Below are 115,343 nucleotides of genomic sequence, written 5' to 3' on the forward strand. Positions count from 1 at the left end.
ATATTTGGCCTGCAAATCCCGGTAAGATACTCCACCTTTTAAATACTCTGAAACGATGGCTGACTTGTTTATATTATGATTCATCTTTCCACTGTTTATTTGTCAACCTATTTTAGGGAAAGTCAGCGTGCAAAAGTGGAACGCTTTGCCGTCTTTTTCTCTCCGTCTTAAAATCCTTCCTTTCCCAACGCAATCGTCACCTTTTTAACCAAATCCCCAATCATTTCCTGCGATTTCAGGATCCGTTCATGCCCTGTGCCTTCGTAATGTTTGGCATTAATGGATGGGTGGGCGTTTAAAAACTCATGTAGGTAAGGGTACAGAGCAACAAGATCGGCATGATCATAGGCCAGCCAATGGTTTGGCTCGGCGTCAAATAAATATTGCCCGTTTAAATTAAAATATGAGGCAGGGTAACCAAACAACTGCTCAAAACTTTCTAAAAATTCATCCTGCGCCGGCTGCTGAACACCGGCGGCATTCATGCTTGCTTCAAAATTTTCTTTCAGGCGCACCAGCGGGGCAAGGCTTACCAGTAACGATGGCGTAATCTCCATTTCCTTAATCGCCATCACATTAGCCATTGCACCCAGCGAATGACCGATCAAAACATCCGGTTTTCCATATGTTTTTATGATAGCCTCCGCCGCCAGTATAAACAATAAAAGGTTTGATAAGTCAGCTTCCGAGCTTCCGTTGCCCGGCGCATCAAATGCAAATACTTCTACATCCTCTATTTCCCTTAGCGCTGTAATTATATCGCCAAAGTCTGCCGCTTTTGAACCCCAGCCATGGGTGATGAGGATTTTACGCTTACCGGTTCCCCATTTAAAACCATTAAAGGTCAGTTCTTTTTTAGCGAAGTAATCATCATTTACTTTTAAGCTGAAATGCTCAGCTTCATTCAGCAACTGTTCCTGTTGCAAACGCACCTGCATTTTGGGTGAGTAACAGATCAGCTGCCAAACCAGGTCATTAAACCCGGTTTGGTTAGCAGCAGCAATTTCTTTTGTTTGGGCGATGATTTGTTTTAGTTTTTTCATGGGTGGTGGAATACTCAAAAGTAATAAATAAGCCTCTTTGTTTTGAGCTGTGAACTTTGCTTTTTTTGTCCCCGCAGGTTCTCCTGAAAGGGAACCTGCGCCACGTGCCAGGTATGTAAGCGGCTTAATTCACGTCGATAGCTTGCTGCAAGCCATCGCAGGATCCTCTGCGAGAGATCCTGCGGAAAACGTAAAACGAATTACTTCAATATCTCCCTCACCGCCCCCTCCGCATCCCCATACGCAAACTCAAACCCGCTCTCCAGCAACCGCTTTGGCAGCACCCACCTGCTCTTTAATATCAGCTCCGTTTCGGTACCTATTACTACAGAACCCATTTCCAGCAGCCATTTGGGAGCGGGTAAGCCAAAAGGCATCCCAAAGGCTTTACGGATGATATGCATTAGCTCCGCATTTTTTACCGGTTTGGGTGCGGTGCAATTGAACACGCCTTGCAATTCGGGATGATCCAGCAACCATTCCGTTGTGCGGGCTGCGTCATGCTCATGCACCCATGAAACGTATTGCTCCCCGTTACCCTGCATGCCGCCCATGCCCAGCTTTACCAGGTTAAGCAGCCGGGGAAATACACTGTCGCTTCTGCCAAGCACAATCCCCATTCGCAAGGCTATTTTTCGGGTTTTTGGTGTTTCATATTTGTTAAAAGCTGCCTCCCATTGCGTGCATACATCAACAGAAAATCCGGTTCCAATTTCGCCCGTCTCCTCATCCTGAGGACGATCCTCCGCATGGCGGTAAATAGTTGCAGAAGTGATGTTGATCCAAAGCTTTGGCGGCTCAAACAAATCCCGGATCACCTCGCCCAGTAGCTCAGTTGGCAGCAGCCTTGAAGCGTAGATCTCCGCTTTGTTTTTATCGGTATACCGGCAGTTTACATTTTTGCCGCAAAGGTTTATCAGCACATCGGCGTTCACCAGCTCGGCTGTCCATTTGCCACGGGTTTTGCCGTCCCAGGTGACGGTCCGGATATTTTGTTCGGCCTGTTTTTCATGGCGGCTTAATATCACCACCTCTTCCGTTTTATCTTTATAATAATTGGCCAAAACCCTACCCAGGTAACCATTACCACCGGCGAGGACTATCTTTTTGTATTTCATTTTGTTTTGGTTGATTGGGTTGGATTGAGTTGATTAAGTTAGATTGGGTTTTAATTAGATAAAAAAATAACACCCAACAACATCACTCTATACATAGCCCATGTTATCGTCATTGTCCAGTCCAGCTGCATTAATTTGGTCCGGCGGATGTGTTCTAAAAACATCAGCCCGGCAACTGCCATGAAATATAAGATAAAAAACAGGGACTGGATGTAAAACCATTTGCTAATTGCCAGCAGCATCAAAAGCAGCAGGCTTCCGGCGAAAGAGATGGTCATCATGTTACCGAGGTAGTTCCAGCGTTTATCTTTTGCAAAAGTGCTGATGATACCGCCCTGGAAAATGATCTGTCCGCCGCAGATCAAATACTCCCTGTATGCATTGCCCAAAGGCACCACAGGGCTTAGCAAATGCGCATATGCCGTAAGAATATACCCGGTACAAAAGCAGGTGAACAGCAAATAGGCGATGCGGTAATGCTTTTTAAATGTGGGCTGATGCGCAAACCCATCGCCCTGTAGCCCGGCAGGGATAATAACTCTGCGGTTATATGATATAAAGGCATAAAACTTGCTCATCAGCCAAACAAATGGCTTAAAGGCAAACAGCTGCTTAAATACCGGGCAGGCATTACCAAGAATTTTAAAGATGCTTGCTACGCCATAGGTTACTTCGCCGTTATTTAAATTCACCAAAGCAATTTCATTAACAGCTCTTTGTTTGTCAATCAGCGGACAAACATTATCCATCCCGTTTTGATAGGCCTCCCTGCCACCGGCATCCAGCATTCCGATTTTTACAAAGGCCTGGGTATACATTTTACACATGGGGCATTCGCCATCGAACAGGATCATGTGATTTTCTAATGTTTTCATATTTTCAGTAGTTAATGAAATATATGTTTAAAAATATATCAGCGTTTCAGGCTGATACATGCATTTATGATTGCACACTACAAATATAAACATTATTTTTAAACTTTCAGTAATTATTGAAAATAAAAGTTTAAATATCTAGTAAATGCAATTTCTCATAATTTGAAATAAAATTGTTTTCTAATATAATTTTCTATATTCGGCAAACCTTTACACATTATAACCAATGCCTTCACCACTAAAAGCTGTTCCAATAGCCGGCTATTCGGCTCAAAAAAAAGGGCAAACTACCCGCGAGAAAGTTGAAAATACGTTAACGTCTGAACTTGTCATTAGCATATGTGCCCCAATTGGATCAATGTGAGAATTAGTAATAAAATCTATTATTGACACATTAGAAACAGTTTATAAATATGAAGTTGTTGTTATTAAGCTCAGCAATTTTATTGATCGTTATAATCCCATAGATTTTGCACAACAGGGTGGTCAAACCGATGCCTTTACTGTTTTAAAAAATAAAATTGATGGAGGTGACGAGTTAAGAAAAAAAAGTAATAGTAGTTCATGTTTAGTTGAATTGGCAATTATGCAAATTCTAAAAGACAGGATAGGTCAAAAGGCAAACGATGATTTGCCTGACCTTAGCACTCTAATTCACAACCTTGAAAGCCGAAGGAAATGTTATATAATTGATTCTTTAAAAAACAAAGAAGAAGTTGAGCTATTAAGGTCTGTTTATGGTAGCATTTTTTATTGCTTTAGCGTCTTTACACCCGATGAAGAAAGAAGAAAAATATTAAGTGATAAAGGTTTATCTAAACAGGAAATAGAGACAATTATTTCAACAGATGAATATGAGAATAATCTTCACGGTCAAAATGTGAGAAATACATTTATCGAAGGTGATTTTTTTATTCGAGTGTCAGATGTCAATAAACTAACCCTTTCAGCTAAAATTGAAAGATTTTTCAACATAATTTTTGAGAGTGAGGTGGTCACCCCTACAGCAAATGAAATTGCTATGTATGAGGCAAAATCGGCGGCTGGAAATTCAGCCTGCCTATCCAGACAAGTAGGCGCAGCAATCACCAACGACAAAGGAGAAATTATTTCTAGAGGCTGGAATGACGTTCCTAAATTTGGAGGCAATCTATATAAGGATGGAGATGACGAAGATCATAGATGTTTAACTACAGGGCTTTGTAGCAACGATTTAAAAAAGGATGATTTAACTGAAGATATAGTTTTAAGTATAATTTCAGATCCGTCATTAAAAAGAGAACTTTTTAATGATAATGTTGTTGCTGCAGGTAGTGTATTGTTTAAACAATTGCAACGCGTAATAAGAAAAAACTCTAAGGTAAAAGATTTAATAGAATTTTCACGATCTGTTCATGCAGAAATGCATGCTATCATAATTGGGAGTCAATTAGGTGGAAGACGAATGATTGATGGTAAATTATTCTGTACAACATACCCTTGTCATAATTGTGCAAGACATATAATTGTTGCTGGAATTAAGGAAATTTATTATATTGAGCCATATAAAAAAAGTTTAGGTACAATTTTACATGAAGATGCTCTAACAGAAAATGAGAGATGCACAACAAAAACAAAAATTTTAATGTTTGATGGTGTAGCACCACGAAGGTATTTAGAGTTTTTCAGCCTTAAAAGTCCAAGAAAAGATGAAAATGGGAAATTAATAAAAATTAATAAATTTGATATTTTTCCAAAATCAAGATTAACTTTGCAATCATTACCAACATTAGAAATGCAATCAATTCATTCGTTAACTGAGTCAGGTCTTTTAAAAATTCATTCATCATGAAAAAATTACCCGAAAACCCTAAGAACGATCAATTAAAGATGGATTTTCCATTAAAAACCAGTAATAATGCCAATTACAATTCTGGAAAAGTTATAAATATAAACGACCGTTCAATAAAAGCATTCGCTTCATTTATAGTTAAAAATTCAAAATCATTTTAGTGATCCCTAAAATGATTTTGTTACGTTATAAAATTCTTTTTATCATACGCATTCTTAACTGACAAGGCAAAAAAGTCTTGTCAGTTAAAGGCAATCTACTGCTTGACCGCTTCTCCCAACTTATACTTATCCATCAAATTTAACAAAACCCCGTTTGTCCAGCCAAAGCCATCCTGCAGCGGGTATTCGCCGCCGCCTGCTTTAGCAGCGGTATCAACCACGTTATATTTTTCCATCAGTTTACCGGTGCTGTTAAATATATTAAGGTTGGTATTGATCCATGACGATGCAAAAGTAGCTGCCAGGCTGGTTTTATGGTAATTATTTAAACCGTCAATTGCCATATATTGCAGCGGCGCCCAGGCATTCGGGCTGTCCCATTGCTGGCCCGACCTGTTAAAAGTAGTAACCAACCCACCGGGATGAAAGAATTTGGTTTTTAAGCCTGCGGCGATTTTTGCCGCCTGCCGGTTATCAGCAATCTTAAACTCCAGCGGGAATGTTCCGGCCAGTGTTTGCTGCGTTGATTGGCGTTTCAGTTTCCAGTTATAATCCATAAACCAGCCCTTACCTGCGCTCCAGCAATATTTTAATATCGCTTTTTTGCGGATCAACGCTTTGTTTAAATACTGAGTGTACATCTTTTCATTCCCTTGCGTTTGATAAGTACGGGCAATGGAAAGCTCCAGGTGATATAGCAAACAATTCAAATCAACGGGAATAATATTGGTAGTTTGAATGCTTGCCAGCTTGCCGGTTTCATCAAACCAGCGGGTACTAAAATCCCACCCGGATTCTGCAGCAGCCCTTATATTGCGATAAAAATCTTCCGGCTTTTGTTTGGATAGCTTAGCGGCTGTTACATCCTGTTTATATGACTCCTCACGGGGTTTGTCCGAATCATCCCAATAGCGGTTCAGCACCTCTCCTCCGGGCATCCGCACCACCATGCGATGTGCCTCCCCGGGTTTTAATTGTTTGGCGCCTTCCATCCAAAATGCGTATTCTTTTAACAGTTCCGGCTGGTACTTTACCCTTAACTGTTCGCCTTTATCCTTAGCAAGCAAGTCAACCATCATTGAAAAAAATGGCGGCTGCGACCGGGTTAAATAATAGGTGCGGTTCCCGTTTGGTATAAAGCCGAATTTATTAATGAGATAGGCAAAATTATCAACCATGTTTTGCATGATAACCGTTTGATGGCTTTGCTGCAGGCCCAGCATGGTGAAGTACGAATCCCAGTAATAGATCTCGCGGAAACGCCCGCCGGGAACAATAAAATCATTTGGCAAAGGGATCAATGACGAATAGCTGCTAACCTTACCATGATGCCGGTAAAGCACCTGCCATAAAGTATCGATATGCTTACGGATACCGGCCGACACATCCGTTTTAAAACCACGGTTAGGAACAATAGGCGAAGTGAAATTTTCATTAACAAACTGTTTCAAATCAAATCCCGGCTTATCCTTCCGGTCGTTATAATCCTTCATAATAAGCGCAGGGTCGCGTACAGGAGTAGCGTCAACAAAAGTTTTATTATCCGGGTACACATCCGACAGCTGCACAGCTTCAAACAACCCGGGAAACCACTGCCTTGGCGTTTTGATTTGAGCGCCGGCCGATACAATAATAAACAGCAGCAGTAAGGTTAACCGTAATTTTTTCATAGCTGAAGGTAATAATCCGATAGCAAAAACGCTGTCAGGCAGGTTTTATTGGTTACCAAATATATTCAAATCATCTTAAAATCAACGGTTAAAAATCAGCGGCCAAAAAAAAAGGCCCCGCAACAAAATTGCTGCGAGGCCAGGTCAGTTAATAGTTAATCTTTCTATGCTGATAATATACAGCGCTCTTATTTTTATAAATCCAATTAATCCTTTACACATCTGAAACCCAGGTGTTCCATTCCGCTGTCTTCTGTACTTTTCATTCTCCGCGATACCTTGTAACCTGTACAGTAACTCCCATTGCACAAAAAAGAACCTCCCCTTATTACGCGTTTTTTAGCATAAGGTTCGTCCGGATCAAAACTATTTGCAGGCCCCTTTGGATTAACCGCTCCTTTGGTAAGAGTACTATAATACTTATTGTTATAATAATCGGCACACCACTCCCATATATTCCCGGCCATATCATACAAACCATACCCGTTTGCTGCGAACGAAGCAACCGGGGCCAGTCCGTAAAATTTATCCTTTAAGGTGTTCCGGTCGGGGAAACGCCCCTGCCACGTATTTGCCTTAACCTTACCATCGTCAACCGGTTCATTTCCCCAGGGATAAATTTTATCCTGTAAGCCTCCCCGTGCCGCCCATTCCCACTCTGCCTCCGTAGGCAGGCGCTTGCCCGCCCATTTGCAGTAGGCAACCGCATCGTACCATGAAATATGCACAACCGGGTAATTGGCTTTTCCTTTAATATTGCTTCCCGGACCGTGCGGATGCTTCCAGTCGGCCCCTTTTTTCCAGGCCCACCATTGACTGTAATCATTTAACCCCACAGCATGATCCGGAGGCGTAAACACAAGTGATGCGGCTACCAATACACTGTCATCTGGTTTAGGCGTTCCCGGCGGCAACTGTTTCTTCATCTCGTTCCAGTCGGGTTTACGTTCAGCAGTTGTAACATATCCTGTGGCTTTTACAAAGCTGCTGAATTGTGCATTGGTAACCTCCGTCGTATCCATCCAAAAGCTTTTTACCGTTACCTTATGCCGCGGATATTCATCTTCTTCGGCCTGGCTATTATTACCACCCATTACAAAAGTGCCCGGCCTTATCAAAACCATACCCGGATGCAATTCATTAATACCACCTGCCTCAATAGCTGCGGGCACATTGAGTTTAACCGAAGCAAAACGGGCAGGGATATTTGATTCACAGCAAAGTTTCTTTTTTCCATTAACCGTTTCGGGCAACCGGGTATAATTTCCGGTAACAGTAACCGGTTTTTGCTTACAGGCGAAACAAAAACCGGTTAATAAAATTATTAGTTTTAATGATCTCATATTGATCGCAGTTATTTACGGTGTAACCGGCGACTTGTCCGTTTTATGGATCCTTCCTTTAGTCACATCTTCCCAGTCAATAAAAGGATAAATATTATTCTTTTTAGCCTGGTCATCATATAGCGCCTGTAATTCCTTTAACTTATCCGGATATTTTGATGCCAGGTTGATCCGTTCATTAAAGTCGGTTTTCAGGTCATACAATTCCCAAACATCCGCATCAAAATTTGTTGTACCGGCTGCTTTATCGGTATGTGGTTTAGTAAGGTTGGTAAAGTCAGGGTGATGATAAACCTCGGCCTTCCAGCCATCCTTATAAATTGAGCGGGATCCAAAAATATAATAATACTGTAACAGATGCCTTGATGGGGCGGCAGCATTTTCAAACGAATACACGAGCGAAGTCCCCTGCAGCGTATCCTGCTTAATGCCCCTGATATATTCAGGCGCTTTAATGCCCAGGTACTCCAGCGTGGTGGGTAAAATATCGTTCACGTGCCCGTATTGCGTACGGATGCTGCCTCCATCTTTTATCCCTTTCGGATAATAAACAATAAGCGGGTTACGTGTACCGCCTTCGGCATTGGCGTCCTGTTTCCAGTATTTAAACGGCGTATTGGTTGCCTGTGCCCATCCTAACGGATAGTTGGTTTGTGTTCCTTCGGGAGTTCCTATTTCACCTATTTTATCCAGGTTGTGCTGTAAGTTTTCCTGTTCGTTAACCTGCGAACGTATAGCACGGTCAATATCGCCGTTTAATGTACCTTCCTTACTTGCGCCGTTATCACCTATTATTACAAATATTAAGGTATTATCCAGCTGCTTGCTTGTTTTCAGGTAAGTGATCAGCTTACCAACCTCGTTATCCGCATAGGTTAAATACCCGGCATACACCTCCATAAAACGCGCATACAACTTCTTTTCATCCGCAGAAAGCGATTTCCAGGCTTTAATGTTTGGGTTACGCCCCGGTAATACTGCATTTGAAGGTATGATCCCCAGTTTTTTCTGATTGGCAAATACCTTTTCGCGGAACGCGTCCCATCCTTCATCAAACTTTCCTTTATAAAGGTCGCTCCATTCTTTAGCTACCTGGTGCGGGGCATGGGTTGCACCGGGCGAGTAGTAAAGAAAGAACGGCTTATCAGGCGCCACTTTTTGCTGCCTGCTGAGGTAGCTGATCGCTTTGTCTGTGATCTGTTCATTCAGGTTTCTGCCATCTGTTGGTACATGAGCATTATCCTCAACCAGGTCTGGCTTATACTGGTCGGTTTGTGAGCCCAAAAACCCAAAGAAATGATCAAACCCTTTACCCGATGGCCAGCGGTCAAACGGACCCGCATCTGTGGCATCTTCATCAGGTGTTAACCCATACTTACCCACAGCAAAGGTATTGTACCCATTCTCACGCAGGATCTCGGCAATGGTGCCTTTGTCTGATGGGATGCGGCCATCATAACCCGGAAAACCTGCTGATAGTGCGGTATGCGCAAATCCGCCCATATGCACATAATGATGGTTACGGCCAGTTAACAGGGACGAACGTGTTGGCGCGCAAATACCCGCTGTATGAAAGTTAGTGTACCTGAGTCCCTTGCCGGCAAGCGAATCAAAATTAGGCGTACGGATAACACCGCCAAAGGTTGAACTTGCACCGTAACCCACATCATCCAGCAAGATCCACACTACGTTAGGCGCCCCTTTTGGTGCTTTAATATTAGGTGTCCATGATTCTTTTGAATCTGCAAGGGTTTTACCAACTGTGCCGGTAAACGGCTGTTGCTGTTGGGTAAAGTTTTGTGCCGATGCATAATTAGCTATCAATAAACCCGCTAATAAATAGCTGAGCTTATTGATAGTTTTTACTGATATTTTCATTTTTTAATAATTCATAAGAGTTTATATTTTGATAAACAGCCAGTGTTAAGTCAAGAGTCTTGAGTCGAAAGTCTTAAGTCAAATTTTGTCCTTTCCTGACTTAGAACACAAGACTTTCGACTCAAGACTAAATGTCAATTCGTACCTGACACGATGCTATGCCAGCTCGGGCGCTAAGCTTGGCTGGCTCGTTTTATTATCGTAATCTTTCGGCTCCGGCTCCGCTGATTTATTAAAATCATCTGTACGCACTACCGGGCCATTGGCTGCCAGCTCGCTGCCGGGCACCTTTGATTTAAATATCGGCCATAATAATTGCGCATACCATTGGTCGCCTTCATAATGCGAGATGCCGTAGGCTTTAGGATATTGGCGAGAGATCAATGCCGTACCGAATATAATATCCCACAAAAAAAACATATTACCAAAGTTTCCTTTGTAATGGCCCACCCCATCATCTGTTGTAGCGGCATGGTGTGCATGGTGTGTTGCCGGAGTTGATATGGTACGCTCCAGCACCCAGGCCAGGGGATGCAGCACTTTATATTTATAAAAAGGCTTATCCCACGGGATGCTTGAATGTGCAAGGGTAGTAATGGTTCCTTTTATGCCCCGCACAATAATGGCCGGAATCCCTAAGCCCATATAAACCAAAGCTGCGGTCAAATAGGTTTGCGAAAAGAAAAGTGTATAAATGGCATTTTGCCTGCTCGCCATAGCCATCCCCATATAGGAGGCTGAATGATGCGTACGGTGAAAACGCCATAACCATGGAATTTCATGGTGCAGCCTGTGATACCAGTATTGGGTCAGGTCATCTGCCACGGCAATAATTATCAGGCCCCAAAAGAGAGGAACCCAACCAAATTCATTTTTAAATGCCGGAAGCGCCAGGGGTAAGAATTTAAGTGAGTAATAAGCTACTGCGGGCCTTATGATCAGCCGCGGAAGCGTAAAGCACGCGATATCAACAAACTTTTCATTTTTGGGCCATTTTCTTTTATACAATCCAAAAGAAAATTCTAACACGCCAATAAAAAATACTAAGAATGGGAACCCGTAACTATCCAGGTTTGCCACTATCTTTTTTACAAATTCAATCGCTGTTTCCATTGTTGGTTGAGTTTTTGGTGTTTACTGATTTGGTTGCTTCGTGTTTGTGCTGTTTCTTGTTCCATGGCCTTTGCCCCGTGATGGAAAAGGTGATAAACATAAGTGCTATAGGCAGCACATAAATGAATAAGCTCAGGAACGCATTCCTGATTATCCGTTGTTTGGTGGCTGGTTCTATCTTCATAGTTTATTGGTTTTAATTTGTTTCTCAATGGGTTGTTTAGTGGTTTCATTGTAGGATAATAGTTTCCTGGTAAGCCACAATCCGCCAAAAATGATAATGAAAGGTACCAGTGTGACGATAATGCCAACCAGTATTTTCTTTCCTAAAATTGTTACATCTGATACTGTCATACGCTTAGTTTTTAATGATTATTTATTGAATTAGTTATAGCCCGGATTTTGTTTTAACTGGGGATTCAGCTGAATTTCAACCTGCGGGATCGGGAACAGGGTATTCTTTGAACTTGCGGCAGATTTTGCCGGAATTTTATGCAGCGCATCAACCAGCACGGTGCCACCCTGCCTAACCAGGTCAAACCAGCGATGTCCCTCCTGTATAAATTCTTTTCTCCGCTCCAGGAAAATCGAATCCCTAAATGCTGATTGGCCTAAACCTGCAGTAAGCCCGGCAACGCCGGCCCGGCTCCTCACCTGGTTTATGGCATTGTATGCGTCGCCATTGGGTGCGCCATTTATTTCATTCAGCACCTCGGCATACAACAATAACACATCGGCATACCGGATCACCGGGTAGTTAACCCCGCTTTGTGCCTGGGTTGATAAGGGCGACAAACTGTAATCAACAAACTTGTTAAAGTAAGGGGTATATGCGTTTTTATACACCACGTACTTGCCGGTCGCTGCGTTATAAACCGAATCATAAAAAGTTACCGCCCTCCGGGTATCAGTTTTACTGAATAGCTTAAACACGCTGCTATCTGCCGGCACATCAATGGGGAATGTGCCCGTGTTAAATGAGGTAAAGCTTAGGCTCAAATCCTGTACACTGTTTGCTTCGCCCAAATTAGTTTCAAACTGCACCGAAAAAATGTGCTCAACACCATTTTTTGTTGCCTTTTGAAAAACATCCCTGTAGTTTGGGAAAAGCGCATAGCCATAACCGCCATTAATTACCGTTGTAAGCTCAGTAAGTGCATCAGCCCAGTCCTTGCGGGTTACGTAAACTTTTGCAAGTAGAGCATGTGCCGCTCCCCCGGTAGCCCGGCCCACATCAGTGCCTGAATAGGTTTTTGGCAGGTTGGTAGCATCTTTCAGATCGCTAACTATCTGCGCATAAACAGCATCTGCCGCAGCTCTTGATACCAAAAGTTTATCAAGGTCAATGCTGTTAGGGTTATGCAATACCAAAGGCACATCGCCATATAACCGAACCAGGTCAAAATACAGCAGTGCCCTTATAAATTTTGATTCCCTAATGAGCCTCGATTTTAATACCGTATCTATCTGGATGGCCGGGATGTTATCAATAGCAATATTGACCCTGTTAATGCCATAATAAAGCTGCTGCCATACTTTTTGCACGCGGCTGTTTGAAGCGATATAAGTTGCAGTACCCAATGCCCTTACATCCGGGTTGGTATTGCTGGGGCTGTAAACCTGGTTGTCGCTCCCGTTTTCAACCAGTAAGTTAAGCTGCCTTCCATAGAGCGGGAAATCTCCCGCCGGGTCACTGTTCAATGTGCCATAAACCGCATTCACAGCCGAAACAGCATCAGACGAGGTCTTAAAAAATTGCGAGCTTACTATAACCGAGCTTGGGTTTTCATTCAGCTTATTGCAGGATGATAGCGCAGCTGCCGATATAAGTAATGCTATAATTGTATAGGTATGTAATTTTTTCATTTCAGTATTATTTAGAAGGTGATGCTTAGGCCAGCCAGGAATGTTCTTACTGACGGATAAGTGCCATAATCAATCCCCTGTTTGGTGTTATCATTGTCGTAAAAATTCACTTCGGGGTCCTGACCTTTGTATTTGGTAATAGTGAACAGGTTTTGTGCCGATACATAAACCCTTAGCTGTTTGGTATGGATCTTTGAAAGCGGATCATTTGAGAAAGTGTAGCCAAGTGAAGCATTCTTTAGTTTCAGGTACGACCCATTTTCAATATACCTGTCTGTTACCTGCGGAACCGGTGAATTGGTAGCGCGGGCAACCAACCCGCTTGGATTTGACGGGCTCCATCTGTTTAGCAAAGTGGCCGATGCATTGAGCGTAAGGGTAGGCCGCTCTAAACTTTGCTGCAGCAGGTTAAAGATCCTGTTACCGTATGATCCCGCAAAAAATACCGAAAGATCAAAGTGCCCGTAAGTGAAGGTATTGGTAATGCTCCCGGTAAATTTAGGCTGGGCGCTGCCAAGGTTATGTTTATCGGCGGTGGTAATTTTCCCATCGCCATTCTGATCCACATATTTGGTATCACCAACCTGCTGGGGTACTCCTGCTAAAAGCGGCACACCTTTGGCAATATCACTTGCAGTTAAAAGCCCGTGAGTTGTGTATCCCCAAAATGTACCCACAGGCAACCCAACCTGTACTATCACCGGCGAAACCTGCCCGGTAGGCGCCAACGGATAAAAGCTTGTTATTCCATGCCCAAGATTTAAAATTTTGTTCCGGTTTACCGCAAACACAATGTTTGTGTTCCATTTAAAGCCATCATTCTTAATATTCTCCGTATTTAAGGATAGCTCAATACCCCTGTTTGATACGCTCCCTACGTTTTCGAGTGCGCTGGCATAACCTGTATAAAGCGGCAGCGGAACATTCAGCAGCAGGTCGGTGGTTTTTTTATAATAGGCATCAAATACCAGGTTAACGCGGCTGTTAAATAAGCCGATATCAACCCCTGCATCATATTGCGTTGTGGTTTCCCATTTCAGGTCAGGGTTTGTCAGTTGCACAGGCGCAATGCCGGTTACCAGCTTGCTGCCAAAATAGTAGTTGGTGGGAGCCAGCGCTGCCAGCGAGCTGTATGGCGGCACTTCTGAGTTTCCTGTTTGCCCTGCACTTAGTCGTAATTTCAGGTTGCTGATGGTTTCAGCCAGTGGTTTAAAAAAGTCTTCCCTGTTTGCATTCCATGAAAATCCCGCTGATGGGAAATAGCCCCACTTATTATTTGCTCCCAATTTTGACGAACCGTCTGCACGTTCAGAAATGGTGAGGTTATATTTATGCTGATAAGAATAATTCACCCGCGCCAGGTAGGAGTTCATGGTTGAATTGTGTGCTGATGAAAGCGGCAGGTTCGCAATTCCGGCATACGACAGATTATTGTAAGAGGTCAGGTCATTCGGAAATTTTTGTGCCGAGGCTACCGATGATTCATCCCTTTGATATTGCGTGGTATAGCCAACCAGTACATTTAAAAAGTGAGTACGGTTAAAGGCATGGTCATAAGTCAGCGTATTTTCATTCAGCCAGTTCAATGAATTTCCCGTGCCTACCGAAGCATACCCGCTAGCCGCATACCCGTTTGAACCGCCCGCAGGCGAGTTGGTGAATGAGGGTGCATAATAATCCTGGCTGGTATTTAATATATCAACTCCCGCAGTTACTTTCAGGGTAAGATCAGTAGTAAATTTATATTCACCGCCCACATTTCCCAATACCCGGGTTAGTGTAGTGGTATTGGTTGTAGCGGTTATATCCTGCAGCGGGTTAGTTGGCGATGCATTAAAAGGGTTGGTCGTATTATAGCTCCCATCCGCATTTTTTATCTGCGCTACAGGCGAGGTAAGTATTAAGTTTGAATAGGCACTGCTAAAGTTGATGCTGTTATAAGGACTACCGTAAAGTTTGTTTTCGATCGACCGGCTGCCGAATAAATTAGTTGAGATCTTAAATTTATCAGAAACATCTTTTTCATAATTTACCCTGGCCGAGTACCTTTTAAAACCAGTATGTAAAATGGTTCCCTCCTGGTCAAAATAGTTTCCCGAGATCAGATATCTTGATTTTTCATCGCCACCTGATATTGATAATTCATTGTTTGATACAGGCGCGCTCCTTAATGCGGCGCCCTGCCAGTTTGATCCGGTTCCGAAAGCTGCTATCTGTGCATCGGTATAAGTTTTGGCAACACCATCGCTTACATTTACATCATTCACTAATGTTGCCCATTGCGAAGCGTTAAGCAGGTCGAGCGTTTTGGCAACCCGCTGCGTACCAAAATAGCTGTTGAAATTAACGTTATTGGTTCCTTTTTTTCCTCTTTTTGTGGTGATAATAACCACGCCGTTTGCACCGTGCGAACCATAAATGGCAGTTGCTGATGCGTCTTTTAAAACTTCTATCGATTCAATATCATTTGGATTAATGGTTGATAAGGCGTTCACACTTGCACCGTTCGCACCAATGTTGGCGTTGTCGTTATTGTTATAAATAATAAAGCCGTCAATTACATATAGGGGAGCATTGCCAAAAGAAATGGAGTTACCGCCCCTGATCCTTATAGTAGCCGTGCTACCCGGCTGACCCGAGTTTTGTGTTACTGCAACACCCGAAACGGCGCCCTGCAGCAGGTTATCAAATGATGCAGCCGGCTGATTAAGAATATTTTTTGATACGGAGCCGATGGATCCGGTTACGTCGCTTTTTTTCTGAGTGCCATAACCCACCACCACCACTTCATTTAGCAGGCTCAAATTTTCGGTAAGCACTATGGCTATGGGGCTTCCGTCTGCAATAACTTCTTTTGTTTTATAGCCAATAAAGCTGATGATGAGTGTATAAGGGAACTTTTGGCCGGTTACAAAGGAGAAGCTTCCGTCAGCAGCTGTAGTTACCGCATGGGTGATGCCTTTAATATGGATCACGGCCCCTGCTACGGGCTGTTTGGTTAATGAATCTTTAACGGTGCCTACCAGTCTTGAATTAATAAGCGGCACTATTTGTGCAAAAGCGCCTGATGAAACAAGCAGGAAAAAGAGCAGGTATAAAAACTTGAAGGGTATTCGTTTTGCATGGATATATAATTCCATATATTTAGCTGTTTTATGTTAATAAGCAATTGTTAGTAAAACTATTTATGAGGATCGGTTAGTGATTGGCGTTACGGGCCGGTCTCTCGTTGAAATTACCGGCAAGGCTTCCTTGCCGGTATTGTTTTTATGGATATTTAAAATTTCATTACAGTATTCTTAGTTTAATTAGACGTTATACAGCATGCCGTAAATCAACAGGCATAAAAGCCCGTCATGTTTTAATTTGCCGGCAAGAATTAATAGGGTTAATGTTGCTGATCAGCAACAACAGCAGGTACAACACATTCGCATTTCGCGGGGTTGCATGTGGTATTTTGTTTGAGAATGAGGATGTAAAAAAGTCTTCATTACTTTCGTTTATCTGCGCAAATATATAAATATATTTTAAATACTACTAAAACTATAGAAATTATAGATTAAATTCCAATCCTCATTTATTAATGCGTTATAAGTGTTCGAAGAAGTAAAGCAGGACAATTCCTTTCCTGAGAGGCGGGCCTCTATTATTTAACTCACGCCCTGTCTGATAGCTGGCTGTGAGGACACAGCCAGCGGGGATGTTTTCTTTGGTTTGGATGCATGGCTTCAATTTCATCCTCCCGCATGCACAAATCAGCGAAATCCTTAAATCATCTAAAAATCAGCGGCAGACGGAGATGCGCTTTTATACCATCGAAAGCGTTTATAAATAAACACCATCTTCAAGTAATACTTATGTTATTTGTTTTACATAAAATATAATTGCGGTATTTTAGCAGCTCAAATATTGTTTTCAGCAAACATGGCTTACAGATCAACGTATAAAGCGGCTAGTGCGGCGGCACCTGCTATCGAAAGTCATTTTATAAAGCTTTTAGCAACCGCTATACAGCAAGGCGGCCAGGACCTTGCGCCCGAGCCTTCCGTGGATGTGATAGAAGCAATAATTGATGTTGCCTTTTGGGCAAGCCTTCGCCGCGAAGAGGGACGTTCGCCAAAAGTATCACTGGCCTATGTGCCACCCCAGCTGGCCGGACAACCGCTAATATTTGAGGAACGCATATTGATAACCCCTTATGTGCTTACCAAGCTGGCACCGGCGGTTGAGCGCTCGGGCATTCATTTGGGGGTTTGGGACGATGATGGCGAGCTGTATGTTTGGGGCACCACCCGCTCCATACCTGATTGCTGCTTTGTACTGGAAGTAATTGAGCCGGGCCTGTTGGTTATAAAACACAGGCGCATAAAAGGGTTCGGCAAATTCATTAATGTAGCAGTGCTTAAGGGCGATGAAATAAAAATTATTGACGAGCACAGCAAAAGCCTTCCTGATTGCCCGGCCATGCTTACTTCATTATTAGATTACAATTCACCTACCGGCTGGAATGATTCGGTAAACGTGCTGGTACAGTTGGCTGCCTCTATGCGGCTGCATGGCCATGGCGGCATTTTATTGGTTGTACCTTATGATAGTGATGCCTGGCGCGATTCTATCATTCACCCCATAACTTATCCTGTTACCCCTGCATTTGATGAGCTGAAAAAACTGGTAAGCCAGGTAGTAAATGAACGCAGCATGAACCTCTGGCAGGAGGAAGTAAACCGCTCCGTGGACAGCGTTGCGGGCCTTACAGCCGTTGATGGCGCAACTATAATAAACGACCAGCTGGAGCTGCTTGCCTTTGGCGCTAAAATAGGCCTGTCATCAAACGGAACGCCTGTTGAAGAAATACTGGTTACGGAGCCTGTTGTTGGCAGCGTTGCAATAACCATTCACCCGGCACAAAATGGTGGTACACGGCACCTGTCTGCAGCACAGTTTGTGTTTGATCAGCGTGATGCTATTGCACTGGTATCATCGCAGGATGGCAGGTTCACTATATTTTCATGGTCGCCGTGCGAAAATATTGTACATGCACATTTTGTTGATTCGCTGCTGCTGTAAAGAATTTCAGTTTTTTATATCGACGAAAACATGGCTTGCGCCCTATCACCCAAAAGCGGGATCTCCTTTTTTTCGCCCTGAACTGCGCCTATAAAGCCGATTACCCAAAGCACAAAGAAACCCAAATCAACTATTTTCAGCAGGTAATACAATGAAAATATCCCGCCTGTACCTGTCAGCCAGACGATCCCTAAAACAAACCCCAACCCTAAGCGGATCACCATATAAGCAATGTGGAAAAGCAGTGTTTGCCGTAACTGGTAGCTGCCTAAACTTGTTTTGTTATTTTGATGAAAGCCAAAATAGGCAATAAGCCAGCCTACAATAAAAAAGTAACTAATTATGCCTGCCGTTTTACCGTTATCTGTTCCGGGATTGTTAACTGGTTCCATAAAATTTGAGGTTGATTGATAATTGAAATTAAATGTAATTCAAATTATTATAACCTGCTCATTTATTGATAAATAAATTTGAATTTGATCCATGCAATTATAATTACATAAAAAGCCCGTCGTAATAAATGGCAGGCTTTGTAAAAAATTGCCAATGGCTTATTTCATGTCGCTTTTAATTTTGTTTGCGGTTTTTCGGCCGGGCAGATAGATCTGGAGCCCGAATGACAAGTCGAGGTTGCTCCGGAAAGATTGGCTGCCAAAGCCGGCAAGTCCGTTAAATTTCAGTAAAGTTTCCAAACCAACATTTGGTGTAACAAAATAAGCAAACCCCGGACCAATGCCGATTTCCAGGCCATTGGTGCTGCCGCCGCCATCACTAATATTCTGACCTCCGAAACCTACTGTTGCTTCACCAAAAAATCGGCCATGTTTTAATATAGATACATCAGACCCTGTATAATATCTTCCTAAAGCACCTAAACCATAACCGGTTACGGTGCGTGAATCATTTGCAGTTTGAATACTCAGGTTAACATATCCGCCCAGGGCTATATTATCCTCAACAAACCAGGCTGCTTTGGGCGTAACATTAAAGGTGAAAACATGTGGATAGTTCAATCCCAGGTTTATATCGGCAAAATTACTGCCCACTAAAATGTTGCCTTCCCCGATCTGTGCCTTGGCTGAAAACCCTGCTGCAAAAATTGCAAACAGGAATAGTAAAGTAAATTTTTTCATGGTATTGATTTTAAGTAAATGTTAAGTATGATGATAATTAACAATACTTATGCCAACCAACAATCTAAGTTTTAACCATTGGCTTTATAAATCTATCTTAACCGCTTTCTGTCAATTAGGATACCACACTATATACCAGTCAATTACAAGCCTTTAGCTACTTTAGCAACCTAATAGCCTGCTGATAAATAAAGGTGGAAAACAAAGCATTTGTTAACCTGTTGAACTATTTAAACGCTTGCCGCCGTTGATCCCGGTATTGAATATGGTACATTTAAAAATTAACTTCAGCCGGTAAAGTTCCGGGCGACTCGAGCAAAGGCAGTATATTCTGGTTCACCTGCTCACTTATTTAAATTAAAAATCTTTAATTATTCCTTATCATAATTAAACAACTTAAGGCTGTTAACTGTTAGTAACTATCTGAACACTAATACAGTAAATATGGAACTGATAAAAGAAATATTCGGCGAGGGAAAAGATTTGAATGCCCTGCAAATGAGTTGCAGGGGAATTATTGTATTCATCATTGCATTTCTGCTCATCAGGATCTCGGGCAGGCGCTCATTTGGCGTACGCACCGCACTTGACAATATTATTTCCATCTCACTTGGCGCCATTTTAAGCAGGGCAGTTGTAGGTGCATCAGATTTTGTTCCGGTAGTTGTTGCATGTTTTGTGATCGTATTTTTGCACCGCCTTTTTGGGTGGTTTATAGCCAACAGTAAACGCGTTAGTCGCGTTATGGAAGGCGATAAGATCCTGCTTTATAGTAATGGAAAATTTATACCGGCAAATCTAAAAAAGGCACTGGTTTGCGAGGAAGACATTATGCAGGGTGTAAGGAAATCAGCACTTACAGAAAATCTGGATAAAATTGATAAAGTTTACATCGAACGCAACGGGGAGATAAGCGCGATTAAGAAATGATTGTTCATTTTACCAGCTTACCTCAACCGATGCATTCCCTGTTATTGCAAATTCCGTATGGCCATCCTTCATTCTGTTACCTTTAATTTGCTCCTTATGTTCTTTTAACCTAACGGTAAAAATCGGCAGCTTCTTTTTATCCGCAGCCACCATTATTAACCGGCAGGTTAAACGGCTATCGCCCTTTGTGTTAAATGTTATTTTATTGTTCCGGCATTTGAAGCCGGCGACAGGATAATCAATACACACCATAAAGCTTTCACCAGGCACTTTAAAATAATGCCGGGGCAAAATACCAAAGGCATTGCCTGCTCCATATACTTCCTGTCCCACTCCACCGTTTTTTTCCCAGCCATCATGCATATCCTCCAATGCTATCCAAAGTTTCGGATCAACTTCTCCAACTTTAACTTCATCGGAAAGCATTTCCTTTGGCAGCATTGGCGGATAATAATATACAGCCCGTGATACCATATAGCGAATAAATTCAGATAAAAGCAGAGAGATCGAAGGCAGGATCTCCACTCCTTCTGCATGCTTCAAATAATCATGAAAAGCACAAAAAACTTCCTGCTCTTCGTATACTGCTGTATAAGGCGCGTTACTTAACGGGAAAAGGCAAAAAAAGGATGGAAAATATTTTCCATAACCATAATTACAATCCCAAAGCCGTACGTTTTTAAACACATTTGCAAGAGCAAGGTAGCTCAACTCAAGGTAAAGTTTATTCTTGGTGATCTTAAATAGCCGGAGCATTGCACCTGCGCCAAAAGCAGTATTATTGGCCTGGTAAAACATTTCAAAACCCAGACCCTGTAAGGTTTGTGCAGCTTTTTCTGCCTCACTTAAATACTTTTTATCGTTGGTAAGCTCATAGGCTTGTAACATTACATGCGCGTAAATTCCGGCAACATCCTTTTCGCCCCCCTTGCCCGGTTCAGTTTCTGCTTTAACAGTTTCAAGGGTTTCCATGTGATAAAATACAGGCCATTGATATTTAAAATGGCGTGCTACTTTTATAGCATAACCTATAGAATCTAAAAACAATTGTTTGGCTAAGCTATCACCTTTTAAGGCCATCCTTGAAAGGTTGAGCAAAGGGTGTTGCAAATACCAGGAGTCCATCACTTTTGGTTTCTTTTGCTCTTCCTCTCCATCCAGCTTATTTTCAGCTGCGGGCAGCCAGCGCATAATGGTTTTTAATTTTTTATCATAAAATGCAGGCAGACCTTCTTTAATTACTTTCATTACATCCAAACTTGCCCCGCTCCATTCTACATAGTCAAGTAATGGGAGCAGCACAGCCAGTTGTACCATTATCTCCGGGGGTGTAACATAATCGCTTACATAAGCATTAAAGTATGCATGCCCGTTCACATACGACCAGCACCCCGGACTTTCAATCAAATCCTTTAACCCTTTGTCAAGGATAACCGGCCAGTTGTGGTATTGGGTTTCTGGTTTGGGTAATTCAACATAGGCATCAGCCATAAGGTCGAGGTATTGCTTTATTACGCCGCGTTCATCATCTGGCACCTCCCGGCTTAGCACAACAAGAGCATCTGAAAGTGTTACTTTCTTACCTGCGGCTAATGGTTTTTCTTTGGTCGGCGGCAAAGCAAAACCAAGCTCGGGCCACCGGCCACCCACAGTTTCAGCACATGAGGTTTCTGTTTGCTGGCAATAATCCGCAAGTGCTGTAAGGTTCTGCATATATAGAACCGAGCCTGCCCTGGGCCGTGTAATACTGAAATAGATCAAACCTGAACGTGTGCCAACCTGGCTTACATGAATATTTCCTGCGGTATTTTCAGGTTTGCCATTGCTCCCCGGAACAACAATATCCCTGGGCCAAAAAGGAATAAGAAGATCGGTGTGCGGTTTTAAAGTTGTGGTATATTTTAGTGCCGATCCTTCATTTTCAGGGAAAACCACTTTTATGTAATAATCTCCTATTACTGTATCCAAGTGAAAAATAGCTTCCTGGTTTTTACCATCCGTATGCTTTACATTTAAAATCCCGTTAGGACTATAGGCCATCCGGAAAGCAATCTTGCCGCCACCGGCCCATTCAGCCAAAACCCAAAGAGAGTCATGGGTGGCGTTTACAATAAAATTAATATCATTGAAGCTTTTTGAGTAAATGATCTCCATTTTATCACCAGCAAATGTATGACTGGCAGCCGCTGTCCATGGTGAAATTCCGTTCATATTGTTAATGATAAATTTAGTTTAGTCAAGGCCAGGCGCCAGGTTATCGGGATTAACCGCACCATCATTTGCCTCAGTTATTTTACTTAAATTATAATGCATTATACCTGCTCTATCTGTTCCTTTAAGCAAGCCCTTATCATATAGACTGGTTAAAATATGCTTTGCTAAAGCAACCAACTGATCGTCTTTTATAGCCGGTTCAAGTTCTTCCAGCTTGCTGATAACTTCGGTAACAGTACCTTCACCTAATTCGCTCAGCGCAAAAATGATCTTATTCTCCTGCGTATCTCCGGGAAAGTAAGCAGATGGTATTTGTATAGGTTTATATTCTTCTCTAAATTCTTCGTCTGATAGTTCCATAGTATAATTATAACAGGTAGCTTGTTAACAATTAAAACAATTGCTATTCCAATTGGAGATTATACCCTAAAGCAGCAAAAATATCTACCAGCAAAAACTTTGCCCCACATACAAACTCATCTGCAGCACCATAATATATGGTAATAGTATGCGTGTCATTATCAACCACATGACCATTTGTAAATACAACATGTCCAAAAAAGCCGCTTAACTCATATGGCTCTGTGGGCACCATAATTGGTTCAACAGTACGGGCTATTACTTTTGAAGGATCATTAAGATCAAGTAAAAAAGCGCCTAAACAATACTGGTGCCCAGCATTAGCACCATGATAAATTTCCAACCAGCCCTTCTCAGTTTTTATAGGCGATGCACCTGCGCCAACCCTGGCGCTATCCCAGCTGTTACTCCGTGTTTTAACAATGCATTTATGATTGCCCCAATGCACACCATCAGGCGATTCTGCCAGCCAGATATAATTACCACCGATATCAACACTGCTTGGGCGGTGCAGCGCATAAAAAAGTCCGTTGATCTTTTCTTCAAATATGGTACAATCTTTATTATGCGGCGGCAGGATCATCCCATGCGATTCGTAGGTTTTCCAATCGGTAGTTGTGCGCATACATACGCCAACACCATTATCAGAAACTGCTGTAAAGGTTAAATAATACTTATCCTCCAAAAAAGTAACCCGGCAATCTTCAACACCAAAAGTTTGAAGAGCCCCGGTACCAAACAGTTTTTTATAGCCTTCAGGCTCATAAAACTTTATGCCATCATCACTGCAAAGCAAACGTAAATGTGATAAGGTTGTTAAATAATCCACACCTTTATAGCGCACTACACGGGTATCTGTTGCTATAAGCTCTTTGTCATCAAGGGCTATCTCCATTATTTCCGTTTCGCCAGCAGCTGTTAAAACCGGGAAAGAGATGTGTACCTCGCTTTGCTCAGGCCGCTCTGCTACCCTAACCAGCAACCATGTTTTATTATTATACCTGAATACCCCGGGATTTAACAAACAGGCCACGTGCAGCCCTTCAATGCTTGGCTCCAAATCAGCAGGCGATAGTAAAGGATTTTCGGGGAAACGTTTGGCAATGTCTTTCATATCCTGATTAACAATAATGATAGTTCAAGGTTTCATCATACCCTTTCATCAAAATCATTCAGGTTAAAATAAGCCGATTTATTATCAACCGATTCTAATTCAATGGATTTAATAAACTATTATTTAATTTTCTTAAAACTATAATTAATTTCAAAACGTTTCTTTTTACATCAAACAAAAAAAATACCAGTATGAAGGTAACAGTATTTCATAAACCGGTTGACATCCCTGCAGATCCCGGTAAAATTGTGCCGGATGATACAATCACCCATACTTTACCATTGAGTGAAATTAGCCATACCTGTGAAGTTTTTGATAAAAAGGAATACAATTGTGTAAAGTTGTATTAAAAACCGTGAAGTAAATCGTGAAGTGATTTAAAAGCGAAACACAATTGAGATACGTTAGATTAGTAAATAATACAAAGTGAGCGTATGGAACTGGAAACAATAAAAGAAAAACCGCAAAAACAGGATAAACAACCCGGTATTGAGGCTGAAATGGATCCCAGGCCCGAATTTATTAAAGATTCCTACAAAGCATCCGGAAAGCTAATGGGAAAAACCGCGTTAATTACCGGTGGCGATAGCGGTATAGGACGGGCAGTAAGTATACACTTTGCAAAAGAAGGGGCAGATATAGGTATTGTTTATTTGAATGAAGATGTGGATGCCAGCGAAACGAAAAAATTAGTAGAGGCGGAAGGTAGAAAATGCCTGCTTTTTAAGGGCGATGTTAAAGACAGTAACTTTTGTAAAGATTCGGTTGAAAAATTTGTAGGTGAGCTTGGCACAATAAACATATTGGTAAATAATGCAGGAATGCAGATCCCTGAAAAAGAAGCTAAAGCGATAACTGAAGGTCAGCTGGAGGAAACTTTCCGCACTAATATTTTTGCCTATTTCTATTTTGCACAGGCGGCGCTTGGGTATATGAAGGAGGGTGACAATATCATTAACACCACTTCGGTTACTGCCTACCGGTCGTCGCCAAATCTTATTGATTATTCATCAACCAAGGGCGCTATTACAAGCTTTACCCGGAGCATGGCTTCAAACCTGGCTAAAAAGAAGATAAGGGTAAATGGTGTGGCTCCGGGCCCGGTATGGACACCACTGATCGTATCGACATTTGATGAAGAAAAGATTAAAAAATTTGGCAGCGAAACGGCTATGGAACGTCCCGGTCAACCATCTGAGCTTGGGCCTGCCTATGTTTTCCTGGCTAGTGATGATGCCTCGTTTATAACGGGTCAGGTTATCCATGTTAATGGAGGAGAAGTAGTGAACGGCTAATTAATTTAAACATCAGCTAATAAAAATATTATGGAAACCTATCAAAAGTATGCCCTTATTACCGGAGCAACCAGTGGTATAGGCTTTGAGCTGGCAAAGTTATTTGCACATCATAATTACAACCTGGTTATTGTTGCACGCAGCCAGGAAGAACTGGATATGACTGCTATAAAACTTGAGCTATTTGGTATGGATGTTATTAAAATTGCAAAAGACCTGTTTAAAAGGGATGAGGTGTTTTCGCTTTGTGATGAAATAAAAAAAGAAGGCATTGAGATAGATGTATTGGTTAATGACGCCGGCCAGGGTGTATGTGGCGAATTTAAAGATACCGATATTGAACGCGAGCTTAACATTGTTAACCTTAATATTTGTGCTACCGTAATTTTAACCAAGTACTTTGTAAAAGATATGATATCCCGTGGCAGAGGCAGGATCCTTAACCTGGGCTCGGTGGCTGACAAGATTCCCGGTCCATGGCAGTCTGTTTATCATGCAACCAAAGCATTTGTGCAATCATTTACAACAGCTATCCGCGAGGAATTAAAGGGTACAGGCGTTACGCTTACCTCCCTTATGCCGGCAGTAACGGATACCGACTTCTTTAATAAAGCCGGTATGAACGAAAGCACCACTATGCCGGATAAAGAAGCAATGGCTAAGCCGGCCGATGTGGCAATGGACGGTTTCAATGCATTAATGGCTGGTGAAGACAGGGTAATCTCGGGCCTTAAAAATAAAACACAGGTTAACATGAGTAGCGCAATTCCTAACGGTGTCGCTGCCCATAAGGTACATAAGCAGCAAAAACAGGTAGAAAACCATTAATAGTTTTTTTGATCATGATTTATAGGATCGGGGGAATCAAGACAATCCTCAAAATCCTATAAACCATGGCTCAAAATCATCCGCACATTAATTTCCCTTCACTGCAATCAATACACTTGCCCTGTTTTCGCGTACATCAGGGTTAAGGCCTATCGTCATTAAAAACTTTCCGGTATAGGTTGCTTCGGTTATGGTTGATCTTGTGCCGGGGAATACATTCACCTCACTTATGGTATACATTTTATCCGGGTTTAACCCTTTCAGGCGGATAGGCATATTGCTGCCTGCACCATACCTGTTGTTTACCAAATAGTTAAACATAATGGCTGTTGTTTTTGCAGGATCGACATACATTATGGAGGCTACATCATTCTCACGCGGATCCTGTAAGCGGTACTGGTCGCCATGCCAGATCTCTTCACTAAACTGTTTATAAGTATTAACCGCTGCCTGGCAAAATGCAAGTTCGGCAGGTTTTAATTTGCCTATAACAACATCAAAGCCCAACTTACCCATCATGGCAACATCAACCCTAAACTTTATGGGCTGCTTGCCCCAGTCGGTAACATGGTTTGAGCTGGTTATTGCAGGATAGAAGTAGGAATACTCCCATTGCATAAAGACCCTTTCAATTGGCTCTGTGTTATCGCTTGGCCAGTATTCAGTAAAGTATTTGAGGGCGCCATAATCAACCCTGCCACCACCACCAGAACATAACATCAGGGGTACCTTTGGGTACTTAGCCCTTAACCTGTCAAGCACTTTATACAATCCCAGCACATAATCGGTATAAAAGTTCGATTGATTTTTTTCATAAGCCGAATAAGCATTAAAAATAACCGAATTGCAATCCCATTTAATATAAGCCAGATCAGGATTTTTAACAAACAGGTTATCTACTATACCGAATACAAAATCCTGCACTTTAGGGTTGGAGAGGTCAAGCACCAGCTGGTTGCGCATGTAAATTTCAGGGCGCTGCGGTTGCTTTATCACCCAGTCGGGGTGTTTTTCATACAGCTCGCTTTTAGGGTTCACCATTTCAGGCTCAACCCAGATCCCGAATTTTACATCATTGGCTTTAGCTTCCTTTGTTAAAAAGGCAATATCATGCGGAAGCTTTGCTTTGTTCGCTTCCCAATCTCCAAGGCCTGCATGATCGCCATTGCGCGGGTATTTATTGCCAAACCAGCCATCATCCAGCAAAAACAAATCAACACCCAGTTTTTTTGTATCCTTTAAAAGCCCGGCAAGCTTCTCCTCATTAAAATCAAAATAGGTTGATTCCCAATTGTTAAGCAGGGTTAAGCGCGAGCCATTGCCATCAACAATTTTATATTTACGCGCCCAGGTTTGCAGGTTGCGGCTGGCTTCGCCTTTGCCTTTATTGGTAAGGGTATAAACAAACTTCGGCGTTGCAAATTCCACACCGGCTTTAAGATTGTAATCAGCAGCAAAGTTATTTATTCCGGCTATCAACCGCAGGTTATTGGCAGGGTCAACCTCAAAGTCTATCCGGAAATTGCCGCTCCACTCCAGGTTCCCGTACATCACCTCGCCCTCATCTTCGGTAGCAGATTTATTTAACGACACCATAAATACAGGCGGCTGAAAAAGATCGGTCCTTGAACCAAGCTTTGAGTCGAGGGTTTTTATGCCGTGGTTAAGCTGCTCCTCTTCAGGGGTCATTTCCTTTACCCAATCGCCATGGTAATGTTTAAGCCAATAGCTGCCGGCGCGGATACAAAGATTTGCCGATGCATATTTATTGAGCACTACATCCTTTTTTTCGTGATGCTTTATTACGCTCCACTGCTCGGTTACATCCTCGTTATAATAGGTTTGATAATTAAGCGTAACCTCAAAATCATAAACAGAATCTTTAAGGCTGATGCTGAGCAAACTTACATCGTCATTAATTTTTGTAACGGTATGATTAATATATTTTAGTTCCAATGATTTATTGCCATCAGCATGGGTTACTGCAATGGCAGGCTCCATAAGGTTGCGGGTGCCGGCGGTAGTATATGCGTTATTATAAGTACCTATACTACCTCCAAATTTGTATATTTTAGCAATATTGGCGTATTCGTTTTTTTCAGATAGCTTGCTGCCAAAATACACCATGTTCAGCAGCTTTTCATCAGTAACCTGTAATACCAGCGCATTATCTTTTGTTTCGATAGGGATAATTACATCCTGCGCCTTCGTAAACGAAACATTGCATAATACATTCAGCGCAATAATTGCCCCTGTTAACAAACCTTTGGAGTTTATTTTATTCATGATGTTATAATTGGTTGGTTTAAGATTGAGTCAAGAATCAAGAAGTCAAGAATCAGGATAAAAAATAAAAGAAATTAATACATCGCTTTAAGGTGGTCACCTGATTTGTTTTTCTTTTTCCAGGCAAATTAATAACGGCATTACTTTCTTGATTCCTGACTCCTGACCTCTTGGTTCTCTTTATAAATTACTCCGTTTTTCATCACCAGCTTTACCTGCTTTACTAATTTAATGTCATCAGCAGGGTTGCCTTCAACGGCTATAATATCCGCAATATAACCAGTTTTTATATTACCAAGGTCTTTTAATTGAAAAACTGTCGCATTTACAGTTGTAGCCGACCGCAGTACATCAACCGGCTTCATGCCATAGTCTGCCATCAGGAGCATTTCGCGTGCATTATCACCATGCGGAAACACGCCAACATCGCCACCCATACAAATAGTTACGCCAGCCTGTAATGCCTGGGTAAACGAAGTATGTTTCTGCTTTACACTTTCAGGCTCAGGGTTTGTGCCTTTTTTCCAGCCAACATAACTTGCTATGGCTTCGGTGGCGGCTAAAGTTGGGCAAAGGGCTATCCCTTTTTCCTTCATCAGCTTAAATAATTCGGGGGTGCCGTTATCGCCGTGCTCAATGGTAGTTACGCCGGCAGCTATTGCCCTGCGCATCCCTTCTACGGTGCCTGAGTGTACGGCAACAATGCGGCCGCTGCTTTTGGCAACTTCTACGGCTGTTTTTAACTCTGCTTCGGTAAAAGTAGGTGCAGCCGTGCCATCAATCCCCCAGCGATAATCAACATAGATTTTAACTACATCGGCACCATAGCCAATTTGCGAGCGTACAACATGGGTAATACCGTCAATACCGTCAGCCTCTTCGGCGCCTTTAATTATGCTGGCTTCGGCAACATTGCTTTTAGGCCCATAACTTCCCGTTGCAACAATAGCACGCGTGGCAACCAGCATCCGCGGGCCGGGAATAACACCTTTATCAATCGCCATTTTTAATCCCACATCATCATATCCAGCACCTTCGGTACCCAGGTCGCGTATGGTGGTAAAGCCTGCCATCAGCGTTTCTTTGGCATTTACCACGGCACGGGCAGTCCGCTCGGCACGGCTTTCGGTCAATACCTGCCTGTTCCAGCTGGTTTCGTTGTAAGGATGAAGAAATAAATGCGAATGCCCCTCTATCATGCCCGGCATTAAGGTTTCTCCTTTCAGGTCAATGATCTTTGCCAACGAAGGGGCAGATATGCTGCCTGGCTCACCCGCGGCTTCAATACGGTTCCCCTTCACCAGCACCCACCAGCCAGCATGCATTTGCTGCCCGTCAAAAACACGGTCGGGTTTTAAGAGGGTGTAGGAATCGTTGGGGGTTTGCTGCGCGATGGAGCAGGTAAATGTTAATAAAATAAAAACTAAGGTCAGGTAAAATATTTTCATGTGTTTATAAGTAGATAGAACAGCAATTTAGGCAAAATTATTTTTAATCCCATGCAACCATTTCGCTCTCCTTTTCATCTTACCTTTAAATGATGTTTTTGGAGCATAAATATACTATCGACGAACTGATTAAAAGATGCAAGGCCAACGAGCGTAAGGCCCAGGAGTTGTTGTATAAACAATTTGCTTCAAAAATGATGGGGGTATGCTTAAGGTATGCTACTGACCGGATGGAAGCCGAAGACATGCTGCAGAATGGCTTTATAAAGGTTTTCCAGAAGATTGATGACTACCGGGGCGATGGCTCGTTTGAAGGATGGATCCGCCGGATAATGGTGCACAGCTCGATTGAATACTACCGCAAATACCATAAAATGGTGCAGATGGTTGACCTTGAGGACGCTTCGGGACATACATCAGTTGATGCACTGGCTATGTCAAGGCTGGCAGCTAATGATTTAATGGCATTGATACAGCAGCTGGCACCGGGCTACCGCATAGTATTTAACTTGTTTGCTATTGAAGGCTACTCACACAAAGAAATTGCCGAAATAACAGGAATAAGCGAGGGTGCATCAAAATCACAGCTTTCAAGGGCGCGGTCGGTATTAAAAGAGCAGGTAATAAAAATGGAAGGTAAAAGATATGGATATGCAGGATAAAGAATTTGATCAGTTATTTAGCACAAAGCTTGATAATTTTGAAGCAGAGCCTACTGGCCAGGTTTGGGATGGCATTGTTGAAGGGCTTGACGGCAAACGCCGTTACAAAATGCTTGTGCCATATTTAAGCATCGCCGCCAACATTATTGTTTTAGCCGCAGCGGGCATCCTGCTCATCCCGCAAAAAACTACTGTTAATCCCAGGCATCCTGATAAAAATAACATTGCTAAAACTAGCCAGCCGGTTAGCGCAGCACCTGTTATTAAGCCGGATACTTTGAAAGCGCAGCCTCAAAACGCTGTACAGCAACCTGCAGTTGTAAACAGCATGGCCGGTATTAAACATGTTAAACCGGTTGATATTGCAGTTAATAAAAATGCTGCTCCGGTGGTAGCTGAACCTCAAAGCCCTGTTAAACAGCAAGAGCAGCCCGTATTAGCTGCAGTACAACAAAAACAGGACGTAATTAACCCTGTTCTGCCTGATAATGGTATCTCATTGGCTACCAAACCGGCATTAACTGCAAACGCATTAACTGCCAATAACAAGCCGGATGACGCAGCAGCCGTTAAACCCAAACGTAAAGCCCATGGCATCGGCGGTTTACTGAACGCAGTGATAGCCACGGTTGATAAAAGAAAAGATAAATTAATTGAGTTTACCGACTCGGACGATGATGAAACCAATGTGATGTCGATTAATCTCGGAGCATTTAAATCTAAAAGGGAGAGAGACAAATAATAGTTGAATGAGTTGATTAGGTGAGTGGTTGATTAGGTTAAACCTGTGTATAGGCTGCCCTATTCAACTCAATCAACTTAATCTAACACAATCAACCAGTGTTGATTAGGTGAGTGGTTGATTAGGTTAAACCTGTGTATAGGCTGCCCTATTCAACTCAACCAACTTAATCTAACACAATCAACCAGTAACTACTATATTTAAAATACACAATTATATGAAACGATTAATTTTTACCGCAATACTAAGCATAACATTATACGGTGCTTTTGCACAAAAAACATCTTCAGACAGCACTAAAGCCAAGCCTGATTCAGCAAAAAATAAAGGCTTTAAACTTTCAGTAGGTTATGGCGACGAAGCCGAACACCACTCGCCAAAAGATACTTCCTATAATGCAAAGGCTTATCCAAAATTTTTATTCGGCCTTACATTTTCACGGTTCGACCTTGGTTTGGCAACCCTTATTGATAATGGCAGCTTTACTTTATCGCCCCAAAATAACTTTTTACGCTACCGGTCATGGAAAACCAGCAACGTAGGTTTCGACCTGGTGCAGATGGGTGTAAGGTTTAACCCTAACTTTAAGATCTATATTTCAGGCGGGTTCGACTGGACCCTGATCCGGCTGCGCGATGATATTACCATCCTGCCAAATCAGCCGGTGTTAACTTACCGCCAGGACAACATCGACTATAGCAAAAACCGTTTTTCATCAAGCTACCTGCGCATCCCGCTTTCGTTTGATTTCCGCACCAATGAGAACGCTGATGGCAAAAGGGCGCACTTTGTGATCGGTCCTGATGCCGGGTTGCTGCTGAACGGGAGGGTTAAGCAGATCAGTAAAGAAAATGGCAAACAAAAATTTGATGACGATTATCATTTTGCAAAAGTCCGTTACGGCGGCTTTGTACGGTTTGGTTACGGCGACATGGGCATCTTCGCCAAGTACTACTTTAATGATATGTTTGAGAATAGCCCCGAACAAAAAGGCCTTAAAAACTTCTCATTCGGGTTTACGGTTGGGTTTTAAGAATAGTTGACTGTACTCCCCATCCGCGCGTCATTGCGAGGAACGAAGCAACCTTTACGCAGGACAATCAATGAACCGTTATGCTGATGGTGACCTTGCAGCTGCCTGATTAGTAACCACAAAATTTTTTACTCCGGTGCATGGATGGCGTAAAGATTGCTTCGAAGCCGGTTGCAGGCAACCAGCCTCGCAATGACGATACGGATGAGGCTTGGTTGAACTGCTGTATTTCCTGTAACACCTGTAATGCCCTGCAACAACGTTTACAAGAAATACAGTCATCGGGCATAAAATACTCTCCATCGCGCCATTGCAATGAAGATGGATGAGGCTTGGTTGAACTGCTGTATTTCCTGTAACACCTGTAATGCCCTGCAACAACGTTTACAAGAAATACAGTCATCTACCTAAACACTACCCCTGCTGACAAAACAGTGTCAGCACTTATTTAATAACCGTTGCGGATATTTGGTGTCATACAATCCCACACACCATCATGAACCAACAACATCCCTCCCATGCGGAGCCATGTCCGGCTGCCGAAACTTCTATCTATAACCTTAGCATAGATGACCTCAAACAATCCATCCGCCAGTTAATTACTGAGCCCGACGACAGCGGAACTCCCTTTATTACCCACACCGGCGATGAATGGCTGGAAATACATGACACCCAACCCGAAAGCCGCGAGCTGTTTGGCAAGCTTTGGTTTGAGCACGAGCTGTGTATCCTGTTTTCAGACACCAACGTAGGCAAATCAATCCTCGCCGTACAGGTTGGCGGCAGTATTGCCAAAGGCGAGGGTATTGCCCCGTTTACGCCAATGGCCGGCAAACAACGCGTACTTTATTTTGATTTTGAGCTGTCGGCACGGCAGTTTGGCAACCGCTATGTTGACGAGCAAAAGAACCGCCATTATTTCGGGCCCGACTTTGTACGCTCGCAGTTAAACACCTCTATCGAAGTACCTGCCGGTTTCGGCAATTTTGAGGAATACATTTGCTTTATGATAGCCCACGAGGTAATTGCCAAACAAGCTAAAGTGGTTATTATAGACAACATTACCTACCTGCGCACCGAAACCGAACGCGCCAAGGATGCACTGCCCTTAATGAAGCAGCTGAAAGCTTTGAAAGAGAAGTTCGGCCTTAGCATTTTGGCATTGGCACATACGCCGAAGCGTGATCGCAGTCAGCCCATTACCCGCAACGACCTGTCGGGCAGTAAAATGCTCATCAACTTTTGCGACAGTGCTTTTTCTATCGGCGAAAGCTATAAAGACAACAACCTGCGCTACCTGAAGCAGATAAAGCAGCGCAATACCGAAGAGGTTTATGGCGAACGCAATGTGCTGGTGTACCAGATAACCAAGCCCGGTAACTTTTTGCACTACGCCCACATAGGCACCAGCAGCGAATGGGAGCACCTTAAACAACGCACCGACGACGATGCCAGCGAGCTTAATCAACAGATAATGGAACTGCACACCCGGGGTTTAACCCTCAGGCAGATAGGCACCGAACTGCACCTGTCGCACACCAAAGTAAAACGTATAATTGACGAGCAAAAAGATAACCTGTAACACCTGTAACATGTGTTACTCCCCGTTACAGGCGTAACAGCCGTAACAAGATCACCTCCTCTTCCAAAACTCACCACACGTCATTGCGAGGAACGATCCGCCAGCTGGCGGACTACTAAGGACAATCAACGAACCGTTATGCTGATGGGACCTTACAGCTGCTTGATTGGTAGCCACGTGCTTTTTACTCTCGTGCATGCATAGCATAGAGATTGCTTCGAAGCAGGTTGCGAGCAACCAGCCTCGCAATGACGTGATTTTTAATTAATTATTCAATTTCCCAAATGAAATACACCCTGCAACCCTACAGCGGCATGTGGAGCCGCTACACCTGTCCGCAATGCCACCGGCACAAAGTATTTACCCGTTATATTGATACGGAAACCCTCCAACCCATTGCCGACCATGTAGGCCGGTGCAGTCGCGAGAACAATTGCGGCTATCATGTTAAACCGTCGGACCATTTTGGGTCGATGAAAAATAACGGCTATGATTTTAGCAAGGATGCTGATCTGTGGCTGGGGAGGAAGGAGAAGAAGTCCATAGTCGATAGTCCATGGTCCATGGATGGGAAAGTGCAATCAACCAACGATAATGGACTTAATAATAATCCTTATCTGATAGGTAATATCATTAAAAATAATAACCTGCTAAACCGCAACCCTAACCATGGACCATCGACCATGGACTATGGTCCTTCCCACATCCACCCCGACACCGTAAACACAACCCTTGAGACTATAGACTATAATGATAATAACTTTGTACAATATTTAATAACCTTATTTGGGCTTGATGTGGCACATGATCTTGTAGCCAGTTACCGCATAGGCAACAGCAGCCATTGGCCGGGAGCTACCATTTTTTGGCAGATAGATATAACCGGCAAAGTCCGCACCGGCAAAATCATGCTGTACAACCGCCAAACCGGCAAGCGGGTGAAGGAGCCTTTTAATCATATTACCTGGGTGCATTCTTTGCTGCGCAAGTCCGATAGCTTAGTCCATGGACCATCGACCATGGACCATGGACCAAACGACTTCCACCTCCAACAATGCCTCTTTGGCGAACACCTGCTGGCTGAAAACCCGGAGGCCATAGTAGCAATAGTGGAGAGCGAAAAAACCGCCATAATGGCCAGCGCCATGCTACCTGGCTTTGTGTGGCTTGCAGCCGGCAGTCTGAATAATTTGAATGAGCGCATCTGCAAAGTACTGCAATACCGCCAGGTGCTGCTCTTCCCCGATCTGCTGGCTTACGACAAATGGAAAGCAAAGGCCCAACAACTGCAACTGCAATTACCCGGCACCACCTTTAAGGTTTTTGCAGCGTTGGAACAGTTTGCTAATGATGATGAAAAAAAGAAAGGGTTGGATTTAGGTGATTTGGTGGGGAGGGGGTGAAAATACAGCGATAGTCAAAATTTTCTTGCTATATATAATATCGCAAAGTTAAATTGATGAAGCTTTATATCTTTCTACCACGTCATTCAATTCAGTATTAGTAATTTTTTGGAAGTCACTATCAAACATTTGATAATTCTTGTCATTTAAAAGGAAAAAAGCTCTTAATGCACCGAGCTTGTTTACTCTTCTATGCTTTTTAATAAATCCAAAAAAAACACCTAAATCTTCAAATGAATTTTCAAACATCTCGTTAATAATTTGTATATCATTGATTTCATTTAAATACAGTTCTTTAATGAAATGATCTTTTACGAAAGCTTGTTCAAATGGAATGAGCCATTTGCTATTTAATAAATAGTTTTCTAGAGTATTTGAAGATAGAAGTCTAGTAGCTTTAATAGTCGCATTTGTGATTAGTGACTCTATGGATGTCTTTAAAAGTTGCTCAAATAATCTTTCCGCATTTAAAATGTAAATCAGCTGACCGGTATTTAAGTAGAAATTCTCCACATAATGAATGATGGCCGAACCATCCTTTTTTAGCCAATCGCCTTTGGTCGTATCATAAGTTAAAAAAATAGCGTCTACCTTATTGAGTTTTGAATATTCCATAATTTCGTGAAAAATTATATAATCACCATACGGATCATCTTCCTTTTCTTTATTTTCACAAGCACCAGGAAATACTTTATGTGAATCTTTTTCTAACTCTCCCTTATCAAAATTATCGAACGATTGTTTATATTCCTCTTTAATAGTTTTGATTTGATCATCCGTTAATTTATCTAATAGTTTAACGCTACTAAAAAGATTCAAAAAATCATCATCGAATGTCGTCTTCCTCTTTAACTCTTTCGTTTTTTCAATTTCCTTATTAATTTCTACCAATATCTCGTCCGCTGACTCTTTTAACTTTGACAGGCTTTTTTCAATTTTTGGGTAGTCCCCCAGTACTATTTTATGCGAATCAATAAACCTATTCGTGCTATTAATTATTTCAGAAGTAAACGCATCAGGAATTTTGTTAGTGACATCCCTAAAGAATTTATTTATTAGATTTTCTCTATTCTTCACATATTCCCATTGAACTTGACTTGTTAAAATTATTTCAGAGGCATGTTTTTCGAATAAGGCTTTCATTTCAGCTCGCGCCTTAAAAGAGATGCTATATAAACGAAGCAGGATATTTGCATCAAAAAAAATAGGGAATTTTTTATTTAATTTACTGGCTAAAGGAAATCCTTCCTTATACTTATCTATAACTTCCTTATGGGTAGCAATAGTCTGTTTAAATCGCTGTTTGAAGAAACTTACTGCTTGGTCTTTATCGGCAGGCTCTTTTGGCATATGAAAAGGTTTGATGCAATATACAATTAATTCTGTATCATTTAAATTCCCTCACTTTTCACTACTGACCTGGTGAACTGCAATGCCGATTGGGGAAAGATTGGTTACTTAACTGTATTTCCTGTAACACTTGTAATCCCCCAATACAACATTTACAAAAAATACAAGCCTTTATAAATTGGAGCAGCATTTTTAATAAATTTGATATTGATCTGCATTGAAGAGATCAGCAACCATTACTCTTAATGTTATAGCCCCAGAAGGGCTTTATTTAACCTTTTATGAATAATAACGAAGTATTAGATCATAATGGTAACGAAATTGAAATAGAGGCATTTCATCCGGGCGAGTTTTTGCAGGAAGAAATTGAAGCAAGGGACATTCTAAAAAAGGATATAGCAAAGTCGCTTGACATACTGCCTCATCATTTGAGCGAGATCTTTGCAGGTAAAAGAAATATATCAGCCCGTTTGGCTGTTAAACTCGAAAAGATCTTAGGAATCAGTTCCCATTACTGGTTAGGCTTGCAGATGGAATATGATCTGTTTATAGCCAAACAATTAGAAGCCCAGGTTTAAATCCGGGCTTTTCTTTTTTGTGCTTTTATGTACAGGGTGCCTGCTGTATTTCCTGTAACACTTGTAATACCCCAATACAACATTTACAAAAAATACAGACATCTTCATAAAATGCTCTCCATCACGTCATTGCGAGGAACGAAGCAACCTCTTCACAGGACGATCAATGAACCTTTATACTGATGGTGACCTTGCAGCCGCTTTATTGGTAACCACAAAGCTTTTAACTCCCGTGCATAAATGGCGTAGAGATTGCTTCGAAGCAGGTTGCAAGCAACCAGCCTCGCAATGACGATGTGGGTGAGGATTGGTTGAACTGCTGTATTTCCTGTAACACCTGTAATCCCCCATTACAACATTTACAAAAAAAACAGACATCCATCCAAACAACAAAACTCTTACAACAACTACAACCACTACAACTTTTTACATCCGTTTAACCAACCCAACCTTACAACATTTCAACTTTACAACCTTTCAACTTACAACAACCCAACCTTACAACATTTCAACTTTACAACCTTCCAACAAAAATTAAACAACGTATCTTTACCCGATGGCAGAGGCACCGTTTTTACAGGCAATTTCAGTAAGCAAGATTTATCCCGGTGAGCAGGGTTCGGGGGTAAAAAAAATCAACTTAAAAATTACACCGGGGCAGATAACCGCTATAATTGGCGAAAGCGGCAGCGGGAAAAGCACTTTATTGCGCCTGCTTTATGGTTTGTTATCGCCTGATAATGGCGAGGTGCTTTTTAAGGGCGACAGGATCTGGGGGCCCGAAGAAAAGCTGATCCCGGGGCATGATGCCATGAAAATGGTTACCCAGCAAACTGACGACCTAAACATATTTGCCAAAGCATGGGATAACGTAGCCATTATGCTGCCCAGCACCGATCTGAAAGCAAAGCAGCAGAAAACCGAACAAATGCTTACCCAGCTAAAAATGGCCCATCTTGCCGATAAAAAGGTGGCTGAGCTAAGCGGCGGCGAAAAACAGCGGATTGCCATTGCCAGGGCCCTGATAACCGATCCGCAGGTACTTTTGCTGGATGAACCCTTTAACCAGGTGGATACTTCGTTTCGCGAGGGCTTACAGCGGGATATCAGGCGGATTGTTAAGGAGACTGGATTAACAGTGATCATCGTATCTCATGACCCTGCCGAAGTACTGTCAATGGCCGATGAGCTGATCGTTTTGAAGGACGGCGGAATATTAGAATCAGGCAATCCAAAAGCGCTTTATCAAAATCCAAAATATTTATACACCGCACAGCTGCTTACCAATTGCACCGTGTTAACCAGCGCCGAGGCCCGCATTTGCGGACTGAAAACAAAATCAGACCATGTGGTTATTTATCCCGAGTGGGTGCATACCGTTAAAACCTGGACCAGCAACAATTGGGAAGTAAAGCAGGTGCTGTTCAAAGGCTGCTATGAGGACCTGATAATGGAAAACAAAGGTGTGACCATCCGTGTGCTTAATGAGCAATTCGGTAAATACACCGAAGGCAACAGGCTTAATTTGAAGCTGAACAAGTGGCTGGAGTATTAGTGGATGTGCGGATTTCGGATGTGCAAATGTGCGGATGAAAAATTTAGGGGAACGGTTAAAAAATATGGACACATTTCCCATCATTCGCACATTTGCACATCATTCTCGCTCATCTGCATATCCGCACATCCGAAATCTGCACATCTGCACATCATTTTCGCTCAACTAGCTGATCGGCTACGTTCTTTGCCATGATATAACTATTTAATAGCCAAACCAATTAAGCACGATAAGAGTTTTAAAAATTGTAAATTGCTTAAAATATTATTTTATGGGACGTATAGTAATAGTAGCCTACAAACCCAAACCAGGCAAGGCCGAAGCATTAAAGGAGCTTACCAAAACCCATGTACCACGCCTTAAAAAAGAAGGATTGGTAACAGACCGCAAAGCTGTAATTATGGAAACGGCTGATGGAACTATTATCGAAGTTTTTGAATGGCTCTCGGCAGATGCTATTCAGCAGGCGCATTCAAACCCGGCAGTCCACCAAATGTGGGCAGAGTATGCTGAAGTTTGCGATTATGTCCCGCTGAATAGTTTGAGTGAAACTGGTAACATGTTTGCTGATTTTACGCCGGTTGACTGAAATGATATGAATCATCCTAACGCAAAAGAGGCAGACCCCGTTAAAAGTCTGCCCCTTTTTATTTGTCAATATAGCGAAGCCGGGAAACGGCTGTTGGTTTTGTATTAATTATAAGCTGAACGCGTAAGCAACCCTTAAACCAATAAAGTTACTGGTGTTACCATTGGTATAAAAATCGCCGTTGCTTTCATACCTTACACCTGCATCAATGTAATTTTTACCGCCTACATTAAACAGTACGCCTGCCTGCGGCGCATAAACAAATACGGCTGATTTGGATACCCCAAGGTCTGATTTATTGGCGATGAATGCGGCACCTGCCTCGCCTTGCACGTAGATGTTTTTAACAAGAAAATACTTTAAACCAGCCTTAACAGGGATTAGCTGAATATCAGGCGCTGATGTGCTGTTATCAGCATAAATGTTATTGAAACCGGCGTTTAAAGTAGCATATAACTGATCTTTAAGGATCGGGAAGTCTGCCTGTAATGAGCCGCCTAAGCTCCAGTTGTAATTGTTGTTTAATTTACCAACAGGTAAGCCGGTTTCAACACCTGCACTTAGCCTGATGCCAGAACCATAAGTAGTAGTTGCCGGTGTTACCGGTGTGGTATCCTGTGCTTTAACAGTTAACGAAAGAATAGATAATAATGAAAGTGCTATAACACTTAATTTTACGGAAGTTTTCATGATTTGTATTTGTTATAATATAAAATTGAATTTAAGGCGATCCTAAAAGATCATCTGTAAATGATTGTTAAGATTTGATAAGTTCCCCAGTAAATTTGAAGTAACCTGCTTTTTATGATGTCTAAGTCCGGCTTTTTCATGCTCGTTATTTTTAATTGACGGGCCAAAAGTACCGGGTATAGCAGGGCGCATCAATCTCAATAAATCGGTTTTAACAACCAATTTTTCCTAAAGGCGGTTTTTACCGTCAGGCAATAGTCATAACAAGAATTTTTAAAAGATAAATGGGTGGGATTTTATTGCAGCAGCTTAAAATCTGAAGGGTTATTACCTGCAAAACGTTTAAAGAAACGGCTGAAATGCGAGCTATTGTCAAAGTTAAGCCGCTCGGCAACCTCTTTAATGCTAAGACCTGATGATGATAACAGGTACTGCGCCTCAAGGTACATGCGATTATGGATTATATGCAAGGCGTTTTGCCCGGTTTCACCCTTCACTATTTCAGTTAAATACTTAGCAGATATAAATAGCTCGTCGGCATATTCCTGTACCGTTTTAAGGGTTAGAAATTGCTGTTCTACTAATTTTTTAAATTTGTAAACTAACTGGTATTGCTTGCTGAGGTGCCGGGTGGAATTCAGCAAACAGCTTTCGCAGGCACGGTTCATTTCATAAAGCAGGTCCGTTACCAGCAAGCGCAGGATCTGTAAATGAAAAGCGCCTTTTTCCCGGCTTTCGAAGCTTATTTTTTCATAGAGCGCTTTTAAGGAAGTAAATCCTTTTACTGAAAGGCCATAAATGGGCGGATAATCAGGGTTTACCTCTAACAGGTTATCCAGCACGTTTTCTTTTAAAAAATTGCCGGTCAAAAATTCCTTTTTAAACAGCACCTGGTATAAAACCAAATCATCAGAGGCATCTTCAAATGAAGTAATAAAATCCGGAGTAACCAGGTGAACAGAGTTTGGATAAACCTCAAATACAAAATGACCGATTGTTTTTTTACAGCTCCCGCTAAGGCATAAAATTACCGAGTAATAATCTGTTTTTACAGGCAAGCCATGTTTTAAACCTTTTACATTGCCTAATACAGCAAAATCATCCTGGCTCCATTCATCGCTAACAATTCCAAAATTAGTGTTGACCATACCGGCAGCCGCCAGGTGCCATTTAACAGTTGATGGGATAGTTGAAACAGTAGTTTTGTTGCTCATATAAGGCTATAAATCCGGGATTATTCCTGCTCAACCCAATTGCCGTCTTCTTTAATAATTCCTATCAATTCATCAAGTGCATTAGCCGAACTGATGTTTTTCTTTACAGCTTCCTTGCCACGATATAGTGTAACTTTATCAGTGCCCGAACCCACATAACCATAATCAGCATCGGCCATTTCACCGGGACCGTTTACAATACAGCCCATAATGCCGATCTTCAGGCCTTTAAGGTGACTTGTACGGCTACGGATCATTTGCGTGGTGATCATCAGGTCGAACAAAGTACGTCCACAGCTTGGGCACGAGATGTATTCTGTTTTGGAGATGCGTGAGCGGGTAGCCTGCAAAATACCAAACGCAGTTGAGGTAATAGTTTTTGTGCCGATCTCCGGCGCATCAATCCATACGCCATCGCCAAAACCATCAACCAATAAAGCGCCCAGGTCAGTAGCGGCGTAGAGTTGAAGCAGGGTAGTTAATTCCTCTTGTCCATGGACCATAGACCATGGACCATGGTCTTTTTGACTCTCCTCCGGATAACTTCTTTTAACTATTACCGGAACATCAACGCCCAATTCTTCCAATTTGAAGAAAAATGACCGTTGGTCTGTCATCCCCAATAAAGAGTCGGTTTCCAGCACAAATACTAATGACTGATCAAAAGGCAAAGCACCAAACAAATCCGAATCAATATCGGCAGGTTTTACTTTTACCAGGTTTAAGGTTGATGAACGGTCATCGGCTTCGATATATTCCTTTAAGGTAAATAAAGGATGGCACATGGTTTTATCAGCCAGCTTTTGCCATGTTTTATAATTGTACAGCTGTTTTAAGTTGCCCGGCAGCGTAAATGATGGCAGCTCATCAGCAAAATAAACAAAATCAACCGACTGCTCGGCCATATTATATTTATCCAGCAATGCCGAATACAGGTAACCTGCATCACCCAATATAGCAGGATCTTTCAGATTTTTTTTAGACAGATCAACCACCACCCTCGGTACCATATGCCCGCCAATAAAGGCATTAGCCTCATAGGTATGGCGGCGTTTGTATTCGTAGGGGTTGTGATGGAAGTCTTGAGTCCTGAGTCTTAAGTCTTGAGTCTTATTTGAATTTTCAGACGTCAGACTTTCGACTAAAGACTTACGACTTGAATAGCGTTCTACAAGCGCAATAGCGACAGGTGCTTCTGCTTCCGGTTCTTCGGTTAAGGATACGCGTACTGTATCGCCCAGGCCGTCTTCCAGCAAGGTGCCGATGCCAACGGCAGATTTTATCCGGCCATCCTCACCATCTCCGGCTTCGGTTACGCCAAGGTGCAGCGGATAGTTCATACCTTCAGCAACCATGGTTTCAACCAGCAGGCGGTAAGCTTGCACCATCACCTGCGGATTGCTTGATTTCATGGAGATCACCAAATTATAATAATTCAGCGTTTCGCAGATCCGCATAAACTCCATTGCACTTTCAACCATGCCTTGTGGGGTATCACCATAACGGCTCATTATCCTGTCGCTCAGCGAGCCATGGTTGGTGCCTATTCGCATTGCAGTGCCATACTCTTTACAGATATTTACCAGCGGTGCAAACTTTTGGTAGATGCGCTCCAGCTCGCCCTGGTACCCGGCATCGGTATAATCTATCTGGTCGAATTTCTTTTTATCGGCATAGTTGCCGGGGTTAACCCTTACTTTTTCAACTATCCTGGCAGCAACTTCAGCGGCGTTAGGTGTAAAGTGGATATCGGCCACCAAAGGCACATTGTAGCCCCGCATCCGCAGCTGTTTTTTTATTTCGGCCAGGTTTTTTGCTTCTTTAATACTAGGTGCAGTAATGCGCACATATTCGCAGCCGGCATCAACCATTCTAATTGATTGCTCAACGGTACCAATGGTATCCATGGTATCGGTGGTGGTCATGCTTTGAATCCGGATTGGGTTATTGCCGCCCATAGGCACATCGCCAATAAACACTTCGCGGGTTACAAACCGCGAATATTCGGTTAGCGAATTACAATAACGGCCTTGCAGCAATTTAACAGCATCAGTATCCATACTGCAAAAATACGAATTTGTTGGTTTGTTGTAATGTTGGAAAGTTGAAAGGTTGTAAAGTTTGGCGGGTGAAACAGATTTGCGAAAATTTTACGATAAAACTTAATATTACAATTGTTAAATTTGAATATGAGCACTCAATTTATTACCAACAGCAAGGGAGAAAAAACAGCGGTAATAATCCCGATAAATGAATATGAAGATTTGGTACACCAGCACCATTTAAAACTTGAGTTAAGTGATGAATATAAAAAGATGATTGATAATATGCTTCAACAGGAAACTAATGGGTTAGCCCAATATGTGAGTTTAAACGATATTAAAAGCGGTTTCCTTATTTGAAAAACTTTTGCTTTGCTTCTTTAAAATCAAACACTTTACCTTCTTCAACATCTTTAAGGCCCTTTTCAATTTTATCGATAAAAATATTCTTTATATCCAATTCTGAAACAACCCTGGTTTCTCCCCTTTTAACTTGTTCCCGGCTTTCCTTTATTTTAGCAACAAATTCAGGATCATAAGCGGACTCAACTACTTCAAATGGGATTTTAAAAGCTTTCATTAAGCCTTTTAAAGCGGCTAATTGTTTTTTATCCGCGGGATGAATGATTAATGTGTTCATGTCTCCTTTAAAATAAAAAAATGAATTAACCATTGTATTCTAATAATTTATAAATTAGTGTCGATTTTACAGTTATTGCCTAAAATACCCGTTATGATGAATTATAAAACCTTTATTTCAAAGGCTACAAGCCTGTTTGCTTTACTTTTTTTTCTGCTGACATCTTTAAACGGCTTCGCCCAGCAGGCCCGCTCCGTTGCCGATTTTGATAAAGGCTGGCATTTTCATTTAGGGGATGTTAATGATGGCGAAAAAGCAAGCGTAAAAGATGCCAACTGGCGCCTGCTTAACCTGCCGCACGACTGGAGCATTGAAGGAAAATTCAGTAAGGATAACCCTGCCTCGCCCGAAGGCGGTGCATTACCCGGCGGCATAGGCTGGTACCGCAAAACATTCACCGTTCCCGCGGCTTCAAAAAACAAGCTGGTTTATATTGATTTTGATGGCGTATATCAAAAAAGCGATGTTTGGATCAACGGGCACCACCTTGGTTTCAGGCCCAATGGCTATATCTCATTCAGGTACGAGCTTACACCATACCTAAACTTCGGCGGCAAAAACACCATAGCAGTTAAGGTTGATAATTCTGTTCAGCCAAATTCGCGCTGGTATTCGGGTTCAGGCATTTACCGTAACGTTTGGCTGGTTACAACTAATAGGGTAGCGATAGATCATTGGGGAACTTATGTTACTACTACAGATGTAAGTACAAAGTCAGCCGTGGTTAATTTAAAAGTCAGGGTTAAAAACGATGCTGAGTCATCGGCAATTACTATAAAAACTGTTATTTATGATGCTGCAGGCAAACAGGTTTCTGAATATGGTGACATTATCTCCAAAGCCACTTTAAAGGATACGATCGTCAGCTCAAACCAAAACCTCACTGTAAAAAATCCTTCATTGTGGTCTGTTGAGCGTCTTTATTTATATAAAGTAGTTACTACGGTAATGGCAAATAATAAAATTGCAGATGTGTATATCACTACTCTCGGTATCCGCTATTTCAATTTCGATGCAGATAAAGGCTTCTCACTAAATGGCAAGCCGATGAAAATATTAGGTGTATGTGATCACCATGACCTGGGCTCATTAGGCGCCGCGATTAATACCCGCGCATTAGAACGCCAGCTGCAAATGTTAAAGGCTATGGGCTGCAATGGCATTCGCACCTCACATAACCCGCCTGCTCCTGAACTGCTTGACCTTTGCGATAAAATGGGCTTTATTGTAATGGACGAGGCCTTTGATTGCTGGGAATGGAAAAAAGCAAAGTTTGATTATCATTTATATTTTAAAGAATGGCACAAACGCGATCTTGAAGACCAAATCCTGCGCGACCGTAACCATCCAAGCGTTATGATCTGGAGCATAGGTAATGAGATCCCGCAGCAAGGAGATACCAGCGCATTGCGCATTGCACCTGAACTGGCCGGCATTGTACATAGCCTGGATAAGACACGCCCTATTACTACCGCTAATGATCGTCCGGATACCACTAACAAGATCATTAAATCAGGCGCGATTGACCTGATAGGCTATAATTATCATGAATTTGATTATGCTAAATTTCATGACAGGTACCCAGGCAAAAAATTCATCGCTACTGAAACCACATCAGGTTTAGAAACCCGCGGGCATTATGATATGCCTTCTGACAGTATCCGGATCTGGCCTGCAAGATGGGATAAACCGTTTACCGAAGGCAACCCTGACAATAGCGTTTCGGCCTATGACAATGTACGCCCTGCATGGGGCTCAACTCATGAGGCTACCTGGAAGGTGATGAAAAAGTATGATTTCCTTTCGGGGATGTTCATCTGGACAGGCTTCGACTATCTTGGCGAACCTACGCCTTACTCATGGCCTTCACGGAGCTCATACTTTGGCATTATTGACCTGGCCGGGTTCCCTAAGGATATTTATTACATGTACCAAAGCGAATGGACAGATAAAACCGTGCTGCACATTTTGCCGCACTGGAACTGGGAAGCGGGTAAAACCGTCGACGTTTGGGCGTTCTATAACCACGCCGATGAGGTGGAGCTATATCTAAATGGAAAATCGGTAGGTATTAAAAAGAAAACCGGTGATGACCTGCATGTAATGTGGCGATTAAAGTATGAACCAGGCACACTTAAGGCTGTTTCGCGTAAAGATGGAAAGGTAGTTTTAACCCGCGAAATTCATACCGCCGGTAAGCCTGCTAAAATTGAACTTATAGCCGACAGGAAAAATATAAAAGCTGACGGCAAAGATCTGTCATTTATTACCGTTAAAATACTGGATAAAGATGGCAACTTAGTGCCTGATGCCGCCAACCTGGTAAACTTTAAAATTAATGGTGCGGCATTTATTACAAGTGTTGATAATGGCGATCCGGTTAGTCACGATTCTTTTAAGGCGGGCTACCGAAAAGCATTTAATGGACTGGCGCTGGCAATTGTGCAGGCAAAGGAAAAAGCCGGTAACATAACTTTTACAGCAACGTCCAAAGGTTTACAATCTGCTAGCATAATCATACAAACAAAACCTTAAATTAGTAGGTGATTTTATTACGGATTAGATTTAAATTAGAAATATTTTTTTCAGCAATTAAACCATTTCGTAATCGTTTGTCTAAGTGAATATAAGGGTGTTAATATCATGAAAAGAACAATTTATTTAGCGTTGACTGCCTTGATGATTTCCGGGCTATCAGCATGTACAAGCTACGATTATTATACTGCCGCCATTAACAAAACCAATTTAAGCAGTTACCACACGTTTGCATGGATGCCTCCTTCAAATAGCGGTAATAAAAAAATGGCCAATAGTGAGGCTGATGCTAAAATTAAGGATGCTGCTACCAGCGCCCTGGTTTCTAAAGGGCTGCGTTTAAGCCAGCGTAGCCCCGACCTTATAGTTAGCTATACCACCACAGTTGGCCGCGGCGCCAGAACCACCTATTATACACCTTATTATGGCGGATGGGGCGGTTATTATGGCGGCTGGGGCGGTTATGGTGGCTGGGGCGGTTTTGGGCTTGGCTTTGGCTGGGGATGGGGTGGCTGGTACCGGCCATATTATTACGCGTATGGGGCACCATTTGCCTATGGCGGCCCAACTTATGCAGAAAAGGATCATTTTAAAGAAGGTACTTTAATTATTGATTTGATTGACCCGCGTACCCGTCGTATTGTATGGCGCGGATTTGGCGTTGGCGAAGTTCATAAAAACCAGCAAAAAAACATAGATGATTTGCCTAAAGTTGTAAACGGCTTACTTGACCAGTTACAGCTAACACCATCATATGCTGCAAGGTAATATGGTTACTATAGCGGTTTTAAACAGATCAAATTAAAATAAAGCAATAGAATATATTTATTTGAAACCCGGATAGGATGATGCTTAAAAACAAAATCAGATCCGGGTCTTTTATTTTTACCAGCTCCGGGGATTAGGAGATGACTGTTTCTGTTTACGATAAATATGTCTTGCTGCAAAAACAATAGCAACAAATGCCAGAAAAATAACCCAGGTATCCAAAGGACAAGTCGTGAGATCTGGATCCTGCCCTGCACAAGGCGCTCCGGGATCCTGTGCAAATAATAACCCGGCATTAAACAACAATAACAATGTGCTAAAAAATATCCTTACACGCATACAACATTAATTTTTAGAACTACACTTACAAAAATACATTTTCTAACCACACTTTTACTATATATCCTGCATGTAAAATATTTAATACAACTTACTATTAGTGCTTTATGATAATATTGTTTATAATTTAACAAATTTCCCCTTTCCAACCATTGTATTATCATTGTTATTAATGACATCTACAACATAGGTGCCCGGCAGCAAGCCACTTACATTATCCTGCCAGGTATCCTGGGTTGTTTTAATGATTTTTAAGACCTTGCCGGTACTGCTGGTGATCTTTATGCTATATGATGGAGCTGAAGATTTTATAACAGCAAAACTACTTTTAACAATAGCTACGTTAATAGTACCCACTGCCGGGTTGGGGTATATATTTACCGCGTTGTTATCCATATTATCGCTTAAGGTTGAATACCTGAGCGAAATTAGGTCCGAATAAGTTATTACACCATTCAAATCTTCAAGTTTTAAACGGTACAGGTCTGTCGCAACGGGCGGATTTTTGTCAAGCAAGCTGTAGCTGCCCTCGCTGCTTGAAATAAAGCCCCCAACCACATCAAAGGTTTTACCATTATCTGTGCTCCGTTCAATGGTAAAGTTGGTTAAGTTTTCTTCATTTTCGGTTTTCCATGTCAATTCAGCCCCTTTGCTTGTTTTAGTTGCTGCAAAATTTAATAAATGCAGTCCCAATGCCTTGTTTTGGCGGATCACCAGGCTAAACCTGTTTGCACCCCAGCTATTTGTATCGCTCCTTAAAATATTGAACTGGTAAGTGGCATTGTGCTTTAAATCCAGCGAATCATTTTTATAAGCATCATTCAGCCAAATTTCATATCGCTTAGGGATATTTTTTAGTTCGGTCCTGTTTATCGCATATAAACCATCAGTCGTTGCACTTACGTATAGCCTGATTTTTGTCTGGCTCTTTTTTGGCAGAGGGATATCATTTATAGAAGCAGTTCTGTTGTCTGAAGTATAGCTTGAAAAATTTACGCCCCCGGTTCCTGTCATATGCTGGGAGTCTTCATCAACCACAAATTCATCTTTTGCTGTGTTTTCAAACCGCACAACTGCTTCTTCCACGTTATCCGAATCTTTTGACATTGCCAAACGTACATATTGCAACACCGGGCCACTTTTAACCGGGCTTTTACTCAATAATAAGTTTGCCCCCGTTACCTGTGCACTTGTTTTGGCCGACTCATGAAAAATTAACTGCGCGGTTGCATCTATTGCCTGTACATAAAAGCCCTGTCCGCTTGGAATTATATGGGAAGCGCCATTTACGGCAATTGTGCCATCATAGGTGCCATATATTTTTGTGGCTTCGTTATAAATATATATTGTCTTTTTTACCTTAGGCCCGTAAATACCCGCTGTTGAAGTGGTTGCACTGAATGTATCCCAGTCAATGGAGCTGGCATAGGGGTTGCCAACCATATTGTATCCTGCATAAGCTGCAGGATTTTTCGCTACCGGTGTATATTGTAAGTTTGGGGCATTGGTATACCAGTGTACAAAGGTTACGGTTTGTTGGTTTAAAGTCCCCCTTGATACAAAAACGTTTGATTCAGGAATTGCATTTACGAGGTACTTTGAATTGATATTAGTGGTGTTGCCCCTGTAAAAAAACCAAAAGCCGGTCCCTACATAAAGATTAAAGTTTCCGTCGTAGTCAACCCCCACCGTATAAAGCGGCACGTTATTGATCTTATTAACCCCCCTGAAATTCCCGCCGTTGTATGATCCATTGGTAAATTCAGTATTCCCCCGGTATAAATAAATGGTGGGGTTGCCTGCCTTGCTCATTCCGCCGCCTATGCCAAGCGAACCGGTTATTGGCGCATACGTGGAAAGGTATTTTAAATCAAAATAATAATTGGAACCTGCCGTTGCAGTATATACCGGCGATGATAAAAAGCGGTAGCCGCGGTATTTGAAAGCGCCGCCGCTTATGTAGCGTTCAGCATTTACAAGCCCCGTTATGTTATACGATGCCGGTATGGCTGCCACGCTTGCTGTTAATATTGAGGAGCTTTTTAATGTCAGATCGCCATTTCCGGTATTGTCAATCACCAAATTGCCTTTTGTTAAGGTTAAGGTATTATAAATATCAACCGGGCCGCCGGTAATGGTTACAACGCCCGGCGACGAGTTAGTGTTGCTAACTGTCATATTGCTTAATTCGGCAGTGTTAGGCACATTGTTAGTTGACTTGTAAATCTGAGACATTACAATACCATTCCAATTAATAGTGCCCGTCGAATTAGCACTATTTCCCGAGGTGATAGCTAATAAAATACTGGCATCCAAAATACCTTTCCCCCCGGTTGTTACTTTATTAATAATATTACAACCTACGTTAAGGGTGTAGCCATTTAAATCTAACGATGCCCCATCAGCAATGGTAAGTCCGTATATACTGGCTGAAGCGGCTAATTTGGGGTAGATACCTGTACCGACAGCAGGGATTACCAATGAGGTTTTACCGGTTGACAGATCAGGAGCACCGAGATCCCAGTTTGCAGCTGTTGTAAGGTCAGTGCCAGAGGCGCCTTTCCAGGTGCAAATTAATGCTCCTGCCTTTAAGGTTTGAGCATTGCTTACATTGGTAGCTACCGTATTGCAAACTGTAAAAAGCTTTGGATTTTTTTGATTATAATACTCCGCCAATACCCAATCTGCCGATTTGGCTATGTTTGATATGCGTACCTCATCCATTACACCATTAAAAAACCAATTATCATCAAAACCTCCATTTGCCGCCCCTGTTCCATGATCCAAGCCCATGGTAAGATAATTACCTGCTTCCGGAGGTGCATTTGTGCCAGTAGTACCAGCTTTAAATGCGCCGGTACCGGCAAACATTCCATTTTTATAGTTAATAAATTTAGTGCTATTAAATTCTCCCTGTATATACGTCCAGGTAGATGGGTTCACAAGCGAGTCTGCATCATATACGTTACCAGGGCTTGGATTTAAGGTTGTTCTTGTTTCTGTTTCAATCAGGCTGTTTCGTACACTCAATTTATACCCATGGCCATAATTAAGCTGATCTGACACCAGCTTATTATCAGCCGTTGCAGTTCCGTTATAGGTTACCCAGGCAGATATGGTAAAAGTGTTTGTAATATCAGGGTATGTTCCGGTGTTTTGAATAATGCTACTTTTATTAGTTGAGTTAAATGCATAAGCACCTCCGGTTGTCGGTATGCCAGCAGCTACGTGTATTTCGTCGTTTGTTACAGTGGTGTTTGCCTGTACAGCGTTCCTGCCATGAAGCGTAGCATCCAATACCGTGGCGGTGGTCGCCCCTTCGCTAAAATGATAAACGGCCAAATAATCACTTGGCCAGGTAGATGCTGAAAAGGCTGAGGAATGAGATGGGCTTTGCGAGCCAAAATAAAATGTGAGCGTTTTGTCGGTATTTGTTAATGCAGGCACCTGTACCCATGCCAGCAAAATACCATTAGCTGAGTCGTAAGTGTCTACCTGGTAATAAAGTTCGGTATTGCTGCCGGTTTCAGTAAATGCAAAATCGTAATTTGTTCCCGCCGCGGCTCCGCCGCCGTTACCTGTCGGGAACTGAACTTTATCGCCACATACCTTCCCGATCTTAAGCGAGTCACTTTGTATATAAACCAAAGCCGGAAAACTTGTTAACGATGCAGCAGCACCGATACCGGTATTTGACATTTTTAAAGTAATAGGTATATTAAAGCCATAACTACCTGTAGTAACATCAGGCTGGGTGGGCTTTACTAAAAAGGTTAAATTATCGGTCACTGTTTTGGGGATGTTGTTGGAGATTTTTTTAAATGTGGCCGATACCACCAGCGTATGTGAGCCGTATGACAGCCCGGTTGTAGGAATGGTTGCGGTGCCGGTAGTACCAGATACTGTTACTGGAACGGCAGCGCCGCCGTCTACCGAATAAGACATTGTTTGAAAGGTATAACTACTGGTAGGGTTTTCTGTAATTGTTGCAGTAAATGACGTGCCTATTGTAAAAATAATATCTGCAGAGGGAGAAGTTATATTTACAGTTTGGGCGGTGCTGTAATTGGTTAGAAATATTATTAAAGCTAATGCACAAAAAAATTTCAGGAAGATAACATTGGATGTATAAGGTTTTTTCATCACAAACAATAGATTAAATTACCAGTAGATTTAACTATTAATCCTCCGGATATTTACTAATAGTTAATTATACCCTTTATACGAAAACAAAAAAAATTAGTTCTACTTTTTTGAAAAAAAAAACAGCCCCGGCCAGGCTGAAAACGAAGAGATAAATAATATAAAATATAGGGAGTTGGCAGCGGCAAATAATTATAAAGCACCACCGAAAGTGGATAAGCTAACTTACCGGGTTTAACAAAACAAAAATCACGGGAGAATAACTTAAGCTGTTGATTATAAGACTATAATTTCACGAATTTAGTTTTTCCAACAACACTTTTATCCTTGTTATTAACAATCTGCACAACGTATGATCCGGGGAGCAGGCTGGCTACATTATCCTGCCATTCAAGTTGTGATGATATGGCTTTTTTAACAATTGTACCATTACTGCCGGTGATAACAATATTAAATGAGTAATCGCTGGTGTTCGCAAACGATAAAGTGCTTGGGTTAATTGAAACATTAATATTACCCCTGGTAGGATTAGGATAAATATTTACATTACTGCTTGCAATAGTATTGCTTAATTTTGAATACATAAGTGCAACTACCTTTGAGTAGGTTATAGTACTATTCAAATCTTCTAGTTTTAAGCGGTAACAATCTGTGGTTACAAGCGGATTTTTATCAGTGAGGTTATAAATAGCCTGCCCGTTTGATGCAAACCCACCTAAAACATCAAAGGTCTTACCATTATCTGTACTTCTTTCAACCGTAAAATTAGTATAGTTTGCTTCATTTTCCGTTTTCCATACTATTTGGGCCCCGCTGGTTTCCTTGCTGCCTGTGAAATTTAATAAATGCAGTGCTAAAGCCGGGTTCTGACGCATAACTAACGAGAACCGGTTTGAGCCATAGCTGTTCGTATCGTTCTTTAATACATCAAATTTATAAGTTGAATTATGCTTTATATCTAATGAGTCTTTTTTATAGGCGTCCATTAACCATATCTCATACAATTCGGGCACGCTTTTTAACTCGGTTTTATTTATAGTATATAAACCATCGGCAGTTGCATTTATATTTAATTTTATTACTGTTTGCTTATTTTTTGGTAATGGGAGTCTGTTTATTGCGAGGCTAACATTATCTGACGAAATACTTGAAAAACTTACAGCACCACTTCCTGACATATATCTTGAGTCCTCATCAAGCACATATTCATTTTTAGCAGTACCATCAAAACGGACAATTGTTTCTTCTACATTATCAGTATCTTTTGCAAAGTCTAAACGCATGTATCGAAGCGTATTATTTGCAACAGGCTTAGTACTTAACAACAACGTTGACCCGGTAGCCTGTGTTGGGCCTGCTACCTGGGCGCTGGTTTTGGCTGCCTCATTAAAAACTAACGTAGCAGTTGCATCTATCGCCTTTACATAAAACCCCTGGCCGCTAGGAATTACGCGGGAAGCCCCATTAATTCCAAGAGTGCCATCATAAGTACCATAGATCTTTGTAGATTCGTTATAAATATAAATAGTTTTGTTTACTTGTGGTCCGTAAATTCCTGCAGATGGGTCGGTTGTGCTAAAAGTGTTCCAGTCAATTGAGCTTGCATAAGGATTGCCGACCAAATTATAACCGTAGCCGGTGTTGCCCGGTATCGGTGTGCATTGAAGGGTTGATAAACCTGTGTACCAGTTTATAACTGCTACGGCTTGCTGGTTTAATGTCCCCTTTGATACGAAAACATTTGCCTCTGGAATGGTATTTAATAGATATTTTGTAGCAATATTAGTTGTGTTTCCCCTGTAAAAAAACCAAAATCCTGTACCTACATGTAGGTCATGATTTCCATCACCGTCCACCCCAATACTGTAAAGCGTTGAATTATTGATCTTATTAACCCCCCTGAAGTTCCCGCCGTTGTATGATCCATTAGTAAAGGAAATATTATCGCGGTATAAATATATAGTAGGGTTACCTGATTTGCTCATTCCCCCACCTGTACCAAGGCTACCTGTAATTGGTGCGTAGGCTGAAAGGTAGCTTAAATCGAAATAATAATTACTTCCTGCTTTTGTTGTATATACCGGCGAGGATAAAAAACGATAGCCACGGTACTTTAATGCGCCACCGCTTATATAGCGCTCAACATTTACAAGGCCTGTTATGAGCGATCCCGATGGAATCACATCTACAGCCGCCGAACTGGAAGCGTCGGATTTTAGTGTTAATATCCCGCCCGCATCCAATGTGGCTGTTGAACCTACCATTTTCAGGATTCCGGTACTGGCAACAGAAAAATTACCGCTTGCCATACTTTTTGTGCCGGATCCGCTGAAATTTACATTATAATATGTTGTACCGTTTGCTGATCCACCTGCCAGGTTTTGTGTTGTTCCATTGAAAATTACTGTGGCAGTTTTCAAATCAGCGTAATTACTTACATCATTTGCAAGCGTATTGGTAAAATCGCCTGCAATATTTAAATTTCCTGACAATAATGTTTTAATACCCCCGCCCGAAAATTTAAGGTTCTGATAGCTAACACCTAACGATAAACCGGTAATACTTGCATCTGTATAAACCATTTGGGCGTTCGCTCCTGAATATTCAACGGTTGAACCGGTGTTATTAAATGATATTGAATTTGTACCTAGTGATGATAACCCCGATAAGGCGGCAGCGTTGGCCAATTGTAATGTACCGTTAGTAACAGATATAGTAGAAGTACTGCCTGCAGTATTGGTGGTTTGTACAATACCGGCAACTGTTGTTGTACCCCCTGTTACATTAAATGTTGAATTAAAGGTATAGGGGGTTCCGCCTATAGTTGCAAAATTTGATGTTAGTGCAAGATTCCCGTTAAGCTTAAGACTGTTTATAGATGAGTTTATAAGAAAAATATAAGGAAAAGGCGATGCAACATAAGTTGATGAAACATTTAAATTAAATGCTGTTATGTTGCCGCTGCCCGTAAATGAAGAAAATACATTCCGGTATGATTGTGCGTCAGCCTTATAAGTAATATCTCCGGCAACGGCTAAGGTAATTCCGCTGCTTACCGAAATAGCCGGAGCGCTGCCATTAAGCGTACCCATTATAATTGCACCAACATTTGTATTTGCTGAAACAACCGGGGTGGTAACAAAACCTGTAGATGAGCCAATAAGGGCCTGGTCTGAGGGCCCGGGCGCAACTCCGCCGCTCCAATTTCCTGCAGTTCCCCAAACAGCGCTGGCATTACCTGCCCAGGCAATTTGCTTACCGGCTAACAGCGTTACATTTGTGCTGCCAACGCCGCTTGCGTTATATGCGGTAACAGTATAGGTAGCCGGGCCGAAAGAAGCTGTTGGCGTACCTGTAAAATTCCCTGTAGTATTGTCAAAACTTAAGCCGGCAGGTAATACATCGCTGATGAAATAGCCTCCTACAGGCGTAAATTTTTTAAAATTCTCCATAGTGCTTCCATAATCAGAAACATACAGGTTTCCTGCTGCATCCGGAACGAGCCCGTCACATGCTGAAAAACCGCTTATTGATGTAAGCAAAGTACCTGCCGAATTATAAACCTTTACAATTCCGTTACCCGAATCACCAACAAAAACATTCCCGGCGCCATCAATAGCAATTGTCCAGGGGCCGCTTAGTCCGGTAATAAAATTTGCGGTGATTAAAGTACCTGTCGAGTTATATTTGCCTACCTTTCCGCTTGTGTAGTTTGCAACATATATATTTCCCGATTGGTCAACCGCCACGCCGCTTGGATTGCTCAAGTTTGTTGTTGATACCGATAAAGATTGAAGGGTGCCGCTTGTATTGTATTTTTTTACGGTATTTGCGCCATAATCGGCCAGGTAAATAAAATTTGAGGCATCGATAGCTATACCATATGCCTGGTTTAATGACGAGATTATGGTGGATTGATATGCCCCGCTGGCATTAAATTCATATACGCATTTGTTTCCCTTATCAAGCACAAAACAATTGCCCGACGAGTCGAAAACCAATGATGATGGCAGGCTCATGGTTACGCCTGTTCCAAATGTTCCGATGAAGGTACCGCTTGCGCTATATTTTAATATTTTACCAACGTCGTAAGCCGTTACATAAATATTTCCCGACGCATCAATTGCCATTGCATCCGCTCCGCCTATTCCGCTGGCTATCACAGTACCTGTTCCGTAGCTCATTGTTCCTATTGCTCCTCCGGTGTTCATCGGGGATAAAGTACTGATAGCCGTATTAACCACATAGCTGTTTGTTGATGGCGCATAGCTGATAGCGGGCGGTAGAAGTATTGCGCTAAGCGTAACCGCAGTTGAAAAGCTACCCGATGCATTATAGCCTGTAATAGTGAAAGTGGTTGCTGAAAATGGCACACCCGGAGTGCCGGTGATTATACCGGTTGTAACATCAAAATTTAAAGTGGCAGGTAATGCGGGGCTAATAGTATAGCCTGTAAGCAAAATTTTACGGATGTTTGAACTTGCAGCGTTATTATCGCCCACAAATACATTACCTGAATTATCGGCAGTAATACCATAGGGGTTAACAAATTTAGCCAGGGTGCCTACTGCATCTAACTCTGCCGATGCTCCTGTTCCGGCCAAAGTTGTAACAATTGCAGCCGGAGAAATTTTCCTTATAAGATTGGTAGCATTATCAGCCACAATTAAATTTCCCGACGCATCCATGGTTATACCATAAGGAGCACTAAAAGTGGCTACCGTTGTTCCGGTGCCATCTGCCGAACCTGCTGTTCCGGTCCCTGCAAAGGTAGTTACAGGAAATGCACCCGCTGTACTAATCTTTCTGATCTTGTTTCCGATGGCATCACTTACAAATAAAAATCCTGAGCCATCATAAACAATGCCGGCTGGCCCGTTTAATTTGGCCAGCGTTCCGGTTGTATTATCCGTTTCCGCCGCTGCGCCTGTTCCGGCTATAGTGGTTACCGGGTTAATCCCGGCAGTGCTTATCTTTCTTATTTTATTCCCGGCAAAATCGCACACATATAAAAAGCCCGAACCATCGTAATCAATACCTGAAGGGCTATTAAATTGTGCGTTGGTTCCTGTGGTGTTATCAACTTCAGCACCTGTTCCATTACCGGCTATCGTAGTTACCGCATAAGGTGCAGTTGTACTTATTTTTCTAATCCTGTGATTGCCATTATCCGTTACATATAAAGATCCTGCGCCGTCATAAACAATACCCCATGGATTCTTGAATTTAGCGGAAGTACCTGTCGTACTATTAGCAAAACCGCTTGTTCCCCCGGCTATGAGGGTAGGCACCCCGGTTGAACTGATCTTATAAATAGCATTCCCGCCAAAATCGGCTTCATATAAATTTCCGCTTCCGTCTGACGTTATTCCCCTTGGCCCGTTTAAATTAAAACTGGTGGGTACAAACGTACTAACTGTACTAAAGGTTGTAGCGGGTACTGTACCGCCCCCTGTGACAGTTGTTGGAGATAGCGAAGAAATGGCCGATCCAACTGTATAAATATTTGTTGATGGGCTGTAACTAAAATTGGGCATTTGAGAAAATGCACTGTTAATACTTATCAATAAAAAAAACAGCACAGAAATAGCTGATAGGATTTTTTTCAAAATACAGTTTTACATGTTGATAAAATATGTTAATAAAATGCGAGCGGGTTATAATTTATAACTCTTTCATTAACAGTATTTACCGGGGGGTTTACTCAATAATTATATCAATCACTACAAATATTCATATTTGTGATTTTTTGTTTGTCGATACTTATTAACATATTAACATTTCTAATATTAAGTATATTAAATATTTTAGTAATCTACTGAGGGTGCTTTCTTTATTCAATAAAACAGTAATCGAACTGCCATTTTTAACTCCGGCAATTTATTGTAAACCAAACAAATCTTATCTTCGTTATTAATAATATGAATATTGAAAAAATAACATTTGGCAATGGTTGCTTTTGGTGTACAGAGGCAATATTCGAAACCCTTACTTAAAGGCGTTAAAAAACCTGGCTTCAGGCTACATGGGTGGCCATACCAAAAACCCTACTTATAAAGAAGTTTGCAATGGCGATACCGGGCATGCGGAAGTTATTCCGCTGGAGTATGACGCCGATGAATTATCATTTGATGAGCTGCTGCTTATATTTTTCAGAACCCACAATCCAACAACTTTAAATCGCCAGGGTGGCGATGTCGGCACACAATACCGCTCGGCCATATTTTATCATAACGATGATCAGAAACAGAAGGCCCTGGCCATGATAAAAGACTAACTGATGAGAAAGTTTTTGACCGGCCTATTGTAACAGAAGTTACTCCTGCAAGTGAGTTTTACAAGGCTGAAGATTATCATCAAAATTACTTTGCTAATAACCAGGGCAACCCGTATTGCGCGGCCGTTATACAACCTAAATTATATAAATTCGCAAAAGAATTCACTGAAAAGATCAAGCCCGAATTACTTTAACACAATTTAATCCGGCACTTGTGTTTGGTACTACAATTTTACAAAAGTGGCTTTCCCTACCGGGCTTTTGTATTACAGAGATGGCAACAAGTTACATTCAGGAAGGCGATTAAAAAGAGAGATTTGGCAACTTTTAAAAGCCACCAAATCTCAATAAAGAAAATTCGAAATCGAAATTCCGAAATCAGAATTAAATATGTATCGGCCTGTTTTCAGTAGCGGCTAAACAGGCTTCGCGCACTGCTTCTGCGTAGGTTGGGTGGGCGTGGCTCATGCGCGATATGTCTTCGGCAGATGCGCGGTATTCCATTGCAGCAACCGCTTCGGCTATCATATCTGCAGCACGCGGGCCTATCATATGCACGCCTAATATCTCATCGGTTTCGGAATCAGCCAGTACTTTTACAAAACCATCCAGGTCGCCGCTGGCACGTGCACGTCCGCTGGCTTTGAATGGGAATGATCCTGTTTTATATTTTACTCCTGCTGCTTTTAACTGTTCTTCAGTTTGCCCTACTGCAGCAACTTCAGGCCAGGTATAAACAACACCCGGAATAAGATTATAATCAATATGCGGTTTTTGTCCAGCAATAATTTCGGCAACAAGTGTACCCTCATCTTCGGCTTTGTGGGCAAGCATAGCGCCTTTAATAACATCGCCAATGGCATATACACCTTTTACACTGGTTTCTAAATGCTCATCAACAGTTATCTTGCGTCCGCGTTCTTCAACTGCTAATCCAATTTTATCCAGGCCCAAACCATCGGTATAAGCAATACGGCCCACAGCCACCAGGCAATAATCGCCTTTTAGCTCTTTCTTTTCGCCTTTCGGGTCATCAAAACTTACCGTTACTTCTTTACCTTTTACTGTAGCGCCGGTAACTTTATGGCCCAGGTAAAACTCCATACCTAATTTCCGCAAAACCCTTTGCAGCTCGCGGCCCAGGCCGCTATCCATTGTAGGGATAATGGAATCCATAAACTCAATTACAGAAACCTTTGAACCTAAACGGGCATATACCGAGCCAAGCTCCAAACCAATAACCCCGCCGCCAATTAATACCAGGTGCTTAGGGATCTCTTTAAGTGTTAATGCCTCAGTTGAAGTTATGATCCTCTTTTTATCAATTTTGAGGAATGGTAAGGCAGAAGGTTTTGAACCTGTAGCAATAATTACATCTTTGCTGGTTATCTCAGTTGTGGTCCCATCAGCTTTTGTAACAATGATGGTGTTTTTATCTTTAAATGATCCTACACCAGTGTGCACATCAATCTTATTCTTTTTCATCAGGTAGGCAATCCCACTGGTGTTCGCGGTAACTACCTCCTCCTTGCGTTTTATCATCTGCCCAAAATCAACTTTCAGGTTATCCAGCTGAATGCCATGGGTAGCAAATGCATGAGCAGCGTTATGGTAATGTTCGGATGAATCAAGCAGGGCCTTTGACGGGATACAACCCACATTAAGGCAGGTGCCGCCTAAAGTATTATATTTTTCAATAATTGCAGTTTTTAAACCCAGTTGGGCACAACGTATAGCGGACACGTAGCCACCAGGGCCCGAACCGATAACGATAACATCATATTGCATAAGCTTTTTATTTGTTGGAGCGCAAAGTTAAACAATATTACAGGCCTTATAAACTGTAAATTGACAAAGTTGACACAGCCGTTATGAATATCCGGCTTCTTTGATAGGATTAGTATTTATACTAATGCGGCTTGTGTAATAATGTGATTACAATTTATTTAAAATATCTCAAAGCCAAATAGTTGTACTATTTTTCCTAAATAGCATATAGTTTAAGTATAACATTTTATATTTTTCATTTCATTCTGAAATATGATCACCTTTAAATCAAAAAAAGTAAAATCTCCGGTTACTGTACTCGTTCTTTTGATGAGTATTTTACTCCTCAACACTGCTTACGCACAGGACACTGACTCCTATATGGGCATTATACCTGCGCCTGCATCACTTGTTAAATCAACGGGTACATTTACATTTAGCAAGTTTACTGTTATAAAGGCCGACCAGCCCAAAGATCTGGCAGTCGGGCTGTTAAAGGATTTCCTTTTAAATAACCGCGGCCTTAAAAACCGGGTGGTTAAATATAATCCCAGGGTAAAAAGCAAAGCCAATTCGATAATACTTACCGCCCGTGGTTCGGAGAGTTTGCCAAAGGAAGGTTATAAATTAACTATAGCTCCGCATAAAATTACCATTATTGGCAAAGGAGCCGGATTGTTTTACGGCATCCAAACTTTAATACAACTATTCTCGGTTGACCATGCAATTGCTGAAAATCTCCCCTGCCTGGTTATTAACGATGAACCTCGCTTCGGATACAGGGGTATGATGCTTGATGTTTCACGCCATTTTTTTACAGTAGAACAGGTAAAAAGGGTGATAGACCTGATGGCTGCCTACAAGCTTAATAATTTTCACTGGCATCTGGTTGACGGGGTAGGATGGCGCATCGAAATAAAAAAATATCCGAAACTTACCGAAGTTGGCGGAACCCGCCAGCAAACCATGTTCGGCAGCAACCGCGACTGGCCCGATGGAGAACCGTATACAGGCTTTTATACCCAAGATCAGATTCGCGATGTTGTTAAATACGCCGCCGGAAAATACATCAATATAGTACCCGAAATAGAAATGCCCGCCCACTCTGATGCTGCCTTACGCGCCTATCCTGAGCTGATGTGCACGCCAGATACTTCTGTTAAAAATCCGGCCCGGACAACCGGGCTGTACTGCCCAACAGAAGAAACTTTTACTTTCCTGGAAAATGTACTTACCGAAGTAATGGACCTTTTCCCCAGCAAATACATTCATATTGGCGGCGATGAGGCCAATAAACAGCCCTGGAAAGAATCGGCTTTTTGCCAGAATTTGATCAAACAACTTGGCTTGAAAGATGAGAACGCGCTGCAAAGTTATTTTATACAGCGGATGGAGAAATTCCTGAACTCAAAAGGCCGCAGCATTATTGGCTGGGACGAGATCCTGGAAGGCGGTTTAGCCCCAAATGCAACCGTAATGAGCTGGACGGGCGAACAAGGCGGTATTGCCGCAGCCCAGCAAAAACATAATGTGATCATGACACCGCAAACTACCGGTTTGTATTTTGATCATTACCAAAGCCGCTCTCCCCTTGAGCCTGTATCATTCGGCCGATATGCCGAATTCTCTGAAACTTATAATTATGAGCCGATTCCGAAAGTTTTGACGGAGGATGAAAAAAAATACATTGTCGGCGTACAGGGGAATTTATGGACAGAGTATGTACCAACAGTCGCCAAACTGCAATACCAGATCTTACCACGCCTTTTTGCGCTATCGGAAATAGCCTGGAGCAAACCTGAAAGAAAAGATTACAAGAATTTTTCGGAAGTGCGCCTGGCCAAACATTTTGCAAGGCTTGATGCCATACATTACAACTACCGGGTACCCACCGCCTTTGAGGTGATTGATACCATGATGATAGGCTCACAATTCACTATGGCTCCAAAATCAGTAGTGCCTGGGGCAAAAATAGTTTATACCCTTAACGGCCGCGATCCACTGGATACCGATCTGGGATATGAATCGCCTATTATATTTAATATCCCGGCAGGTGAAAAAAGGGTGTTTAAAACCGTGGTAATTACGCCGTCAGGCAGGCGCAGCTTACCCACAAGCACCATTATGTATAACCAGACCCCAATTGCCGCCGTTAACTATACCGGCAATAGCCAGGGATTAAGATTTACCCTTATTAAAGGCAGCTTCACTTCGACTGACCAACTGGATTATGCTCCATTGGATAGTGCAGGCATAACTAAAACAATGGAAACTACAGAGTTCCGGAAAACCCGGCCAAACTCCGGGGTGGTCTATGAAGGCTATGTTTCTATCCCGGCTGATGGGGTATATAACTTTTCGGCTGCTACCTATAATGATACCCAATTGTTTATTGATGATAATAAGCTTGCTGAAAATGAAGGAGCGATCTCTTTATTAAGAGGATATCATAAAATAAAAATTAAAAACTTTTATACCGCCCCTGTACCCGGCGCACGCCGCAGGGGAAACCCCGCATTGCGGGTCTATATGATAGCACCGGGTACAATGGATAAGAAATTGCTGACAGCAGATATGTTGTATAATTGATCTCCAATCATTAGGATAAGTCATTAAAATAAAGGGTAGACCTTACGGCCATACAAAAATGACCCATCGGGTCTACCCCTTTGTAGAAAACATCGCATTATTCTTTTTGCATCGTAGATGCTACCCCTTTACCCGTTAACAGGTAGTTAATATTATATTTTCCGTGCTGTTCAGCAAAACGCTTCAATAAAAAAGTCCCGGTAAAATACCAGGACTTCTACTATATCGGTGTAATCAAATTTCAAATTGATGAAATCATTCAAAAATCAATGAAATGAAAAACTAAACTTCAGCTAAATGATCGCCGGTTACTGTTTCTTTGATCTTGGCTTCCAGCTCTTCCATCAGCTCAGGGTTATCAAGGATCAGCTGTTTAACGGCATCGCGGCCCTGGCCAAGGCGGGTTTCGCCGTAGCTGAACCATGAGCCTGCTTTTTTTATGATGTTGTGCTCAACACCCAGGTCAATGATCTCGCCTGCTTTTGAAATGCCTTCGCCAAACATAATATCAAACTCGGCAATGCGAAAAGGCGGAGCAACTTTGTTTTTTACAATTTTTACTTTAACCCGGTTACCCGACACTTCATCACTATCCTTTATTTGTGAAATGCGGCGCACATCCAAACGTACAGATGCATAAAATTTAAGCGCATTACCACCTGTAGTAGTTTCGGGGTTACCAAACATCACACCAATTTTATCGCGCAGCTGGTTAATAAAAATACAGCAGCAGCCTGTTTTGCTAATGGTACCTGTCAGCTTACGCAAAGCCTGCGACATTAAACGTGCGTGCAAACCCATTTTCGAGTCGCCCATTTCACCTTCAATTTCGGCTTTGGGAACAAGGGCGGCAACAGAGTCGATAACTAAAATATCGATGGCTCCTGAACGGATCAGGTTATCAGCTATCTCTAATGCCTGCTCGCCGTTATCCGGCTGAGAGATCAAAAGATTTTCAACGTCAACACCAAGTTTTTTGGCATAAAAACGGTCGAAGGCGTGCTCGGCATCAATAAATGCGGCAATCCCGCCATTTTTTTGTGATTCGGCAATGGCATGAATAGCCAGTGTAGTTTTACCTGATGATTCAGGCCCGTATATTTCTATAACACGTCCTTTAGGTAAACCGCCAACACCTAATGCGATGTCAAGCCCTAAAGACCCGGTTGAGATCACTTCGGTAGGTTCAATAACAGAATCGCCCAACTTCATGATGGTGCCTTTTCCGTATGATTTTTCCAGCTTGTCTAAGGTTAGCTGTAATGCTTTTAATTTATCTGCGCTGCTCATTATAAAAATTGTATGTACAAATGTATAATATATTATTTACAAATACTAATATTTTTAGTAATTATTGTTGACTGAGTTGGAATGGTTGATTGAGTTGATTCGGTTAGTTTCAATTCCACTTGCAAACAACAGTTAAACTTAGTCAACTAAATCAACTTAATCAACCATTGTTATCAACACTTCTCTTCTTTAGCTCCTTGCTAATCTTATTCAAAGCATTTTTCTTTTTCTGATCCTTTACCTTTTTCAATCTTAATGCTTCAGCCTTTAGCAAAGCTGATTCCGTATGTGCTTGCTCATAATATTTACAAAACCAGCTTATGGGGCAAATCGCACACTTGGGGTTACGGGCCACGCAAATATATCGTCCATGCAGTATCAGCCAGTGGTGCGCTACCCCCAGTGTATTTTGCGGCAAATATTGCGTCAGCTGCTTTTCAACGGCGAGCGGGGTTGTAGCTTTATTGGTTAACCCTATCCTGGCCGATACCCTGAAAACATGTGTATCCACAGCAATTGCCGGCGCATCAAACACAACTGATGCAATAACATTTGCAGTTTTACGCCCCACGCCCGGCATTTTTTGAAGATCGTCTAATCCGGAAGGTACCTCGCCATTAAAAACATCAACCAAAATTTTAGCCATGCCCACCAAATGCTTTGCCTTATTATTCGGGTAGCTTACACTGCGGATATAAGTAAAAACTTCTTCGGGCGTTGAGGCGGCAAGTGATTCGGGTGTAGGATAGCGCTCAAATAAAGCAGGGGTTACCTGGTTAATCCGCTTATCGGTGCATTGTGCCGATAGAATAACCGCTATTAATAACTGGAACGAATTGCCATAATTCAATTCAGTTTCGGGATTAGGCTGGTTTTTTGAAAAGTATTCAACAAAATGGAGATAACGGTCCTTTTTAGTCATTGGTCATTGTGTTATTAGTCATTGGAGCACAGTACATAGTTTGCAATCTATCTACTAATAAATTTCATATGCAATAATCATCAATAAATAACTAATACAAAAATGAGTTGCAAATAATAAAGAAAAGCTGCCATTCACTAATGACCAATGACACAATGACTAATGACCAACATAAAAATAGAAAGGTTCACAAATCATAGACCGTTTTATCATAAAACAGCTATGACCCGTGAACCAGTTAGGTAAATTGTACTACTAACGCAAACTCCTCGAATGGTCGAGAATGTGATGAATGGTTTGAACTTTAGGGTTCCTTTTCAGCAAGTCAAGATCAGCACGAAGAGAATGATAGAACATTAATTCGTCGCCTTCCAGATTCGCCTGCAATTCCTCGTTCACCATGGCTTTGTCAGTGAGTAAATTTAAAGTCGTTGTAAAGGTTTCATCCATAAGCTTTCTTAAAATTTTTGGTTTACAGATACTAAACGAAAGCTTAAATATAATATTTTATTTAGATGAAAATTAAATGAAATTTTTTTATTACGGGGTCACAAGCTGTAATTGTTGTAAGGGTTGTAATAGCTGTTTAGATAAAGGTGTAAAAGGGTTGTAGAAGGTGAGTTTTTAACAACTGCAACCTTTACAACCCTTAAAACTAATTTTTTAAACTTAGCTCCTTACTTTGCATCATTTTACGCAAATTGTTAAGGGCATAGCGCATTCGTCCAAGGGCGGTATTAATGCTTACATCGGTAATATCAGCTATTTCTTTAAAGCTCATATCCCCAAAATGGCGCATTATCAATACCTCTTTTTGCTCGGCAGGCAATAAATGAATTAATGATTTAAGGTCCTTATAAGTTTGCTCCCTAACCATACGGTCTTCGGTGCTTTCATCATAATTGCCCAAAACTTCAAAAATGTCAAAATCATCGCCATTGCTTACCATCGGCGCGCGTTTTTCGCGGCGGAAATGATCTATCACCAAATTATGGGCAATACGTGTTACCCACGGTAAAAATTTACCTTCTTCGTTATACTTCCCTGCTTTTAAAGTATTTATTACTTTGATAAAGGTATCCTGAAAAATATCTTCGGCAAGGTATTCGTCTTTAACCAGCAAATAAACGGAAGTATATATTTTTGATTGATAGCGGCGGATCAGCTCTACCAGCCCGCACTCATCACCCGCAATGTAAAGATGGATTAAATCCTGGTCACTCTTCAATTGAAAATCCATAGAAAAACTACTAAACTTAATTAATTAAATATTTTTATTAAAGTAGAGTTCTATCTATAGCGTTATCTTTTAGGGATTAAGAAATTGTTATCCCAAATAAAACAAATTATCACGTAAAAAACAAATATTATTTTTCATGATATATAAGAAGTATGATTTTTATATTGGTAAATGATAGACTACGATCAATTAAAAAGGTTTATTTCTATTGTCAGCACAGTGCAAACTATTCAATAAATAGTTAAATAACACCCTACTAATCACCAACCAATTTGGATACTGCTAAATATTTTAGGATTTTTGCATTTTGGAAGAAAGACCATTAGTCAATAGTCCATAGACCATGGAAAATATGGCTACTATGGACTATCGACCATGGACTATGGACAACACAAAATGATCAAAGAAGCAGACAAAGATCCTCAAAAACATATTATTATTAAGGGCGCAAGGGTACACAACCTTAAAAATATGGATGTGGCCATACCCAAAAACAAGCTGGTTGTAGTTACCGGCATGTCGGGTTCGGGCAAGTCGTCACTAGCTTTTGACACCTTATATGCCGAGGGGCAGCGCCGGTATGTTGAAAGCCTTTCATCATATGCCCGCCAGTTTTTGGGCCGTATGAACAAGCCCGATGTAGATTATATTAAAGGAATAGCCCCTGCTATTGCCATTGAACAAAAGGTTATCACATCCAATCCGCGGTCAACAGTAGGCACCTCAACCGAAATCTATGATTATTTAAAGCTGCTTTTCTCGCGCATAGGTAAAACTATTTCGCCTTTATCAGGAGGGATAGTTAAGAAAGATTCAGTTACCGATGTGATCAATTTTATTATGACGCTGCCCGCCGAAACGCTGGTTACCATATTATGCCCGCTGTACCCCCACAACAACCGAAGCTTAAAAGAAGAGCTGGCGGTTTTGATGCAAAAAGGATTTGTGCGTGTTGAATTCCGCGGTAAACTTTCAAAAATTGAAGACCTGCTGGAGGATATGAGCATTGTTGATGACGGGAGTTGGTTGGTTGAGGAACTGAACGGGGACGATGTGAAAGTTGAGAAGGTAAAGGTGAAAGGTAAGAAAGACCATGAGCCATCGACCATGGACCATGGACAAAAAACTAATCTCACGTCTCAAATCTCAACTACGGTAAGAATAGTTATTGACCGCATTTCAAAAAATGATGAGGATGAAACCTATAGCCGGTTAGGCGATTCTATCCAGACTGCTTTTTTTGAAGGTAAGGGCGATTGTTATGTGCGTTACCGTGAGCCCGACGCAGAAAATGAAACCGAACGCTTTTTTTGCGACAGATTTGAGCTGGATGGCATCCGTTTTGAAGAGCCTACGCCGAACTTTTTTAGCTTTAATAATCCTTATGGTGCCTGTAAACGTTGCGAAGGATATGGCAAAGTGATCGGCATTGATGAAGATTTAGTAATTCCAGATAAAAGCAAAAGCATATATGAGGGCGCAATTGCCCCCTGGCGCGGCGAAAAAATGCGCGAATGGAACGAATTGCTTATTAAAAATGCGCTGAAATTTGATTTTCCAATTCATCGCCAATACAACCAGCTTACTGAACAACAGCAAAAATTATTGTGGAAAGGTAACAGCTATTTCCGTGGCCTTGATGAATTTTTTAAGGAGATGGAAGAGCAAACCTATAAAATACAGTACAGGGTTTTGCTCTCGCGATACAGGGGGAAAACTACCTGCCCTGAATGTAAAGGCAGTCGTTTAAGACAGGATGCATCCTATGTAAAAATCAACGGCAAATCAATAACCGATGTGGTTTTGATGGCCCTGGATAAAGCACTCGATTTTTTTAAAAATATTGAGCTTAACGAAACCGATACCAAAGTTGGCAAGCGCTTGCTGATGGAAATAACTAATCGCCTGTTGTTTTTAAATGATGTAGGCTTAAGCTATTTAACGCTTAACCGTTTGTCAAATACCCTGTCAGGTGGCGAATCGCAGCGGATCAACCTGGCAACATCTTTGGGCAGCAGTTTAGTGGGCTCCGTTTATGTGCTGGATGAGCCGAGCATTGGTTTGCACCCCCGTGATACACAACGATTGATCGGTGTGCTTAAATCTCTGCGCGACGTTGGCAATACCGTATTGGTTGTTGAGCACGAAGAAGAAATAATGAAGGCTGCCGATCACATTATTGATATTGGCCCCGAAGCCGGCACGCATGGCGGCAACCTGATGTTCAGCGGCACTTATGATGAAATTATAAAAGACGATTCCAGTTTAACGGGCCGTTATTTGAGTGGCAAGGAAGAAATTGAGATCCCGAAAAGCCGCCGCAAATGGAACGATTTTATAGAGATAAAAGGTGCAAGGGAAAACAACCTGCAGCATGTAAATGCAAAATTTCCGCTAGGTGTTTTAACCGTTGTAACCGGTGTATCCGGTTCAGGTAAAACAAGTTTGGTAAAACGCATCCTTGCTCCTGCCCTGCAAAAAACGCTGGGCAATTATAATGCGGAGCAAACAGGCGCCTATGACAGCATTGAAGGCGATTATCAAAAAATTGAACAGGTTGAACTGGTTGACCAAAACCCGATTGGCCGTTCATCGCGCTCAAACCCGGTTACTTATGTAAAGGCCTGGGACGAGATCCGGAACCTGTATGCTGCGTTGCCGGTTTCAAAAGCTGCGGGCTTAAAGCCATCGGCATTTTCATTTAATGTTGAGGGCGGGCGTTGTGATGTTTGCCAGGGCGAAGGCGAGGTAAAAATAGAGATGCAGTTTATGGCGGATATATTTTTAACCTGCGAAACCTGCGGCGGCAAACGCTTTAAACAGCACATCCTGGATGTCACTTACCAGGACAAGAATGTGTCGGAGGTGCTGACCATGACCATTGAAGAAGCACTTGAGTTTTTTGCCAAAGAGCCAAAGATCATCAGCAAAGTAAAACCGCTGATGGATGTGGGCTTAGGTTATGTGCAATTGGGTCAATCATCAAATACCTTGTCGGGCGGCGAGGCACAGCGGATAAAGCTGGCATCCTTCCTGGTTAAAGGGAACAATACGCATAAAACGTTGTTCATTTTTGATGAGCCTACAACCGGCCTGCATTTTGCAGATATTAAAAAGCTGCTAAAATCGTTTGATGCCCTGCTTGACCATGGCAATACCATAATTGTTATTGAGCACAATATGGATGTGATTAAATGTGCCGATTGGGTAATTGACATCGGCCCGGAAGGCGGCGACCGCGGCGGAAAAGTTGTGTTTGAGGGTTTACCGGAGAGTTTAATTAAAGAGAAGGATTCATATACCGGTAAATTCCTGAAGGAAAGATTTTCTTAGGGTTACGAAATTTATTTACATTTATTTTCATCACCATACGCAAAGGCGCAAGAAATTGCGCCTTTGTTGTTCTAAACCTTTTACGTCACATGGCCACCTTTCCGGTGGCTTTTTTATTTATAATAAAGCAATTAAACTTTTAACAGTTTTGCGTGTCATTGATCCAGTATTTTGTTATTTAATAAACCTGGTTAATAATATACTTTTAAACTATCCGTTTCACGTTCAGTAATCTAATCACAAAAATGAAAACCTTTATCCTGCCTTTAAACAAGCGTTTTTTAAAAATTCCTGTTTTATTATTAATCTTATTTTCCACATCCTGCAAAAAGGACTCTAAATCAAATACACCAGCTCCCACAAACACAAAAGCTACCGTTTATTTTGGGGGACAGGATAATAATTTTTATGCTCTTAATGCCCAAAATGGCGATTTGATCTGGAAATACCAGTCTGGTGGTGATTTTGCTTATTCAACACCGGCGCTCGCAAATGGCACATTATATTCCACCAATACTGATCATAATCTTTATGCACTTGATGCCGCCTCTGGTACGTTAAAATGGAAGTTTACCACTGCAAGCACTACAATATCAAGTCCTGCGGCGGCTAATAATATTGTATATTTTGGCAGCGATGATCATTATATATATGCTGTGGATGCAGTGTCAGGTAATTTGAAGTGGAAATATCTAACCGCTCAAAACGTGGATTCGAGCCCTGTAGTTTCAAACGGAACAGTCTATATTGGCAGCGCTGACGGAAATCTTTATGCCCTGGATGCCTTAACCGGAAGCTTAAAATGGAAGTATAATACAGGCAGTCCGATAGTTGAGGCGAGTCCGGTCATCTCAAATGATGTCATATTTATAGGCAACAGGGATGGTTATTTGAATGCTGTAAATGCAACTAATGGCCAATCAAAATGGATATTTAGCACCAACGGCATTTCGCTTGAACAGTCAAAACCTTCTATCAATAACGGAGTGATCTACCTGGCAAGCTGGTATAACATTAATGATTTTAACCAACCGGGCTCCCTTTATGCCATTAAGGAGAGTGATGGAAGCCAAATCTGGAAAGGCCTCAATGGTCAGGGCTTTACATCTGGTCCGGTTTATGCCGATGGAAAAATATTTATAAACAGCGATGATCTAAATCTCTATGCGGTTGATGCTGCTACCGGCAATGAGATCTGGAAAAAACCAATCATTGCCAATGGCGCTGTACCTACCGTTGCAAACGGAAAAGTATTTGCCGGTGGCGGTGGATCGAATGCCTTTTATGTGTTAGATTCCGGTACCGGCGATGAAAGCTGGAAATTATCGCTAACCAACTGCATTAATACCTCGAAACCATTGGTTGTTGGCGAAAATTAAGAAGATTGACGATTTCGCCGATTATAAAAAAATGATTACACTGATTGTATCGTTAATCAGTGTAATCATCCTGCAATCGGTGTAATCTAAAAATGATACCTCACAAAGGCCTCCATGGCCTCATATTCGGCCATGCCCAGCTTGTCATAAGCATGAGCGGTTTCACGGGTACGGTCCTCGGCCCTTACCCAGAACTCCCTGGCATCATCCCCCGGGAATACCGGCCTGTCCTTCTGGCTCTGGTGCTTGAAGATGGCATTGCGCTTGCGGATCACTTCCTGCGGCGAGAGCGGTACGGCCATCTCGATCTCGTGGGTCTCAAACTCCAGCCAGGCGCCGCGGTACATCCACAGCCAGCAGTCTTTTACCCAGTCTTCCGTTTCCCTGAGCCTTCTTAAAGCGGCCAAAATGATGTTGAAGCATACCAGGTGCGTGCCGTTCGGATCGGCAAAGTCGCCCGCTGCAAATACCTGCTGCGGCTTTACCTGCTGCAGCAGCTCCATGGTCAGCCTGATGTCTTCCTCGCCTACCGTGTTCTTCTTGATCTTCCCGGTTTCATAAAACGGCAGCGCCATAAAGTGGATATGGTCATCGGTGAGCCCGTCATACCTGTCCCCCGAGAAGGCTTCTGTGTTGCGGATAAACCCTTTTACATCCCTGATCTCTTTGGTATCTACCTGGTTGGGGTGTTTGGTGGGGATAAAGGCCCGCATCTCTTCGTATACTTTTTTCAGCTTGGTATTGTCATCCCCGATGCTGCTATTAAAGTCTATGGCAAATTCTACGAATCTTAATACGTCATCATCCCATACGGCGGTATTGCCCGAGGTCTGGTAGGCCACATGCACATCATGCCCCTGGTCTACCAAACGGATAAAGGTGCCCCCCATGGAGATCACGTCATCATCCGGGTGCGGCGAGAAGATGACCGACCGCTTCCGGGCCGGCTGCGCCCTTTCCGGCCGCTGGCTGTCGTCCGCATCCGGCTTGCCCCCCGGCCAGCCGGTAATGGTATGCTGCAGCTGGTTAAAGATATCAATGTTGATGTTATAGACCGGCCCCTGTTCCACGGCCAGCTGCGCCATGCCATGGTTGTTATAGTCTTCTTCGGTCAGCTTTAAGATCGGTTTGTCCAGGTTGTCGGCCAGCCAGATCACGGCTTTCTTTTTCAGCCCGTTCTCCCACACGCAATCCTTTACCAGCCAGGGGGTATCAAACCGGGTAAGGGAGCTTGCTGCGGGTTCATCCAGCACGAATTCCACATTGTCCGATAGCTGCAGGTAGGTGGCCGGTACATCGCCCGAGATCTCGCCTTCCACCGCTTTTTTGATGATCGGGGCCTTCTTCAGGCTCCAGGCCATCAGGATGATCTCCCTGGCCTTGAAGATCGTGCCGATCCCCATCGTGATGGCCTTGGTGGGTACGTTCTGCTTGCCGCCAAAGTCGCGCGAGGCATCGTTCCGGGTCAGGTCATCCAGCGTTACCAGCCGGGTGCCGGAATTGGGTGCCGAGCCCGGCTCGTTAAAGCCGATGTGGCCCGTACGGCCGATCCCCAGGATCTGCAGGTCCAGCCCGCCAAGCGCCGTGATCTTTTTCTCATAGTCCAGGCAAAAGGCGGCCACCGCATCCTGCTCAAGCGTGCCATCCGGAATATGTACGTTCTTTTGATCGATATCTACATGGCTGAACAGGTTCTCGTTCATGAACGTTACATAGCTCTGCGCCGCATTGGGCTGCATCGGGTAGTACTCGTCCAGGTTAAAGGTGGTAACCTTCTTAAAGCTCAGCCCTTCTTCCCGGTGCTGGCGCACCAGCTCGGCATATACGCCAACAGGGGTTACTCCCGTGGCCAGGCCCAGCACCGTCTGCTCGCCTTTGGCTGTTTTCGCTTTTATCAGCCTGGCTATCCGCTGCGCTACCGCTAATGACGCTTCTTTCTGATTGCAATACACCGTTACCGGCAGCTTCTCGTAACGCGTCTCTTCTAGTAAATTTAATCTGGCCATTTTTTTGGTTGGGTTGTATTTAGTTTAACAAAGGAGCGAATAAAAAAGCATTACAAAGAAAATCCCCGCCTGGGCGAGGATCTATTCAAACCAATTTAACTATAAATTCCCCTTACCGACATAAGGTTGATGTAAAGTTCATTTTTTAAAGTGCAATGCATTATTCACACAAACTTAATAAAATTACTTTTACAACCACAACACTTATTAAAATATTTTAATAAGTGTTGTTTGCGCTATTATTATGCCCATATTTTAGCGTGTTGTAATAATAGTTTATCCTGTTTCTGTAACAGTGTTGACACGAATAGCATATTGTTGATTATCTTTTTAAATTAGCTTAAATTAACTGACCGAACTAAACATGAAAAAATTGCTACTCTTAACCGTGGCTGCATTATGGTGCACCTTAACCTTTGCACAAGCGCCAAAAGATACTTCCTATATCAGGGATCATTACACCAAAATGGAAAAATACATTACCATGCGCGATGGTAAAAAACTGTTTACATCCATTTACCTGCCTAAGGATCAGTCAAAAAAATATCCAATTTTAATGACCCGTACGCCTTACACAGTATCTCCTTATGGCGAAAACAATTACAGAAAGTCATTGGGACAAAATTCCCTGCTCTTAGAAGAAGGGTTCATTTTTGTTTACCAGGATGTACGCGGCAAGTGGATGAGCGAGGGGGACTATATTGATGTGCGCCCAAACATCGACAATAAAAAAGGCAAACAACAGGTTGATGAAAGCTCAGACACCTATGATACCATCGACTGGATGATAAAAAACCTGCCCAACAATAATGGCAAAGTAGGTATAGAAGGGATCTCGTATCCCGGGTTTTATTCAACTGCATCCTTGCCAAATGCGCACCCTGCACTAAAGGCAGTATCGCCGCAGGCCCCGGTTACCGATTGGTTTATTGGAGATGATTTTCACCATAACGGCGCCCTATTTATAATGGACGCATTTTCGTTTATCACCAGCTTTGGCGTTCCCCGCCCGAAACCTATTATACCGGCGCAATTTAAAACCGCTATAAAATTTAAATATCCCGACAATTACAAATTCTATCTTAACCTGGGTGCCTTACCAAATTATAAGAAGCATTATTTTGGCGATTCGGTTAAGTTTTGGAACGATATGATGGCCCATCCAAATTACGACAGCTTCTGGCAGGATATGAACATCCGCCCGCACTTAAAGAACCTTACACCTGCTACAATGGTGGTTGGCGGTTTTTTTGATGCCGAGGACTGTTTTGGCGCCCTGCATGTGTTTGATGCTATTGAAAAGCAAAATCCGGCAGGCCATAAAAATATGCTGGTAATGGGGCCATGGTTTCATGGTGGCTGGGAGAGTGTTGACATCCAGCATTTCGGCGACCAGGATTTTGGATCGAACACCAGCAAATGGTTCCGCGAGAATTTAGAATTGCCGTTTTTTAAATATTACCTGAAAGGTGAGGGCGAGTTGGACCTGCCAAAAGCGGCTATTTTTATTTCGGGCAGCAACGAGTGGAAAAAATTCAGCAAATGGCCGCCTGAAAATTCAATAGAAAAAACTTTATACTTCCAGGCTAACGGCAAGCTGTCATTTGACGCACCCACCGGCGGCGATAGCTTTGACGAATATGTAAGCGACCCCAGCTCACCGGTACCATACCAGGATGGTGTACAGTCGCACCGCACAAGGGAATACATGCTGGACGATCAGCGTTTTGCAGGCCGCAGACCGGATGTAAAGACTTACCAAACTGATACTTTAACAAGTGATATCACTTTGACAGGCCCGGTTGTGGCTGACCTGTTCTCATCAATAAGCACCACAGATGCCGATTACGTGGTGAAGCTAATTGATGTTTTTCCGGATAACTATCCAAATCCAACACCAAACCCTAAAAATGTGACCATGGCGAGCTATGAAATGCTGGTGCGCGGCGAGATCTTCAGGGGTAAGTTCCGTAACTCATTTGAAAAGCCGGAGCCGTTTATACCGGGTAAAGTAACAGAGGTGAAATATAACCTGCCTGATGTTGGGCATACCTTTAGAAAAGGGCACCGCATCATGATACAGGTACAAAATTCATGGTTCCCGCTTGCCGACCGGAACCCGCAGCAGTTTGAGGACATTAACCAGGCAAAGGATTCGGATTTTCAGAAATCAACTATCAGGATCTATCATGACGGACAAAATAAATCAAGTGTGAAGGTTACTGTATTACAATAAGATTTCACTGATTATTATATGATTTCACCGATTTTTTGAGAGATTACAGAGATTAAATTTAGATTGTTCAAATGAAACTACTACACAGATCATTAATTATATGTGCACTGGGACTAATTTCCTATGGGGCAAATGCCCAGTTGGGTGCAAAAAGAGAGACTTTTACCCGGGCCGATTCATTGCGCGGCTATATGAGCCCTTTGCGTACCTGCTATGATATCAATTACTACCACCTTGATGTTAAGTTTGATATTGAAAATAAATTCATCAGCGGCAGCAATCTGTTTAAATTTACTGCTACGCAGGATTTTACCAAACTGCAGTTTGATCTTTTCTCAAATTTAAAAGTTGAAAAGGTGGTATATAAAGGCAAGGAGTTGCCCTTCACGCGCGAGTTTAATGCCGTGTTTGTAACTTTCCCGAATACCATAGCCAAGGGCAGTAAGGACGGGTTTACCGTATTTTACTCGGGTAACCCCACCATTGCCAAACGTGCGCCATGGGATGGCGGTATAGTTTTCTCGAAAGACTCATTGGGTAATCCGTGGGTAGCTACTGCCTGCCAGGGAATTGGTGCAAGCATCTGGTGGCCCAATAAAGATCAGCAGGAAGATGAGGTTGACAGTGCTTTGATCAGCATCAGCGTACCGAAAGGATTAACGGACGCATCAAACGGGCGCCTTCGCAAAGTAACAGATTTGAAAAATGGCTACACCCGGTTCGATTGGTTTGTGGCCAACCCCATTAACAATTATGATATTGAAGCTAACATCGGCAAATACTCCCACATCAGCGATAGCTATAACGGCGAAAAAGGCAAGCTTACTTTAGATTATTGGGTTTTAAGCTATAATGTTGATAAAGCAAAGAAGCAGTTTGGCGATAACGTTAAAGATATGATCAAAGCTTTTGAACATTGGTTTGGCCCTTATCCTTTTTATGAGGATGGTTATAAGCTGATAGAGGCCCCGCACCTGGGCATGGAGCACCAAAGCGGAACCGCTTATGGCAACCACTACCGCAATGGTTATTTAGGACGTGATCTATCCGGCACTGGCTGGGGCCTTAAATGGGATTTTATTGTAGTGCACGAGAGCGGGCACGAATGGTTTGGGAATAACATTACCTCGAAAGACCTTGCCGATATGTGGATCCACGAAAGCTTTACCAATTATTCCGAATCGTTATTTATTGAACAGCGTTATGGCAAACAAGCCGGGCAGGAATATGTACATGGCACACGTTTCGGCATTCAAAACGACTCCCCCATCCTTGGCGTTTACAATGTAAACAAAGAAGGTTCAGGCGATATGTATCCCAAGGGCGGCAATATGCTGAACATGATCCGCACCATTATTAATGATGATGAAAAATGGCGCAGCATCCTTCGCGGCTTGAACAAAACCTTTTATCACAAAACCGTTACTTATGATGATGTGGTAAATTATATTAACGAGCAATCAGGTAAAAACCTGTCGCCCGTGTTTGATCAGTATCTTAAATACAAAGGCATCCCGATATTAAACTTTATGGAAACCGGTGGTAAACTTTTTGTACGCTGGATCTCGGATGTAAAAGGTTTTAATATGCCGGTACGTGTAAAAATCAAAGGTGGTGAATACCAGTTTATAACCCCATCAACCCGGTTTCAGCCCGTTGAAATAAATAGCGCAACTAAGAACAATATTGAGGTGGATACCTTTAACTACTATATTGGGGTAATGGTGGATTAGCCCCTGGTACCATTTAAACTATCTTGTCATTGCGAGGTACGAAGCAATCGCATGCCATACAGAGCGATTAGAAAATTGCAGAACTTGCGTAGTTCGCGATTGCTTCGTACCTCGCAATGACGTGTTTAATAAATAGTTTGTTGTAGAAACGACGCCTGGGAAACTACAATAATAAAAGTCAATTTATTTCTTATTTTTAATGCAACCTAATGATACATCTTGCGTCTTATTAAAACAAAACTAATAACCATGAAATCGATATCCAAAATTTTGCTGGCAGCTATGCTTTTAACAGGCGCTGGCTATACGTATGCAAAGCCTGCCCCAATTGTAAAGGTTAGCCCTTCCGAAGTTGAAGACCGCCATCTATCCGGCTTTAACGGCGTAAATGTTGCAGGTCCGTTTGATGTATTTATTACGCAGGGCTCAACAGAATCGGTTAAAGTTGAAGCGCCTTCTGATGTAATAAACCGTATTATAACTGAAGTAAACAATGGTGTATTAAAAGTATACAGCAAACACGACTCCTGGAACTGGGGCAACTGGTTTGGTAACCATAAAAAAATAGCTGTATACGTTGTTGCCAAAGACCTTAATGCTGTAAGCATAACCGGCTCGGGCGATGTATCGTTTAAGGAAGGCCTTACCACAAATTCATTAAAATTAAGGATCAGCGGATCAGGCGATATGACCGGCAAAATTGATGTTAAAAGCTTGGAAAGCAGCATTTCCGGTTCGGGTGATATGCGGATTGCAGGCCGTGCTGCCGCTTCCACTGTGAGCCTTGTAGGATCGGGCGATTACACTGCACGCAACCTTGAAACCTCAACTACCATGATCCGCCTTACAGGATCCGGCGATGCCTATGTTAATGCCAGTGAAAAAATTGATGCCGCATTGCATGGCTCGGGCGATATTCATTGCTCCGGAAACCCTAAAAATGTCTCCAAATCAAAAAACGGCAGCGGTGACATCTACGTAAATTAAATAGCCTAATCTGCCCTGCAAAAGGTAACATATATAACATAAAGCGTCGTTTGATCTTTGATCGGCGGCGCTTTTTTATGCATCTATCGGGAGTTCAGCGTAATTTTAAAGCCATTTCGAAACAAGAAAACAATGAAATACATATACCTCTTTATCCCATTTTTACTGGTTCAATCAATTTTTGCACAATCAAAATTGCCTGTTATTAAAGCAACTTCTAAAAGTGTTGCTATCAACGATGGGGGTTATTTAGATAAAAATGCGTGGTCGCTTTCACCGGGGATCAGACCCGACGTTTTTACTGCTGACAGGACCAGGAAAACAAAATGGGTTACTTTTTATACAGACATAGATTCCATCAGGGTAAAAGTAAAACCGGGAACAAAATATAACTTTGTCGTATTGTTAAACGGAAAGGACTCCTGCTACACGCAAATTGCAAGCGCCATTCCCCCGGAAACTCCGCTAACCGGGGCAATTGCCGCCAACGATACCATCCCTTTTACACTCACTGCGTTTAATGCCATCTGCGTAAAAACTGTTATTAATAATACCGATACCTTAAACTTACATTTTGATATCAGCTCATTTGATTTTCATTTAACCAGGGATGCCATCCTTAAAAAAACAAAATTACTCTCAAACCAGCCCGATGCCTTTGCCGGGAAAGCAAATCCGGATTATAATAAATTAAATAAGGTATTCAGGCTGCAGATGGGCAATGCAGTTTGGACCCATCCCGAGGTTCTGCCTACTAAAATAACGGCAGATGATATGGACGGGCGGTTTGGCCCCAACCTGTTTGAAGGTAAAAGTGTTGAAATTGACTACGATAAAAATCTTTTAATCATCCATTCAAAGCTGCCAAAAGTATTGAAAGGATATGTTAGATCGAAAATAGGGTTTACGCATTCATATGCTTACATTACAGGAGCCTTTGAAATAGAAAATAAAAAATACTTTGGCGATTTTTCAATGGACACAGGTTCGGCGCTGGCCATTATTTTGGATAGCGCCTGGGTAAGCAGGCAACAGTTCCCGACGAATTTAAAATTGATTAAAACATCAGCGCTGCGTGACCCTAGAGGCGTAAAATATGAAACTAAATTAGTGCTCTCTCCCTTGCTAAAACTCAATAATTTTGACCTTACAAATATTCCAACACTTATTTTGAGCAATAAAAATCCGGCAGGCTTTGAGATTAATTTTTTAGGCAATGATCTTTTAAAGCGGTTTAATATGATCCTTGATTTCAAAAATGATTACATCTACCTAAAACCAAATAAATTAATGAGCTTAAAATACAGGCAAAACTCTTAGAAAACAGCCAAACCAAGTTCAACAAAGGTTGAAATTGCAGCATCTTTTATTTAAGCTAATATTTCAACTCCTAATTAGGATAAAGATCTTTTACGCTGCCAGCTACCCTTTTCAAAATAATATTTCCAACCGGTTTAACTACCAGCGGGATCTTTTCTATATAGGTTTCGCTGGTATCAAGTCCAAATGCCTTTGCTTCTGATTGTGCAAGTTTTTTGATGGCGAAATAACTGTTCAATATAAACCCTTCCTTAACACTGAATGAATTATTGTACGACAGAAATTTCTCCATTATCACGAACCTGAAATCGGCATTGATCTTAAACTTGCTCAGTGAGTCGTAATGGCTGGTAATATTAACCTCTTTACGTGCCACCATATCTTCAATAACCTTGCGGAACAACACATTTACCCTCGGCTGGATCCTGAACCCAAGCCTGAACTCTACCCTAATGATCTTACCTGGTTCCAGCTGATCTACACTATATTCCATGGTAAATGGCTCATTGGTTGTTTCAATATGGATAAACCAGTAGGTATCCGCCCTTTTTGGTTTGCGGCTCATAATGGAATACATGATCTTTTCCTCTATCTGTTTTGCGTTGTTCGCTTTGGTGAGATAGATAAGATGAGTTGAATATTTACTAACCGATTTATCCGCGCTAAGGGCATTTAACAATGGGATCTGATCTTTCAGGTCGATGAAATTTAAAAATCGGTTATTGATCTTGCGGGCTTTAAACCAAATGTACATGGTAAATATCAACCCAAATTCAAACACCAAAAAAAACAGCCTTTTAAGCAGCTTAACCGCATTCGCCACAAAGAATGAGAACTCAATGGTTAAAAACACGCATAGGATAATAGTAACCAGCCATACCGGCCAATGCTTAACATAGCGCATAAAATAATACATTAATACGGTGGTCATCAGCATAGCTACGGTTATAGAAAAGCCGTAGGCCGCTGTCATGGCTTCGGATGTCTGGAAGTAAAGCGATACGGCTATACACCCAAAACACAGGATCCAGTTGATGCTCGGGATATAAATTTGCCCGCGTATGTTTGATGGATATTTTATTGTGATGCGCGGCCAGAAGTTCATACTCACCGCTTCGCTTATCAATGTAAAGGAACCGCTTATTAATGCCTGGCTGGCAATAATGGTTGCCAGGGTAGCCAGCGCCACGCAGGGAATCATAAACAGGTGCGGGTATGGCACTATTTGGTAAAAAGGGTTAATGCCAGTAAAGTTTTTGCCTGCGGGCTGCAACAGCACCCATGCGCCCTGCCCCAGGTAGTTTAACACCAGCGTGGTTTTTACAAAGATCCAGCTTGCCTGTATGTTTTTACGCCCGCAATGGCCAAGGTCTGAATATAAAGCTTCAGCGCCGGTAGTACATAAAAATACTGCGCCCAATAGCCAGAAACCTTTAGGATGTTCAGTAAGCAGCTCAAAACCATAGTAAGGATTCAATGCTTTAAATATGGTTGGATAGTGAATTATCTGCAGCAGGCCCAATGTGCCTATCATGAAAAACCATAGCAGCATTACCGGCCCAAAAGCTGAGCCAACCACCTTGGTGCCGAATTGCTGAAAGAAAAACAACAGCAGCATAATACCTATAACAATACCTAAAATAAGCCTGCTGCCCGGTACAAATGAAGCCGCCAGCGCTGGTACATTACTCAAGCCTTCAATAGCCGAGGTTACCGAAATTGGTGGAGTAATTATCCCATCGGCCAGTAGTGTGCCCGCACCTATTATAGCAGGTATGGCCAGCCATTTGCCGTAGCGCCTTACCAGGGCATATAATGAAAATATGCCGCCTTCGCCATGGTTATCGGCTTGCAGGGTTATAAAAATGTATTTGAAAGTGGTTTGCAGGGTAAGTGTCCAAAAGATGCAGGAGATGGAGCCTAACACCAACGCTTCGTTTACCTTGCCGCCCTCAACCAGTAAAGTTTGAAAAACATAAAGTGGGGAGGTACCAATATCGCCAAAAATAATTCCAAGGGTGATGAGCGCACCTGCAAATGAAAGTTTCTTTAAATGTGAATGCATGAATTAGTATGAAATATAAACAGGGGATTTACGAAGAGACGGGGCTTGCTTAATTTGAAAAAGCGCAATTAGCCATATTGAGAAAACTATTATCATTTTGAGAAATTCAATTAATAAGAAAAAGGCATAGCCAATAGCCGTGCCATGCAGGCCTATCGGAGTGAATTTTTACTTAATTAACTGGTAATAAGAAACTTGTACAACACGGCAGAAACAAGAAAGCCTATCATTATGATATGTTGATTCTCATAATGATAGACTTAGCCGTGAGAGTTTTGTTCCAGTTGTGTATACTGTTTCACTTTATAATTATTAAAACAAAATCTTGCTGGCCTATCTGGTAAAATTTTAAATGGTGCTTTGTCTATACCATCAATTGAATTGCTTTGCAAAATGTAATTATATTTGACTAAACATTACTTGATGTCTGTGTCTGCCTCTTATAACAATTAAGACAAAATGGAAAGAATACCAATCAGACATATTAATGCCAGCCATAAGGAACCTGATTTATCTGAAAATTTTAGCATTCGCGATATTCAAAACTTGCTGTCAGGAAAGGACATGTTACAGGAACTTCACAGACATGATTTCTTTTACATTCTTGCGCTAAAAAGCGCGGCTGGTAACCATGACATCGACTTCACACCGTACACGGTTTGCGACAATTCCGTTTTCTTCATGCGCCCGGGGCAGGTACACCGGCTCGCCCTGAAAGCAGAAAGTACAGGGTATTTAATGCAGTTCAGAGGTGAATTCTATTTTCCGCAGGAGAAAGTATCAAACCAGGTATTACGCAAAGCTAGTAATATCGACCATTATCAGCTTAATACTGGCGGGTTTAAAAAGCTGCTTTCAATATTGACGTACATTTTTCAGGAATTTGCCGAAAAAAAAGAAAGATATGAAGATGTTATTAAAGCAAATATGGGTATTTTCTTTATCGAGCTTGTGCGGCAACATAGCATTGGGCCTTCCGATACTGCCAGCCTTTATATGCAGGAACAACTTGAAAAGTTTTTAGATCTTTTAGAAATTCATGTTTTTACCCATAAGCAAGTGGCTCAATATGCTGCAATGCTGAATCTTTCCGCTTATCAACTTAATGCAATCGCAAAGGCTGCACTGGGCAAAACCTGTTCAGAATTGATTAATGATCACATCATCCTGGAAGCTAAAAGATGCCTCCTGGCAACATCTAACCAGATCAATCAAACGGCCTATCGCCTGGGGTATGAAGACGTTTCCTATTTTATCAGGTTCTTCAAAAAGCACACCGGGTATTCGGAGGGCACTGAAAAAGTGACACTTTAATCGGGGAGCAACTAAGCGATCAAGTAAGACGGATTTTTACTTGATCGCTTTTTTATTAGCGATGTATTTTTGAGATGATCATTTGGGGACGGCTTGGTTCGCAAACTGTGGAGTGTAGGTGCTGTTGGGGGCTTTTCTTCGATTTTACAGGCTTAGGCATTCAGTTTGATGATTCTTTTCAGGTTGACTGTGAAAATCGCTAATGCTCCCTGCATTTGCATATTTGTAATCCCATAAGATGTTGCCCGCCCATAACCGTGAACGTTTTTTAACTCGCTGTTTTTTGCCTCAATCTTATAACGGTGTGCTGTTTTTTCCTTGTATTCATCAGTTTCCTGAAAAGCTATCTGCTGTCGGTGCAGGCCTGATTTTATAGTGACAGAATAGGTCTTTGTCTTTGCCCCTGCTTTATAGCAGTTTTCCCTTAATGGACATACTTTACATTTTTCAACGTCAAAATAATACGTGTCTGCCTGGTTTTTTCCTCTGTTCTTTTTCCCCTGACGCGCTTTTCGAATGGCCAGATGACCTGCTGGGCACACGAACATATCCGCATCTTTATTGTAATCAAACCTATCTTCATCCTTTCTGGATCCCTGAGCTATTGATGGGTTGAGCCTTGCTACAACTTTTATATCCTGCCTGCCTGTTAGGTCAAGGTTTTCTTTGCCGGAATAAGCCGAATCGCCGATAACAGTGTCTACTTCGATCCCATTACTTTGGCTGATCTCCAGAAGTTTGGGAAGCTCCGGACCATCTCCCTTTTCTCCCGAGGTAACTACCGCAGCTGTAATGATACGTTCTTCTGTCATGGCCAGATGGGTCTTGTAGCCAAAAAACGAGCTATCTGCTGATTTATGGCCGGTCCTGGCATCCTTGTCTTTGGAGAGGGTATAGTTCTCCTGTGTATCTTCTACCGTCTCTTTCAATAGGTTCAGTTTTTCTTTGACCGCAGGGATCAAACTTAACGTTTGGTCCGATTCAATACGCTTCTCCAGTTCTTTACAATAAGCCAGTTCCTTTTCCAGGTCATCGGAATCATTCTTTTCAGGCATTTGGCCTTTCATGTCTTCATCTATCGCGTAAACCGCTTTTCGAAGCAGTTTTGAACGTTCTCTCAACACTTCTAATGCTGAATATGGATTTGATCTGGACAGGGAATGCGTGGCATCAACAATGATGGACCTGGACCGAATTATGCCCTTTTCAATGGCTATAGAGACTGTTTTATTGATTAGCAGGTTTAATAGGTCGGCATCCTTCAAACGTAATTTTCTGAATTTCGTCAACGAACTGGGGTCAATAATTTCCCCCTCGGGCGACATGTCAAGGAAATATTTGAACGACATATCATACCGCGAACGCTCAACGACATCAACGTCCGAGACAGTATAGATCGTTTTCAACAATAAATATTTGAACATACGTATAGGGCTTTCTGCCGTACGTCCATTATTGGGACAATATTTGTCTGCCAGTTCTTCATGTATAAAAGTAAAATCTATCAGTTCATTGATCTTGCGAAGAAGGTTGTCTTTGGGAACGATCAGATCATATAACCCCGAAAACGCACTAAATTGGATTTGCTGTTGTTGAGCTAACATCTAAAAGGTTTCTGATTACACCTTCAAGATACGAAAAAGGAGCAGAAAAACTATGCTTTCTACTCCTTTTTTGTCCTTTAATTCTTATAGGACTTTTTCAGTGCCCTCGGTATTCGCCGGAGGCATTTAGACATAACTTTAGATAAATCCTACATAACCACATCTTTGTCCTATCCTTCACTTACCGCTGAAATTACTTTTGTAGAAGCAATGTGATTTGCTAAAAAGCACTTTTTAAGACATGAAAACAAAAGCTAAGTTAACCACATCATTAAAAATGTGGGTAGTGATCTATCCGTCCATCACCCTGTTGCTTTACCTGTTCGGCCAGCCATTAGCTGGCCTTCCCTTATATCAACGAACTTTATTATTAACCGTCGTACTGGTTCCCTGGATCGCTTTTGCCGGCTTGCCTTTGGTGAATTTCATCATCCGTAGGATTTCATTTAAAAATGGCAAAATGCTATAACAAGACCCGCTTATCATTTTCTTTAAAAAATTCAAAATATAACAGCATGACAGATCGTAAACAATTTGATGTAATCATCATTGGAGGTAGTTACTCAGGGCTTGCAGCTGGCATGGCTTTGGGCAGGGCACTGCGAAAGGTCCTTATTATTGACAGCGGAAAACCCTGTAATCAGCAAACGCCTCATTCGCATAATTTCCTCACCCAGGATGGAAAAACCCCGGCAGAGATCGGAACCCTTGCCAAACAGCAAGTGCAAAAGTATAACACGGTAGAATTTCTCGACAGTTTGGCAATCAAGGGAACAAAAATTGAAAATGGTTTTGAAATTCAGGTAGCATCCGGTGAAACATTTTATGCAGACCAATTAATTTTTGCAACTGGTATCAGGGATATGCTGCCTGGCATAAACGGCATTGCTGAATGCTGGGGTATTTCGGTCCTTCATTGTCCTTTCTGTCATGGATACGAGGTGAGGAATGAAAAAACAGGTATCCTCGGCAACGGTGCACATGGTTATGAATTAGCCAGCCTTATTTCAAACTGGACAAATGCGCTCACGCTGTTTACCAACGGACCTGCAACACTAACAGCCGAACAATCCGGAAAATTGGAAAAACACCATATACAAATAATAGAAAAAGAAATTGAAAGGCTGGAACATGTCAATGGGTATCTCCGGCATATTATTTTCAAGGACGGCACGAAATCTCCCGTGAGGGCTATATATGTACGCAGCCCCTTTCAGCAGCAGTGTCAGATCCCTGAATTCCTGGGATGCCAATTTACCGACGACGGCTATATCAAGGTTGATCCTTCCCAGGCAACAACAGTAAACGGCGTTTTTGCCTGTGGCGATAATGTTACAAAAACACATACGGTAGCAGGTGCCGTGGCCACGGGGACAGCAGCCGGTATGAACGTAAGTAAACTGCTAATTTCTGAAGCATTTTAATTAAACGAATATGAATCAATCCTGGGATCAAACCTACAAAAACATGTGGGATGAGCGCTATAAAGATCGGGATTACTCCTGGAGGAAAGCGCGATCCCTTTAGAGGAAGGCAAATATCATCCGGGCAAAGGTGCTGTCATGCGGTTCGCAGGGAGAAAACAATAAATTATTTATCAACAAAAAAATCAAAAGAAAAAATGAAAATTATCATCGTAGGCGCAACAGGCACCATGGGCAATCACTTAGTAAGTGCTTTGGAAAAGAACAATGAAATCATCAAAGTCGGGTCCGGGGGCGGAGACATTCAGGCTGATATTACCTCACCTGAATCGATAGAAAAGATGTTCAGGCAGGCAGGACCGTTTGATGCGCTGATCTGCACGGCAGGACCTTCGTATGTAGGTCCCTGGAGAAACATGACAGATAAGGAGTTCAGGAAAGGCATTGACGGTAAATTAATGGGGCAGGTGAATCTAGTACTTATCGGACAGCATTACATCAATCCCAAAGGTTCATTTACACTCATTACCGGCGCCTTGACACATGAACCGGTTTTAAAATTCGCTAATGCGTCAGCTGCCAACGGCGCAGTGGAGGCGTTTGTGCGCGCCGCCGCAATTGAACTGGAAAATGGTGTTCGTATTAACGCGGTAAGTCCTACAGTTATAGAAGATTCTCCGCAATACTTTGATTTCTTCCCAGGCGATATTCCCGTGACCATGAAACAATTGGAATACGGCTTTCGCAAAAGTTTGTTCGGTGCAAGCACCGGACAGGTAATCAAACCGTACTGATGTGCACATGCATTTACTAAAGAGTACATTTTAATAAATAAACCGCTCATTTCGCAGATATATTTGGCCTGTTTGCAATTATCCTTAGAAGATAAATCCAGTAAACGTGTCGTGTTATCTCATTGTGGTAAAGCGTACGTCTTTTTCCGACCAGTTTTGAAGAATGGATTTAATATGGTCTTTATCCTTAATGGAAATATAGATACCCCTGGGTCTCCTGAATATATGGCCGAATGTCTGGCAGGCTTCTCCAACAGTCGGCGTATATACCGGTGGCATAAACTTTGCCGGATCGCTCATCAACAGCTTAAAAAATAGCTTTTCGTTATTGTCCAGCAATTGGAGCAAATAAACATATTGGTTGATCGGCTTTTCCAGGCGGTTCACTTGCTCATGTGCTCGCTGGGCCTGCAGTTCTATGGTTTCGATGGCACCAGGCAATAACCCGTTAAGACCGTAGCGGTCACGTTCTTCCTGGATAAATCCAGTCCCTTTGTTTTTCCTGGGATCCCGAAGTAAATCGAATGCTGTGGTGTTTGTCATGACCTTTATTATTTAATTAGTCCTTAATATCATTTTCATGCGGACAATGGAAAGGCATTAGTTCGTTAACTCAAAAAGTTTGTCTTAAGCGTATCCCATACTTCGGCGCCATCACCAAGCAGGGTTTGTCTTATCATATAAATTCCAAATCCTTTTGCCTCCTCAAAGTTTATTTTAGGCGGCATCGCCAGTTCAGTAGGGTTTGTTAATACATCTATCAAAACCGGCCCATTATGTGCCAATGCTTTTTCTATCGCCGCCGGTACATCTTCTGAATTTTCTACGCGTATACCCATTATGCCAATGGCTTCGGCCATTTTTGCGAAATTGGGGTTCTTTAAATCAGTGCCAAACGGAGGCATACCAATAACCTTCATTTCCATGGCTACAAAACCAAGGGAACCATTGTTATATATGACAAGTTTTACAGGCAAATTATATTGATAAATGGTGAGGATATCGCCCATCATCATAGCAAAACCACCATCGCCAGATAGTGAAATAACCTGCCTTTTAGGGAATGCCAGTTGCGCCCCGATGGCCTGCGGCATGGCGCTTGCCATGGAGCCGTGATTGAAAGAGCCGATCAACCTTCTTCCTTTTTTAATGTCCAGGTACCTTGCGGCCCAGACCGTCGGCGTACCTACATCTGCCGTAAATATAGCATCAGCCTTAGCCATATCACTGATTACCTTTGTAAGGTATTCCGGGTGGATCAACCTGCCGGTTTCACCTTTCGCATGAGAATCTAAATTCTTCCTGTTTTCCTTATATCGTTCCTGGCATTGTTCTAAAAAGGTGGTATCTGTTTTTTGATCTAGTAAAGGCAATATAACGTTAATGGTTTCCTTCACATCCCCTACGAGCCCCATGTCGAGTTTACACCTTCTTCCCAAACGTTCGGGGCGAATATCTATCTGAACTATTTTTGAATCCGCAGGATACCATTCCTTGTACGGGAAATCAGTGCCGAGCATTATTAACAGATCGCAGTTTTGAGCTGCATGGTTGCCTGAAGCAATACCAATAAGCCCTGTCATACCGACATCGTATGGATTATCGTATTGCACATGTTCTTTTCCCCTGAGAGCATGGACCGTTGGCGATACAATTCTTCCTGCAAGCAATAATAAAGCATCGTGGGCACCGGCGCAACCGGCCCCGCAAAGCAGGGTTATCTTTTTTGAATGATTAATAAGCGTAGCCAGCTGGTGCAGGTCGGCATCGGATGGCCGGGTATTTGGACGATTTAAAAACAATGGATGCTCCAGTCCATCATCCTGTATGTTTTGCATTGCCACATCACCCGATAAACTGATAACAGCGACACCATTTAGGCCAATGGCATTTTGAATGGCAATTTGCAACACACGGGGCATTTGACGCGAGGAGGCTATAGTCTCGCAGTAATAACTGCATTCTCTGAACAATGCCTCCGGGCGGGTTTCCTGGAAATAACTGCTGCCTACTTGTTCGCTGGGTATTTGCGCCGCAATGGCAAGCACAGGGGCATTGCTTCGGTGAGCATCATATAATCCATTAATAAGGTGCATATTTCCGGGTCCGCAACTGCCGGCGCACACGGCCAGTTTTCCTGTCAGTTGCGCCTCGGCCCCTGCGGCAAAAGCAGCAGCTTCTTCGTGACGGTAATGTATCCATTTGATTTTTGTGGATTTACGTAATTCATCCGTAATCCCGTTGAGCGAATCGCCCACCACACCGTGTATATGCTTCACCCCGGCGTGCTCTAGTATTTCTACCAGCTTTTCTGCTACTGTTTTTGCCATGATAATAGAGGTTTGAATTCTTGTATAAAATTAAAAAAATCAAATTGTCGTTTTTATCTTTTTTTAATTTATGAGGTCCATTTTTCTGATTCTTAAGGCCTGGATGAAGCCCCGGACCGATCCGCGAAGGTAACTCACAATCCCTTGGTTGCTTATATTTACAATTAGTCCGCCTCCTTTTTTAATCAGAAGCGGTGTTTTATTTGCCAGGAAAAAAGGAATCTTGGATGTTCAATGATTATTAAATATTAATTCTTTAATATCCTCTGTAATTGTCTGGCCGTTTTGAATCCACATTTAGCAGCGATATATTCGATGGTGTATTCTGGATTGTTAAGCATAGTATTGGCATATTCCTTTCGCAAAAGGGTATGATATTCTAATATTGTGGAACCAGTCTTTTCCTTAAAAACCCTGCTTAAATTTCTCGGACTCATATGTACGAGTGCGGCGAGTGTATCTATATTATTTTCAGAGGATAGGTTATCGATTAAATAATCCTGGACTTCATGTACTTGCGGATTAATATGGTTCCTGTAATCCAGGTAAATACTTTGCTGTTTGTGTGTTCCGCTCCTGCGGTGATAAACAACAAGTCCTCTTGCTACTTTATGAGTGAACAAAGGCCCTTTAAAATCTTCAAGAATAGCGAGAGCTAAGTCAATTCCTGCACTGATCCCTGCACTTGTATAAACGTTATTGCTCTTGATAAACAATATATCTGCCACTACCTTGGCCTGAGGGAATTGTTCCTGTAAATCCTTTACCCTTCGCCAATGTGTGGTACATTGGGTATCTTTTAGTAATCCGGCTTTACCTAAAGCAAATGCCCCATTGCAAACCGAACAAACCGTTACCTTGTTATCTGAACATTCTTTTAACCATTTGAAAAATGCCCATTCAGCTCCGAAGGCAATGCTGCTGACATAGTCATAATCCATACCTGGCATAAAAATAAAATCCCCTTCCTTTAGTATGGCATTAGAAAAATGTTTCAGTTTTTCAAATCCAAGCCCGGAGGTTGATACCGGCCCATCCCGGAAGGTATAAAACTCCATCTCCGCTTCAAACCCATAAAATCTGGCTTCGGTAAATACTTGCATAGGTCCCGCGAGGTCAAGTAACTCAACTGAAGGGGGAATGATAAAGGCTATTTTCCGCATATATATAATACAAATTGTATGTATAAAGATAAGACATCTCTTTATCGGGAAAGGGACAATTTTATGTCATAAACAGACGGTTGCTTAATAAATTCAAGGATCAGTAGTTATTGATCTGTATTAAATATCGTAAGGAGTCATCTTATTTCATCAATAAGTTAAAGTTACTCCTGCACCTAAACCCATATCACTATCATAATGAGAGGATACCGAAAAGTATTTGGTAACCACATACCTTAAACCGGCCATGTATTCTCTATCTGTGTTTACCATAAAATTAAAACGAAGCCGTTTAGATAAAGGAACATCCTCCCTCATTAATTGAAACCGGAGTTTGCCATCGCTATCGAACCTCGCGTCAGCTTTTACTAAAAGTGGTAAAGTGTATTCAACACCAATACAAAATACCTTTCGATTATCTTTATCGCTGATGTGTCCGAAAATATCTTTTTCCGGACCATCCATTTTCCGGTAACGGAAATCCCAGCCCACATAAGGGAACCACCATTGCATTTGACCGACATATCTGCCCAAATGGCTTTCGGATTCGTACCCGTCCTTATTATTTAACCCTATACGCCATTCTGTTTGCAGCTGGTATCTGGTATTGGCAAACATTACTTCTCCATCGCTGCCATTACTTTCCAGGCCAACCTTTGCAGCCATATGTATTTTCCGGTCATCCGCATATATTTTCTTCATGGCCGCTTGCGGATCAGGTACCTCGGGATTGGCGGGTGAGTTTTCATAACTGAATATCCGGCCCATTCCGCTCATCATGTGATAGAGTATATGGCAATGAAAAAACCAATCACCACTTTCCGTAGCAGCAAATTCCAGTGTATCCGTCTCCATTGGCATAATATCCACCACGCTTTTCAACGGTGAATAGTCACCCTGTCCATTTAGCAATCTGAAAAAATGCCCGTGAAGGTGCATCGGGTGGCGCATCATTGTACCATTGTATAGAATGATTCGGACGTTCTCTCCTTTTTTGATCAGGATCTTATCTGTTTCTGAAACGGTTTTATTGTCAATTGTCCACACATATCGGTTCATGTTTCCCGAAAGATTGAAGTGCAGCACTTTAGCAGGTATATTGGGCAAAGTGGTTTTTACAGGCGAGCGCAGCATCGCATAATTCAGGGTGATTATTTCTTTCGGTGTTTGGATTATCGTATCCTTTACAGGTTTTACGTCGCCGGTAATTTCCGGGTACATCACCGTATTCATATCCATCTGCTGCAGGCTCATCTTCATGCCCATATCGTTCATGCTGCCGTCCATCTTCATCATATCGTTCATCATCTTCATGCCTTCAAAATATTTCAGTCTTGGCATCGGTTCAGATTTTACTTTTTTACCCGTTCCCAGCCATAACGATGTCGATTTTGTTCTGTCCTCGGCAGTGGCTAAAAATTCATAGCTTTTATTATCCGGGATGGTGACCACGACATCATAAGTTTCTGAGACCCCAACGATCATTCTATCTACATCGACAGGCTCTACATCTTTTCCGTCATTAGCTATAACCGTTAGTTTGCTGCCAGCATACTTTAACCAAAAATAAGTGGATGAACTGCCGTTAATGATCCTGAGCTTTACTTTATCCCCGGCTTTGAATTGCGGTGCCTCGTTTTCGGGTTTACCGTTGCTTAAAAACCGGTCATAATAAACATCACTGACATCCATGGCGGTCATTCTTTTCCATTCATTGGTTAGTTTGGTTTTGAAATGTCCGGCCCTGATAGCCTCTGCATAACTCTGTGTGCTGCCTTTGCGGATGCCATACCAGTCAGTAGCGTTGTGCAGTGAACGATCCACCTGGTCGGGGTTCTCATCTGTCCAGTCACTTAGCAACAAGGTATATTCTTTAACCGGCGGCTCATTCCTTTTATGAATGATGATAGCACCGTACAAACCGCTTTGCTGCTGCATCATGGAATGTGAATGATACCAATAGGTTCCATTCTGTACGATGGGAAATGTATAATAATGGGTTTCACCCATTTTAATGGGTGTTGTCGTTAAATAGGAAACACCATCATAACGGTTAGGTAGAATTAACCCGTGCCAATGAATAGATGTCTCCATCATCATCGTGTTATGCACATATATTTCGGCAGTGTCGCCTTCAGTAAAATATAATGTTGGTGCAGGGATGGTACCATTGATGGCCAAAGCGGGCCTGTTTTTGGCAGAATAGTTTACTGAAGTATCACCAATATACAAATGATAAATTGCCCTGCCTCCTATCTTTTGATAAAAAGGTAAACGATCACCTTTGGGGCTATCTCCCATGTCCATCGACATAGATTCTTGCTGGCACAAAGAAACCAATGGGAATAACAAACTGAACATTAAAAAAAATAGGATTTTCATATTGGTCTATTTGTGCTGTTGATGATTAGCTTATTTAATGGTTTATGGGTTTATCGTTTCTGTTATTCTTCCGCAAGAAAGCATTGCGTTGCCGTAGTAAGGATTTTTTATACTGGTTTCACTGCTTAACCAGTACATTTTTTTCATAGGGCAATATTGCTGGTAAACGGGTTGCCCGGATAACTTTACTATTTGGGCCAGCGAGTAAAAATCCTGAGAGAAAGTTGCAAAGTACTCGCGCTGTTTGGTCAGATCTTTCGCTGTTCTTATACGTTCAGCATCAGCAATCAAATTCTTTTGAATGGCTATAAAAGCATTCATTTTCCCGCCAGGGAGCGTTTTCAATTCCAAGCTATTATTGGTTTTAATAAATTGGCCGGCGTTAGAAGCAGCGGTCAATGCATCTGAATTGACCAGGGCATTTTTTACGCCGTAGTACGCGCTCAGCAAGGCGGTTAGGTCAGACGAATTTTGCTGTATATGGAAAGAAAATATGGTGATTAGCATAATGTGGGTGGCTATTAATAATGTTTTCATGTTATTGTTAATTAAGTTAAAAGTATGTGGTATTTAAACGAATGAATGGACAACGGCGCGTCAGATACGGACAATGCTAAAACCGGTTTTACTGCATAATAATCAACATAGTTACACTCATCGCTATCATTAAGGCGTCTTCGATAATCGTTACTGTGCTCATCGGCAGATTGAATACAGCGCCTAAACAGGCACACCTGATCTTGCGTTTATTTAATACGCTTTGTAATACACCAATGATGCTGACCGACATCACCACGAGCGTGATGTAATTAATGATATCGGGTTGAAGGTTCGCTGCATAGCCTAACCCCAGGAACAGCTCAATAAAAGGGTAGATGTAACCCCATGATCTGAACTTTTTTGCCACGATATCATACATGGAATAACTGTCGGCAAACCCGTTTAGATTAAGCATTTTAAAGAAGGAGAAAATAATGAAAAACCCGGCCATGAAAATTCGCATTCCCGTTACAAGGTTGAAATGATCACCTGATAAAGCAGCAATCAATGAAGTGACTGTGATGTAAGCAAAAATGAGCAGTATGGGTTTATAGATTTCAAACCAGGATTTTTTTTCATCCTCATTATCGGTTGAGAAAACTGGTGCCGGGTTTACCACTTCAGATAGCTGATATTTTGGATAATCGGCTAAAGCGATTTTTAAAGTTACTGTTGGGATGTGCTTAGCCATTTCAATATTGGCTGTACCTTTTGCCAGGTCAATGCTTACCTTTTCTACGCCATCAACTTTAGATAGCAGGCCCTCTACTTTGTTTTGGCAACCTGAACAGGTCATGCCGGAAATGTTATATGTATGTGTCATGATATATTTTATTTTGACACAAAAATACCGGGTAGCTGAGCCCGGTATGTTACATAATTATGGGTAGGATTTATATCCTGTTGACAGGCCTAAACTTCATTTAGGAATTTACGCAAATGAATTCCTTGTGCCTTGAACTGAGTAGGGGTAAGCCCGGTAACTGGAACAGGTGGATGCTACGCCAATGGAAGGCTTTAATGCCCAGGCATTAGATGAGCTGCTTGGTTTGAAGAAAAAAAGCCTCAGAAGCTCCATGCTACTGGCGATAGGTTATCGGGATGAGGCCAATGATTGGAACCTCCAGTTAAAGAAGATCAGGAAACCATTGGCTGAACTCGTGACGGAATTAGCTTAACGCCAATTTACCGTTAACTTTTGAAGTAATATGTCGCATATTTGTATCACTAAAGTGATTCATGTTCGAAATATTTCAAAGGTATATCAGTGACCAGATTACGCTAAGCGCGGAAGAATATGAACTGATCAAGTCGGTATGTATCTTTAAGAAACTGCGTAAACGACAATACCTGCTTCAGGACGGGGACGTATGGAAATACAATGCATTTGTTTGTAAAGGCTGTCTGCGGAATTACCGCGTAGATGAAAATGGCGGTGAGCATATCATGGGGTTTTCAAAGGAATGCTGGTGGACGGGTGACCGGGAGAGTTTGTTGACCGGCAAGCCATCCGTTAATAATATTGACGCGCTGGAGGACGCTGAAGTAATATTAATTACCAAACCCAGTTTCGAATTGCTCTGCGCACAGATACCGGCCTTTAATGATTTAATCAACAGCATCCTCAACAAAAGCTTTATTGCCAGCCAAAACCGAATCCATTCGGCGATCAGTTTTACCGCTGAACAGAAATACCGGAATTTCATGGATAAATATCCCGATCTGACCTATAGGGTTCCGCAACACATGATCGCATCGTTTCTGGGAATGACCCCGGAGACACTGAGCCGGGTCAGGAAAGAAGTTGCAAAAAAATAGTCCACTAATCGCGCAATTGATCTCTTGCTGGGCCACCCATTATCTGAAGACTGGTATAATTAACACCAAACCTATAGCTTTATTTTTGTGGGTATAATTAATAAAAGCTAATAATTCAGATAATGAGCACACGTATTAAAATTGACAAAACAGAACCGGCCGGATACAGCGCGATTCTTGGGCTGGAAGAATTCATTGAAAGCACCTCCCTGACCAAAACCCATAAAAACCTGATCAAGATCAGGGCCTCACAGATCAACGGATGTGCGTTTTGTATTGATATGCACACCAAAGAAGCCCGCAGGGCTGGCGAGACGGAACAGCGTATCTATGCCCTTAATGCATGGCGCGATACCCCGTTCTTTTCAGAAGAAGAACAGGCGATATTAGCGTTGACCGAAGAAGTGACTTTGATCAGCAATCATGTAAAAGATGAAACCTATGAACGGGCTGCCGGATTGCTCGATGAAAAGTATCTTGCACAAGTTATTCTCGCAATCATTACCATCAACGCATGGAACAGGATCGGTATCACAACCTTACTCGTACCTGCATCTTAAATGAAAAAGGATTCCAAAAACAAAGCCCGCACATCGCGGGCTTTGTTTTTTTATATACAATTAAACAATTTCTGGCTTGTTGCACCCACAGGTTTTATGGCAGTAAATGCTAACTGTATATGACCCGCCTTTTCGGTATATTCATCAATACTACCGCAAACAGAATGAGCATAACACCCCTCCATTGAAGCAGGCTTACCGGCTCCTTAAGTAAAAGATGCGCCATAAATACAGAAACGGGAATTTCAATAGACGCGATTATTGCCCCCAGCCCAATACCTGTTATTGCCATTCCCTTGGTGAATAATAATGGCGGAAGGACAGTACCAAACAATGATACGACCAAACCCCAGCTTAGAAATATTCCAAAAGAAAAATGCTGATTAAGTGAAGCGTGAAAAATTATTAGGATAATGATCAGCCCGCCAAGGATCATGAAAAGGCTTCTTTTTAAAGGGGGCAGATGCAACTCCAATTTATTGGATGAATACATGGTAGCCGTGTAAGATAATGCAGCCATCAATCCCCAGCCAAAACCAATCCAGTTGACATTGATAGATTGTTCAAATAAATTAGTAGCCAGTATTGTTCCGGCCAGGATGATCACAACGGCTATGATCTTCCGGAAACCTGGCATCTTTCTGTGGATGATCATTTCTACTAAAACACCCATCCATACCGTTTGTATCAATAATACGATGGCGACACTCACAGGGATATATTGTACCGACTGGTAATAGAAAACACCGGTTAAACCTAATGATGTTCCCGCTACAACCAGCTTTAATTGGCTCTTTATTCCTGTTGTATTATTCCCCTTTACCGAAGCCGTTTTTTTTAACAAAGTTAATAGCAATAGCACGGCAAATCCGATGGTAAACTGCGATATGGTTACCTCAGCTATATTGAAGCCGTCATGATAGGCCATTTTTACAAAAGTCCCCAACATGCCATAACAAATTGCTCCTAATACAATGAAGCTACTCCCTTTAAGTATCTGGCTCTTCATTGCTGTTTAAGTTCCAGGTCTATCAGGTCTTTCAATTCCTGATGCGATAGTTCTATAGATTTTTGAGCCTTTTCAGGGCCGTAGGATATCCCGTTAATAGCAATTACGTGTATATGATGTATACCCATAATGTTAAACACGGTTTTCAGATAAGGGTCCTGAAAATTCATGTGTTCATTATATCCGCCCTTTTCATAACCCTGATCGCCTCTTGAAAGCAGCAGGAATAAGGTCTTGTTCTCCAGTAAACCGATATAGGGATATTGAATATTAGTAGCGTCAATCCTAAATGTTTCATTTACACGCACCACCTGGTCGATATAAGCTTTTAATGCGCTGGGAATAGACCAGTTATACATGGGCGTACCCAACACGATAATATCAGCCTGGTGCAGTTCAGCAATATAGGTATCGCTGGTTTCGAGCGCTTTCCTTTCATCTTCGGTTCTGGTTGTTTCAGGTTTAAAAGCGGCAGCAATCCAATTTTCATTAACATGAGGCACATCGGCACTTCCCAGTTGCCGGTTAGTAATTTCCGTCTCGGTACGTTTACCTTTCCAGTGTTCTGTAAATATTTCTGTGAGTTTTCTGCTTTGGGACCTTTGCCCTCTTGCACTTGCATTTATGACCAATACTTTTTTCATTTTCTTAATTTTATTCAAAACTACCCGCTCTTTGGATTATATTTACAGACCAGTTTACACAACAAATACAGCCCAGATGCTGCCCTATAAGTCATTGATCCAGATAGAAAGAGATGCCTCAGTCGCATTGCATATCCAGGTGTGTAATAGTTTTATTATGCTGATTACTAATGGGACACTTAAACCCGCTGATGTTTTGCCAAGTTCAAGAGTACTGGCAGACCTGATCGGTATTAACAGAAACACCGTAAAACTGGGTTATGAAGAATTGATCAGTCAGGGCTGGGCGGAAGCGGTAGAACGCAAGGGTATATTTGTGCTGTCTAAATTACCGTTACATAAACCGAAAGTAAAACCAATTGTTGGTAACAAAGAATATCAGGGCGAGGCGTTTCTTTGGACGAATAAATTGGGAAAAGCGGTATCATGGGAAAGTTTTCAGGATACACCACTCGCTATTGATGACGGCTTTCCTGATGTGCGGCTGGCACCGGTTGATGTGCTGATGCGGGAGTACCGAAGCATTTCCAGGAGGTATCATGGCAGAAACTTTCTGAAATACAGCAGCTCTAAAGGCTCTGAACACCTTCGCAATGCCATATGTAATTATCTTTCCAACAGCCGCGGTTTAACCGTTATGCCTGAAAATCTGATTATCACAAAAGGCAGCCAGATGGGAATTTATTTAGCTGCCCAATTGCTATTAAATCCTAAAGATTATATTGCTGTAGGTGTTTCCAATTATGGTTCTGCTGATGAAACATTCAAATACCCCGGTGCAAACCTGCTTCGGATTCCGGTTGACGAAAAAGGAATGGATGTTAACCATCTGGAGATGATTTTACAGCAAAAAAAGATAAAGGCAGTGTACCTGATACCGCATCATCATTTTCCAACAACGGTAACGATGAGTATGGAGCGAAGGTTAAAACTATTAAACCTGGCTAAAGAATATTGTTTTGCAATTATTGAAGATGATTATGACTTTGATTTCCATTATGATAATAAGCCTTACGTACCATTAGCCAGTATTGACCATCATCATAATGTAATCTATATCGGTTCGATTTCTAAAACTTTTGCACCTGCTTTAAGGATAGGCTTTATGGCAGGCCCACCTGAATTTATTGAAGCTGCGGCGTCTTTAAGAGAGCTGATTGACAAGCAGGGCGATACGCTCCTGGAAGAAGCGTTCGCAGTGTTATTTGATGATGGGGAGATGGACAGGCACTTCCGTAAATCATTAAAAATTTATCGTCAGCGCAGAAACCTGTTTTGCGAAATTCTGAAAACCGAATTTCGGGGGCTTATTGATTTTAAAACTCCCGAAGGCGGCCTTGGTATATGGACGATTTTCGATCCGGGGATCAACCTTGTTAAAATGGCTGAAGATGCTTTAAAAAAAGGGTTATACATAGGCGATGGCAAGTTCTATAAAAATGAATCCTTTGATTTGAATGCACTAAGGATGGGCTTCGCCTCATTGGACGATAAAGAAATAGCAGAAGCACTCAGGCAACTAAAAATAATCCTGCAATAACTTATTTATGACCAATGCCTCTTTCGCAATATTAAATTATAGCCTTTTACTAATATGCTGTTAAGCTCTTACTCTGACTAGGGAGTGTAACGGTATCTTGTTTTACCTGTGTCGAGTTTCAATCGGTATTTACCTTGCATCAATATTGATCAACCTCTATAATGGCAGCGGCGAAGGCTTGCGGCGCTGCCTGCCACAATCGGTTTTCCGCCAAGAGCGGAGGGGCCGCAGGAGATCATGGACTTTCTTAAAAATGTGATCGGCCTGGTCGTGGCCATAATCCTTTTTTAGCTGGCTGTAATCCTGTACTGCTAACGTTGTGGCTACTTTATTACTGCGGGCTGTAGCAATTAAGCTGTCAATATTATTAAAGTAAATGGTCGGGAACTCATCGAAGATCAAGCTGCATTTCTGCTGGTTTTTCCGGTTCGCCAATTTAATGACCCGCGAAATGTACAGCGATAATACCGCTCCGTAAACCTGTAGTTTCTGCGGGTTGTTACCCATGCTGACGATTTTCGGTTCATTAGGATTATTGACATCCAGCTTAAAATCATTACCGGATAGAACGTAATACAACTGGGGTGAGGACAATCGTGCCAAACCAATCTTAGCGCTGGCGATTTGCCCTTCTAACTGTTCCTTAGCCTTATTCCGGAAAGCCGATACAAAAGGGTTAATCAATACCTTAATCTCTTCCTGTTCGGCTAAGATGGCAAACAAGGGGTCATAGTCTGCCTGCATTAATTCAATGACGTGCGGCAAAGTGCAATAACGCCCATCTTTGTATTTTCTCAAATACCAGATAATTGCCGTTAAGAAGTTAATGGGTGATTCGACAAAAAAATCACCTTGTTTCTTTATCCAGTCACGGTTTAGGCCCAGCATGATCGTGCGGGCCGCTTCGGTCGCATCGGTGACAACATCCATGCTGTAGGGGTCAAGCGGGTTGCAACGGTGTGTCCGACTCAGATCGTCAAAATTAATGACATAGAACTTTGGTTTAACTTTGTAGCCTCCCCGGTTATTTAACAACGTATTGTAAGCGATCCGGGTCAGGTCATCGTATTTAAAATCATAGAGGAACAGGGTAAAGCCCTTTTTGATATGCTGCGTAATAATATGCCTGATCACAAAGTAAGATTTACCCGCGCCGGGTGTGCCAATGACCAATAATCCCCGGAAGGGATTTATAAAGTTGATCCAGCTGTCCCTGATTTTACCTTTCAGGTTGTATTTGGCCGGCAGGTTAATGGAATATTCGTTTTCCAGCAGGCGTTCTTCCTGTGGGAAAGTTTCATTTTCGGTGTTGAAGATATCATTGTTCAGGCTGATTTTGATCAGTCTGGATAAAAGCCCGCCACCTGTTAAGATCAACAGGTAACCGGTGGACGTTAACCCCATATAGGAAATAGCTATAGAACCAACTGAAGCATTCAAATAGAAACACAAAACGCTGATAAAATAGATAAGCAAACCGGATAGCAGGTAGGCAACAATGGCGTTTTGCTGTATCTTTTCATCCTTGCGGCCCTTAACACCGATTAATGAAATAACCAGGCACAGCAAAGCGGCCAGTTTGGGTTTGAGGTTGTTATTAAATATACCTGTTTTGGCAATATTGACAATAATGCGCGTAGTAATGTTTGCCGTCCAGCCCCAATGCTGGAAAGCCAGGTAGCAGCTGATATAAAAATGTATTGCTAAAATAAAGATGCTGATGAGCCTTGTAAATTCGGTAATCTTCCGTAAGCCCTGTATATCTTCTCCTGTTTGCATAAAGTTTTATTGCGGTTTATAAATGCTGTCCTTGTTCCTGCTTTTTCCTTTTCTTGCGGCGTGGTGTGATTGGTGCGCTGTCCGCTGCGGTTTTTCCCATCAAATTTTTAAGCAGTTTATCTACACCCGAACCAAACTGCTGTGTGGCAGGTTCAGGGGTTTTCAGGTAGATAGTTTGCGCAGTCGGTTTCAGGTACGTTTGTTTTGGCTTTCCTGTTTTTAACCAGGTCTTTGTAGTTGACTTAATGGGCTGGTCTGTCTGGCCAAACCTTTCTGTTAATGCCTTTGCGCTGTAATTCTTGCCTAAGTCACTGCCTTTAAAAACGGCCATATTGGTATTATCAATAAAGGTTACGCCATAAGTCAAACCCTGCTCGTTCTGCCGGAACAGAGCTTGGATATTCTGCGTTTGCAGTTCAGCTATAAAGGTGGCTTTGGTTAACTGGTGATATTTCTTAAATACCGTTTCAATTTCATCCTTCAGGTCGTCCCGGTATGCTGTACGTCTTTCAGTGTTTTGGGCGAACTTTTTTTCAAGGTTAAATAAGGTCGGCTTGCTGTAAAAGGCGCTGGCCTTAATGGGAACGCCGATTGGTTTGCCGTTCTTATCAAGTAGGGAATAAACCAATCCCTTCTTTTGATACATCATGGTATCCTTACCGCCACGATCCGCCTGTACGTTGAATTGCCTTAACACCGCGTTGAATTCGGCCAATGAGGTGAATTTGTATTGGTTCATCACGGCACCCACTATGTTGCTGATAGCGCGCTTGGTGGGAATATGACCGTACTGCGCTTTGGTAATATCAGCCGGTTTGATAGCTGCCAGCTGCTTGAATGTTTTGCTTTGGGCTCTGACAAGGTTAAACTCCTGCTCAATTTGCTTTCGGGCCGGTTCGGATTTCAGCATCCCGATGCGGTGTATATCGATACGTTCGCCGTTCGCCTGCATATTGGTGGTAACGATATGCACATGACTGTGTGCCGCATCTGTATGGCGGTAAACTAAAAATGGCTGGTCCCCAAAACCGATCTTGTCCATATAGGCTGCAGCGATGGTCTGCATCTTTGTATTATCCAGTTTTTCACTGGCGTCAAAGTTCAGGGAGATATGCAGGGCGTTGGTTTTTACTTTATCACTGAGCATGGTTAATTTTTCAAAGCGCTTTACCTTGCTATCAAAATTCATCTGGTCGATCTCGCCTGCAAAGCCGCTGGCCATGATCAGTTGTGCCTGTCCCTGGGCAACTTTATTTTCATTGTAATGCAGGACGCCCTTTATCCTTTTACCGCTTATGATTTTTGCAACCATACCACCGCCAGTTGAGAAACGATTTTCAATAGTTCATCTACCCGCTGCTCGACAGGGTTGAATAGTTCGGTTACTTTGATGGCATAAAAGGCTTTCCCTTTTTCTTCCCAGGTACTGTTATAGCGTTTGGTGATCTGGTTGATATTGATGCCGATGGCTTTGAGCTCTTTCCGGATCAGCGCCAGTTGTTCCATGGTTTGATCTAATGAAGCATCAACATAAAAAACTTTGATTTCCTGGTTAGACAATATCTTCCGGGCCACTTCACCGATACTGTAGCAATCGCTTTTCCCGATCATTTTTTCAAGTCGCTGAAATACAACGGCCGTTACCCTTGTTCTTACAGAGCAGGTATATAATTTTTCGGGATTTGCTGATTTTCTGCGGGCCATAATTTGCACTTTAGAGGGGTGAGTTCCGAACCCCGGTAAGCACCGCGCAGTCGGCAAAGATATTTTTGGGGACAAAAATCCATCTTTGCTGAACGCTAGCGCGTGGAACGGCCACCTGCCGGTGCCGTTGCGGAACCCTTCGGGTGATTGTTTTAATTGCTGCTTTTAATTTTTCGTTCGGTGGTTTTGCGCAATGTTTCCAGCGGCTCGAACGAGCGCAGCAATTGCTGGATGGGATGGCGGGGCTGTTGCCTTATCCGTTTGACCTGTGGCCTGAGTTTTGAATCTGTGGCTTCTTTATCGACTGTGTTATTGATCATGGCTTATAGAATTTAAGTCAAAGTTGAGGGGATTGTTTTATAAGATATGGGAGTCCCCCAATTTGGTGAAAGATTTAATTTGTTATCGTTTATCTGCCTAATGACCCTGAATGATAAGTTGGTCAAATATTTCACCCTTTTCCGAAACTGCCGGTTATGGCAGCTATCTATGTGGAGTTTTGCCTTTCAAAAGGAATTAATATGTTACCGGAAGAAGTCAAAAAGCCAGCTTTGCAAATTGACGAGGTGCTTACACGAATTGAACAGGGTGAGATACCGCTCAAATAATTGTCGGCAGGCTCATCGAAGTGATAGTCAAACTGGATGAAAAAGAGCGACAGTTGGATAGTTTGATCCAGTCGCTACCCATGCTTGCTGATATCACTAAAAAGATCGGCGAAATACATACGCTTCATTTCCCGGCAAAGCATTTAAAAAAGAAATCCCAAAAGGAACGGTTTATGGCCGAGATCCTTTTGGGACCGGTGAAAAAGCGGAAATAGCTTTATATCGCGGGTATCAGTTTATTGGTCTGTACAAACTTTAATAAATCCTTGAGATAGGTTTCTGTTTCTACCAGACTGCTGTGGCGGTTGGCCGAGCATATTTCAGCAATGGTCCAGCCCGCTTTAAACTTCTTCACGTTGGAAAAGTGCTTAAACGAATAAAGGGTGTACTTTTTATTCCTGAGTTTAACCTTTTTCAGACACCTGACGAAGCGGTCATACGGTGTATTCTCACCAATTCTGTTCTCTGAAATAAAGGTTACCGGCGACCCCAACAAATAGTATTCCCCGGGAGAATTGGCGATATCCAGTTTATCAAGTTCTATCCGCAAACTTGGGTCAATGTGGACAGGTAACGCTTTTTTGTTTTTAGCAATAGAAGCCGGGATGGTGATCGTGTTGTTTTCTAAATTAATGTATTTGAGTTTTAAGTACCTTAATTCTTTTGGCCGGATACAGGTATAATAAATCATCCTGACGAATAATAAACAATAGGGATCGTTAGCCTGCAGCCAGTCCATAATCGTTTTAAAATCATCATCGGAAAATACCTGGTGCGATTCCGTGGCAATCTTTGTCCTGGTTTCCGTATCGGTTACCGGGTTGACCTCAATATATTTGTTCTTTTTAAGGTATTTGAAATAGTTGTTCAGGGCAATTCTCGAATTGTTGTAAGTAACGCCCAGCCACTTTTCGGTTTGTTCCTGGTGATCTAAGAAGTGGGTGATTTCGTAATCGGTGATCTCGTTCACCATTTTATGCGCACCGTAAAAATCAATAAAGGGCTTAACCTTGGACAGGTAAGTCTGGATAGATTTTTTTCGGGTTCCTTTCGCTTTGTGGTAGGCTTCGAAAAGTTCTTTGCCTTGGCCGAGGGTAAGCGATACAACTTCCCGTTTGAGTTTCTCATTGGATTTTTCGTCAATCGGGCTCCAGCCACCATCCAAAGCATCTTTGTAGGTATCTAAGAGTTCTGTGAAAAGATTAAGCTTTTCTTTAGGTTCCTTGATCCTGTTCAGGTTCTTGCTGAACCTGAACCTTTCCATTTCCCCGAGACCGGGGTTATAGAAAAAGAATTCCACATACCAGCTTTGTTTCGCTTCCTCTTTGGCTTTGGTGCTGCCTTTTGGAACAAGATCAATGGTTTTTCCCTTGAATAAGCGGGGTGTTGTGTAGGTAACTTCTGCACTTTCCATGCCGCCGAAATTGGCGGGCTGTGGCAGAGTTTTGGCAGAGTTAGTACCTGGTGTGTTGCTAAATAGCTGAACACCAGGTACATTAAGTGCTTGAGTGGAGAATATCGGAGTCGAACCGATGACCTCTTGCATGCCATGCAAGCGCTCTAGCCAGCTGAGCTAATCCCCCTTTTTGCGGATGGCAAATATATTATTTTAAGCAGTAAAATAAAATTATTTATCTAACTTAATAATGATGCAGACGGATTGATCCAATTTCTCATTCACTATTCTATCGTGAGCACACTTTTCTTCACCATAAATACAGGCAGTGAACCAAGGTTTAAGATCCGGTCGTGAAAGTTTTTGATATTAAATTTATCGCCCTCTCTCTTTTGCAGCAATTGTTTCCATTGCAATATCTGACCAGCTCCATATTTATAGGTAATACACTGCGCGGGCCAGCGTTTTACACGGGCTATTTCGCGCATAGCAATATCATCCTGGTTTTTAATATTTTTTTTCCAAAAAGTGAGTGCTTGCTGGTCTGTCCACCCATAATAATTAAGACCAATATCCATAGGCACTCTTACAGACCTTACCAGGTCCCATTCCCATTTGCCAAGCTCGTCATAAGGTGTTCTATAAACTCCAAGATCTTTTCCAAGTTCTTCTACATAAGCTCCCCAGCCTTCTTCCAATCCTAAATAATAAAAAAGCTGCTGCACTTTTGATTGTTTTAAGCCGGTATTTATAGAAGATTTATAATGGTGCCCCGGTACCGCTTCGTGGATAAAAAGCCAGTCTACCTGCCGTTTATTATAAGGTTTATTAAACTGGTTATAATAAAACACGCTGTTATCATAATAGCCCGGGGCCTGGACCATCGCTTCATTCGCTCCCTGTTCAATTTTTAAAGGCTCTATTTTATGCTCACTGAACACATTACCCATGTTTTTGTAAATAACTGCCTGGGTTTCCTCAAAATATTTCAACACATCTCTCGGGTTATTAATAAAAAAATCTTCATCATTTAAATGTTTATAAAAAACATCCTCACTTAACCCGCTTTTGCGGCGGATGTCTTCAATGTGCCCCTGTACCCGCTTAACTTCTTCCAGTCCAAATTGGTAAATTTCATCGGGCGTAACATTTGCGCTAAGCCAATTCCGTAAAAAATACCTATACCAGGCCTTTCCATCAGGTATAGTGTATAATCCTTCTGCGGAAATTTCCTTTTGCTTATTGGTTTCCCACTGCTTTTCTAAAGCCAATCTTTCTAAATTCATATTGGTTTCATATGCTATAAGCTCATAATCCTGTTGTTGGCCGTTGCTTAAACTTCCTATAGCGTATTTTTTTTGTTCTGATCTGATGGATTCGAAAAAAGCTATCTGCTTCCGAATTTGATCTGCCGGCTTTATTTGTTTCAGAACATTTACATAGCTAAGGTCCAAATTGGGGATCTTAAGTGCACGGTATCCCTTTACAAATTTATCGGTGAACTGATCGAAGGTCTCCTGAGTTTTAAAGCCGGTTAAACAAATTAAAATGGCAGATAAGTAAATCGGTTTAATCTTCATTGGTATTATTAGGATGTCTTACTTAATTGCTGCAGATTAAAGTTATATAATTTGATCCTTCAAAAATACATTTAAAAACATGTGAAATCATCCTTTCTTCGGTGGGACTTCCGGATAAGAAAAACGGGGGCATAATACAATTACAAAACCCCTTAAAACAAGTAAAGCCCCTGATGGGCAGGGGCCTTTACTAACCAATTATAAACCTAAATTATGAGAAGACTTTTTAATATTTTATTATGGTGTAAAAGTAACACTATCTTTTTATATAAATCGAATTTATTTGTAACTTTTTTGTGAAAAACACATTTGCTGCTATTCGATTGACAAAAATACAAACATTTTGTTAAAAATATAATAATTTGCAAAAAAAGATTTAAATTATTTATCTATTACCAACATATGTCAATTTTAACCAATAAAAACTATATTTATTTCATGTTAAAAATATTTTTCTCTAATTTTTTTCAAAATTTTTGATAAAAACTTTCCTATTTTTTATCAAAAAAAGCAAATAGCGAATATTAGTCTCTAAATATAGAGGCTAAATATAAATTTTATTGCTTTTTATTGCCGCAAATTGTAAAATATCTGTCAATTAGGTTAAAAAATTGAAATCATTCCAGATTTAACGATAAAAATTTTTAATAATTGTGCCCGGTCACCTATATTTAAATTTCAATAACAGGGTTCTCCATTAAAAATTCCTTGAATTTGTATCATGAGTTAAAAAATTGCACAAATCAAACATCATTTTAAAAATGCCTTATCACTTTTGCGGATAATTTTTATAATTACAAATGAATAACAGTGTCGCCCCTAAAAAACACCCTGAATTAACGTCATTAACATTGTGGATAATGACTATTGCAACTGGCCTAGTTGTGGCTAATTTATATTACAACCAACCCTTGCTTGAAGATATTGCCCGTACTTACCATACATCCAGGGCAAAAGCCGGCCAGGTATCTGTACTTACACAAATAGGCTATGCTACAGGATTGTTTTTCCTTGCTCCGCTTGCCGATATGGTAAAGCGTAAGCGCTTAATGGTAATTGTTTTTGCTTTTATCATAATATCCCTTTTACTAACTGCCATGGCGCCCACCATTAATATATTGATTTTTGCCAGCTTCCTAATAGGTGCAACGTCTATGATCCCTCAAATATTGGTGCCCATGGCTGCACACCTGGCCAAACCCAATGAGCGGGGTAAAAAGATTGGCGTTATTATGAGCGGCTTGTTGATAGGCATACTGCTATCGCGTACATTTAGCGGTTATATTGGTGAGTATTTTGGATGGCGGGCAGTGTTTTATACAGCAGCCGGCATAATGCTGTTGATGTGGCTGATGGTGGGATTATTTTTGCCCGAGGTTGAGCCTGATTATAAAGGCACCTACAAACAATTGATGGCATCGCTTGCCCACCTTGTTAAGCACGAACCTAAATTAAGGCTTGCCGCATTGCGTGGGGCGCTGTGCTTTGCGTGCTTCAGCGCTTTTTGGACAACCATAGTATTTTTATTAAAGCAAAATTTTAATATGGGCAGCAGTGTAGCCGGCGAGTTTGGCCTGGTTGGTGCTTTTGGTGCAATTGCTGCTGGCCTGATGGGTCGTTTAAGCGATAAAATGGATGCCTACAAATTATCTGGCTTTACTTTGTTGCTTATCCTTATCTCGTTTATTGTTTTCATTTTTTCGGCACATAGCATAGCCGGTTTAATTATCGGGGTGATTATAATGGACATGGGCGTACAGGCAACGCATATTTCAAATCAATCAATAATTTTTACTTTAAAGCCTGAGGCGCGTAACCGTATTAACACCATTTATATGGTCACTTATTTTATTGGCGGATCAGTGGGAACTTTCTTTGCAACCCAGCTGTGGAAAAATTATCAATGGAATGGCGTATGTATTACGGGGATCACAATATCTGTGATAACACTTGTTATACATTTTCTCAATCATCCTAAACCTGTGAATAAAGCAGTAAGCGTATAGTTTTTTGGTTACTGTATACAACAACTGTACTAAAATTTCATACACTAAACTATACAAACCGCAGTTTTTACTTAAAGATGTTTTCGTTAATTACATCTGAATATCACCATGTTGTAAAATAAAATTGATTTAAGGATGATCAATCTTTGCCTTATTTAAAACTTTGGCACTGATTTGGAACAATACAAATCAAATGCAATACAGGATGGAACCCGACAGTAAAAAGAATCGTGAAAGCGAAGAAAAAGAAGAAGAAAAAGAATGGGAAAACCCTGTTGATCCAGCTATGACTTCGGATGAGCGGGATAAAGAACAACTGTTAAGGCAATATAAAGAAGCCAAACGCAGGAAAGATAATTTGACTGAGAACCAGGAAGACAAACCTAAAAAACAAACTAAATAGCTATTAACCAAAAGATCATTTACCTATGAAAACTTATAAAAAAACTGCAGCAAGTAAATTATTAGCAAAGTTTGACAATGAATTAATGAATTTATTAGCAAACGATTTGAACTCATTTATGTCGAGAAATCCATTTTTAATGAGCAAGAAACAGGCCGTGATACAATCAACCTTGTCCGTGGCCTGACCCATCATATATCTATCTGTCAAAAAATAATTAAACCATTACCTATGAAAACGATAGAGCTTTGCAATTTGCAGGGCTTTATTTTTTTGTGGTGTATTTGATTATCAACGCCGCGGTTTTTGCAGAAGCGCCGGGCGTCCCCATTTTCTCATCGAGCTCGTCATAATCGCTCATCATTCTGCCATGGTAATTTTTATTATTTATGATCATATTCAGTTCAGCGGTTATATTTTCCACGGAACAATCCTGCTGGATCAATTCTTTTACAACCAGCTTATTCATTATCAGGTTCACCAGCGAGATAAATTTTATTTTAACCACCATCCGGGCAATACCAATAGATATGGGATGGCCTTTATAAACAACTATCTGCGGTACATTAAATAAAGCTGTTTCCAAAGTCGCCGTTCCGGAGGCCACAATTGCAGCTTCTGAATTACTCAGCAGATCATAAGTGGCATTAAATAAAACAGGGATATTTTTTCCGCCGGTGAATTGATCATAATACTGCTGATTAAATGATGGAGCTCCCGCAATTACAAACTGATGATCCGGAAACTGTTCTGTTACACCCAGCATTTCGGGCAATAAACGGCTAATCTCCTGCTTGCGGCTGCCGGGGAGCAAAGCAATGATCTTTTTTGCAGACAGCTTGTTATTTATGATAAAGTTTTCATCGGGTTTAAAGGCAGCAACCGCATCAAGCAAGGGATTGCCAACATAATCAACCTCCATCCCCCACGCCTTGTAAAAATCAACCTCGAAAGGGAGAATACAAAACAGGTGGTCGACTATCCGCTTTATTTTAAGCACGCGTTTTTGGTTCCAGGCCCAAACTTTTGGTGAAATATAGTAGCAAACCAGCAGGTTATTATTTTTGGCGAATTCTGCAATTTTTAAATTAAAGCCGGGAAAATCAATCAGTATCAAAACATCCGGCTGCCAGGCGGCAATGTCTTCTTTACAAAACTTTAGGTTTTTTAAAATAGTGTTTAAGTTAAGCAACACCTCAATAAAACCCATAAAGGCCATATCCGCGTAATGCTTTACCAATGTACCACCTTCGTTCAGCATCAGGTCTCCACCAAAAAAACGGAACTCTGCCTGTTCATCGCGCTCTTTTAAGGCTTTCATCAAATTAGCCCCGTGCAAATCGCCTGAAGCTTCGCCGGCCACCAGGTAATATTTCATCGCAGATGAACTTTAAAGATGAATACCAGCAGCATAATTATAAAAGTAGCGAGCATGATCCCACGGGCCGTTTGATCAAGTTCCTTTTTCAGGATAATCCGCATCATTATCAAATTTAAAGCAATGGCTATAAAATAAGGTAACGCCGGACGGTTGATGATCTCCACATTGGTTTTTAATAAATAAGCAACTGCCAGTGCAATAGCAGGAAATATAAGTGCAGCTAAAATGCCGGTGATGAAACTGTTTTTGTTTAGCATAACTTATACATTAAACTTCCATCCGTTTAAAACCTGTATGGCATGATGTGCAGTCATATCAAACTGAACCGGCACCACTGATGCATAGTTATGTTCCAGCGCCCAAACATCGGTGTCCTCGCCATTATCACTGGTTTGGAAAACACCGGTGAGCCAGTAGTAAGGGCGGTTATGCGGATCCATCCTTTCGTCAAATTCCTCGGCCCATTTGGCATTTGCCTGGCGGCTGATCTTTATCCCCTTTATATTGCTACCAGCCGGAAAGTTTACGTTTAATAAAGTGGCGGTAGGCAAACCGTGCTCTAAAACCTGCAAAGCTATTTCCTTTACATATTTTAAGCAGTGCGAAAAATCAGCCTGTAAAGTGTAATCATCCAATGAAAACCCGATAGACGGAATACTTTCAATAGCCCCTTCAACAGCTGCCGACATAGTACCGGAGTATAGTATATTGATAGAATTATTTAAACCATGATTAATTCCCGAAACACACAGGTCCGGTTTTTTCCCCTTAAAGATCTTATTTACCGCAAGTTTAACACAATCAACAGGCGTGCCTGAGCAGCGGTACATTTCAACCCCTTCGTAAATATCAACCTGGTCTAACCGTAATGGCTTACCAATGGTAATGGCATGCCCCATACCCGACTGCGGGCTATCCGGCGCAACTACTACAACCCGGCCTATCTCCGCCATCGTATCCATTAAAGCTTTTATGCCGGGGGCAGTTATCCCGTCGTCGTTTACAACAAGTATGGTGGGCTTGGATTTTTTCATCGGCACAAAATTAGTTATATTTAACTTATGGTACCCGATGAAAAGAACGTTACACTTGATGAATATATGCGAATGCCAGTTGGTGCGCCATATCAATATTTAAATGGCCGCTTGATTAATTGGCCTTCACAGTCAACAAAAGGTATAATAGATGCCATATTAAGTTATATGGATGTATAAACAAAAACACGTTAAAAAGCAAAAAGCCACCTCCTAAAATAAGAGGCGGCTTTTGCTTACAAATTTCTATAAACTATTAAGCCACTTTATGAGCTCATCCCGGGTTTTTCCCGTCTTTTCCTGAAGCTTCCCTAATGTTTCATCGTCCTTGCCTTCTTCGTATGCCAGGTCGTCATCAGTAAGGTCGCCATAGGCTTGTTTTATTTTACCCTTCAACTCGTTCCAACTGCCTTTTAATTCTAATTTGTCCATGATGTTTTTATTTAGATGTATGGTTAGATAACATCTGTTACATCATTTTGGTTTCTACTAATTACTTCGGCTATGATCTATGAACCATCAACTATAAACTTCCCCTACAACGCTCCCGCCTTTATCTCGTCCACCACACCAGGGTCAAGCAATGTGGAAGTGTCTCCCATATTACTGGTATCCCCTTCGGCAATCTTGCGTAAAATACGGCGCATTATTTTGCCTGAGCGTGTTTTAGGTAATCCGCTTACAAACTGGATCTTATCCGGCTTGGCAATAGCGCCTATAATGCGGGATACCGTCATGATGATATCTTTACGGGCAAGTTCTTCATCCCCATGCTGATTAGGGCAAACCACAAAGGCGTATACCCCCTGACCCTTAATATCATGCGGATAACCAACAACCGCCGATTCAACCACGCTGCTGTGCATATTTATAGCATTCTCTACTTCGGCAGTACCAATGCGGTGACCGGATACATTCAGCACATCGTCAACCCTGCCGGTTATCCGGTAATACCCATCATCATCGCGCAGACAGCCATCGCCGGTAAAATATAGATTTTCGTAAGTAGCAAAGTAAGTTGTGCGGCAACGCTCATGATCGCCATAAGTAGTGCGTAACATGCCGGGCCATGGGAAACGGATGCACAGGTTGCCGCTCACGCCATTGCCTTCAATAATTTTACCATTTTCATCAACCAAAACAGGCTGTATGCCAGGTAAAGGCAATGTAGCATAGCCCGGTTTTGTTGGGGTGATGCCCGCAATTGGCGAAATCATAAACCCGCCGGTTTCAGTTTGCCACCAGGTATCAACAATTGGGCATTTACCAAGTCCTATTTTTTCATCAAACCAATGCCAGGCCTCTTCGTTAATAGGTTCTCCTACCGATCCTAATTTTTTTAATGAGCTGAAATTTTTCCCTTTTAATACATCGTCGCCAAAGCTCATTAATGACCGGATAGCTGTAGGGGCGGTATATAATATGTTTACTTCGTACTTTTCAACAATATCCCAAAAACGGCCCGGGGTTGGCCATGAAGGAATTCCTTCGAACATTACCGTAGTTGCCCCCTGGCTTAAAGGACCGTACGCTATATAGGAATGCCCGGTTATCCAGCCAATATCAGCTGTGCAAAAATAAACCTCGCCAGGCTCATATTGAAACGCATTGGCAAATGTATAGCCGGTATAAACCATATATCCGCCACAGGTATGCACTACGCCTTTTGGCTTGCCTGTTGAACCTGATGTATAAAGAATGAAAAGCATATCCTCGGCATCCATCACTTCGGGTGGGCATTCCAAATTTCCCAGGGTTTCAATTTTTTGTATTTCGTCTTCCCACCAAACATCACGTCCCTTTATCATCGAAACCGGTGTACGGCTACGCGTCAGTACAATAACTTTCTCAACCGTTGGGCATTGTACCAGGGCATCATCAATAATACTTTTTAACGGAATGGCTTTGTTACCACGAAAACCACCGTCGGCGGTAATAACCAACTTGCAGGTGGCGTCATTTATCCTGTCGGCAATTGACTGTGCAGAGAATCCGCCAAATACTACAGAATGGATAGCCCCTATGCGGGCACATGCCAATACTGCAATTGCCAGCTCGGGTACCATAGGCATGTAGATACAGATCCTGTCGCCTTTTTTCGCGCCGTTGTTTTTTAGTACGTTGGCAAACTGGCAAACTTTATCATATAGTTGCTGATAGGTTAATACCCTGTGGTGTTCCTGCGGATCGTTAGGTTCCCATAAAATAGCGGGTTTATCACCCAACGCTTCCAGGTGGCGGTCAAGGCAGTTTTCGGTAATATTAAGCTTTGCACCCTGGAACCATTTGATACTTGGCCCGGTAAAATTCCATTCAAGTACCTTGTCCCACTTTTTGCGCCACAAAAAATTATTGGCTATGCTTTCCCAAAATTGTTCGGGCTGCTCAACACTTTGCTTGTAAACTTCCTTATATTCTTCAAAAGAGGAGACCTTCATTGATGTGTTCATAGTCTGTGGAATTGGTGGGCGTAAATTACAATTTTCTTCATTATCCAGTAAGTAAAAAAGAATTTGAAAAATAATTTAAAACAGTATTGCCTATTTCACATAAAATCCTGATATTTGCAAACTCTTTACAAAAAGGGAGAATTAAAAAGATTTGTCATGTCAAGAATTTGTGATCTAACAGGAAAAGGATCTTTGGTTGGTAATAACGTTTCAAACTCAAACGTTAAAACAAAACGCAGATTTCATCCAAACTTAAAACTTAAGAAGTTTTATATTCCTGAAGAAGATAAATGGATAACCTTAAAGGTATCTACTTCAGCTGTAAAAACTATCAGCAAAAATGGTATAACTGCTTGTATCAATAAATTTGTAAAAAAAGGATATATATAGTAGTTGATTAGGTTGAATGGTTGATTAAGTTGATTGGGTTTAAATCCTTGCAACTATGCTAATCACTAATTCACTAATTCGCTAACTCAATAAATAAAAAGATGGCTAAGAAAGGCAATAGAGTTCAGGTAATTTTAGAATGCACCGAGCATAAAACAAGCGGCATGCCTGGTATGTCTCGTTATATTACCACTAAGAACAAGAAAAATACAACAGAAAGACTGGAAATGAAGAAATTCAACCCGGTTTTAAGAAAAGTAACTGTTCATAAAGAAATTAAGTAATTGGTTGATTAGCCTGATTAAAAATCACTAATTCACTAAATCGCTAATTCATTAATTAAAAAGACATGGCAAAGAAAGTAGTTGCAACGCTAAAAGTAGCTGGTAAAGGCAAAGAATATTCAAAAGTTATAACAATGGCTAAGTCACCACGTACTGGTGCTTATTCATTTAAAGAGCAGATCGTGGCTAACGACTTCGTTAAGGATGCGATAGCTGGAAAATTATAACGGTAATTTTTGATCAAAATATAAAAGCCATCTTGTTTATACGGGAAGGCTTTTTTGTTGATGTGCAGATGCGTGGATGTGAAGATATGCGAATTATGAAATAAAACATTCATCCGCACATCTAAAATCTGCACATTTGCACATTAATTTTATCCGCACATTTGCATATCTGCACATTTGCACATTAAAATATGGGATTATTCGATTTTTTCAAAAAAAAGGAAAGCACTCCGCAAGAGCAGGAAGCGCTGGATAGCGGTTTAGAAAAAACAAAGGATAACTTTTTTTCAAAAATAACAAAGGTAGTCGCAGGCAAATCAAGCGTTGACGATGATGTGCTTGATGACCTGGAAGAAGTACTGGTAACATCGGATGTTGGCGTAAAAACCACCTTGAAAATCATTGAGCGCATCCAGGCACGTGTTGCCCGTGATAAATATGTAAGCACATCTGAGCTGAATAGCCTGTTAAAGGATGAAATTCAGAAACTGCTTGCCGAAAACAACAGTAACGATTTTACAAACTTTGAATATGGCAACCATAAGCCATATGTAATAATGGTTGTGGGCGTAAATGGTGTGGGTAAAACTACTACTATAGGCAAGCTGGCCCATAAACTTAAACAGGCGGGCAACAAAGTGGTATTAGGCGCCGCCGATACTTTTAGAGCGGCGGCGGTTGCACAGATCCAGCTTTGGGGTGAGCGCGTAGGTGTAAAAGTTGTAGCACAGGCAATGGGGTCTGACCCTGCATCTGTGGCCTATGATACTTTACGCTCGGCGGTAGCCAATGGCGATGATGTTGCAATTATTGATACCGCAGGTCGTTTACATAATAAGGTAGGCTTGATGAATGAGCTTACCAAGATCAAAAATGTGATGCAAAAGGTTGTCCCGGGTGCCCCGCACGAGATCTTGCTGGTGCTTGATGCATCAACAGGGCAAAATGCTATTGAGCAATGCAAACAATTTACAGAAGCAACAGATGTTAACGCTTTAGCCTTAACCAAACTGGATGGTACGGCAAAAGGCGGTGTAGTGATAGGAATAAGCGATCAGTTTAAGATCCCCGTAAAATATATAGGTGTTGGTGAAAGCATGAATGATCTGCAGTTGTTTGACCGGCAGGGATTCGTGGATTCACTTTTTAAGAATTAATATTAACTAATACCGTCCTTGCGAGGAACGAAGCAATCTCCGACTTGCAGAGCCGCTCTGTATAGCTCAGAGGTTGCTTCGTTCCTCGCAATGACGCTTTGATAGGTGATGAGGACAAAATCAATTAGCAAGCCGGTGACAACAAACAAGCCACGTGTTAACGTAGTTACTTTAGGCTGTTCAAAAAATATTTACGATTCCGAGATTCTGATGGGCCAGTTAAAAGGCAACCATTTCGATGTAGTGCACGAGGCTGAAAAGGTAAATAGCGATGATATTATTGTAATAAACACCTGCGGCTTTATTGATAATGCTAAACAGGAGTCTATTGATACCATTCTTCAGTACAGCGAGCTTAAAGAACAAGGTAAGGTTGGGAAAGTAATTGTTACCGGCTGCCTGTCTGAACGTTACAAGCCCGAACTTGAAGCTGAAATAACCAATGTTGATTCATGGTTTGGCACCAACGATCTGCAAAATCTTTTAAGCTCTGTAGGTGCTGATTACAAACATGAGCTGATAGGCGAACGCCTGTTAACTACCCCAAAACATTTTGCCTATTTTAAAATTGCCGAGGGCTGTAATCGTCCATGCTCCTTTTGTGCTATCCCTTTAATGCGCGGCAAGCACCTAAGCTCCCCTATTGATCAATTGGTTAAAGATGCACAGCAATTAGCCAAAAACGGGACAAAAGAGCTGATACTGATCGCCCAGGATTTGACCTACTATGGCCTTGATCTGTACGGGAAACGCAACCTGGATGAATTACTTCGCCGCTTATCTGATGTTAACGGCATTGAGTGGATCAGGCTGCAATATGCTTATCCTTCAGGTTTCCCAATGGAAATTTTAGATGTGATGAATGAGCGCGATAATATCTGCAAGTATATGGATATGCCTTTACAGCACATTAGCGATGATATGCTTAGATCTATGCGCCGCGGCATCACCAAACAAAAAACTATCGATGTTGTAAACCAGATCCGCGATAAGGTTGCCGGTATCGCCATGCGGACTACGCTGATAACCGGCTATCCCGGCGAAACAGAACGCGATTTTGAAGAAATGCAGCAATGGGTTGAAGATACCAAATTCGACCGTTTAGGTTGTTTCACGTACTCGCACGAAGAAAAAACCCATGCCCATTCATTGGTTGATGATGTGCCCGAAGACGTAAAACAGCAACGTGCCGATGTCATAATGGAAATTCAGCAAGGTATTTCTTTTGATAAAAACCAGG

95 protein-coding genes, 1 tRNA gene and 3 pseudogenes (1 of these 99 running past the window's edge) are annotated in these 115,343 nt (G+C 41.9%); 44 read left to right on the forward strand and 55 right to left on the reverse strand.

Going from position 1 to position 115,343, the window contains the following annotated elements:
• Positions 1-167: 167 nt before the first annotated feature.
• From JWQ54_RS17065 to JWQ54_RS17075, 3 genes are all read right to left on the reverse strand, one after another.
• Complete coding sequence (locus tag JWQ54_RS17065; protein ID WP_299587140.1) at positions 168-1,043, reverse strand: alpha/beta hydrolase; 876 nt, start codon at positions 1,041-1,043, stop codon at positions 168-170.
• Between the two features lie 200 nt (positions 1,044-1,243).
• Positions 1,244-2,161 (reverse strand): TIGR01777 family oxidoreductase, encoded by a 918-nt coding sequence (locus tag JWQ54_RS17070; protein ID WP_299587143.1) that lies wholly within the window; start codon positions 2,159-2,161, stop codon positions 1,244-1,246.
• 50 nt (positions 2,162-2,211) lie between these two features.
• The gene (locus tag JWQ54_RS17075; RefSeq protein WP_299587145.1) at positions 2,212-3,036 is read right to left on the reverse strand and encodes a DUF393 domain-containing protein; all 825 of its coding nucleotides are present in this window, start codon (positions 3,034-3,036) and stop codon (positions 2,212-2,214) included.
• Between the two features lie 226 nt (positions 3,037-3,262).
• On the opposite strand from JWQ54_RS17075, the gene JWQ54_RS17080 reads away from it, so the two are divergent.
• From JWQ54_RS17080 to JWQ54_RS17090, 3 genes are read left to right on the forward strand one after another with little or no spacing between them, the layout of a single operon-like run.
• Positions 3,263-3,400: a hypothetical protein gene (locus JWQ54_RS17080; protein ID WP_299587147.1), complete on the forward strand. Its 138-nt coding sequence runs from the start codon at positions 3,263-3,265 to the stop codon at positions 3,398-3,400.
• Between the two features lie 18 nt (positions 3,401-3,418).
• Entirely contained in the window at positions 3,419-4,867 is a 1,449-nt protein-coding gene (locus JWQ54_RS17085) for an anti-phage dCTP deaminase (protein WP_299587421.1), read from the forward strand.
• Positions 4,864-5,028 (forward strand): hypothetical protein, encoded by a 165-nt coding sequence (locus JWQ54_RS17090; protein WP_299587149.1) that lies wholly within the window; start codon positions 4,864-4,866, stop codon positions 5,026-5,028. Before JWQ54_RS17085 ends, JWQ54_RS17090 begins: the two co-directional genes overlap by 4 nt.
• Positions 5,029-5,123: 95 nt before the next feature.
• Here the strand turns inward: JWQ54_RS17090 and treF are convergent, their stop codons facing one another.
• From treF to JWQ54_RS17130, 8 genes are all read right to left on the reverse strand, one after another.
• Positions 5,124-6,698, reverse strand: a complete 1,575-nt coding sequence (gene treF / locus JWQ54_RS17095; RefSeq protein WP_299587152.1) for an alpha,alpha-trehalase TreF — start codon at positions 6,696-6,698, stop codon at positions 5,124-5,126.
• 206 nt (positions 6,699-6,904) lie between these two features.
• Positions 6,905-8,041 carry a formylglycine-generating enzyme family protein gene (locus JWQ54_RS17100; protein WP_299587155.1) on the reverse strand — a complete coding sequence of 379 codons (1,137 nt, stop codon included), beginning with the start codon at positions 8,039-8,041 and terminating at the stop codon, positions 6,905-6,907.
• A 15-nt stretch (positions 8,042-8,056) separates the two neighbouring features.
• Positions 8,057-9,919 carry an arylsulfatase gene (locus tag JWQ54_RS17105; protein ID WP_299587157.1) on the reverse strand — a complete coding sequence of 621 codons (1,863 nt, stop codon included), beginning with the start codon at positions 9,917-9,919 and terminating at the stop codon, positions 8,057-8,059.
• Positions 9,920-10,075: 156 nt separating this feature from the next.
• Entirely contained in the window at positions 10,076-11,032 is a 957-nt protein-coding gene (locus JWQ54_RS17110; protein ID WP_299587159.1) for a sterol desaturase family protein, read from the reverse strand.
• A complete protein-coding gene (locus tag JWQ54_RS17115; protein ID WP_299587161.1) occupies positions 11,016-11,216 on the reverse strand; it encodes a hypothetical protein in 201 nt (66 codons plus the stop codon). Before JWQ54_RS17115 ends, JWQ54_RS17110 begins: the two co-directional genes overlap by 17 nt.
• Complete coding sequence (locus tag JWQ54_RS17120; RefSeq protein ID WP_299587163.1) at positions 11,213-11,386, reverse strand: hypothetical protein; 174 nt, start codon at positions 11,384-11,386, stop codon at positions 11,213-11,215. Before JWQ54_RS17120 ends, JWQ54_RS17115 begins: the two co-directional genes overlap by 4 nt.
• A gap of 30 nt (positions 11,387-11,416) precedes the next feature.
• Entirely contained in the window at positions 11,417-12,898 is a 1,482-nt protein-coding gene (locus tag JWQ54_RS17125) for a RagB/SusD family nutrient uptake outer membrane protein (RefSeq protein ID WP_299587166.1), read from the reverse strand.
• 11 nt (positions 12,899-12,909) lie between these two features.
• Positions 12,910-16,038, reverse strand: coding sequence for a TonB-dependent receptor (locus JWQ54_RS17130; RefSeq protein WP_299587168.1), 3,129 nt, complete (start codon positions 16,036-16,038; stop codon positions 12,910-12,912).
• Positions 16,039-16,822: 784 nt separating this feature from the next.
• On the opposite strand from JWQ54_RS17130, the gene JWQ54_RS17135 reads away from it, so the two are divergent.
• Complete coding sequence (locus JWQ54_RS17135; RefSeq protein ID WP_299587170.1) at positions 16,823-17,965, forward strand: putative sensor domain DACNV-containing protein; 1,143 nt, start codon at positions 16,823-16,825, stop codon at positions 17,963-17,965.
• A 14-nt stretch (positions 17,966-17,979) separates the two neighbouring features.
• On the opposite strand, the gene JWQ54_RS17140 is transcribed toward JWQ54_RS17135, so the two are convergent.
• Together JWQ54_RS17140 and JWQ54_RS17145 are read right to left on the reverse strand one after the other, a co-directional pair.
• Positions 17,980-18,357 carry a hypothetical protein gene (locus tag JWQ54_RS17140; RefSeq protein WP_299587172.1) on the reverse strand — a complete coding sequence of 126 codons (378 nt, stop codon included), beginning with the start codon at positions 18,355-18,357 and terminating at the stop codon, positions 17,980-17,982.
• Positions 18,358-18,516: 159 nt separating this feature from the next.
• Positions 18,517-19,098, reverse strand: coding sequence for a hypothetical protein (locus JWQ54_RS17145; protein ID WP_299587173.1), 582 nt, complete (start codon positions 19,096-19,098; stop codon positions 18,517-18,519).
• A 444-nt stretch (positions 19,099-19,542) separates the two neighbouring features.
• On the opposite strand from JWQ54_RS17145, the gene JWQ54_RS17150 reads away from it, so the two are divergent.
• Positions 19,543-20,028, forward strand: coding sequence for a DUF421 domain-containing protein (locus tag JWQ54_RS17150; protein WP_299587175.1), 486 nt, complete (start codon positions 19,543-19,545; stop codon positions 20,026-20,028).
• Positions 20,029-20,037: 9 nt separating this feature from the next.
• On the opposite strand, the gene JWQ54_RS17155 is transcribed toward JWQ54_RS17150, so the two are convergent.
• The 3 genes from JWQ54_RS17155 to JWQ54_RS17165 are packed head-to-tail and all read right to left on the reverse strand — an operon-like array spanning position 20,038 to position 23,716.
• Positions 20,038-22,239: a hypothetical protein gene (locus JWQ54_RS17155; protein ID WP_299587177.1), complete on the reverse strand. Its 2,202-nt coding sequence runs from the start codon at positions 22,237-22,239 to the stop codon at positions 20,038-20,040.
• Between the two features lie 21 nt (positions 22,240-22,260).
• Positions 22,261-22,602, reverse strand: coding sequence for a hypothetical protein (locus JWQ54_RS17160; protein ID WP_299587179.1), 342 nt, complete (start codon positions 22,600-22,602; stop codon positions 22,261-22,263).
• A 43-nt stretch (positions 22,603-22,645) separates the two neighbouring features.
• On the reverse strand, positions 22,646-23,716 hold the full coding sequence (locus tag JWQ54_RS17165) for a glycoside hydrolase family 130 protein (RefSeq protein ID WP_299587181.1): 1,071 nt from the start codon (positions 23,714-23,716) through the stop codon (positions 22,646-22,648).
• Positions 23,717-23,907: 191 nt separating this feature from the next.
• Between JWQ54_RS17165 and JWQ54_RS17170 the strand changes: the two genes are divergently transcribed.
• The 3 genes from JWQ54_RS17170 to JWQ54_RS17180 all read left to right on the forward strand — a co-directional run bounded on the left by JWQ54_RS17170 (position 23,908) and on the right by JWQ54_RS17180 (position 25,839).
• On the forward strand, positions 23,908-24,066 hold the full coding sequence (locus JWQ54_RS17170; RefSeq protein ID WP_299587184.1) for a hypothetical protein: 159 nt from the start codon (positions 23,908-23,910) through the stop codon (positions 24,064-24,066).
• 84 nt (positions 24,067-24,150) lie between these two features.
• Positions 24,151-25,011: an SDR family oxidoreductase gene (locus JWQ54_RS17175; RefSeq protein ID WP_299587186.1), complete on the forward strand. Its 861-nt coding sequence runs from the start codon at positions 24,151-24,153 to the stop codon at positions 25,009-25,011.
• A 30-nt stretch (positions 25,012-25,041) separates the two neighbouring features.
• Positions 25,042-25,839, forward strand: a complete 798-nt coding sequence (locus JWQ54_RS17180; RefSeq protein WP_299587188.1) for an SDR family oxidoreductase — start codon at positions 25,042-25,044, stop codon at positions 25,837-25,839.
• A gap of 87 nt (positions 25,840-25,926) precedes the next feature.
• Here the strand turns inward: JWQ54_RS17180 and JWQ54_RS17185 are convergent, their stop codons facing one another.
• Together JWQ54_RS17185 and JWQ54_RS17190 are read right to left on the reverse strand one after the other, a co-directional pair.
• Positions 25,927-28,125, reverse strand: coding sequence for an alpha-galactosidase (locus JWQ54_RS17185; RefSeq protein ID WP_299587189.1), 2,199 nt, complete (start codon positions 28,123-28,125; stop codon positions 25,927-25,929).
• A gap of 140 nt (positions 28,126-28,265) precedes the next feature.
• Positions 28,266-29,573 carry an amidohydrolase family protein gene (locus tag JWQ54_RS17190; RefSeq protein ID WP_299587190.1) on the reverse strand — a complete coding sequence of 436 codons (1,308 nt, stop codon included), beginning with the start codon at positions 29,571-29,573 and terminating at the stop codon, positions 28,266-28,268.
• A 92-nt stretch (positions 29,574-29,665) separates the two neighbouring features.
• On the opposite strand from JWQ54_RS17190, the gene JWQ54_RS17195 reads away from it, so the two are divergent.
• From JWQ54_RS17195 to JWQ54_RS17205, 3 genes are all read left to right on the forward strand, one after another.
• Entirely contained in the window at positions 29,666-30,235 is a 570-nt protein-coding gene (locus JWQ54_RS17195) for a sigma-70 family RNA polymerase sigma factor (RefSeq protein ID WP_299587424.1), read from the forward strand.
• On the forward strand, positions 30,225-30,977 hold the full coding sequence (locus tag JWQ54_RS17200; protein ID WP_299587191.1) for a hypothetical protein: 753 nt from the start codon (positions 30,225-30,227) through the stop codon (positions 30,975-30,977). The genes JWQ54_RS17195 and JWQ54_RS17200 overlap by 11 nt, the downstream gene beginning before the upstream one ends.
• Positions 30,978-31,194: 217 nt before the next feature.
• Positions 31,195-32,010: an outer membrane beta-barrel protein gene (locus tag JWQ54_RS17205; protein WP_299587192.1), complete on the forward strand. Its 816-nt coding sequence runs from the start codon at positions 31,195-31,197 to the stop codon at positions 32,008-32,010.
• A gap of 109 nt (positions 32,011-32,119) precedes the next feature.
• On the opposite strand, the gene JWQ54_RS17210 is transcribed toward JWQ54_RS17205, so the two are convergent.
• The gene (locus JWQ54_RS17210) at positions 32,120-32,413 is read right to left on the reverse strand and encodes a hypothetical protein (RefSeq protein ID WP_299587193.1); all 294 of its coding nucleotides are present in this window, start codon (positions 32,411-32,413) and stop codon (positions 32,120-32,122) included.
• A gap of 93 nt (positions 32,414-32,506) precedes the next feature.
• On the opposite strand from JWQ54_RS17210, the gene JWQ54_RS17215 reads away from it, so the two are divergent.
• Together JWQ54_RS17215 and JWQ54_RS17220 are read left to right on the forward strand one after the other, a co-directional pair.
• Positions 32,507-33,592 carry an AAA family ATPase gene (locus JWQ54_RS17215; RefSeq protein WP_299587195.1) on the forward strand — a complete coding sequence of 362 codons (1,086 nt, stop codon included), beginning with the start codon at positions 32,507-32,509 and terminating at the stop codon, positions 33,590-33,592.
• Between the two features lie 284 nt (positions 33,593-33,876).
• On the forward strand, positions 33,877-34,995 hold the full coding sequence (locus JWQ54_RS17220; protein WP_299587196.1) for a DUF6371 domain-containing protein: 1,119 nt from the start codon (positions 33,877-33,879) through the stop codon (positions 34,993-34,995).
• Between the two features lie 48 nt (positions 34,996-35,043).
• On the opposite strand, the gene JWQ54_RS17225 is transcribed toward JWQ54_RS17220, so the two are convergent.
• Complete coding sequence (locus JWQ54_RS17225; RefSeq protein WP_299587197.1) at positions 35,044-36,345, reverse strand: PIN-like domain-containing protein; 1,302 nt, start codon at positions 36,343-36,345, stop codon at positions 35,044-35,046.
• A 281-nt stretch (positions 36,346-36,626) separates the two neighbouring features.
• On the opposite strand from JWQ54_RS17225, the gene JWQ54_RS17230 reads away from it, so the two are divergent.
• The 3 genes from JWQ54_RS17230 to JWQ54_RS17240 all read left to right on the forward strand — a co-directional run bounded on the left by JWQ54_RS17230 (position 36,627) and on the right by JWQ54_RS17240 (position 39,067).
• Entirely contained in the window at positions 36,627-36,923 is a 297-nt protein-coding gene (locus JWQ54_RS17230) for a HigA family addiction module antitoxin (protein ID WP_299587198.1), read from the forward strand.
• Between the two features lie 556 nt (positions 36,924-37,479).
• Complete coding sequence (locus JWQ54_RS17235; RefSeq protein ID WP_299587199.1) at positions 37,480-38,478, forward strand: ABC transporter ATP-binding protein; 999 nt, start codon at positions 37,480-37,482, stop codon at positions 38,476-38,478.
• 271 nt (positions 38,479-38,749) lie between these two features.
• A complete protein-coding gene (locus tag JWQ54_RS17240) occupies positions 38,750-39,067 on the forward strand; it encodes a hypothetical protein (RefSeq protein ID WP_299587200.1) in 318 nt (105 codons plus the stop codon).
• Positions 39,068-39,175: 108 nt separating this feature from the next.
• On the opposite strand, the gene JWQ54_RS17245 is transcribed toward JWQ54_RS17240, so the two are convergent.
• From JWQ54_RS17245 to ispG, 3 genes are all read right to left on the reverse strand, one after another.
• Complete coding sequence (locus JWQ54_RS17245) at positions 39,176-39,757, reverse strand: hypothetical protein (protein ID WP_299587201.1); 582 nt, start codon at positions 39,755-39,757, stop codon at positions 39,176-39,178.
• Between the two features lie 296 nt (positions 39,758-40,053).
• Complete coding sequence (locus JWQ54_RS17250) at positions 40,054-40,971, reverse strand: AraC family transcriptional regulator (RefSeq protein ID WP_299587204.1); 918 nt, start codon at positions 40,969-40,971, stop codon at positions 40,054-40,056.
• 20 nt (positions 40,972-40,991) lie between these two features.
• Positions 40,992-43,031, reverse strand: coding sequence for a (E)-4-hydroxy-3-methylbut-2-enyl-diphosphate synthase (gene ispG, locus JWQ54_RS17255; protein ID WP_299587206.1), 2,040 nt, complete (start codon positions 43,029-43,031; stop codon positions 40,992-40,994).
• Positions 43,032-43,160: 129 nt separating this feature from the next.
• On the opposite strand from ispG, the gene JWQ54_RS17260 reads away from it, so the two are divergent.
• The gene (locus JWQ54_RS17260; protein ID WP_299587209.1) at positions 43,161-43,373 is read left to right on the forward strand and encodes a hypothetical protein; all 213 of its coding nucleotides are present in this window, start codon (positions 43,161-43,163) and stop codon (positions 43,371-43,373) included.
• Here the strand turns inward: JWQ54_RS17260 and JWQ54_RS17265 are convergent.
• Complete coding sequence (locus tag JWQ54_RS17265) at positions 43,366-43,653, reverse strand: DUF2683 family protein (RefSeq protein WP_299587212.1); 288 nt, start codon at positions 43,651-43,653, stop codon at positions 43,366-43,368. The two genes, JWQ54_RS17260 and JWQ54_RS17265, sit on opposite strands and share 8 nt — an antisense overlap.
• A 93-nt stretch (positions 43,654-43,746) precedes the next feature.
• Here JWQ54_RS17265 and galB point away from each other — a divergent pair, with 93 nt between their 5' ends.
• Together galB and JWQ54_RS17275 are read left to right on the forward strand one after the other, a co-directional pair.
• Positions 43,747-46,188 (forward strand): beta-galactosidase GalB, encoded by a 2,442-nt coding sequence (gene galB, locus JWQ54_RS17270; RefSeq protein ID WP_299587215.1) that lies wholly within the window; start codon positions 43,747-43,749, stop codon positions 46,186-46,188.
• 108 nt (positions 46,189-46,296) lie between these two features.
• Complete coding sequence (locus JWQ54_RS17275; protein WP_299587218.1) at positions 46,297-46,956, forward strand: DUF4136 domain-containing protein; 660 nt, start codon at positions 46,297-46,299, stop codon at positions 46,954-46,956.
• Between the two features lie 117 nt (positions 46,957-47,073).
• On the opposite strand, the gene JWQ54_RS17280 is transcribed toward JWQ54_RS17275, so the two are convergent.
• From JWQ54_RS17280 to JWQ54_RS17290, 3 genes are all read right to left on the reverse strand, one after another.
• Positions 47,074-47,295: a hypothetical protein gene (locus JWQ54_RS17280; RefSeq protein WP_299587221.1), complete on the reverse strand. Its 222-nt coding sequence runs from the start codon at positions 47,293-47,295 to the stop codon at positions 47,074-47,076.
• A 120-nt stretch (positions 47,296-47,415) separates the two neighbouring features.
• Positions 47,416-51,438, reverse strand: a complete 4,023-nt coding sequence (locus JWQ54_RS17285; RefSeq protein ID WP_299587224.1) for a LamG-like jellyroll fold domain-containing protein — start codon at positions 51,436-51,438, stop codon at positions 47,416-47,418.
• A 284-nt stretch (positions 51,439-51,722) separates the two neighbouring features.
• Positions 51,723-57,047 (reverse strand): putative Ig domain-containing protein, encoded by a 5,325-nt coding sequence (locus JWQ54_RS17290; protein ID WP_299587226.1) that lies wholly within the window; start codon positions 57,045-57,047, stop codon positions 51,723-51,725.
• Positions 57,048-57,463: 416 nt separating this feature from the next.
• On the opposite strand from JWQ54_RS17290, the pseudogene msrA reads away from it, so the two are divergent.
• A pseudogene (msrA, locus tag JWQ54_RS17295) lies at positions 57,464-57,909 on the forward strand (peptide-methionine (S)-S-oxide reductase MsrA).
• A 190-nt stretch (positions 57,910-58,099) separates the two neighbouring features.
• Here msrA and lpdA read toward each other — a convergent pair.
• Positions 58,100-59,503, reverse strand: coding sequence for a dihydrolipoyl dehydrogenase (gene lpdA, locus JWQ54_RS17300; protein WP_299587228.1), 1,404 nt, complete (start codon positions 59,501-59,503; stop codon positions 58,100-58,102).
• 252 nt (positions 59,504-59,755) lie between these two features.
• Between lpdA and JWQ54_RS17305 the strand changes: the two genes are divergently transcribed.
• On the forward strand, positions 59,756-62,071 hold the full coding sequence (locus tag JWQ54_RS17305; protein WP_299587231.1) for a family 20 glycosylhydrolase: 2,316 nt from the start codon (positions 59,756-59,758) through the stop codon (positions 62,069-62,071).
• Positions 62,072-62,353: 282 nt separating this feature from the next.
• Here JWQ54_RS17305 and recA read toward each other — a convergent pair whose 3' ends face one another.
• From recA to JWQ54_RS17325, 4 genes are all read right to left on the reverse strand, one after another.
• Positions 62,354-63,361, reverse strand: a complete 1,008-nt coding sequence (recA, locus tag JWQ54_RS17310; RefSeq protein WP_094569038.1) for a recombinase RecA — start codon at positions 63,359-63,361, stop codon at positions 62,354-62,356.
• 160 nt (positions 63,362-63,521) lie between these two features.
• Positions 63,522-64,283, reverse strand: coding sequence for an endonuclease III (nth, locus tag JWQ54_RS17315; protein WP_299587234.1), 762 nt, complete (start codon positions 64,281-64,283; stop codon positions 63,522-63,524).
• A 255-nt stretch (positions 64,284-64,538) separates the two neighbouring features.
• Positions 64,539-64,733 (reverse strand): hypothetical protein, encoded by a 195-nt coding sequence (locus tag JWQ54_RS17320; protein WP_299587236.1) that lies wholly within the window; start codon positions 64,731-64,733, stop codon positions 64,539-64,541.
• A gap of 205 nt (positions 64,734-64,938) precedes the next feature.
• On the reverse strand, positions 64,939-65,523 hold the full coding sequence (locus JWQ54_RS17325) for a sigma-70 family RNA polymerase sigma factor (protein WP_299587238.1): 585 nt from the start codon (positions 65,521-65,523) through the stop codon (positions 64,939-64,941).
• A 396-nt stretch (positions 65,524-65,919) separates the two neighbouring features.
• Here JWQ54_RS17325 and uvrA point away from each other — a divergent pair, with 396 nt between their 5' ends.
• On the forward strand, positions 65,920-68,856 hold the full coding sequence (gene uvrA / locus JWQ54_RS17330) for an excinuclease ABC subunit UvrA (protein WP_299587240.1): 2,937 nt from the start codon (positions 65,920-65,922) through the stop codon (positions 68,854-68,856).
• Between the two features lie 245 nt (positions 68,857-69,101).
• Positions 69,102-70,235: a PQQ-binding-like beta-propeller repeat protein gene (locus JWQ54_RS17335; protein WP_299587242.1), complete on the forward strand. Its 1,134-nt coding sequence runs from the start codon at positions 69,102-69,104 to the stop codon at positions 70,233-70,235.
• An 86-nt stretch (positions 70,236-70,321) separates the two neighbouring features.
• On the opposite strand, the pseudogene nagB reads toward JWQ54_RS17335, so the two are convergent.
• Positions 70,322-72,244, reverse strand: a pseudogene (gene nagB / locus JWQ54_RS17340) (glucosamine-6-phosphate deaminase); the annotation flags it as partial.
• Between the two features lie 361 nt (positions 72,245-72,605).
• On the opposite strand from nagB, the gene JWQ54_RS17345 reads away from it, so the two are divergent.
• The 4 genes from JWQ54_RS17345 (at position 72,606) to JWQ54_RS17360 (ending at position 78,517) form a co-directional block, all read left to right on the forward strand.
• Positions 72,606-74,477 (forward strand): CocE/NonD family hydrolase, encoded by a 1,872-nt coding sequence (locus tag JWQ54_RS17345; protein ID WP_299587244.1) that lies wholly within the window; start codon positions 72,606-72,608, stop codon positions 74,475-74,477.
• A gap of 71 nt (positions 74,478-74,548) precedes the next feature.
• On the forward strand, positions 74,549-76,210 hold the full coding sequence (locus tag JWQ54_RS17350; protein ID WP_299587246.1) for a M1 family metallopeptidase: 1,662 nt from the start codon (positions 74,549-74,551) through the stop codon (positions 76,208-76,210).
• A 249-nt stretch (positions 76,211-76,459) separates the two neighbouring features.
• The gene (locus JWQ54_RS17355; protein WP_299587248.1) at positions 76,460-77,197 is read left to right on the forward strand and encodes a head GIN domain-containing protein; all 738 of its coding nucleotides are present in this window, start codon (positions 76,460-76,462) and stop codon (positions 77,195-77,197) included.
• Positions 77,198-77,329: 132 nt separating this feature from the next.
• Complete coding sequence (locus JWQ54_RS17360) at positions 77,330-78,517, forward strand: hypothetical protein (RefSeq protein ID WP_299587250.1); 1,188 nt, start codon at positions 77,330-77,332, stop codon at positions 78,515-78,517.
• Positions 78,518-78,587: 70 nt separating this feature from the next.
• On the opposite strand, the gene JWQ54_RS17365 is transcribed toward JWQ54_RS17360, so the two are convergent.
• On the reverse strand, positions 78,588-80,582 hold the full coding sequence (locus tag JWQ54_RS17365) for a KUP/HAK/KT family potassium transporter (RefSeq protein WP_299587252.1): 1,995 nt from the start codon (positions 80,580-80,582) through the stop codon (positions 78,588-78,590).
• Between the two features lie 459 nt (positions 80,583-81,041).
• Between JWQ54_RS17365 and JWQ54_RS17370 the strand changes: the two genes are divergently transcribed.
• Entirely contained in the window at positions 81,042-81,896 is an 855-nt protein-coding gene (locus JWQ54_RS17370; protein ID WP_299587254.1) for a helix-turn-helix domain-containing protein, read from the forward strand.
• 152 nt (positions 81,897-82,048) lie between these two features.
• Here JWQ54_RS17370 and JWQ54_RS17375 read toward each other — a convergent pair whose 3' ends face one another.
• Positions 82,049-83,500: an IS1182 family transposase gene (locus JWQ54_RS17375; protein ID WP_299587257.1), complete on the reverse strand. Its 1,452-nt coding sequence runs from the start codon at positions 83,498-83,500 to the stop codon at positions 82,049-82,051.
• Between the two features lie 241 nt (positions 83,501-83,741).
• Here JWQ54_RS17375 and JWQ54_RS17380 point away from each other — a divergent pair, with 241 nt between their 5' ends.
• Genes JWQ54_RS17380 through JWQ54_RS17390 form a run of 3 tightly spaced genes read left to right on the forward strand, consistent with a single transcriptional unit; the run spans position 83,742 to position 85,718 of the window.
• Positions 83,742-83,969, forward strand: a complete 228-nt coding sequence (locus JWQ54_RS17380) for a hypothetical protein (RefSeq protein ID WP_299587258.1) — start codon at positions 83,742-83,744, stop codon at positions 83,967-83,969.
• 46 nt (positions 83,970-84,015) lie between these two features.
• A complete protein-coding gene (locus JWQ54_RS17385) occupies positions 84,016-84,924 on the forward strand; it encodes an NAD(P)/FAD-dependent oxidoreductase (RefSeq protein ID WP_299587261.1) in 909 nt (302 codons plus the stop codon).
• A gap of 50 nt (positions 84,925-84,974) precedes the next feature.
• Positions 84,975-85,718 carry a short chain dehydrogenase gene (locus JWQ54_RS17390; protein WP_299587264.1) on the forward strand — a complete coding sequence of 248 codons (744 nt, stop codon included), beginning with the start codon at positions 84,975-84,977 and terminating at the stop codon, positions 85,716-85,718.
• 114 nt (positions 85,719-85,832) lie between these two features.
• Here JWQ54_RS17390 and JWQ54_RS17395 read toward each other — a convergent pair whose 3' ends face one another.
• The 6 genes from JWQ54_RS17395 to JWQ54_RS17420 form a co-directional block, all read right to left on the reverse strand.
• Positions 85,833-86,261, reverse strand: a complete 429-nt coding sequence (locus JWQ54_RS17395) for a hypothetical protein (RefSeq protein WP_299587267.1) — start codon at positions 86,259-86,261, stop codon at positions 85,833-85,835.
• Positions 86,262-86,326: 65 nt separating this feature from the next.
• Positions 86,327-88,048, reverse strand: coding sequence for a ubiquinone-dependent pyruvate dehydrogenase (poxB, locus tag JWQ54_RS17400; RefSeq protein ID WP_299587269.1), 1,722 nt, complete (start codon positions 88,046-88,048; stop codon positions 86,327-86,329).
• A gap of 248 nt (positions 88,049-88,296) precedes the next feature.
• Positions 88,297-89,211, reverse strand: a complete 915-nt coding sequence (locus tag JWQ54_RS17405) for a DJ-1/PfpI family protein (RefSeq protein WP_299587272.1) — start codon at positions 89,209-89,211, stop codon at positions 88,297-88,299.
• 150 nt (positions 89,212-89,361) lie between these two features.
• Complete coding sequence (locus JWQ54_RS17410) at positions 89,362-91,593, reverse strand: multicopper oxidase domain-containing protein (protein ID WP_299587275.1); 2,232 nt, start codon at positions 91,591-91,593, stop codon at positions 89,362-89,364.
• Positions 91,594-91,635: 42 nt separating this feature from the next.
• Complete coding sequence (locus JWQ54_RS17415) at positions 91,636-92,130, reverse strand: DUF3347 domain-containing protein (protein WP_299587278.1); 495 nt, start codon at positions 92,128-92,130, stop codon at positions 91,636-91,638.
• A gap of 88 nt (positions 92,131-92,218) precedes the next feature.
• A complete protein-coding gene (locus JWQ54_RS17420; RefSeq protein WP_299587281.1) occupies positions 92,219-92,956 on the reverse strand; it encodes a heavy-metal-associated domain-containing protein in 738 nt (245 codons plus the stop codon).
• 169 nt (positions 92,957-93,125) lie between these two features.
• Here JWQ54_RS17420 and JWQ54_RS17425 point away from each other — a divergent pair, with 169 nt between their 5' ends.
• From JWQ54_RS17425 to JWQ54_RS17435, 3 genes are all read left to right on the forward strand, one after another.
• Positions 93,126-93,311 (forward strand): hypothetical protein, encoded by a 186-nt coding sequence (locus tag JWQ54_RS17425; RefSeq protein ID WP_299587283.1) that lies wholly within the window; start codon positions 93,126-93,128, stop codon positions 93,309-93,311.
• 61 nt (positions 93,312-93,372) lie between these two features.
• Positions 93,373-93,951 carry a Crp/Fnr family transcriptional regulator gene (locus JWQ54_RS17430; RefSeq protein WP_299587285.1) on the forward strand — a complete coding sequence of 193 codons (579 nt, stop codon included), beginning with the start codon at positions 93,373-93,375 and terminating at the stop codon, positions 93,949-93,951.
• A 122-nt stretch (positions 93,952-94,073) separates the two neighbouring features.
• A complete protein-coding gene (locus JWQ54_RS17435) occupies positions 94,074-94,511 on the forward strand; it encodes a carboxymuconolactone decarboxylase family protein (RefSeq protein WP_299587287.1) in 438 nt (145 codons plus the stop codon).
• Between the two features lie 109 nt (positions 94,512-94,620).
• Here the strand turns inward: JWQ54_RS17435 and JWQ54_RS17440 are convergent, their stop codons facing one another.
• Complete coding sequence (locus JWQ54_RS17440; RefSeq protein ID WP_299587289.1) at positions 94,621-95,520, reverse strand: DMT family transporter; 900 nt, start codon at positions 95,518-95,520, stop codon at positions 94,621-94,623.
• The gene (locus tag JWQ54_RS17445) at positions 95,517-96,164 is read right to left on the reverse strand and encodes an NAD(P)H-dependent oxidoreductase (protein ID WP_299587291.1); all 648 of its coding nucleotides are present in this window, start codon (positions 96,162-96,164) and stop codon (positions 95,517-95,519) included. The genes JWQ54_RS17440 and JWQ54_RS17445 overlap by 4 nt, the downstream gene beginning before the upstream one ends.
• 76 nt (positions 96,165-96,240) lie before the next feature.
• On the opposite strand from JWQ54_RS17445, the gene JWQ54_RS17450 reads away from it, so the two are divergent.
• Entirely contained in the window at positions 96,241-97,704 is a 1,464-nt protein-coding gene (locus JWQ54_RS17450) for a PLP-dependent aminotransferase family protein (RefSeq protein WP_299587292.1), read from the forward strand.
• Between the two features lie 252 nt (positions 97,705-97,956).
• Here JWQ54_RS17450 and mobC (JWQ54_RS17455) read toward each other — a convergent pair.
• The 4 genes and pseudogenes from mobC (JWQ54_RS17455) to JWQ54_RS17470 form a co-directional block, all read right to left on the reverse strand.
• Positions 97,957-99,483 (reverse strand): annotated as a pseudogene (gene mobC / locus JWQ54_RS17455) (conjugal transfer protein MobC); the annotation flags it as partial.
• 16 nt (positions 99,484-99,499) lie between these two features.
• Positions 99,500-100,795, reverse strand: coding sequence for a relaxase/mobilization nuclease domain-containing protein (locus JWQ54_RS17460; protein WP_299587298.1), 1,296 nt, complete (start codon positions 100,793-100,795; stop codon positions 99,500-99,502).
• On the reverse strand, positions 100,777-101,187 hold the full coding sequence (gene mobC, locus JWQ54_RS17465; RefSeq protein WP_299587300.1) for a plasmid mobilization relaxosome protein MobC: 411 nt from the start codon (positions 101,185-101,187) through the stop codon (positions 100,777-100,779). The genes JWQ54_RS17460 and mobC (JWQ54_RS17465) overlap by 19 nt, the downstream gene beginning before the upstream one ends.
• Before the next feature lie 152 nt (positions 101,188-101,339).
• On the reverse strand, positions 101,340-101,507 hold the full coding sequence (locus JWQ54_RS17470; protein WP_299587302.1) for a hypothetical protein: 168 nt from the start codon (positions 101,505-101,507) through the stop codon (positions 101,340-101,342).
• Between the two features lie 156 nt (positions 101,508-101,663).
• On the opposite strand from JWQ54_RS17470, the gene JWQ54_RS17475 reads away from it, so the two are divergent.
• Together JWQ54_RS17475 and JWQ54_RS17480 are read left to right on the forward strand one after the other, a co-directional pair.
• Positions 101,664-101,795, forward strand: a complete 132-nt coding sequence (locus tag JWQ54_RS17475) for a hypothetical protein (RefSeq protein ID WP_299587304.1) — start codon at positions 101,664-101,666, stop codon at positions 101,793-101,795.
• A gap of 20 nt (positions 101,796-101,815) precedes the next feature.
• The gene (locus JWQ54_RS17480; RefSeq protein WP_299587306.1) at positions 101,816-102,010 is read left to right on the forward strand and encodes a hypothetical protein; all 195 of its coding nucleotides are present in this window, start codon (positions 101,816-101,818) and stop codon (positions 102,008-102,010) included.
• 2 nt (positions 102,011-102,012) lie between these two features.
• On the opposite strand, the gene JWQ54_RS17485 is transcribed toward JWQ54_RS17480, so the two are convergent.
• The 3 genes from JWQ54_RS17485 to JWQ54_RS17495 all read right to left on the reverse strand — a co-directional run bounded on the left by JWQ54_RS17485 (position 102,013) and on the right by JWQ54_RS17495 (position 104,771).
• Positions 102,013-103,209 carry a site-specific integrase gene (locus tag JWQ54_RS17485; protein WP_299587309.1) on the reverse strand — a complete coding sequence of 399 codons (1,197 nt, stop codon included), beginning with the start codon at positions 103,207-103,209 and terminating at the stop codon, positions 102,013-102,015.
• Between the two features lie 95 nt (positions 103,210-103,304).
• Positions 103,305-103,378: transfer RNA gene (locus JWQ54_RS17490), tRNA-Ala, on the reverse strand.
• Positions 103,379-103,475: 97 nt separating this feature from the next.
• Positions 103,476-104,771, reverse strand: a complete 1,296-nt coding sequence (locus JWQ54_RS17495; RefSeq protein WP_299587312.1) for a DUF885 domain-containing protein — start codon at positions 104,769-104,771, stop codon at positions 103,476-103,478.
• An 860-nt stretch (positions 104,772-105,631) separates the two neighbouring features.
• Here JWQ54_RS17495 and JWQ54_RS17500 point away from each other — a divergent pair.
• Both JWQ54_RS17500 and JWQ54_RS17505 read left to right on the forward strand, forming a co-directional pair.
• Positions 105,632-106,777, forward strand: a complete 1,146-nt coding sequence (locus JWQ54_RS17500) for an MFS transporter (protein ID WP_299587314.1) — start codon at positions 105,632-105,634, stop codon at positions 106,775-106,777.
• A 193-nt stretch (positions 106,778-106,970) separates the two neighbouring features.
• A complete protein-coding gene (locus tag JWQ54_RS17505) occupies positions 106,971-107,180 on the forward strand; it encodes a hypothetical protein (RefSeq protein WP_299587316.1) in 210 nt (69 codons plus the stop codon).
• A 265-nt stretch (positions 107,181-107,445) separates the two neighbouring features.
• Here the strand turns inward: JWQ54_RS17505 and lpxB are convergent, their stop codons facing one another.
• The 5 genes from lpxB to acs all read right to left on the reverse strand — a co-directional run bounded on the left by lpxB (position 107,446) and on the right by acs (position 112,045).
• Complete coding sequence (lpxB, locus tag JWQ54_RS17510) at positions 107,446-108,558, reverse strand: lipid-A-disaccharide synthase (protein ID WP_299587319.1); 1,113 nt, start codon at positions 108,556-108,558, stop codon at positions 107,446-107,448.
• The gene (locus JWQ54_RS17515) at positions 108,555-108,818 is read right to left on the reverse strand and encodes a hypothetical protein (RefSeq protein ID WP_299587322.1); all 264 of its coding nucleotides are present in this window, start codon (positions 108,816-108,818) and stop codon (positions 108,555-108,557) included. The genes lpxB and JWQ54_RS17515 overlap by 4 nt, the downstream gene beginning before the upstream one ends.
• A gap of 3 nt (positions 108,819-108,821) precedes the next feature.
• Entirely contained in the window at positions 108,822-109,595 is a 774-nt protein-coding gene (gene surE, locus JWQ54_RS17520; protein WP_299587325.1) for a 5'/3'-nucleotidase SurE, read from the reverse strand.
• 246 nt (positions 109,596-109,841) lie between these two features.
• Positions 109,842-110,027: a CsbD family protein gene (locus tag JWQ54_RS17525; protein ID WP_299587327.1), complete on the reverse strand. Its 186-nt coding sequence runs from the start codon at positions 110,025-110,027 to the stop codon at positions 109,842-109,844.
• Between the two features lie 104 nt (positions 110,028-110,131).
• Positions 110,132-112,045, reverse strand: coding sequence for an acetate--CoA ligase (gene acs / locus JWQ54_RS17530; protein ID WP_299587329.1), 1,914 nt, complete (start codon positions 112,043-112,045; stop codon positions 110,132-110,134).
• Between the two features lie 156 nt (positions 112,046-112,201).
• Between acs and rpmB the strand changes: the two genes are divergently transcribed.
• From rpmB to rimO, 5 genes are all read left to right on the forward strand, one after another.
• Positions 112,202-112,435: a 50S ribosomal protein L28 gene (rpmB, locus tag JWQ54_RS17535; protein ID WP_094572451.1), complete on the forward strand. Its 234-nt coding sequence runs from the start codon at positions 112,202-112,204 to the stop codon at positions 112,433-112,435.
• 101 nt (positions 112,436-112,536) lie between these two features.
• On the forward strand, positions 112,537-112,719 hold the full coding sequence (gene rpmG / locus JWQ54_RS17540; protein ID WP_067063463.1) for a 50S ribosomal protein L33: 183 nt from the start codon (positions 112,537-112,539) through the stop codon (positions 112,717-112,719).
• Positions 112,720-112,784: 65 nt separating this feature from the next.
• Complete coding sequence (locus JWQ54_RS17545) at positions 112,785-112,946, forward strand: DUF4295 domain-containing protein (RefSeq protein ID WP_073406358.1); 162 nt, start codon at positions 112,785-112,787, stop codon at positions 112,944-112,946.
• 191 nt (positions 112,947-113,137) lie between these two features.
• Entirely contained in the window at positions 113,138-114,103 is a 966-nt protein-coding gene (gene ftsY / locus JWQ54_RS17550) for a signal recognition particle-docking protein FtsY (protein ID WP_299587332.1), read from the forward strand.
• Between the two features lie 108 nt (positions 114,104-114,211).
• Positions 114,212-115,343, forward strand: partial view of a 30S ribosomal protein S12 methylthiotransferase RimO gene (gene rimO, locus JWQ54_RS17555; RefSeq protein WP_299587334.1) — the 5' portion only. It continues 203 nt past the right edge of the window; the window shows 1,132 of its 1,335 coding nt (coding positions 1-1,132); its start codon is at positions 114,212-114,214; its stop codon lies beyond the right edge, outside the window.

The sequence above is a fragment of the Mucilaginibacter sp. genome (assembly GCF_028288225.1).
GTDB lineage: Bacteria > Bacteroidota > Bacteroidia > Sphingobacteriales > Sphingobacteriaceae > Mucilaginibacter.

Bases quoted from the DNA above. Each gene is read 5' to 3' on its own strand.
- JWQ54_RS17065 (WP_299587140.1), bottom strand. From the start codon at position 1,043: ATGAAAAAACTAAAACAAATCATCGCCCAAACAAAAGAAATTGCTGCT.
- JWQ54_RS17070 (WP_299587143.1), bottom strand. From the start codon at position 2,161: ATGAAATACAAAAAGATAGTCCTCGCCGGTGGTAATGGTTACCTGGGT.
- JWQ54_RS17075 (WP_299587145.1), bottom strand. From the start codon at position 3,036: ATGAAAACATTAGAAAATCACATGATCCTGTTCGATGGCGAATGCCCC.
- JWQ54_RS17080 (WP_299587147.1), top strand. From the start codon at position 3,263: ATGCCTTCACCACTAAAAGCTGTTCCAATAGCCGGCTATTCGGCTCAA.
- JWQ54_RS17090 (WP_299587149.1), top strand. From the start codon at position 4,864: ATGAAAAAATTACCCGAAAACCCTAAGAACGATCAATTAAAGATGGAT.
- treF (WP_299587152.1), bottom strand. From the start codon at position 6,698: ATGAAAAAATTACGGTTAACCTTACTGCTGCTGTTTATTATTGTATCG.
- JWQ54_RS17100 (WP_299587155.1), bottom strand. From the start codon at position 8,041: ATGAGATCATTAAAACTAATAATTTTATTAACCGGTTTTTGTTTCGCC.
- JWQ54_RS17105 (WP_299587157.1), bottom strand. From the start codon at position 9,919: ATGAAAATATCAGTAAAAACTATCAATAAGCTCAGCTATTTATTAGCG.
- JWQ54_RS17110 (WP_299587159.1), bottom strand. From the start codon at position 11,032: ATGGAAACAGCGATTGAATTTGTAAAAAAGATAGTGGCAAACCTGGAT.
- JWQ54_RS17115 (WP_299587161.1), bottom strand. From the start codon at position 11,216: ATGAAGATAGAACCAGCCACCAAACAACGGATAATCAGGAATGCGTTC.
- JWQ54_RS17120 (WP_299587163.1), bottom strand. From the start codon at position 11,386: ATGACAGTATCAGATGTAACAATTTTAGGAAAGAAAATACTGGTTGGC.
- JWQ54_RS17125 (WP_299587166.1), bottom strand. From the start codon at position 12,898: ATGAAAAAATTACATACCTATACAATTATAGCATTACTTATATCGGCA.
- JWQ54_RS17130 (WP_299587168.1), bottom strand. From the start codon at position 16,038: ATGGAATTATATATCCATGCAAAACGAATACCCTTCAAGTTTTTATAC.
- JWQ54_RS17135 (WP_299587170.1), top strand. From the start codon at position 16,823: ATGGCTTACAGATCAACGTATAAAGCGGCTAGTGCGGCGGCACCTGCT.
- JWQ54_RS17140 (WP_299587172.1), bottom strand. From the start codon at position 18,357: ATGGAACCAGTTAACAATCCCGGAACAGATAACGGTAAAACGGCAGGC.
- JWQ54_RS17145 (WP_299587173.1), bottom strand. From the start codon at position 19,098: ATGAAAAAATTTACTTTACTATTCCTGTTTGCAATTTTTGCAGCAGGG.
- JWQ54_RS17150 (WP_299587175.1), top strand. From the start codon at position 19,543: ATGGAACTGATAAAAGAAATATTCGGCGAGGGAAAAGATTTGAATGCC.
- JWQ54_RS17155 (WP_299587177.1), bottom strand. From the start codon at position 22,239: ATGAACGGAATTTCACCATGGACAGCGGCTGCCAGTCATACATTTGCT.
- JWQ54_RS17160 (WP_299587179.1), bottom strand. From the start codon at position 22,602: ATGGAACTATCAGACGAAGAATTTAGAGAAGAATATAAACCTATACAA.
- JWQ54_RS17165 (WP_299587181.1), bottom strand. From the start codon at position 23,716: ATGAAAGACATTGCCAAACGTTTCCCCGAAAATCCTTTACTATCGCCT.
- JWQ54_RS17170 (WP_299587184.1), top strand. From the start codon at position 23,908: ATGAAGGTAACAGTATTTCATAAACCGGTTGACATCCCTGCAGATCCC.
- JWQ54_RS17175 (WP_299587186.1), top strand. From the start codon at position 24,151: ATGGAACTGGAAACAATAAAAGAAAAACCGCAAAAACAGGATAAACAA.
- JWQ54_RS17180 (WP_299587188.1), top strand. From the start codon at position 25,042: ATGGAAACCTATCAAAAGTATGCCCTTATTACCGGAGCAACCAGTGGT.
- JWQ54_RS17185 (WP_299587189.1), bottom strand. From the start codon at position 28,125: ATGAATAAAATAAACTCCAAAGGTTTGTTAACAGGGGCAATTATTGCG.
- JWQ54_RS17190 (WP_299587190.1), bottom strand. From the start codon at position 29,573: ATGAAAATATTTTACCTGACCTTAGTTTTTATTTTATTAACATTTACC.
- JWQ54_RS17195 (WP_299587424.1), top strand. From the start codon at position 29,666: ATGTTTTTGGAGCATAAATATACTATCGACGAACTGATTAAAAGATGC.
- JWQ54_RS17200 (WP_299587191.1), top strand. From the start codon at position 30,225: ATGCAGGATAAAGAATTTGATCAGTTATTTAGCACAAAGCTTGATAAT.
- JWQ54_RS17205 (WP_299587192.1), top strand. From the start codon at position 31,195: ATGAAACGATTAATTTTTACCGCAATACTAAGCATAACATTATACGGT.
- JWQ54_RS17210 (WP_299587193.1), bottom strand. From the start codon at position 32,413: ATGACTGTATTTCTTGTAAACGTTGTTGCAGGGCATTACAGGTGTTAC.
- JWQ54_RS17215 (WP_299587195.1), top strand. From the start codon at position 32,507: ATGAACCAACAACATCCCTCCCATGCGGAGCCATGTCCGGCTGCCGAA.
- JWQ54_RS17220 (WP_299587196.1), top strand. From the start codon at position 33,877: ATGAAATACACCCTGCAACCCTACAGCGGCATGTGGAGCCGCTACACC.
- JWQ54_RS17225 (WP_299587197.1), bottom strand. From the start codon at position 36,345: ATGCCAAAAGAGCCTGCCGATAAAGACCAAGCAGTAAGTTTCTTCAAA.
- JWQ54_RS17230 (WP_299587198.1), top strand. From the start codon at position 36,627: ATGAATAATAACGAAGTATTAGATCATAATGGTAACGAAATTGAAATA.
- JWQ54_RS17235 (WP_299587199.1), top strand. From the start codon at position 37,480: ATGGCAGAGGCACCGTTTTTACAGGCAATTTCAGTAAGCAAGATTTAT.
- JWQ54_RS17240 (WP_299587200.1), top strand. From the start codon at position 38,750: ATGGGACGTATAGTAATAGTAGCCTACAAACCCAAACCAGGCAAGGCC.
- JWQ54_RS17245 (WP_299587201.1), bottom strand. From the start codon at position 39,757: ATGAAAACTTCCGTAAAATTAAGTGTTATAGCACTTTCATTATTATCT.
- JWQ54_RS17250 (WP_299587204.1), bottom strand. From the start codon at position 40,971: ATGAGCAACAAAACTACTGTTTCAACTATCCCATCAACTGTTAAATGG.
- ispG (WP_299587206.1), bottom strand. From the start codon at position 43,031: ATGGATACTGATGCTGTTAAATTGCTGCAAGGCCGTTATTGTAATTCG.
- JWQ54_RS17260 (WP_299587209.1), top strand. From the start codon at position 43,161: ATGAGCACTCAATTTATTACCAACAGCAAGGGAGAAAAAACAGCGGTA.
- JWQ54_RS17265 (WP_299587212.1), bottom strand. From the start codon at position 43,653: ATGAACACATTAATCATTCATCCCGCGGATAAAAAACAATTAGCCGCT.
- galB (WP_299587215.1), top strand. From the start codon at position 43,747: ATGATGAATTATAAAACCTTTATTTCAAAGGCTACAAGCCTGTTTGCT.
- JWQ54_RS17275 (WP_299587218.1), top strand. From the start codon at position 46,297: ATGAAAAGAACAATTTATTTAGCGTTGACTGCCTTGATGATTTCCGGG.
- JWQ54_RS17280 (WP_299587221.1), bottom strand. From the start codon at position 47,295: ATGCGTGTAAGGATATTTTTTAGCACATTGTTATTGTTGTTTAATGCC.
- JWQ54_RS17285 (WP_299587224.1), bottom strand. From the start codon at position 51,438: ATGAAAAAACCTTATACATCCAATGTTATCTTCCTGAAATTTTTTTGT.
- lpdA (WP_299587228.1), bottom strand. From the start codon at position 59,503: ATGCAATATGATGTTATCGTTATCGGTTCGGGCCCTGGTGGCTACGTG.
- JWQ54_RS17305 (WP_299587231.1), top strand. From the start codon at position 59,756: ATGATCACCTTTAAATCAAAAAAAGTAAAATCTCCGGTTACTGTACTC.
- recA (WP_094569038.1), bottom strand. From the start codon at position 63,361: ATGAGCAGCGCAGATAAATTAAAAGCATTACAGCTAACCTTAGACAAG.
- nth (WP_299587234.1), bottom strand. From the start codon at position 64,283: ATGACTAAAAAGGACCGTTATCTCCATTTTGTTGAATACTTTTCAAAA.
- JWQ54_RS17320 (WP_299587236.1), bottom strand. From the start codon at position 64,733: ATGGATGAAACCTTTACAACGACTTTAAATTTACTCACTGACAAAGCC.
- JWQ54_RS17325 (WP_299587238.1), bottom strand. From the start codon at position 65,523: ATGGATTTTCAATTGAAGAGTGACCAGGATTTAATCCATCTTTACATT.
- uvrA (WP_299587240.1), top strand. From the start codon at position 65,920: ATGATCAAAGAAGCAGACAAAGATCCTCAAAAACATATTATTATTAAG.
- JWQ54_RS17335 (WP_299587242.1), top strand. From the start codon at position 69,102: ATGAAAACCTTTATCCTGCCTTTAAACAAGCGTTTTTTAAAAATTCCT.
- JWQ54_RS17345 (WP_299587244.1), top strand. From the start codon at position 72,606: ATGAAAAAATTGCTACTCTTAACCGTGGCTGCATTATGGTGCACCTTA.
- JWQ54_RS17350 (WP_299587246.1), top strand. From the start codon at position 74,549: ATGAAACTACTACACAGATCATTAATTATATGTGCACTGGGACTAATT.
- JWQ54_RS17355 (WP_299587248.1), top strand. From the start codon at position 76,460: ATGAAATCGATATCCAAAATTTTGCTGGCAGCTATGCTTTTAACAGGC.
- JWQ54_RS17360 (WP_299587250.1), top strand. From the start codon at position 77,330: ATGAAATACATATACCTCTTTATCCCATTTTTACTGGTTCAATCAATT.
- JWQ54_RS17365 (WP_299587252.1), bottom strand. From the start codon at position 80,582: ATGCATTCACATTTAAAGAAACTTTCATTTGCAGGTGCGCTCATCACC.
- JWQ54_RS17370 (WP_299587254.1), top strand. From the start codon at position 81,042: ATGGAAAGAATACCAATCAGACATATTAATGCCAGCCATAAGGAACCT.
- JWQ54_RS17375 (WP_299587257.1), bottom strand. From the start codon at position 83,500: ATGTTAGCTCAACAACAGCAAATCCAATTTAGTGCGTTTTCGGGGTTA.
- JWQ54_RS17380 (WP_299587258.1), top strand. From the start codon at position 83,742: ATGAAAACAAAAGCTAAGTTAACCACATCATTAAAAATGTGGGTAGTG.
- JWQ54_RS17385 (WP_299587261.1), top strand. From the start codon at position 84,016: ATGACAGATCGTAAACAATTTGATGTAATCATCATTGGAGGTAGTTAC.
- JWQ54_RS17390 (WP_299587264.1), top strand. From the start codon at position 84,975: ATGAGCGCTATAAAGATCGGGATTACTCCTGGAGGAAAGCGCGATCCC.
- JWQ54_RS17395 (WP_299587267.1), bottom strand. From the start codon at position 86,261: ATGACAAACACCACAGCATTCGATTTACTTCGGGATCCCAGGAAAAAC.
- poxB (WP_299587269.1), bottom strand. From the start codon at position 88,048: ATGGCAAAAACAGTAGCAGAAAAGCTGGTAGAAATACTAGAGCACGCC.
- JWQ54_RS17405 (WP_299587272.1), bottom strand. From the start codon at position 89,211: ATGCGGAAAATAGCCTTTATCATTCCCCCTTCAGTTGAGTTACTTGAC.
- JWQ54_RS17410 (WP_299587275.1), bottom strand. From the start codon at position 91,593: ATGAAAATCCTATTTTTTTTAATGTTCAGTTTGTTATTCCCATTGGTT.
- JWQ54_RS17415 (WP_299587278.1), bottom strand. From the start codon at position 92,130: ATGAAAACATTATTAATAGCCACCCACATTATGCTAATCACCATATTT.
- JWQ54_RS17420 (WP_299587281.1), bottom strand. From the start codon at position 92,956: ATGACACATACATATAACATTTCCGGCATGACCTGTTCAGGTTGCCAA.
- JWQ54_RS17430 (WP_299587285.1), top strand. From the start codon at position 93,373: ATGTTCGAAATATTTCAAAGGTATATCAGTGACCAGATTACGCTAAGC.
- JWQ54_RS17435 (WP_299587287.1), top strand. From the start codon at position 94,074: ATGAGCACACGTATTAAAATTGACAAAACAGAACCGGCCGGATACAGC.
- JWQ54_RS17440 (WP_299587289.1), bottom strand. From the start codon at position 95,520: ATGAAGAGCCAGATACTTAAAGGGAGTAGCTTCATTGTATTAGGAGCA.
- JWQ54_RS17445 (WP_299587291.1), bottom strand. From the start codon at position 96,164: ATGAAAAAAGTATTGGTCATAAATGCAAGTGCAAGAGGGCAAAGGTCC.
- JWQ54_RS17450 (WP_299587292.1), top strand. From the start codon at position 96,241: ATGCTGCCCTATAAGTCATTGATCCAGATAGAAAGAGATGCCTCAGTC.
- JWQ54_RS17460 (WP_299587298.1), bottom strand. From the start codon at position 100,795: ATGGTTGCAAAAATCATAAGCGGTAAAAGGATAAAGGGCGTCCTGCAT.
- mobC (WP_299587300.1), bottom strand. From the start codon at position 101,187: ATGGCCCGCAGAAAATCAGCAAATCCCGAAAAATTATATACCTGCTCT.
- JWQ54_RS17470 (WP_299587302.1), bottom strand. From the start codon at position 101,507: ATGATCAATAACACAGTCGATAAAGAAGCCACAGATTCAAAACTCAGG.
- JWQ54_RS17475 (WP_299587304.1), top strand. From the start codon at position 101,664: ATGGCAGCTATCTATGTGGAGTTTTGCCTTTCAAAAGGAATTAATATG.
- JWQ54_RS17485 (WP_299587309.1), bottom strand. From the start codon at position 103,209: ATGGAAAGTGCAGAAGTTACCTACACAACACCCCGCTTATTCAAGGGA.
- JWQ54_RS17495 (WP_299587312.1), bottom strand. From the start codon at position 104,771: ATGAAGATTAAACCGATTTACTTATCTGCCATTTTAATTTGTTTAACC.
- JWQ54_RS17500 (WP_299587314.1), top strand. From the start codon at position 105,632: ATGACTATTGCAACTGGCCTAGTTGTGGCTAATTTATATTACAACCAA.
- JWQ54_RS17505 (WP_299587316.1), top strand. From the start codon at position 106,971: ATGCAATACAGGATGGAACCCGACAGTAAAAAGAATCGTGAAAGCGAA.
- lpxB (WP_299587319.1), bottom strand. From the start codon at position 108,558: ATGAAATATTACCTGGTGGCCGGCGAAGCTTCAGGCGATTTGCACGGG.
- JWQ54_RS17515 (WP_299587322.1), bottom strand. From the start codon at position 108,818: ATGCTAAACAAAAACAGTTTCATCACCGGCATTTTAGCTGCACTTATA.
- surE (WP_299587325.1), bottom strand. From the start codon at position 109,595: ATGAAAAAATCCAAGCCCACCATACTTGTTGTAAACGACGACGGGATA.
- JWQ54_RS17525 (WP_299587327.1), bottom strand. From the start codon at position 110,027: ATGGACAAATTAGAATTAAAAGGCAGTTGGAACGAGTTGAAGGGTAAA.
- acs (WP_299587329.1), bottom strand. From the start codon at position 112,045: ATGAACACATCAATGAAGGTCTCCTCTTTTGAAGAATATAAGGAAGTT.
- rpmB (WP_094572451.1), top strand. From the start codon at position 112,202: ATGTCAAGAATTTGTGATCTAACAGGAAAAGGATCTTTGGTTGGTAAT.
- rpmG (WP_067063463.1), top strand. From the start codon at position 112,537: ATGGCTAAGAAAGGCAATAGAGTTCAGGTAATTTTAGAATGCACCGAG.
- JWQ54_RS17545 (WP_073406358.1), top strand. From the start codon at position 112,785: ATGGCAAAGAAAGTAGTTGCAACGCTAAAAGTAGCTGGTAAAGGCAAA.
- ftsY (WP_299587332.1), top strand. From the start codon at position 113,138: ATGGGATTATTCGATTTTTTCAAAAAAAAGGAAAGCACTCCGCAAGAG.